At 72.3% G+C, this 102,598-nt stretch carries 83 protein-coding genes, 1 tRNA gene, 1 rRNA gene and 1 riboswitch; of the genes, 43 read left to right on the plus strand and 42 right to left on the minus strand.

All coding sequences use genetic code 11. The annotated features are described in order from the left end of the window. Positions 1-165 precede the first annotated feature (165 nt). Positions 166-1,089 carry an alpha/beta fold hydrolase gene (locus ACYVAQ_RS18820; protein WP_460792000.1) on the plus strand — a complete coding sequence of 308 codons (924 nt, stop codon included), beginning with the start codon at positions 166-168 and terminating at the stop codon, positions 1,087-1,089. A gap of 1 nt (position 1,090) precedes the next feature. Further along, a complete protein-coding gene (locus tag ACYVAQ_RS18825) occupies positions 1,091-2,230 on the plus strand; it encodes a PQQ-dependent sugar dehydrogenase (protein WP_460792001.1) in 1,140 nt (379 codons plus the stop codon). Here the strand turns inward: ACYVAQ_RS18825 and ACYVAQ_RS18830 are convergent. Genes ACYVAQ_RS18830 through ACYVAQ_RS18850 form a run of 5 tightly spaced genes read right to left on the minus strand, consistent with a single transcriptional unit; the run spans position 2,217 to position 7,470 of the window. Beyond that, positions 2,217-3,017 (minus strand): ECF transporter S component, encoded by an 801-nt coding sequence (locus tag ACYVAQ_RS18830; protein WP_460792002.1) that lies wholly within the window; start codon positions 3,015-3,017, stop codon positions 2,217-2,219. The two genes, ACYVAQ_RS18825 and ACYVAQ_RS18830, sit on opposite strands and share 14 nt — an antisense overlap. Continuing rightward, the gene (locus tag ACYVAQ_RS18835) at positions 3,014-4,612 is read right to left on the minus strand and encodes an ABC transporter ATP-binding protein (protein WP_460792005.1); all 1,599 of its coding nucleotides are present in this window, start codon (positions 4,610-4,612) and stop codon (positions 3,014-3,016) included. Before ACYVAQ_RS18835 ends, ACYVAQ_RS18830 begins: the two co-directional genes overlap by 4 nt. Beyond that, complete coding sequence (locus ACYVAQ_RS18840) at positions 4,612-5,727, minus strand: energy-coupling factor transporter transmembrane component T (protein ID WP_460792006.1); 1,116 nt, start codon at positions 5,725-5,727, stop codon at positions 4,612-4,614. The genes ACYVAQ_RS18835 and ACYVAQ_RS18840 overlap by 1 nt, the downstream gene beginning before the upstream one ends. A 10-nt stretch (positions 5,728-5,737) precedes the next feature. Then, positions 5,738-6,355 carry a hypothetical protein gene (locus ACYVAQ_RS18845; protein WP_460792007.1) on the minus strand — a complete coding sequence of 206 codons (618 nt, stop codon included), beginning with the start codon at positions 6,353-6,355 and terminating at the stop codon, positions 5,738-5,740. A 5-nt stretch (positions 6,356-6,360) separates the two neighbouring features. Next, positions 6,361-7,470 (minus strand): prenyltransferase/squalene oxidase repeat-containing protein, encoded by a 1,110-nt coding sequence (locus ACYVAQ_RS18850; RefSeq protein WP_460792008.1) that lies wholly within the window; start codon positions 7,468-7,470, stop codon positions 6,361-6,363. Positions 7,471-7,544: 74 nt separating this feature from the next. Then, positions 7,545-7,665: riboswitch (cobalamin riboswitch) on the minus strand. A gap of 373 nt (positions 7,666-8,038) precedes the next feature. Here ACYVAQ_RS18850 and ACYVAQ_RS18855 point away from each other — a divergent pair. Continuing rightward, complete coding sequence (locus ACYVAQ_RS18855) at positions 8,039-9,370, plus strand: hypothetical protein (RefSeq protein ID WP_460792009.1); 1,332 nt, start codon at positions 8,039-8,041, stop codon at positions 9,368-9,370. 7 nt (positions 9,371-9,377) lie between these two features. On the opposite strand, the gene ACYVAQ_RS18860 is transcribed toward ACYVAQ_RS18855, so the two are convergent. The 5 genes from ACYVAQ_RS18860 to gatC are packed head-to-tail and all read right to left on the minus strand — an operon-like array spanning position 9,378 to position 13,727. Next, entirely contained in the window at positions 9,378-9,671 is a 294-nt protein-coding gene (locus ACYVAQ_RS18860; RefSeq protein WP_460792010.1) for a hypothetical protein, read from the minus strand. Continuing rightward, positions 9,668-10,417, minus strand: a complete 750-nt coding sequence (locus ACYVAQ_RS18865; protein ID WP_460792011.1) for an NYN domain-containing protein — start codon at positions 10,415-10,417, stop codon at positions 9,668-9,670. The genes ACYVAQ_RS18860 and ACYVAQ_RS18865 overlap by 4 nt, the downstream gene beginning before the upstream one ends. Positions 10,418-10,426: 9 nt before the next feature. After that, positions 10,427-11,920 carry an Asp-tRNA(Asn)/Glu-tRNA(Gln) amidotransferase subunit GatB gene (gatB, locus tag ACYVAQ_RS18870; RefSeq protein WP_460792012.1) on the minus strand — a complete coding sequence of 498 codons (1,494 nt, stop codon included), beginning with the start codon at positions 11,918-11,920 and terminating at the stop codon, positions 10,427-10,429. After that, positions 11,920-13,431 (minus strand): Asp-tRNA(Asn)/Glu-tRNA(Gln) amidotransferase subunit GatA, encoded by a 1,512-nt coding sequence (gene gatA / locus ACYVAQ_RS18875; protein ID WP_460792013.1) that lies wholly within the window; start codon positions 13,429-13,431, stop codon positions 11,920-11,922. The genes gatB and gatA overlap by 1 nt, the downstream gene beginning before the upstream one ends. Next, complete coding sequence (gene gatC / locus ACYVAQ_RS18880; protein ID WP_460792014.1) at positions 13,428-13,727, minus strand: Asp-tRNA(Asn)/Glu-tRNA(Gln) amidotransferase subunit GatC; 300 nt, start codon at positions 13,725-13,727, stop codon at positions 13,428-13,430. The genes gatA and gatC overlap by 4 nt, the downstream gene beginning before the upstream one ends. A 126-nt stretch (positions 13,728-13,853) precedes the next feature. Between gatC and ACYVAQ_RS18885 the strand changes: the two genes are divergently transcribed. The 14 genes from ACYVAQ_RS18885 (at position 13,854) to ACYVAQ_RS18950 (ending at position 29,647) form a co-directional block, all read left to right on the plus strand. Then, the gene (locus ACYVAQ_RS18885; protein WP_460792015.1) at positions 13,854-15,344 is read left to right on the plus strand and encodes a flavin monoamine oxidase family protein; all 1,491 of its coding nucleotides are present in this window, start codon (positions 13,854-13,856) and stop codon (positions 15,342-15,344) included. After that, positions 15,341-15,943 (plus strand): class II aldolase/adducin family protein, encoded by a 603-nt coding sequence (locus ACYVAQ_RS18890; RefSeq protein WP_460792016.1) that lies wholly within the window; start codon positions 15,341-15,343, stop codon positions 15,941-15,943. The genes ACYVAQ_RS18885 and ACYVAQ_RS18890 overlap by 4 nt, the downstream gene beginning before the upstream one ends. Then, positions 15,940-16,869, plus strand: a complete 930-nt coding sequence (locus ACYVAQ_RS18895; RefSeq protein WP_460792017.1) for a carbohydrate kinase family protein — start codon at positions 15,940-15,942, stop codon at positions 16,867-16,869. The genes ACYVAQ_RS18890 and ACYVAQ_RS18895 overlap by 4 nt, the downstream gene beginning before the upstream one ends. Beyond that, positions 16,866-19,076, plus strand: a complete 2,211-nt coding sequence (locus ACYVAQ_RS18900; RefSeq protein WP_460792019.1) for a neutral/alkaline non-lysosomal ceramidase N-terminal domain-containing protein — start codon at positions 16,866-16,868, stop codon at positions 19,074-19,076. Before ACYVAQ_RS18895 ends, ACYVAQ_RS18900 begins: the two co-directional genes overlap by 4 nt. 4 nt (positions 19,077-19,080) lie before the next feature. Beyond that, positions 19,081-19,689 (plus strand): TetR/AcrR family transcriptional regulator, encoded by a 609-nt coding sequence (locus ACYVAQ_RS18905; protein WP_460792020.1) that lies wholly within the window; start codon positions 19,081-19,083, stop codon positions 19,687-19,689. Positions 19,690-19,830: 141 nt separating this feature from the next. Beyond that, positions 19,831-20,565, plus strand: a complete 735-nt coding sequence (locus tag ACYVAQ_RS18910; RefSeq protein WP_460792021.1) for a GntR family transcriptional regulator — start codon at positions 19,831-19,833, stop codon at positions 20,563-20,565. Continuing rightward, positions 20,562-20,825, plus strand: coding sequence for a 4Fe-4S dicluster domain-containing protein (locus tag ACYVAQ_RS18915; protein ID WP_460792022.1), 264 nt, complete (start codon positions 20,562-20,564; stop codon positions 20,823-20,825). Before ACYVAQ_RS18910 ends, ACYVAQ_RS18915 begins: the two co-directional genes overlap by 4 nt. 29 nt (positions 20,826-20,854) lie before the next feature. Then, entirely contained in the window at positions 20,855-22,273 is a 1,419-nt protein-coding gene (locus ACYVAQ_RS18920) for an ABC transporter substrate-binding protein (protein WP_460792023.1), read from the plus strand. Then, positions 22,273-23,133, plus strand: coding sequence for an ABC transporter permease (locus tag ACYVAQ_RS18925; RefSeq protein WP_460792024.1), 861 nt, complete (start codon positions 22,273-22,275; stop codon positions 23,131-23,133). Before ACYVAQ_RS18920 ends, ACYVAQ_RS18925 begins: the two co-directional genes overlap by 1 nt. Further along, the gene (locus tag ACYVAQ_RS18930; protein WP_460792025.1) at positions 23,130-23,912 is read left to right on the plus strand and encodes an ABC transporter ATP-binding protein; all 783 of its coding nucleotides are present in this window, start codon (positions 23,130-23,132) and stop codon (positions 23,910-23,912) included. The genes ACYVAQ_RS18925 and ACYVAQ_RS18930 overlap by 4 nt, the downstream gene beginning before the upstream one ends. Continuing rightward, positions 23,909-26,608, plus strand: coding sequence for a fumarate reductase/succinate dehydrogenase flavoprotein subunit (locus ACYVAQ_RS18935; RefSeq protein ID WP_460792026.1), 2,700 nt, complete (start codon positions 23,909-23,911; stop codon positions 26,606-26,608). Before ACYVAQ_RS18930 ends, ACYVAQ_RS18935 begins: the two co-directional genes overlap by 4 nt. After that, positions 26,605-27,927 (plus strand): FAD/NAD(P)-binding protein, encoded by a 1,323-nt coding sequence (locus ACYVAQ_RS18940; RefSeq protein WP_460792027.1) that lies wholly within the window; start codon positions 26,605-26,607, stop codon positions 27,925-27,927. The genes ACYVAQ_RS18935 and ACYVAQ_RS18940 overlap by 4 nt, the downstream gene beginning before the upstream one ends. A 19-nt stretch (positions 27,928-27,946) precedes the next feature. Beyond that, positions 27,947-28,669 carry a hypothetical protein gene (locus ACYVAQ_RS18945; protein ID WP_460792028.1) on the plus strand — a complete coding sequence of 241 codons (723 nt, stop codon included), beginning with the start codon at positions 27,947-27,949 and terminating at the stop codon, positions 28,667-28,669. 216 nt (positions 28,670-28,885) lie between these two features. Continuing rightward, on the plus strand, positions 28,886-29,647 hold the full coding sequence (locus tag ACYVAQ_RS18950; protein ID WP_460792030.1) for a hypothetical protein: 762 nt from the start codon (positions 28,886-28,888) through the stop codon (positions 29,645-29,647). 29 nt (positions 29,648-29,676) lie between these two features. Here ACYVAQ_RS18950 and ligA read toward each other — a convergent pair whose 3' ends face one another. Further along, positions 29,677-31,788: an NAD-dependent DNA ligase LigA gene (gene ligA / locus ACYVAQ_RS18955; RefSeq protein WP_460792031.1), complete on the minus strand. Its 2,112-nt coding sequence runs from the start codon at positions 31,786-31,788 to the stop codon at positions 29,677-29,679. 159 nt (positions 31,789-31,947) lie between these two features. Here ligA and ACYVAQ_RS18960 point away from each other — a divergent pair, with 159 nt between their 5' ends. Further along, positions 31,948-32,544 carry a TetR/AcrR family transcriptional regulator gene (locus ACYVAQ_RS18960; RefSeq protein WP_460792032.1) on the plus strand — a complete coding sequence of 199 codons (597 nt, stop codon included), beginning with the start codon at positions 31,948-31,950 and terminating at the stop codon, positions 32,542-32,544. A gap of 32 nt (positions 32,545-32,576) precedes the next feature. Beyond that, on the plus strand, positions 32,577-34,241 hold the full coding sequence (locus ACYVAQ_RS18965) for an MFS transporter (protein WP_460792033.1): 1,665 nt from the start codon (positions 32,577-32,579) through the stop codon (positions 34,239-34,241). A gap of 18 nt (positions 34,242-34,259) precedes the next feature. Here ACYVAQ_RS18965 and ACYVAQ_RS18970 read toward each other — a convergent pair whose 3' ends face one another. The 9 genes from ACYVAQ_RS18970 to ACYVAQ_RS19010 form a co-directional block, all read right to left on the minus strand. Beyond that, on the minus strand, positions 34,260-35,240 hold the full coding sequence (locus ACYVAQ_RS18970; RefSeq protein ID WP_460792034.1) for a uroporphyrinogen decarboxylase/cobalamine-independent methonine synthase family protein: 981 nt from the start codon (positions 35,238-35,240) through the stop codon (positions 34,260-34,262). Next, the gene (gene mnmA / locus ACYVAQ_RS18975; protein ID WP_460792035.1) at positions 35,237-36,361 is read right to left on the minus strand and encodes a tRNA 2-thiouridine(34) synthase MnmA; all 1,125 of its coding nucleotides are present in this window, start codon (positions 36,359-36,361) and stop codon (positions 35,237-35,239) included. Before mnmA ends, ACYVAQ_RS18970 begins: the two co-directional genes overlap by 4 nt. Further along, positions 36,358-37,524 (minus strand): cysteine desulfurase family protein, encoded by a 1,167-nt coding sequence (locus ACYVAQ_RS18980; RefSeq protein WP_460792036.1) that lies wholly within the window; start codon positions 37,522-37,524, stop codon positions 36,358-36,360. The genes mnmA and ACYVAQ_RS18980 overlap by 4 nt, the downstream gene beginning before the upstream one ends. Before the next feature lie 27 nt (positions 37,525-37,551). Continuing rightward, entirely contained in the window at positions 37,552-38,640 is a 1,089-nt protein-coding gene (proB, locus tag ACYVAQ_RS18985; RefSeq protein WP_460792037.1) for a glutamate 5-kinase, read from the minus strand. Beyond that, positions 38,630-40,180 carry a GTPase ObgE gene (gene obgE, locus ACYVAQ_RS18990; RefSeq protein WP_460792039.1) on the minus strand — a complete coding sequence of 517 codons (1,551 nt, stop codon included), beginning with the start codon at positions 40,178-40,180 and terminating at the stop codon, positions 38,630-38,632. Before obgE ends, proB begins: the two co-directional genes overlap by 11 nt. A 79-nt stretch (positions 40,181-40,259) precedes the next feature. Next, the gene (gene rpmA, locus ACYVAQ_RS18995; RefSeq protein ID WP_460792040.1) at positions 40,260-40,517 is read right to left on the minus strand and encodes a 50S ribosomal protein L27; all 258 of its coding nucleotides are present in this window, start codon (positions 40,515-40,517) and stop codon (positions 40,260-40,262) included. Between the two features lie 31 nt (positions 40,518-40,548). After that, positions 40,549-40,851: a 50S ribosomal protein L21 gene (gene rplU, locus ACYVAQ_RS19000; protein WP_460792041.1), complete on the minus strand. Its 303-nt coding sequence runs from the start codon at positions 40,849-40,851 to the stop codon at positions 40,549-40,551. A gap of 153 nt (positions 40,852-41,004) precedes the next feature. Next, on the minus strand, positions 41,005-44,028 hold the full coding sequence (locus tag ACYVAQ_RS19005; RefSeq protein ID WP_460792042.1) for an Rne/Rng family ribonuclease: 3,024 nt from the start codon (positions 44,026-44,028) through the stop codon (positions 41,005-41,007). Between the two features lie 301 nt (positions 44,029-44,329). Beyond that, the gene (locus ACYVAQ_RS19010) at positions 44,330-45,052 is read right to left on the minus strand and encodes a TIGR03936 family radical SAM-associated protein (protein ID WP_460792043.1); all 723 of its coding nucleotides are present in this window, start codon (positions 45,050-45,052) and stop codon (positions 44,330-44,332) included. 54 nt (positions 45,053-45,106) lie between these two features. Between ACYVAQ_RS19010 and ACYVAQ_RS19015 the strand changes: the two genes are divergently transcribed. Further along, positions 45,107-45,916, plus strand: coding sequence for a DUF4190 domain-containing protein (locus ACYVAQ_RS19015; protein ID WP_460792045.1), 810 nt, complete (start codon positions 45,107-45,109; stop codon positions 45,914-45,916). Here ACYVAQ_RS19015 and ACYVAQ_RS19020 read toward each other — a convergent pair. Next, positions 45,909-46,190, minus strand: a complete 282-nt coding sequence (locus ACYVAQ_RS19020) for a hypothetical protein (RefSeq protein WP_460792046.1) — start codon at positions 46,188-46,190, stop codon at positions 45,909-45,911. The two genes, ACYVAQ_RS19015 and ACYVAQ_RS19020, sit on opposite strands and share 8 nt — an antisense overlap. Positions 46,191-46,508: 318 nt before the next feature. Continuing rightward, on the minus strand, positions 46,509-48,482 hold the full coding sequence (locus tag ACYVAQ_RS19025) for a TIGR03960 family B12-binding radical SAM protein (RefSeq protein WP_460792047.1): 1,974 nt from the start codon (positions 48,480-48,482) through the stop codon (positions 46,509-46,511). A 68-nt stretch (positions 48,483-48,550) separates the two neighbouring features. Here ACYVAQ_RS19025 and ACYVAQ_RS19030 point away from each other — a divergent pair, with 68 nt between their 5' ends. Beyond that, entirely contained in the window at positions 48,551-49,621 is a 1,071-nt protein-coding gene (locus tag ACYVAQ_RS19030) for a calcium:cation antiporter (RefSeq protein ID WP_460792048.1), read from the plus strand. Here ACYVAQ_RS19030 and ACYVAQ_RS19035 read toward each other — a convergent pair whose 3' ends face one another. The 10 genes from ACYVAQ_RS19035 to ACYVAQ_RS19080 form a co-directional block, all read right to left on the minus strand. Then, entirely contained in the window at positions 49,622-51,286 is a 1,665-nt protein-coding gene (locus ACYVAQ_RS19035) for an MDR family MFS transporter (protein ID WP_460792049.1), read from the minus strand. It abuts the gene before it with no gap. A 19-nt stretch (positions 51,287-51,305) separates the two neighbouring features. Then, entirely contained in the window at positions 51,306-52,505 is a 1,200-nt protein-coding gene (gene rodA, locus ACYVAQ_RS19040; protein ID WP_460792051.1) for a rod shape-determining protein RodA, read from the minus strand. A 2-nt stretch (positions 52,506-52,507) separates the two neighbouring features. Then, the gene (mrdA, locus tag ACYVAQ_RS19045; protein ID WP_460792052.1) at positions 52,508-54,631 is read right to left on the minus strand and encodes a penicillin-binding protein 2; all 2,124 of its coding nucleotides are present in this window, start codon (positions 54,629-54,631) and stop codon (positions 52,508-52,510) included. Further along, positions 54,628-55,209 carry a rod shape-determining protein MreD gene (locus ACYVAQ_RS19050; protein WP_460792053.1) on the minus strand — a complete coding sequence of 194 codons (582 nt, stop codon included), beginning with the start codon at positions 55,207-55,209 and terminating at the stop codon, positions 54,628-54,630. The genes mrdA and ACYVAQ_RS19050 overlap by 4 nt, the downstream gene beginning before the upstream one ends. Continuing rightward, complete coding sequence (gene mreC / locus ACYVAQ_RS19055; protein ID WP_460792054.1) at positions 55,206-56,171, minus strand: rod shape-determining protein MreC; 966 nt, start codon at positions 56,169-56,171, stop codon at positions 55,206-55,208. The genes ACYVAQ_RS19050 and mreC overlap by 4 nt, the downstream gene beginning before the upstream one ends. Positions 56,172-56,177: 6 nt before the next feature. Next, on the minus strand, positions 56,178-57,209 hold the full coding sequence (locus ACYVAQ_RS19060) for a rod shape-determining protein (RefSeq protein ID WP_460792055.1): 1,032 nt from the start codon (positions 57,207-57,209) through the stop codon (positions 56,178-56,180). Between the two features lie 89 nt (positions 57,210-57,298). Continuing rightward, a complete protein-coding gene (gene ndk, locus ACYVAQ_RS19065; protein WP_460792057.1) occupies positions 57,299-57,706 on the minus strand; it encodes a nucleoside-diphosphate kinase in 408 nt (135 codons plus the stop codon). Between the two features lie 11 nt (positions 57,707-57,717). Beyond that, complete coding sequence (locus ACYVAQ_RS19070; RefSeq protein WP_460792058.1) at positions 57,718-58,863, minus strand: bifunctional RNase H/acid phosphatase; 1,146 nt, start codon at positions 58,861-58,863, stop codon at positions 57,718-57,720. Further along, complete coding sequence (locus tag ACYVAQ_RS19075; RefSeq protein WP_460792059.1) at positions 58,860-59,603, minus strand: zinc ribbon domain-containing protein; 744 nt, start codon at positions 59,601-59,603, stop codon at positions 58,860-58,862. Before ACYVAQ_RS19075 ends, ACYVAQ_RS19070 begins: the two co-directional genes overlap by 4 nt. Further along, positions 59,600-60,721, minus strand: coding sequence for a Nif3-like dinuclear metal center hexameric protein (locus ACYVAQ_RS19080; protein ID WP_460792061.1), 1,122 nt, complete (start codon positions 60,719-60,721; stop codon positions 59,600-59,602). The genes ACYVAQ_RS19075 and ACYVAQ_RS19080 overlap by 4 nt, the downstream gene beginning before the upstream one ends. 221 nt (positions 60,722-60,942) lie before the next feature. Between ACYVAQ_RS19080 and ACYVAQ_RS19085 the strand changes: the two genes are divergently transcribed. The 18 genes from ACYVAQ_RS19085 (at position 60,943) to ACYVAQ_RS19170 (ending at position 84,777) form a co-directional block, all read left to right on the plus strand. Then, complete coding sequence (locus ACYVAQ_RS19085) at positions 60,943-61,518, plus strand: Pvc16 family protein (RefSeq protein ID WP_460792062.1); 576 nt, start codon at positions 60,943-60,945, stop codon at positions 61,516-61,518. Continuing rightward, positions 61,515-62,330 carry a hypothetical protein gene (locus tag ACYVAQ_RS19090; protein ID WP_460792064.1) on the plus strand — a complete coding sequence of 272 codons (816 nt, stop codon included), beginning with the start codon at positions 61,515-61,517 and terminating at the stop codon, positions 62,328-62,330. Before ACYVAQ_RS19085 ends, ACYVAQ_RS19090 begins: the two co-directional genes overlap by 4 nt. Before the next feature lie 61 nt (positions 62,331-62,391). After that, positions 62,392-64,314, plus strand: coding sequence for a phage tail sheath family protein (locus tag ACYVAQ_RS19095; RefSeq protein ID WP_460792065.1), 1,923 nt, complete (start codon positions 62,392-62,394; stop codon positions 64,312-64,314). Positions 64,315-64,348: 34 nt separating this feature from the next. Further along, positions 64,349-64,804, plus strand: coding sequence for a phage tail protein (locus ACYVAQ_RS19100; protein ID WP_460792066.1), 456 nt, complete (start codon positions 64,349-64,351; stop codon positions 64,802-64,804). 22 nt (positions 64,805-64,826) lie between these two features. Beyond that, positions 64,827-67,028, plus strand: coding sequence for a phage tail sheath C-terminal domain-containing protein (locus tag ACYVAQ_RS19105; RefSeq protein WP_460792067.1), 2,202 nt, complete (start codon positions 64,827-64,829; stop codon positions 67,026-67,028). A 3-nt stretch (positions 67,029-67,031) separates the two neighbouring features. Beyond that, positions 67,032-67,613: a phage tail protein gene (locus ACYVAQ_RS19110; RefSeq protein ID WP_460792068.1), complete on the plus strand. Its 582-nt coding sequence runs from the start codon at positions 67,032-67,034 to the stop codon at positions 67,611-67,613. Beyond that, the gene (locus ACYVAQ_RS19115) at positions 67,613-68,446 is read left to right on the plus strand and encodes a CIS tube protein (RefSeq protein ID WP_460792070.1); all 834 of its coding nucleotides are present in this window, start codon (positions 67,613-67,615) and stop codon (positions 68,444-68,446) included. Before ACYVAQ_RS19110 ends, ACYVAQ_RS19115 begins: the two co-directional genes overlap by 1 nt. 6 nt (positions 68,447-68,452) lie before the next feature. After that, positions 68,453-68,620, plus strand: a complete 168-nt coding sequence (locus ACYVAQ_RS19120; RefSeq protein ID WP_460792071.1) for a hypothetical protein — start codon at positions 68,453-68,455, stop codon at positions 68,618-68,620. After that, complete coding sequence (locus ACYVAQ_RS19125; RefSeq protein WP_460792072.1) at positions 68,620-69,693, plus strand: phage late control D family protein; 1,074 nt, start codon at positions 68,620-68,622, stop codon at positions 69,691-69,693. Before ACYVAQ_RS19120 ends, ACYVAQ_RS19125 begins: the two co-directional genes overlap by 1 nt. Continuing rightward, on the plus strand, positions 69,690-70,379 hold the full coding sequence (locus ACYVAQ_RS19130) for a phage baseplate assembly protein V (protein WP_460792073.1): 690 nt from the start codon (positions 69,690-69,692) through the stop codon (positions 70,377-70,379). The genes ACYVAQ_RS19125 and ACYVAQ_RS19130 overlap by 4 nt, the downstream gene beginning before the upstream one ends. A gap of 4 nt (positions 70,380-70,383) precedes the next feature. Further along, on the plus strand, positions 70,384-72,054 hold the full coding sequence (locus tag ACYVAQ_RS19135; protein WP_460792074.1) for a hypothetical protein: 1,671 nt from the start codon (positions 70,384-70,386) through the stop codon (positions 72,052-72,054). Continuing rightward, positions 72,051-72,488 (plus strand): GPW/gp25 family protein, encoded by a 438-nt coding sequence (locus ACYVAQ_RS19140; RefSeq protein ID WP_460792075.1) that lies wholly within the window; start codon positions 72,051-72,053, stop codon positions 72,486-72,488. Before ACYVAQ_RS19135 ends, ACYVAQ_RS19140 begins: the two co-directional genes overlap by 4 nt. Next, positions 72,485-74,926 carry a putative baseplate assembly protein gene (locus ACYVAQ_RS19145; RefSeq protein WP_460792076.1) on the plus strand — a complete coding sequence of 814 codons (2,442 nt, stop codon included), beginning with the start codon at positions 72,485-72,487 and terminating at the stop codon, positions 74,924-74,926. The genes ACYVAQ_RS19140 and ACYVAQ_RS19145 overlap by 4 nt, the downstream gene beginning before the upstream one ends. A gap of 7 nt (positions 74,927-74,933) precedes the next feature. After that, on the plus strand, positions 74,934-77,423 hold the full coding sequence (locus ACYVAQ_RS19150) for a phage tail protein (protein ID WP_460792077.1): 2,490 nt from the start codon (positions 74,934-74,936) through the stop codon (positions 77,421-77,423). 23 nt (positions 77,424-77,446) lie between these two features. Then, positions 77,447-79,540, plus strand: a complete 2,094-nt coding sequence (locus ACYVAQ_RS19155; protein ID WP_460792078.1) for a hypothetical protein — start codon at positions 77,447-77,449, stop codon at positions 79,538-79,540. Then, the gene (locus ACYVAQ_RS19160; RefSeq protein ID WP_460792080.1) at positions 79,537-81,348 is read left to right on the plus strand and encodes a hypothetical protein; all 1,812 of its coding nucleotides are present in this window, start codon (positions 79,537-79,539) and stop codon (positions 81,346-81,348) included. The genes ACYVAQ_RS19155 and ACYVAQ_RS19160 overlap by 4 nt, the downstream gene beginning before the upstream one ends. Beyond that, complete coding sequence (locus ACYVAQ_RS19165) at positions 81,338-82,795, plus strand: hypothetical protein (protein WP_460792081.1); 1,458 nt, start codon at positions 81,338-81,340, stop codon at positions 82,793-82,795. The genes ACYVAQ_RS19160 and ACYVAQ_RS19165 overlap by 11 nt, the downstream gene beginning before the upstream one ends. Beyond that, positions 82,792-84,777: an ATP-binding protein gene (locus tag ACYVAQ_RS19170; RefSeq protein ID WP_460792082.1), complete on the plus strand. Its 1,986-nt coding sequence runs from the start codon at positions 82,792-82,794 to the stop codon at positions 84,775-84,777. Before ACYVAQ_RS19165 ends, ACYVAQ_RS19170 begins: the two co-directional genes overlap by 4 nt. Positions 84,778-84,783: 6 nt before the next feature. Here ACYVAQ_RS19170 and ACYVAQ_RS19175 read toward each other — a convergent pair whose 3' ends face one another. Beyond that, positions 84,784-90,912, minus strand: coding sequence for an eCIS core domain-containing protein (locus ACYVAQ_RS19175; protein WP_460792083.1), 6,129 nt, complete (start codon positions 90,910-90,912; stop codon positions 84,784-84,786). 268 nt (positions 90,913-91,180) lie between these two features. Between ACYVAQ_RS19175 and ACYVAQ_RS19180 the strand changes: the two genes are divergently transcribed. After that, positions 91,181-91,978 carry an AfsR/SARP family transcriptional regulator gene (locus ACYVAQ_RS19180; protein WP_460792084.1) on the plus strand — a complete coding sequence of 266 codons (798 nt, stop codon included), beginning with the start codon at positions 91,181-91,183 and terminating at the stop codon, positions 91,976-91,978. Between the two features lie 115 nt (positions 91,979-92,093). Here ACYVAQ_RS19180 and ACYVAQ_RS19185 read toward each other — a convergent pair. The 4 genes from ACYVAQ_RS19185 to ACYVAQ_RS19200 all read right to left on the minus strand — a co-directional run bounded on the left by ACYVAQ_RS19185 (position 92,094) and on the right by ACYVAQ_RS19200 (position 95,179). Beyond that, positions 92,094-92,167, minus strand: a tRNA-Val gene (locus tag ACYVAQ_RS19185). 439 nt (positions 92,168-92,606) lie between these two features. Beyond that, positions 92,607-93,083 (minus strand): peroxiredoxin, encoded by a 477-nt coding sequence (locus ACYVAQ_RS19190; RefSeq protein WP_460792086.1) that lies wholly within the window; start codon positions 93,081-93,083, stop codon positions 92,607-92,609. Continuing rightward, complete coding sequence (locus tag ACYVAQ_RS19195; protein ID WP_460792087.1) at positions 93,080-94,696, minus strand: AMP-binding protein; 1,617 nt, start codon at positions 94,694-94,696, stop codon at positions 93,080-93,082. The genes ACYVAQ_RS19190 and ACYVAQ_RS19195 overlap by 4 nt, the downstream gene beginning before the upstream one ends. Before the next feature lie 54 nt (positions 94,697-94,750). Further along, on the minus strand, positions 94,751-95,179 hold the full coding sequence (locus tag ACYVAQ_RS19200) for a DUF3052 domain-containing protein (protein WP_460792088.1): 429 nt from the start codon (positions 95,177-95,179) through the stop codon (positions 94,751-94,753). Positions 95,180-95,305: 126 nt separating this feature from the next. Between ACYVAQ_RS19200 and aceE the strand changes: the two genes are divergently transcribed. Then, a complete protein-coding gene (gene aceE / locus ACYVAQ_RS19205) occupies positions 95,306-98,089 on the plus strand; it encodes a pyruvate dehydrogenase (acetyl-transferring), homodimeric type (RefSeq protein WP_460792089.1) in 2,784 nt (927 codons plus the stop codon). Here the strand turns inward: aceE and ACYVAQ_RS19210 are convergent. Then, entirely contained in the window at positions 98,029-98,982 is a 954-nt protein-coding gene (locus tag ACYVAQ_RS19210; RefSeq protein WP_460792090.1) for an alpha/beta fold hydrolase, read from the minus strand. The genes aceE and ACYVAQ_RS19210 overlap by 61 nt on opposite strands. A 58-nt stretch (positions 98,983-99,040) precedes the next feature. On the opposite strand from ACYVAQ_RS19210, the gene ACYVAQ_RS19215 reads away from it, so the two are divergent. Next, positions 99,041-99,277 carry an acyl carrier protein gene (locus ACYVAQ_RS19215; RefSeq protein WP_460792091.1) on the plus strand — a complete coding sequence of 79 codons (237 nt, stop codon included), beginning with the start codon at positions 99,041-99,043 and terminating at the stop codon, positions 99,275-99,277. 9 nt (positions 99,278-99,286) lie between these two features. Here ACYVAQ_RS19215 and ACYVAQ_RS19220 read toward each other — a convergent pair whose 3' ends face one another. Both ACYVAQ_RS19220 and ACYVAQ_RS19225 read right to left on the minus strand, forming a co-directional pair. Continuing rightward, the gene (locus tag ACYVAQ_RS19220) at positions 99,287-99,793 is read right to left on the minus strand and encodes a DUF3145 domain-containing protein (RefSeq protein WP_460792092.1); all 507 of its coding nucleotides are present in this window, start codon (positions 99,791-99,793) and stop codon (positions 99,287-99,289) included. Positions 99,794-99,933: 140 nt separating this feature from the next. Further along, positions 99,934-100,833 carry an alpha/beta fold hydrolase gene (locus ACYVAQ_RS19225; RefSeq protein WP_460792093.1) on the minus strand — a complete coding sequence of 300 codons (900 nt, stop codon included), beginning with the start codon at positions 100,831-100,833 and terminating at the stop codon, positions 99,934-99,936. Positions 100,834-100,904: 71 nt separating this feature from the next. Here ACYVAQ_RS19225 and ACYVAQ_RS19230 point away from each other — a divergent pair, with 71 nt between their 5' ends. Beyond that, entirely contained in the window at positions 100,905-101,453 is a 549-nt protein-coding gene (locus tag ACYVAQ_RS19230) for a hypothetical protein (protein ID WP_460792094.1), read from the plus strand. Here the strand turns inward: ACYVAQ_RS19230 and ACYVAQ_RS19235 are convergent, their stop codons facing one another. Together ACYVAQ_RS19235 and rrf are read right to left on the minus strand one after the other, a co-directional pair. Next, positions 101,454-102,434 carry a tetratricopeptide repeat protein gene (locus ACYVAQ_RS19235; RefSeq protein ID WP_460792095.1) on the minus strand — a complete coding sequence of 327 codons (981 nt, stop codon included), beginning with the start codon at positions 102,432-102,434 and terminating at the stop codon, positions 101,454-101,456. It abuts the gene before it with no gap. A gap of 76 nt (positions 102,435-102,510) precedes the next feature. Next, positions 102,511-102,598 (minus strand): 5S ribosomal RNA (rrf, locus tag ACYVAQ_RS19240); the annotation flags it as partial.

The raw sequence follows: 102,598 nt of genomic DNA on the forward strand, positions 1-102,598 counted from the left end.
CTGTTCTCTAGATCTTGAGCAATCCAGAGACTGTCTTCCGTGGCCCACACCTACGCGCAGGCACACCGGGTGTCACCCCAACCCGTGATCCCTAAGGACTAGGAGGTCCCGCACGTAGGTGGAGTCACCTACGCGCGGAACCTCCTCCTCGGGCACAATCACCCCATGCCCACTGAACCGGCGAGCGCTGCGCAGGCGGAGCAGGCCCACCTCGGCTTCCGCGACATCCTGTCCGACGACGGCACGTTCCTGCGCGCGTGGACCAACGACCCGGACGGCGTCATCGACGGCCCGACGGTCGTGCTGTGCAACGGGTTGGGCACGAACGCCTACATGTGGCCGAAGCTGCTCGACCCGTCCTGCGGCGTACGCGTCGTGTCGTGGAACCACCGCGGCGTGGGCGGCTCCGAGCGCCCCGTCGACCACAGCCACGTCGAGATCGAGCACTTCGTCCAGGACGGCCTGTCCGTCATGGACCACTTCGGGATCGACCGCGCGGTGCTGATGGGCTGGTCCATGGGCGTGAACACGATGTTCGAGCTGGCGTCGCGCCACCCCGAGCGGGTCAAGGGCCTGTTCGCGATGTGCGGCGTCCCCGGCGACACCTTCGCCACGATGCTCGGTCCGCTGCACCTGCCGCACTTCGTGGCGCGCGCGATCACCGTGAACGCCTGCCGCATCGCGAGGTACGCCGGCTGGCTGGCCACCCCCATCACGACCCGGATCCCGATCGGCCCCAAGGCCGTCCGGCTGATCAGCCACAGCGGCTTCATGTTCCCGGTGGCCGACCCGGAGGCCGTCGCGGTGGGGCTGGACGAGTTCCGCACGACCCCGGTCGAGTGGTACGCCCACCTCGCGATCTCGACCTCCCGGCACGCCCGGGTGAGCCTGAGCGCCATCGAGGTCCCGTGCCGCTTCGTCGCGGCGAGCTGGGACGTCCTCGCCGGCGCGCGCGACATGGCGACCGCGGCCGAGCGGGTCGCCGACGCGGACTACATCGAGCTGCGCGGCTCGCACTTCCTGCAGCTGGAGAAGCCGGAGAAGGTGCACGACCTGCTGCTCGACTTCCTCGAGCGGGTGGATGCCTGACATGCGGCTGGGTCGAGGCGTCGCGGCGGTCGCCGCGGCAGCGGCGCTGACGACACTGAGCGGTTGTGGCGGCGGCGACTCCGTCACCATCACCGTCGCGCCCTCGATGACCGCCGTACCGACCGTCGCCGAGAGCGTGCCCGCCACCTTCGACGGCGTCCCCGACGTCATCAGCACGGCCGCGTCGAAGCTCACCACCCCGTGGGGCATCGACTTCCTGCCCAACGGCGTCGCCGTGGTCACCGAGCGCACCACCGGGCGTGTGCTCCTGGTGAACCCCAACGACGGGTCCGCGACCGTCACCGACCTGGGGAAGATCAAGGGTCTCGACACCAAGGGCGACGGCGGGCTGCTCGGCGTGGCCGTGTCGCCGACGTTCGTCTCCGACGCGTCGCTCTACTTCTACGAGACGACCAAGAAGGACAACCGCATCGTCCAGATGCCGCTGACCAACGCGGGTCTGGGCCGCGGGCACGACGTGCTCACCGGCATCCCGCGTGGCCAGAGCGACAACGGTGGCCAGCTCGCGTTCGGCCCCGACGGCTACCTGTACGTCGGCACCGGCGACGCCGGCAAGCCGCAGCTCGCGCAGGACAAGAAGTCGCTCGCCGGCAAGATCCTGCGAATCGCGGGCGACGGCTCCGGCGCGCCCGGCAACCCGGGCAAGAACCAGGTGTGGGCCAGCGGCTTCCGCGACGTGCTCGGGATGGCCTTCGACGGCGACGGCCAGCTGTGGGCGACCGACGCCGGCCCGAACCAGGACGAGCTCGACCGGGTCGTGCCCGGCAGCAACGGCGCCTGGCCGATCCACGAGGGCGCCGGCGGGAGCAAGAAGAAGTTCGTCCGCCCGTCGGTCACCTGGGCGCCGTCGCGCGCGACCCCCGGTGGCCTGGCGTTCGTCGGTGGCTACCTGTGGCTCACCGGCGTCCAGGGCCAGGACCTGTGGCGGGTCAAGGTCGACAGCGGCGCGATCGGCGACTCGACGCCGTACTTCGCCGCCACCGGCAAGCACCCCAGCAGGTACGGCGCGCTCCGAATCGTCGGCCTCTCCCCCTCCGGCCAGCTCTGGCTCGGCACGAGCAACACCGATCGCCGCAAGCACGCCGCCCAGGACGACCGGCTGCTGCTCATCCAGCCGTAGCCCGCTCGATCCTGGCCCGGCGGGCCGCGCGGCGCAGCGTGGTGAGGACGGCCGGCCCGAGCACCGCGATGGCGATCGCGTTGGTGATCGCGCGGCCGGTGTCCCAGCCGCCCGTCGAGGTCAGCAGTGTGTAGACGAGGAACCGGCGCAGGTTCTCGGTCAGCGCACCACCGGGCACGTAGGCGATCTGGCTGGCGTCGTGCCCGGGGACCTCCAGGCCGGCGATGAACGGCCAGCCCCACAGGTTCATCAGCAGCCCGTAGAGGTACGCCGCCGCGACGCCGTACGCGACGAGCAGGACGATCTCGGCGCGACCACGGGGACGGCGCGGCAGCAGGCCGGCGCCCAGGCCGACCCACCCCGCGACGAGCATCTGGAACGGCAGCCACGGGCCGACCCCGGCGGTCAGCAGCGCGGACCCGACCAGCGACGTGCACCCGAGCAGGAAGCCGAAGCCCGGCCCGAACACCCGGCCGCCGAGGATGAGCAGGAAGAACACCAGCTCCAGCCCGCCGGTGCCGGCGCTGAAGCCGCGCAGGGCCGCGTTGACGGCGCTGAGGACGCCGAGGATCGCGAGCGCGCGGGAGTCCATGCCGCCCTCGGACAGCTCGGCCAGCACCACCGCGAGCAGCAGCGGCAGGAGCAGCAGGAAGAGGAAGGGCGGGTCGACCCGCGGGTTGCTCGGGTCGGTGCGCAGGACCAGCGGCCAGCCCAGCATCATCAGCCCGATCACCGTGACCAGGGCGAGGACGACGGTGGAGCGGAGGCGGAGCGGGAGGGCGTTCACGGCGTCGTACCGTCGAGGGCGGCGGCGACCTCGTCGACCGTGAGCCAGCCGGGGCCGAGCACCTTCGTGGTCTGCGGCGCGAACGCCGGCGACTCCGCGACGACCTGGCGGACGGGCCCCTCCGACACGACCTCGCCGTCGGCGAGGACCACGACGCGATCGGCGACCTGGGCGACGAACTCGACGTCGTGGGTCGCGACGAGCACCGTGCGCCCGCCGGCCGCGAGGCGGTGCAGCGCGTCGGCGAGGGCGCGCTTGGCGGCGTAGTCCAGGCCGCGGGTCGGCTCGTCGAGGAGCAGCAGCGGAGGTGCGTCGGTGAGCACGATCGCGACCGCCAGCGCGAGGCGCTGGCCCTCGGAGAGGTCGCGCGGGTGGGTGGCGGGGTCGATGCCGGGGGCGATGGTGTCGAGCAGCTTCGCGCACTCCCCCGGGATCGCGCCGGCCGCGTCGTCGGCGGCCGCGCACTCCTCGGCGACGGTCTCGAGGTAGAGCAGGTCGGCCGGGGTCTGCGGCACCAGCCCGGCGACGGTACGTCGCTGCTGCGGCTTGAGCCGTGCCGGATCCTGGCCGTCGATCCGGACCGTGCCGGTGGTCGGGACGTGGCGGCCCTGGAGGGTCCACAGCAGCGTCGACTTGCCCGCGCCGTTGCGGCCCATCAGGGCGGTGATCGTGCCCTGGGCGAGCTCCAGGCTGACGTCGGTGAGGGCCGCAGTGCGGTGGTGGAGGACCGTCACCTTCTCGAGCACCACGGACGTCATACGGTGCGAGCGCTCGGACGCTCCGTCCGTATGACGTCCAGGGAGGGTCGGGCGGAGGCGGCGGGCCTCGCGGACGGTCAGCGGCAGCGGGTCCCAGTCGAGGAGCCGCCCGAGCTCCACCAACGGCGGTGCGACCGGGCTGTCCCGGAGGACGTCGGCGGACGCGCCGGTCGTGAGACCACCGGATCCGTCGAGGACGGCCATCCGGTCGGCGAACGGGACGACGCGCTCGAGCCGGTGCTCAGCGACGAGCACCGACACGTCGAGGTCGTGTACGAGCCGGGTGATCGTGGCGAGCACGTCCTCGGCCGCGGTGGGGTCGAGGGCCGACGTGGGCTCGTCCAGGACGAGCAGCCGCGGGTGCGTGGTGAGCACGGTGCCGATCGCGACGCGCTGCTGCTGGCCGCCCGAGAGCGTGCGGAGGTCGCGGTGGCGCAGGTCGGCGATGCCGAGCAGGTCGAGGGTCTCCTCGACCCGGCGCCGCATGGTCGCCGGCGCGAGACCGAGCTGCTCCATGCCGAACGCGAGCTCCTCCTCCACCGTGTCGGTCACGAACCAGGCCGGCGGGTTCTGCCCGACGTACCCGATCGCGTGTGCCCGCTCGCGCGCGGGCCGGTCGATGATCGACTCCCCGTCGAGCAGCACGTCACCGGTCAGCCGCCCGCCGGTGAAGGTGGGGACCAGCCCGGCGACGACGCCCAGCAGGGTCGACTTGCCGACGCCGGTGGGCCCGGCGAGGAGGACCAGCTCGCCGGGGTCGACGGTCAGGCCGATCCGGTCGAGGACCGGTCGCGCGCTGTCGGCGTACCTCAGCGTGATCTGGCGCAGCTCGAGCATCAGGCCGCCACCGCCTGCGGCTCGGGGAGGGACGCGGTCAGCCGGCGCAGCGGAGGCGGCGCGACCCACAGCGGCAGCAGGCCGAGCAGCGCCGCGACGACCGCCCCGATCGTCACCGGAGGCCAGGTGCCGACGGCCGGCTGCGCGACGGCGAAGTCGGTGTGCCGGACGAACCAGCCGGCGACCGCGACGGCCACGCCGCTCAGCGCCACTACGGTCTCGGCGGTCCGCCAGCGCTCGGCGCGGTAGCGGGTGCGCTGGACCCGCCGGCCGGCGAGCGCGAAGCCGACCAGCGCCGCGGCGACACCCACCACCAGCATCGGTACGGCGAGCACCCGCGGCGCGGTCTGGTCGAGCATCGCGTAGACCCCGACGGCGACCCCGCACAGGCCGGCGATGAGCAGGGTGCCGGTGCGGCGTCGTTCGCTCGGGGTGGCTGCGCCGGACCGGCCGTAGCCGCGGGCGTCCATGCCGGCCGCCAGCGCCAGCGACCGCTCGAAGGCGTCCTCGAGGATCGGCACCAGCATCCGGCGTGCCCCCCTGATCCGGCGGAACCGTCCCGTGGCGCCGCCGCGCAGCGCCTGGGCGGCGCGGATCCGGGCCGCGCTGTCGGCGAGCTGCGGGATGACGGTGATCGCGACGACCATGGCCGTGCCGATCTCGTAGAGCGCGGGTGGCAGCGCGCGCATCAGCCGCTTGGGGTTGGCCAGTGCGTTGGCCGCGCCGACGGCGACCAGGATGGCGGCCAGGCGGAGTCCGTCGTCGACCGCGATCTGGAGCTCCTCGCGCGTGAACGGGCCGAGCAGCGCGATCCCGGCGGCCCACGACGGCAGCGGGACGTCGGGCAGCGGCAGGATCGTGTGCCCCGGGGTGCTGGTGCCGAGGACGATCGCGAGCAGGATCCGGCTGACCACCACCACGACCGCCAGCCACAGGTAGAGCCGGAACGACCGGGCCCAGGTCTGGTCCGAGCGGCACGTCACGACGACCAGCGCCGCCACGGCGGCCAGCATCGGCAGCACCACCGGGTTGGTGAGGAAGGAGGCGTACGTCGCCAGCCCGATCGCCCAGCACCACCAGGCCACCGGGTGGAGGTCGCGCGGCACCCTGGCCATCGTCCCTGCCTCAGCCCCGTCGTCGCCGCAGCAGCGGTACGGCGGCGGCGCCGCCGATCACCAGCACCCCCAGGCCGACGGCGATCCAGGTGCCGGGGCCGGCGTTGCTGTGGTCTGCGGGGTCGGGGGGAACGAGATGGCCGGCGCTCGGCGACGACGTGCCGAGGTCGAACGCGGGCGGGCGGGCGGGAGCCTTGCCTTGGTGCCAGACGAAGCCGACCGCGTCCCCCTTGTTGATCTCCAGGGACCCGACACCCAGCGCCGCATAGGTCCAGCCAGCACCGCTGGGGCTCCACCACAGACTCCAGTACGAGGTCCCCGTGGTGCACGGCCTGTCGTCGGGCAGCCGGTCGACGGTACACACAAAGTCAGGCATGCCGGGCTGGTACGCCAGCCGGACGCCCGCCTCAGCGAAGACGCCGCTCGCAGTTCCTCCGTGCGGCGCGCAGGCGGTCTTCTCTCCCCCGCCGAGCTCGTTGAAGTCGACGACGACCACCACCCCCGCGCACACCGCCGCGGCGGTCGCGCCAGACGTCGCAGCGACGGCCGGGCCGCAGGTGAGAACGCTGACGGCGAGGGCGATAGCGGCGGCGAGCCGGGGGCCCGCTGCCGCGATCGGTCGCCGCACCGCTGTCACTTCTCGGTCGGGCAGGCCGCTGCCGGAGCAGACGCGGGGACGGACAACAGCGCGGGCAGCGCCTGGGCCGACGCGAGCCGCCAAGTGAAGGCGGTCTTCGCCGTGATGCCAGAGGCAGCGGCACCGGTCAAGGTGGCGTCGTCGTACGCGATGGCACCGGCGGCATCCGACAGCTTGCCGGCACAGCCCGACGGGACCTGGTGGGCGCGGACCCACGTCGCCGCGGACGCGGCCTCGGCGTCCATGCCTGCGAGCCGCAGCGCCGCGGCTGACAGACCGGTGCTGTCGGCGTTCGGGCCGCTCTGGCCGCCACCTATGTTGGCCACGAAGGAGCCGTCCTTGCCCTGGACGCTCGTCAGCCACCCCGCAGCGTGCTGCAGGGCGCCGGCGAGCACCTGGTCATTCGCCGCCTTGTCCTGCAGGAGCACCACAGCGAGCGCCGTGGTGTCCACCGAGGCCGGGTCACCGGCGTGGCAGCCCTGCACGGGCGCATTCGGCTTGGCGAAGTCCTGACGGAAGTAGCCGGCTGAGCACTGCTGATCCAGCAGGAACTTCTCCGCGGCGGGAGCTTTCTTCGAGCGCGCATTGAGCAGGCCCCGCACAGCCCAGATCTCGCCGAACACGTTCGCGTAGTCGCCGTAGGAGCTGACATCGGCGATGCGACCGGTCGGCGCCGTGAGCGACTCCATCTGCTTGACGAGGTCCAGGCCGCCGAACGACCGAGGGTCGGCGCCGGTATCCGTGGCGAAGGACAGCAGCTTCGCCGTCGCGCCGGAGTACTCGTCCTTGCCAGGGCGGCTGTACGCCTTGGCGCCCGTGGCGAGCGCGGCCCCGACCTGCGCCAGGGCGGGCGACTGCGGATCGACGTCCCGCAGCGCGTAGGCGAGCTCGACGGTGGTGGAATCGTCGTTCGACTTGTACTGGTGGTTGACCAGGACGCCGTTCTCAAGCTGCCCGGCCAGCCAGGTAGCGCCGTCCGTCGCAGCTTGCGGCACCGTCGTGTCGGACGGGGTGTCGCCAGAGCCGGCGGCGCCACAGGCCGTGAACGTGAGCGCGATGACTGCCGAGCTGGCGGCGCCGGCCCACCGACGTACGGACAGCGACATGTGGATCCTTCCCGCTGTTGTCAGCGGGCCGCGGCTCGGGGCCGCCCGACCCGCTGCTTTCCACGACAGCGTTGGTGTCAGGACGTCCCGTGCCAGGTGCTCCGGCTCGCCGTGTCCCCCGATGAACACGGCCCACGGTTGCGGGTCAGCGCCGGACTCGGACCGGCTTCCCCCACCACGGGCGTGATGAATGATGACCTGAGGGTAACCCGGGGTCCGGGGTGGGCCCCAACCGTGCTCGGGACTTCGGGGCTGGCCAAGGGCGGCCGCACCGTAGCCGCCCGGCACCCCGCCTCAAGGATGCTCGCTGCGCTCGCCCCGCTACGCGGCGCTTCGCGTCCTTGACCCGGGGTCCCGACCGGGCGGCAGGACGGCGCGGAGTCGGCACGGGCTTCGCCCGCGCCGCCGCTTCGCGGCCGCCCCCTCGTCGTTGGTTGAGTAGCTGCGAGCGCCAGCGAGCGGCGTATCGAAACCAACCCACACTCGCCGCTCGAAATGTGACGGGTTATCCACCTACCTCACAGGCTTATCCACTTGTCTAGAACACCTGTACGACTACAATAGACCCATGATCTCGGGCGATCACCACCACATCCTCACCGCCGCCAGCGGTGCCGTGGACGCCCGCCTCCAAGCCGACGTGGACGAGCTCCTCGCCGCCCTCGCGTGGGCCGATCTGCACACCGACGAACCCGAGCCGCGACCCGGCGGCGACCACCTTGTCGGCCTGGGCGGGGACGGGACACCACGGGTGTCCGAGCTCTGCTGGGCCGAGCTCGCGATCGCCCGCCGCGCCGGCGTGATCGCCACCCGCAACCTCGCCGCGGATGCGTTGGACCTGCGCCACCGACTGCCGCTCCTCTTCGAGGACGTCCAAGCGTTGAAGACCCCCGTCTGGGTCGCCCGCAAGATCACCGCCATGACCCGACCCCTCACCCCCGAGGGCGCGGCGCTGGTCGACACCGCGGTCGCCGCCGCGTGGCAGCTCCCTCCCGGCAAGCTCCTCCAGGTCGCCGAGGCCAAGACCATCGAAGCCGACCTCGACGCCCACCGCGCCCGGATCGCCGCCGACGAGCAACGGGTCGGGGTCTGGCGCTCCCGGCCCCGCACCGGCGACCGGCTCGGCGGCGAAGCCGGCGCCTGCGAACCCGCCACCGGCAGGCTGGCTGCCCAGCTCCCGATCGCGGACCTTGTCGAGGTCGACACCTTCCTCGACGACCTCGCCGACAAGCTCGCCCAGAACCTCGACCCCACCACCGAGCAGCCCACCCGCGACCAGCTCCGGGCCCAAGCATTGGCGTTGATGGCCGACCCCGCCGCCGTACTGCGGTTGCTGCACGGCCCCGACGCACCCGCGCTCCCGGAGAAGCCGCGGCGTGACGCGACGATCTACCTCCATCTCACCCGGGCCACCCTCGCCGACGCCGGGGTCGCGCGCTGCGAGGACCTCGGACCGCTCCTCCTCGAGCAAGTGACCTCGCTGCTCGGCCACCGCAACATCAAGCTCCAGCCCGTGCTCGACCTCAACGCCGTCCAGACGAGCCACGCCTACGAGCACCCCACCCGGATGCGCACCCGCGGCATCCTCCGCACCGGCGGCGACGCCTTCCCCCACTCGGCGTCATCGAGCAGGAAGCTGGATCATGACCACGTCGTCCCGTTCGACCCCGGCGGCCCACCCGGCCAGACCACCGACCGCAACCACGCACCCCTGACCCGCCTCCACCACCGGGTCAAGACCCACGACCCCGGCTGGCAGGTCGAACAGATCGGCCTCGGCGCCTACCGCTGGACCACACCCCACGGCCTCTGTCGCGTCGTCACCCCACGCGGCACCAGAGAAGCCGAACCCATCCACGCCGACGACGGCACCATCATCGGCGAGCTCTACTGGCATTGACCCTGGGTCAGGAGTAGTCGAAGCCTCCGAAGTTGGCCGCTGCGTCCGGACCACCCATCGCGATGATGCGGCGCACCTTGCGGGCCTGCCGGCGTGCGCCCCAACGCGTCAGGGCGAATCGCGCAGTGACGACCTCACCCGACGTGGTGTCGCGGACCTGCACCAACCACCTCTGCCCGAGATCGCTGCCCAAGTCCACCCACGGAAGCAGGACGCCGAGGGCCGTCACGAGCACCGACGCAACGTCCTCGCCGATCCCGGTCCGCTTGGCGACGAACACCTCGCGGGCTTCGTCGATCATGCTCGTGCGTCGCGGACGCTGACCGTCGAGGTGCCCTCGTCACGCAGCTCGAAGAGGTCGATCTCCTTGAGCAGCTTCGTCCAGGTGGAGAAGCCGTAGTTGCGCGGATCCTCCGAGGACTGGTTGCGAATCCGCTGGCCGACGGTGCTGACCCGGGCGAAGCCGTCGTCGTCGGCGGCGAGCTCGATCGCGCTGCGGAGCAGACGGATCAGGCGCGCATTGCCCTTCAGGGAAGCCGCCTCGGCGCGCTCGCTCGGCTTGGCCTCGGCCTTCTTCGACGCACGCTTGGCGGGGGTTTCCGCGACCGGCTTCTCCCCCAGCTGGTCCACGATCGTGAACTGGGTGCACGCGCTCTTGAACGGAGCCGGGGTGTTCGCTCGCCCGTAGCCGTAGACCGACCGCCCCTTCTCCCGCAGGTAGTGCACCAGCGGCGTGAAGTCGGAGTCGCTCGACATGATCGCGAAGGCATCCGGCTGCGAGGAGTGCAGCAGCTCGACGGCGTCGATCGCCAGCGCCATGTCGGCGGCGTTCTTCTGCTTGGTCAGGTCGAACTGCTGCATGGGTCGGATCGCGGACTCGTGCAGCTCCTCGATCCAGGCCTTCAGCTCGGGCTTGGTCCAGTTGCCGTACGCGCGACGGATGCTGCACTCGCCGTACGTCGCCAGGTCGTTCAGGACGTCGGCGACCTTGCCCGCAGGAGCGTTGTCGGCGTCGATCAGCAGAGCGATGCGCACGTGCGGGTCCACGGCCGCTCCTTACGCGAGCTTCTCGAGGATCAGCTCCCGGACCCGCGCCGCGTCGGCCTGACCGCGGGTGGCCTTCATGACGGCGCCGATGATCGCTCCGATGGCACCCATGTTGCCGCCACGGATCTTGTCGGCGACGTCGGGCTGGGCGGCCAGGGCGTCGTCGATGGCGGCGACCAGCGGGCCGTCGTCGGAGACGAGCGCGAGGCCGCGCTTCTCGATGACCTCGGTGGGGGTGCCCTCACCCGCGATGAGCCCGTCGAACACCGAGCGCGCGAGCTTGTCGTTGATCGTCTTCGCGTCGATCAGCGCCTGCACCTCGGCGACCTGAGCGGGACTCACGCCGACGGACGCCAGCTCCACGCCCGCGTCGTTCGCGCGACGCAGCAGCTCCGCGACCCACCACTTGCGCGCCGACTGCGGGGCGGTCCCGCAGGCGACGGTGGCCTCGATCAGGGGCAGGGCACCGGCGGCCCAGACGTCGCGCATCTCCAGGTCGGAGAAGCCGTACTCCTCCTGCAGCCGCGCCTTCTTGGCCGTCGGGTTCTCCGGCAGCGTGCCGCGCAGCTCCTCGACCCACTCCCGCGACGGAGCGACCGGCACCAGGTCCGGCTCCGGGAAGTAGCGGTAGTCCTCGGCGTCCGACTTCGGGCGACCCGACGAGGTGGTGCCGTCGGCCTCGTGGAAGTGCCGTGTCTCCTGGAAGATCGCCTGGCCGGCGTTGAGGACGCCCGCGTGCCGCGACATCTCGAACCGGACCGCGCGCTCGACCGAGCGCAGCGAGTTCACGTTCTTCGTCTCGGTCCGCGTCCCGAGCACCCCAGAGCCCTTCGGGGACAGCGAGAGGTTCACGTCGGCCCGGATCGACCCCTGGTCCATCCGGGCGTCGGAGACACCGAGGGCGACGATCAGGTCGCGCAGCTGGGCGACGTACGCCCTGGCCACCAGAGGAGCCTTCTCCCCCGCACCCAGGATCGGTCGCGTGACGATCTCGATCAGGGGGATGCCGGCGCGGTTGTAGTCGACCAGCGAGTAGTCGGCGCCGTGAATGCGTCCGGTCGCGCCACCCACGTGGGTGGACTTGCCGGTGTCCTCCTCCATGTGCGCGCGCTCGATCTCGACGCGGAACGTCTCCCCGTCGACGTCGACGTCCATGTAGCCGTCGAAGGCGATGGGCTCGTCGTACTGCGAGGTCTGGAAGTTCTTCGGCATGTCCGGGTAGAAGTAGTTCTTCCGCGCGAACCGGCACCACTCGGCGATCGAGCAGTTCAGCGCCAGGCCGATCCGGATCGCCGACTCCACGGCCTTCGCGTTCACCACCGGCATCGCGCCGGGCAAGCCCAGGCAGGTCGGGCAGACCTGCGTGTTGGGCGCGGCACCGAACTCCGTCGGGCAGCCGCAGAACATCTTCGTCGCGGTGTTGAGCTCGACGTGGACCTCCAGGCCCAGCGCCGGGTCGTACGCCGCCACGACCTCGTCGAAGTCGACCAGCACGTCAGCCATCAGTTGCCCCCTTCCGTCACGTACGCCGAAGGGGCGATCGGGCCGCCCCACTGCTCCTGCAGCGCCGCCTCGAGCGCAGCGCCCACCCGGTACAGGCGGGCGTCCTCGAGCACGGGGGCGAGGAACTGGATGCCCGTCGGCAGCCCGTCGACCGACGAGACACCGGACGGGATGGAGATGCCGGGCACGCCGGCCAGGTTCGCCGGGATGGTGGCGAGGTCCTGGAGGTAGTTGGCGAGCGGGTCGTCGGCCTTCTCGCCGATCGGCCATGCGGTCGACGGTGCGGTCGGCGAGACCAGCACGTCGACCCGCTCGAACGCCTTCGTGAAGTCCTCGATGATCAGCGTGCGGATCTTCTGGGCCTGGCCGTAGTAGGCGTCGTAGTAGCCCGACGACAGCGCGTAGGTGCCGATGAGGATGCGGCGCTTGACCTCGTTGCCGAAGCCCGCGTCGCGCGACGCCTTCATGACGTCCTCGGCGGACGGGTCGCCGTCGGGGGTGACCCGCAGGCCGTAGCGCATCGCGTCGAACTTCGCGAGGTTCGAGGAGCACTCGGCCGGCAGGATCAGGTAGTACGCCGCCATCGCGTGCACGAAGCTCGGCAGCGACACCTCGACGACCTCGGCGCCCAGCTTCTTCAGCACGGCGATCGACTCGTCGAACCGCTCGACCACGTCGGCGGCCCACGCGTCGCCCTGCAGCTCCTTCACCACGCCGACGCGCAGCCCGGACAGGTCACCGGCGGCACCCGCCCGCGCGGCCTCGACGAGGCCGGAGACCGGGTTCTGCACCGACGTGGAGTCCAGCGGGTCGTGGCCGCCGATCAGCTCCTGCAGCAGCGCCGCGTCGAGCACGGTCCGGGTCACCGGACCGAGCTGGTCGAGCGAGTTGGCCAGCGCGATGACGCCGTACCGCGACACCGAGCCGTACGTCGGCTTCACCCCGACCGTGCCGGTCATGGCACCGGGCTGGCGGATCGAGCCGCCGGTGTCGGACCCGATCGCGAGCGGCGCCTGGAAGGCCGCCACGGCCGCGGCCGAGCCGCCGCCGGAGCCGCCGGGGATCCGGTCGAGCGCCCACGGGTTGTGCACCGGGCCGTAGGCGGAGTTCTCGTTGGAGGAGCCCATCGCGAACTCGTCCATGTTCGTCTTGCCGAGGATCGGCAGGCCCGCTGCCTTGATCTTCGCGGTCACCGTGCCGTCGTACGGCGGGATCCAACCCTCGAGGATCTTGGAGCCGGCCGTGGTGGGCAGCCCGGAGGTGCACAGCACGTCCTTGATCGCGATCGGGACGCCGTCGAGCTCGTGCAGCGGAGCACCCGCCGCACGCCGCGCGTCGGAGGCGGCGGCCTGCGCCAGCGCACCCTCGGCGTCGACGTGGAGGAACGCGTTGAGGTCGCCGTTGGTCGCGGCGATCCGGTCGAGGTGTGCCTGCACCAGCTCGACGCTCGTCACCTCACCGGCCGCCAGCGCGGCGGCCTGCTCGGCCGCCGTCTTCCCGATCCAGCTCACTGCTCGTCCCCCAGGATCCGCGGAACGGAGAACTTGTCGTCCTCCTGGGCAGGTGCGCCGGACAACGCCTGCTCCGGCGTGAGGCAGGGACGTACGACGTCCGCGCGGAACACGTTCGTCATCGGGATCGGGTGCGACGTGGGCACGACGTCGTCACCCGCCACGCCCTGGATCGACGCCACCGACTCCAGGATCACGTTGAGCTGGGGCGCGAGGTGATCCAGCTCGGCATCGGACAGGTCGATCCGGGCGAGGTCGGCCAGGTGGCGCACCTCGTCGCGGGAGAGTTCGGGCATGGCGCCAATCCTAGGCAGCGCGCCACCGGCGACGACCACCGGTCCGAGACCCTTGACCTACACGATGTAACCCACCTAGCCTCCCCTCAGACCTACACCGTGTAACCAACGTCGAGAGGCCTCCCGATGCAGCACACCGTCGGACAGCTCCTGAGCCGTCGTACCGTCGTCGCAGGAGCAGCCGGCGGCCTCGCCGCCTCGGCCCTGCTCAGCCACGCGGACGTCGCCGAGGCCGCCACCACCCGCGGCCCGCTCCCCCGCAAGGTCGACGCGGTCGTCGTGGGCGGAGGGCTCTCCGGCCTGACCGCCGCCCGTCGGCTGCGCCGGGCCGGGCACTCGGTGCTCGTGCTCGAGGCACGCGACCGGGTCGGCGGCCGGCTGCTCAACCACCACATCGACCAGCACCACGTCCTCGAGGCCGGCGGCGCGTTCGTCGGCCCGACCCAGGACCACATCCTCGCGCTGGCCGAGGAGCTCGGCGTCGCGACCTTCAAGGAGTACGTCGCCGGCGACAACGTCTACGTCAAGGGCGGCCAGCGGTCGACGTACACGGGCACGGTGCCGACCGACCTGCTCGTCCTTCCCGACGCGCTGCTGCTGCAGACCCGGATCGACGACATGGCCCAGCAGGTCGACGTGAACGCGCCCTGGAAGCACCCGCAGGCCGCCCAGCTCGACGCGATCAGCGTCGCGGACTGGGTCGAGCAGAACACCCTGCTGCCCGACGTGCGCAACCTGCTGCTCTGCTACCTGCAGCCCTGCTTCGGCTCCGACGGGCACAACATCTCGATGTTGTTCTTCCTCTGGTACATCGCCACCGCGGGCGACGAGAAGAACGTCGGCACCTTCGAGCGCTCCTCCGGTACGCCGGACGCCGCGCAGGACTCACGCTTCGTCATGGGCTCGCAGGAGGTGCCGCTGCGGCTGGCCGCCGGCCTCGGCGACCGGGTCGCCCTCAACGCGCCGGTCCGCCGGATCGTGCAGCGCGACGGCCACGTCGAGGTCACCACGCCGCGCGGCACGGTGCGGGCGAGGCGGGTCATCGTGGCGGCGCCGCCGCACCTGGTCCTCGGCATCGACTGGCACCCGATCCTCCCGGCCCGCCGGCGCGCCCTGCTGCAGCACATGCCCATGGGCCACCTGATGAAGGTCGACGCCGTCTACGAGACGCCGTTCTGGCGCGCGCAAGGCCTGTCCGGCTCGGGCCTCGCCGACGCCGGCCCGACCCGCGCGGTCTTCGACAACTCCCCCGCCGACGGGCGCTACGGAGTGCTGCTCGCGTTCGTCGGCGGCTCGACGTGGGCGACCTACGGCCGGCTCCCCCTCGCCGAGCGGCGCCAGGCCATGCTGCAGGGCTTCGCCGAGATGTTCGGCGACCAGGCGCTCCACCCGATCGAGTACACCGAGCACGACTGGACCCTCGAGCGCTGGACCGGCGGCGGCCCCGTCGCCCTGCCCACCCTGGGCGCGGTGAGCACCTGGGGCAGCAGCATCCGTACGCCGTTCCGCCGGGTCCACTGGGCCGGCACCGAGACCTCGACGTACTGGTCGGGCTACATGGACGGCGCCGTGCGTGCCGGCGAGCGCGCCGCGCGGGAAGTCGCGGCGCTGCTGTGAGGGCCGCGATCGTCGAGGCCTGCCACCGGCTCGCCGCCGAGGGTCTGCTGATCGGGACGGCCGGCAACGTGAGCGTGCGCGACGGCGACACGGTCTGGGTCACCGCGAGCGGCGCCGTCCTTGCGAAGCTCACCGAGGACGACGTCGTCGCGGCCACCGACGAGCGTGCGACCTCGGAGGTCGCCCTGCACCTCGCCCTCCACCAGTCGTACGACGCCGGCGCGGTCGTCCACACCCACGCCCCGGTCAGCACCGCGGCCTCGTTGGTCCTCGACGAGCTGCCCTGCATCCACTACCAGCAGCTCCTGCTCGGCGGCACGATCCGGGTGGCGCCGTACGCGACCTTCGGCACGCCGGAGCTCGCCGAGCACGTGCGCGCCGCGCTCGAGGGGCGCAGCGCAGCGCTGATGGCGAACCACGGCTCGGTCGCGCTGGGCGCGAGCCTGGACCAGGCCGTCGAGAACGCGCTGCTGCTCGAGTGGCTGTGCGGCGTCCACCGCGACGCGCTCGCCTTCGGGACGCCGCGCGCCCTCACCTCCCAGCAGCAGGAGGACGTCGTCCTCGCCGCGATCGCCCGCTCCTACGGAGGGAACAGATGACGACCGTCGCCTGCGTCGGGGTGCACGTCCTCGACATCCACGTCCGCACCGTCGACGCGATCCCGGAGGGCTCCTCGGGCGCGCTCGTCGACGAGATCCGGATGTCGCCGGCCGGCACGGCCGGTGGCACCGCCGTCGTCCTGGCCAAGCTGGGGGCAACCGCCCGCAGCATCGGTGCGGTCGGCGACGACCCCATGGGCACGACCCTGGTCGGCCTGCTCGCCGACAACGGTGTCGACACCGGCGGCCTGGCCCGGGTGGCCGGCGTGCAGACGTCGGCTTCCGTGCTGCCGGTCAACGGCGACGGCGAGCGGCCGGCCTGGCACTGCATCGGCGCGAACGGGGCCGCGATCATCGACCCCGAATCCATCGACGGCGCCGACCACGTGCACCTCGGCGGGCCGGAGTTCCTCGGCGACACGGCACTGACCCTGCTCCAGGCCGCGCACGACGCCGGAGCCACGACGTCCGTCGACATGCTCGCGCCCGGCGAGCCGATGTGGCTCGACGTGATCGCGCCGCTGCTGCCGCACGTCGACCACTTCCTGCCCAACGACGAGCAGCTGCTCGGCCTCACCGGCGCCGCCACCCTGGAGGACGCCGCCGCCGTGCTCCTGGAGCACGGCGTGGGCTGCGTCGCGGTGACCGCCGGCAGCCGTGGCGCGTACGTCGCGACCGCCGAGGGCGGGACCTGGGTGCCGGCGTACGAGATCGACCTGGTGGACACCACCGGCTGCGGCGACGCGTTCTCGGCGGGCTTCCTGCTCGGCCGGGCCCTCGGCCGCAGCCACGAGGACGCGGCCCGGCTCGGCAACGCCACCGCCGCGCAGGTCGCCCAGGGCCTGGCCACCGACGCGGGCAGCTACGACCTCGCGTCGGTCGACGCGTTCGCCGCTTCCACCCCCACCCGAGGAGCCTCCCGATGAGCCGCCGCCTGATCGCCACCCTCACCCTGGTCCTCGCCGCCGCCGGTCTCGGCGTCGCCACCACCGAGGCGCACGCCGCCCCCACCCCGGCTCCGGTCGTCCAGGTCGGTGTCGGTCAGGCCGACATCACGCCGTACACCGGCGGGTTCAAGGGCGGCTGGGCGTGCTCGTGCGCGAAGGCGCTCGGCCAGCAGACGCGCCTCTACGCCCACGCGGTCGTGCTGCAGCGCGGGAGCAGGAAGGTCGCGCTCGTCAGCGTGGACCTGTCCTTCTTCGGCAACGGCATGCTCGTCGATGCCGCACACCTGCTGGCGAAGCGCGGGTTCACGCCCCAGAACATCATCGTCTCGGCCACGCACACGCACGGGTCGCAGATGGGCTTCATGAACTACGGCGCCTACAACACGGTGCTGCCGAGCGTGGACAGCCTCGCGGACCTGTCGCTGCCGTCGACCCCGGCCGACCAGCCCATGTACAACCTGATGACCCGACAGCTGGCGACGGCCATCCGCCGCGCCGACGACGACCGCCGACCCGGCAGCATCGGCTGGGGCCACACCACGCTGTACGGCGTGACCCACAACCGCAGCCTCGAGGCGCACCTCGCGGACTACGGGATCATCGAGGCGCCCGGCACGGGCACCGTGAGCCAGGACCCGCACGGGTACGACGGCACGGTCGACCCGGCCGTCAACGTGCTCCGCGTCGACCAGCGGCGGGACGGGCGCTCCGTGCCGGTCGGTGTCTTCACGACGTTCGCCAACCACGGCACGATCGTCCAGCCGGACTTCGACTACTTCTCCGCCGACCACCAGGGTGCGGCCGAGCGGATCCTGTCGGCGCGGATCCGCAGCGCCGGCCACGTCCCCGCCTCCCAGCCGGTCGTGACCGCCTTCGCCAACTCCGACGCGGGCGACATGAGCTCGGGCCTGGTGCACCGCGGTCCGGCGTACGCCGACCGGATCGGTGCCGCCGAGGCGCAGGCCATGTTCCGGGCCTGGCGGGCGGCCGGCCGCTCGATGACGAGCACGCCGACGCTGGCGGTGCGCTGGACCCGGGTCTGCATGTGCGGGCAGACCGTCGACGGCCACCCGACCGACAGCAGCCCGGTCCTCGGGCTCGGCCAGGCGGCCGGGTCGGAGGAGGGGCGCACGATCCTCTACCAGCTCGGGCTGGCCCACGAGGGCGACCACCTGCCCGCGTCCGCCGGCGTCCAGGGCGACAAGGTGCAGCTGCTCAACGAGAAGGGCGAGATCCCCGACGCGCTGCCGCTGAGCGTGCTCCAGGTCGGTGACCGGATGCTCGTGACCTGGCCCGGCGAGGCCACGATCGGCGTCGGCGCGATGGTCCGCAGGGCGGTGCTCCCGATCGCGCAGCGCGCCGGCATGAAGGACGTCGTGTTCGTCGGCTACGAGGGCGAGTACTCCGACTACTGGACCACCCCGGCGGAGTACGAGCGGCAGCACTACGAGGGCGGCTCCACCGTGTTCGGCCAGTACTCCTCGCTCGTGCTGCGCGACGGCCTGGTCTGCCTCGCGCGCTCCCTGGTCGCGCGGAGGGCCGCCCCGGCGGCGTACCCCTCGGACCCGAACCAGGGGCTGCACCTCACCACGGCCGCGTACGCCGCCGGGGCAGCCTCCGGCGTACCGACACGCCAGCCCGCGACGACCGCGCGACTCGGCCACCCGACCTTCGCCTGGACCGGCGGCGGCGACGGTGCGGACCGACCGGTGGACCGGGCGTTCGTGACGGTGCAACGGTGGACCGCCGGTCGATGGACCCCCGTGGCCGACGACCTCGGCCTGCAGATGCTGTGGGGCGTGGACGACAAGGGCGCCTACACCGCCCAGTGGGAGATCCCGGTCTCCGCCCGCACCGGGCACTACCGGTTCGTCGTGACGGCCAAGCGCTACCGGCTCGCGTCCCACCCGTTCGCGGTGACGGCCGGTGCGATCCTCACGCCGGCGACCACCGGCGGCGTCGTGCGGCTGGCGCTCCCCGCGGCTGACGAGCGCGCCGACTGGACGCCCCGTCCCCGCTTCGCGACCGGCGGCCGGATCCGGTTCGTCGTCGACGGCCGTAGCGTGGTGGTCATGTCCACGACCACCGGGTTCGCGGTGCCCGCCGGCACGCACGTGTCGATCCCTGCCGGTGCCGCACGCGACCGGTACGGCAACACCAACCCGACCGCCGTCACGATCCGATGAGCCGATGACGACCGTCGAGGGGTTCAAGAAGGGCCGCGTCCCGCGCGAGGTGCGGGTGCGCCAGCTGCTCGACCACGCCGAGGAGCTGTTCCTCGCCGAGGGCTACGACGGCTTCTCCATCGAGGACCTGTGCCGGGCCGCCGGCGTCAGCCGCCCGGTGGTCTACGAGCACTTCGGCTCGAAGGAGGGCGTCTACCTGGCCTGCCAGCAGCGGGTGCGCGACGAGTTCGACGCGGCCGTCCGCACCGCGCTCGCCGGCACCGAGCTCGAGGAGACCATCCGCGAGCTGGCCGACGTCTACTTCGGCATGCTGGAGGCCGACCCCCGGCGCTGGCTGTTCGTCTTCGGGTCCACCTCGGGCTTCGCCGGGCCGATGGCCGAGAAGCTCTACGACATGCGGCTGGAGACCATCCGCGGGATCGCCGCGGTGGCCGCCGCGCTGCGCCCCGACCTCCCCGAGGAACAGGTGACCGCGATGGCCCACATGGTCTCGGGCGCGGGCGAGGAGCTCGGTCGCTGGTGGATGCGCAACCGGCACGTCCCCCGCGCGCGGATCGTCGACTACTACGTCGCCGGCACCCGGCTGCTGGCGACGGACGTCCCGCGCCTCTGATCTCGTTCCGCGAGACACGCGGGTGGCGGAACTCCTCGTCGAGAACGCATCTGCGCAGGTCAGCGGCCACTGAGAAGAAAATCCGGTGGCGCAATCGGCAGCGCTTTCACTAATGTCTATTGACTTAGTAGCGTTTAGCGCATGGATCCCGTTCGACCCCGCGCCGACCGCGCCCGCCAGGTCGCCGACGTGCTCCGGCGGCAGGTGCTCGCCGGGCACTTCGCGACCGCCCTCCCCTCCGAGGCCGAGCTGGTCGAGGAGTACGGCGCCACCCGCAACACCGTCCGCGAAGCGCTGGCCCTGCTCCGGGCCGAGGGGCTCGTCGAGCGCTGCCCCGGCGTCGGCACCACGGTCGTGGCCCACAAGCACAGCCACGGGCTGGAGCGGCTCCAGGGCCTGGGCGAGGTCTTCCACGGTCGCGGCACGATCCTCAACGAGGTCCGCGCGCTCAGCGTGGTCCGGCCCCCGGCCGCCGTGCGCGACCACCTCCGCCTGGGCGCCGACGACGAGGTCGTCTTCATCGAGCGGCTGCGGCGGCTCGACGGCGTACCCCTCAGCCTGGACCTGACCTACCTGTCGCCCGACGTCGGCCACCAGCTGCTCGGCCGCGACCTGGCGAACAACGACGTCTTCGCGCTCCTCGAGGAGGTGTCCGGACAGCGGCTCGGCCACGCCGACCTCGTGGTCGAGGCCGTGTCCGCGGACCCGCACAGCGCGGCCGTCCTCGACGTACCCCGTCATGCCGCGCTGCTCATGGTCGAGCGGCTCACCCACCTCGAGGACGGCCGCCCGGTCGACTTCGAGTTCATCCGGTTCCGCGGCGACCGACTCACCCTGCACGGCTCGACGAGCCGCCAACCCCGGGAGACCCCATGACCAAGTCGAGCTGCTCCGACGGCAGCGCCCAGATCCCCCTCGTCGACTTCCGCGCTCAGGTGCCGGTCTCGGTCGACCAGTCGCTGTGCATCGAGGGTTGCAACCTCTGCGTCCAGGTCTGCCCGCTCGACGCGCTGGCCATCGACCCGGAGACCAACAAGGCCTACATGCACGTCGACGAGTGCTGGTACTGCGGCCCCTGCGCCGACCGGTGCCCCACGGGCGCCGTCACCGTCAACATCCCCTACCTCCTGCGCTGACGCGCCTCATCCTCACCAAGGAGTCACCCGTGAAGCGCACCATCCCGTTGCTCACCGGCCTGCTCGCCACCGGTCTGCTCACCACCGCCCTGAGCGCCTGCTCGGTGGCCGGCGCGTCGTCCAACGCGGACGTGGTCGTGATCGGCTACCAGTCCAAGACGATCAACACCGTCACCGCCGGCACCCTGCTGCGTGAGCTCGGCTACTTCGAGGCCGACCTGAAGCAGATCGACCCGAACATCAAGGTCGAGTGGCAGGACTACGACACCGGCGCCCCGATCACCGCCCAGATGCTCGCGGGCAAGATCGACATCGGCTCGATGGGCGACTACCCGCTGCTCATCAACGGCTCGCGGGCCGGCACCGGTGCCGACGGCGACTCGCTGCTCTCGGTGACCGGCTACAACGCCAAGGGCGCGCTCAACGGCGTCGTGGTCGGCCCTGACTCCCCCGCGAGGACGCTCGCCGACCTCCAGGGCAGGAAGATCTCCGCCAGCGTCGGCTCGGCCGGCCACGGCACCCTCATCCAGGCGCTCACCCGGCTCGGCATCGACCCCACCACCGGGGTGACCGTCGAGAACCAGGACCCGCCGGTGGGTGCGTCCGCACTGCAGGCCGGCTCGGTCGACGCGGTCGCCCAGTTCGTGGCGTGGCCCGGCGTGCTGACGTTCCGTGACAACGCACGCCTCGTGTACGACGGCGGCGAGCTCGACCTGCCCACGCTGCACGGCACGGTCGTCCGCAACGCCTACGCGAAGGACCACCCCGATGTCGTCAACGCGTTCCTGCAGGCGCAGATCCAGGCGACGACGTACCTGCACGAGCACCCCGTCGAGGCCGCCGAGAAGGTCGCCGCGGCCACCGGCCTGCCGCCCGAGGTCGTCTACCTCTACAACGGCCGCGACGGCATCTCCACCTTCGACCCGACGATCAAGCCCGCGCAGGTCGCCGCACTGAAGCACGACGTTCCGTTCCTGAGGTCGATCGGCGTGCTCACCGACCCGGTCGACGTGGACAGCTTCGTGAACCCGGCCCTCATCAAGAAGGCGGTCGGATCGGCGTACGCCAAGGAGGCGGCGCGCACGAGCAACCCGGCCGCGATCACCGGCACCGACCGGGCCTGCCACACCACGATCACGGCCACGCCCGCCGACCAGGCGACGGCCGGCGAGGTGTGGGTCCAGGGTGAGGCCGAGCCGCGACCGGTCGCCGACGCCGACTGCCTGCTGAGGAACATCGCGCAGATCCAGGCCCGGGGCGGGACGATCCGGGCGTCGTACGTCGACGACACGCTGACCGGCACCCGCTGGTTCGCGGACCACATGGTCTGGCTGAGGAGGGGCAAGGACTTCCTGCCGTTCGCGACCCAGGAGTCGGCCGACACCTACGCGAAGGCGCACGCCGGCACCACCCCGACCACGTACGCCGACGCGGTGAAGGCCTCCTGATGAGCGCCCTCCTCGACGCACCGGAGGTCGCGCTCGACCTGGCCGCCGGCGTACCCGTGCCGGCCGCGCAGCAGCGCCGTCCCCACCTGCGCCGCTGGGCGGTGCGGATCGCCTCGGTCGCCGCGGCGATCGGGATCTGGCAGCTGCTCACCGCGAACCACGTCGTCCTCTGGCTGCGCTTCAACCGGCTCCCGGGTCCGGTCGACGTGCTCGACGCGTTCCGCGCACAGCTCGGCACGAGCCTCTACTACGAGGACGTGCTGCAGAGCCTGGTCCGGATCCTGTCCGGCTTCGCGATCGCCTCCCTGCTCGGCGTGACGCTCGGCATCGTGCTGGCCCGCTCGGAATGGGCGAGCGACCTCCTCCAGCCGTTGCTCGAGATCGCCCGCCCGATCCCGGCCATCGCGCTGGTGCCGGTCGCGATCCTGCTGTTCCCCACCAGCGAGCAGGGCATCGTCTTCATCACCGCCACCGCCGCGTTCTTCCCGATCCTGGTGAGCACCCGGCACGCGGTCCGCGCGCTGCCGGTCGTGTGGGAGGACGCCCTGCTGACCATGGGCGCCTCACGGCTGCGGGTGCTGTGGTCGGTGGTCCTCCCGGGCATCGTGCCCGGCATCTTCAGCGGCCTCTCGGTCGGCATGGGCGTCGCGTGGATCTGCGTGATCTCTGCCGAGATGATCTCCGGCGACTTCGGCCTGGGCTACCGCACCTGGCAGGCGTACACGATCGTCGACTACCCGCACGTGCTGGTCGGCATGTTGTCCATCGGCGCCATCGGCTGGATCACCTCCAGCTGCGTCGAGCTGATCGGCCGACGGCTGACCCGCTGGCTCTCGTCCGAGCAGAGGAGCGCCCGATGAGCGCCACGAACGCCACCACTGCCGCCTCCGTCACCGTCGACTCCGTCTCGCTGGGGTACGCCGGCGAGCGGATCGTCTCCGGCCTCGACCTCAGCGTCCGGGCCGGCGAGATCCTCGTCGTGCTGGGCCACTCCGGGTGCGGGAAGTCCACCCTGCTGCGGGCGATCTCCGGTCTGGTGCCGCCGATCGACGGCACCCTGCGCGCCGGCACCGACCGGATCACCGGGCCCGGTGCCGACCGCGCGCTCGTCTTCCAGGAGGACGCCCTGCTCCCCTGGCGCAGCGCGCGCCGCAACGTCGAGCTCGCGCTCGCCGTGCAGGGCGTCCCGCGCGCCGAGCGCCGGCGCCGGGCCGCGGAGTGGCTGGAACGGGTCGGCCTGACCCGGTTCGCCGACCGGCTCCCCGGCCAGCTCTCCGGCGGCATGCGCCAGCGCGTGCAGCTCGCCCGCGCCCTGGCCGCACGGCCCGCGGTCATCTGCATGGACGAGCCGTTCGGCGCGCTCGACGCGCAGACCCGCGCCTCCATGCAGCGGCTGCTCATCGAGGCCTGGCAGGCGTCCGGCTGCACGGTCGTGTTCGTGACCCACGACGTCGACGAGGCGCTGACCCTCGGCGACCGGGTCGTCGTGCTCGGCCAGCACGGCATCGTCTCCGAGCACACCGTGGAGCACCCACGCGACCCCGCGAACCCGCCCGGGCCCGGCGTACGGGCCGAGATCCTGGCGAACCTCGCCACCACCCACTCCCTGGCTCCCGTGCTCGAGAGGACAAGCGCATGACCGCCTTCACCGCTCCCCCGGTCACCGAGCGTCGCGAGATCGACTGCGACGTCCTGGTCATCGGTGGCGGCACCGCCGGCACGATGGCCGCCATCACGGCCGCCGAGGCGGGAGCCCGCGTCGTGCTCCTGGAGAAGGCGCACGTGCGGCACTCCGGCTCGCTCGCCATGGGCATGGACGGCGTCAACAACGCCGTCATCCCGGGCAAGGCGACGCCCGAGGACTACGTCGCCGAGATCACCCGCGCCAACGACGGCATCGTCAACCAGCGCACGATCTGGCAGACCGCGAGCCGCGGCTTCGCCATGGTGCAGCGCCTGGAGAAGTACGGCGTGAAGTTCGAGAAGGACGAGCACAACGAGTACGCCGTGCGCCAGGTCCACCGCTCCGGCAAGTACGTGCTGCCGATGCCCGAGGGCAAGGACGTCAAGAAGGTCCTCTACCGGGTGATGCGCCAGCGCCACATCCGCGACCTGCTCCAGATCGAGAACCGGGTGATGCCGGTGCGCGTGCTCACCGTCGACGGTCGCGCTGCCGGCGCGGTCGGCTTCGACACCCGCTCCGGCGAGCTCGTCACGGTCTCCGCGGGCGCCGTCGTGCTCGCGACAGGTGCCTGCGGCCGGCTCGGTCTGCCGGCCAGCGGCTACCTCTACGGCACCTACGAGAACCCCACCAACGCCGGCGACGGCTACGCGATGGCCTACCACGCCGGCGCGGAGCTGAGCGGCATCGAGTGCTTCCAGATCAACCCGCTGATCAAGGACTACAACGGTCCCGCGTGCGCGTACGTCGCCAACCCCTTCGGCGGCTACCAGGTCAACGCCGAGGGCAAGCGCTTCGTCGACTCCGACTACTGGTCGGGGCAGATGATGGAGGAGGTCAAGCGCGAGATCGACTCGGCGCGCGGCCCGATCTACCTCAAGCTCAGCCACTTGCCGGACGAGACGATCTCCACGATCGAGGGGATCCTGCACCACACCGAGCGCCCGACCCGCGGCACCTTCCACGAGGGCCGTGGCCACGACTACCGCACACGCGACATCGAGATGCACATCTCCGAGATCGGCCTGTGCGGCGGGCACTCCTCCTCGGGCGTGTGGGTGGACGAGAACGCCGAGACCACCGTCCCCGGCCTGTACGCCGCCGGCGACCTGGCCTGCGTGCCGCACAACTACATGATCGGCGCGTTCGTGTTCGGCGACCTCGCCGGCTCGCACGCGGCGTCCCACGGCGTGCTGCCCGCGGCGCTGCCCGAGGACCAGATCGCCGACGCCCACGCGCTGATCTACCGGCCGCTGCGCAACCCGGACGGGCCGCCCCAGCCGCAGGTCGAGTACAAGCTGCGCCGCTTCGTCAACGACTACGTCGCTCCCCCGAAGACCGCGCACAAGCTGGAGATCGCGATCGAGTCGTTCACCCGGATGGAGGCGGACCTGGCCGAGATGGGCGCGCGCACGCCGCACGAGCTGATGCGCTGCGCGGAGGTCTCCTTCATCCGCGACTGCGCCGAGCTCGCCGCGCGGGCGTCGCTGGTGCGCGAGGAGAGCCGCTGGGGGCTCTACCACGACCGCGCGGACATCCCCCAGCGCGACGACGACAACTGGTTCTTCCACCTCAACGTCCGGCAGCGGGCCGACGGCGGCATGGAGTTCGTCCGCCGTCCGGTGGCCGACTACCTGGTCGACGTCCCGGAGATCGAGGTCCCCGCGCCGGTCGAGGTCGGGGTCATCGCCAGCCTGGACCCCACGAGTCGTCATGCCCACACCGGGCCCCAGGCAGGCCCCACCATGACGACCCGAGGGTCTCGGTCGCCACGGATCCTGGAGCTGCTCGCGCTCGCCGAGTCGGGGCCCACCGGAGCGGAGCTCGAGCCGTTCCTCGCCGACGAGGACCCCGAGGTACGGCGTACCGCCATCGCGACGGTGACCGAGGTCGTCCCGGCCGACACCGGCGTGCTGCTCGCGACCGCGGCCACCGACCCCGCCGAGGAGGTACGCCGGGCGGCGGCGGTCGCCCTGCGCGAGCTGGTCGAGGTGCTGCCGGCCGAGCCGGCCCTCGCCGATGCGCTCGCACCCGCGCTCGCCGGACCCGACCCGGTCGTCCGTGCCGCGGTGCTCGACGTGCTGCGGGCGCTGGACCTGGGCGACAGCGCGCTGTTCCGCGGCGCCCTCGAGGACGTCGACGCGGGCGTCCGGCTGCAGGCCGTGCGCGGCCTGGTCAACCAGGACGACGCGGCCGGCGTCGCGGTCGCCGCGGCCGACGGGTCGCGCGAGGTCCGCGTGGCCGTGGCCCACGGGCTCGGCCGTCTCGCGTCACCCGCGAGCGCCACCACGCTGCTCGCCCTCGCCGCCGACGCGGACCTGCTGGTGCGGGCCGCCGCCCTCGAGGCGGCGGCCGGCGTCAGCGATCCCGCCCTCGCGGCGGCCGCGGCCGACGGCATCGCCGACCCGGCCTGGCAGGTGCGCACCGGTGCCGCCCGCGGACTCGCCGGCGCCGCACCCGACCTGGCTGCGCCGCACCTGCTCACCGCCCTCGGCGACGACCACCTCGACGTGCGCAAGGCGGCGGTGATCGCGCTGCGCGGGTTCACCGACCGCGCCGACGTACGGGACGGGTTGGAGACCGCGACCAAGGACGTCGACGCCGACGTGCGGGGCTACGCACGGCGGATCCTGGCAGGACGGGGACCCGCATGAGGATCGTCGTCATCGGCGCCGGACCGGCCGGTGCGCTGACCGCCCTGCACCTGGTCGAGCAGGTGCCCGGTCCGCTCTCCGTCACGCTGGTCGACCCCGCGGAGAGGTGGGCGCGGGGTGCGGCCTTCGGGACGGCCGACGAGCGACACCTGCTCAACATCCCCGCCTCGCGGATGAGCGCGTACCCCGACGACCCCACGCACTTCGTGGAGTGGCACCGGGGGACGCACGGCCCGACCCCGCCGTACTCCTTCCTCCCCCGCGGGCGCTTCGGCGACTACCTGGCATCCACGCTGGAGCGAGCGATCGCGGCGTCCGGCGTCGACGTCGAGCACCTGCGCGCCCTGGCCACCGGGATCGATCGCGACGGGCAGGGCGCGGTGGTCCGGATCGGGGACCCCCGCGGGCTGGCCGCCGACGCGGTCGTCGTGGCCACCGGGTTGCCGGCAGCGGGCGTCGACTGGGCACCGGCAGCGCTCGTCGCGTCTCCCCGGTTCGTCGCGGATCCCTGGGCGCCCGGCGCGCTGGAGGAGGTACGCCGGGGCGACGGCGACGTGCTGCTCGTCGGCACCGGTCTCACGATGGTCGACGTCGCCCTCACCCTCGCCCCGACCGGTCGCCGGCTGCGGGCGATCTCGCGCAGCGGTCGGCTCCCCGCCCGCCACGCCGACCGTCCGGTCACCCCCGAGCTGCCCGACATCACCGGGTGGGGCCGCAGCCTCGCCGTGATCCGCGAGCACGCGCACGCCCACGTCGCCGCGGCTCGACGGACCTACGGCGACTGGCGGCCCGGGGTCGACGGGCTGCGGCACCGGATCAGCGAGCTCTGGGGCCGACTCGACGAGTCCGACCGCGCGGCGTTCCTGGTCCGCGACGCGGCTCGCTGGAACGGCGTACGCCACCGGATCCCGCCCACCTCGGCGGCCACCCTGGCGCTGCTGCAGGAGACCGGGCAGCTCACGATCGAGGCCGGCGAAGCCTCCGCGGTCGGCACCGACGGCTGGGTGGTCAACTGCACCGGCCCGCGGCCCGACGTACGGACCCTCGGGAATCCGCTCCTCGACGACCTGCTGCGCCCGCGCCCCGACGGCGCCCTCGCCTGCGTCGCCACCGCGGGGATGGGCGTGCGCACCGCGGACGGCCGGCTCGGCGACGCCCCGATCTGGGTCCTGGGCGCCCTGCGACGGGGCGAGCTCTGGGAATCCACGGCGGTTCCGGAGATCCGTGCCCAGGCCGCCTCGATCGCCTCCGCGATCGGTGGTCTAGTCCAGTGTTTGCCGATCGCCGCAGGGGATACAACTCCCTCGACAGTCCACTGACTTCTGGGGAGAGACACGCATGATCCGAACTTCTGTGCGCCTTCGCCGCGCCATGGTCGCCCTGACCCTGACGGCCGCGGCGGCCAGTACCGCCGTGGGCATGGCCGGCCCCGCCTCCGCGCGCACCTCGTCGACCTGCACGCCGGTCGCCACGATCACGGTCAACAGCAAGACGACCACCCAGGTGGTCCGGTACGGCGACTACGTCGACGTCACCGCGCAGGTCGCCGCCAACTGCACCGGCGGCTCGTACAACCCGACGACCCCGCTCTACGGGACCCTGCAGATCCAGCGCAGCTACGACAACGTCCACTGGAGCACGGTCTCCACCGGTTCCACCGCGGGCTACGCCTACATCTCCGGCACCAACGTGGCGCCGAAGGTGGCCGGGTTCCGCGCGGTGTACACCGGCGGCACCGACCCGACCTACGGCGACACCTACAGCAGCAGCACCTCCTCCACGATCCTGGTGGGCGTGTACCGCAAGACCTCCTACACGTGGAAGTCGGTGCGGCGCGCCGTCCGCTACAACTGGAAGATCGCGCCCACGGCGAGCATCAGCGGCCTCAACGCGGTCTTCTTCAAGAAGACCGCCACCGGCTGGAAGCGGGTCAAGGCGATCCGGGTGAGCTCGACCGGGCACGTCATCGTCACCTTCGGGGTCGGCACCTACAAGATGCAGCTGCCCACCGCGCGCGGCCTCATCGCGTCGTACGTGAAGTTCCGCGTCACGCGCTACTGACCACACCTTTCGACGAGCGGAGCCCCGGGTAGGACCTACCCGGGGCTCCGTCGTCTCACGGGCCGTGCGCCCGACGGACAAACTCTGGCCGTTCCGCCGCGAAGACCCCGCGTCTGGGGTCATCATGGCGACGGCATCCCTCCACAGGCTGCGATCGGGCGTTCCCCGGAACCGGTGCCGGCTCCTGACCGCATCTCGACCCTGGGGAGACCCTCGATGACCGTTCCTTCGCTCCGCCGCCTGCGCAGCACCGCTGTTGCGCTCGCCCTCACTGCCGCCGCGACCGGCACCGCGGTCGCGGTCGCCGGCCCGGCGCACGCCACCGGCGCGTCCTGCTCGACGACCTCGACGCTCACGATCAACGGCAAGACCGCGCCGAACAACGGGACGATCACCGAGGTCGTGAAGTACGGCGCCTCGATCACCGTTTCCAGCACGGTGTCGCTGGGCACCTGCTCCGGAGGCGTCGCGCCGACCACCGTCGACGCCGGCACCCTGGCCATCGAGCGCAGCGCGGGCATCGACGGACCGTGGACGGTCGTCACGTCGGTCGACGTCAGCACCGGCATGACCACGGTCGCCGCGGCGGGCATCTCCGGCAAGGCCTTCCTGCCGGGCCAGATGCTGTTCCGCGCCCACTTCACCGGCGCCACCAGCCCCGAGCCCGCGGGCGACACCTTCACCGACTCCTACGCCTTCGGCTGGGGGGTCCCGGTCCGGGTCACGACCCTGGTCAGCAAGCACTGCACGACCACCGGCTGCACCGATACCCGCAGGATCGCTCCGGCCGCGAGCATCGCGGGCCTGCACGTCACGATGAAGCGTTGGGTGGACGGCGTCCTGACGACCGTGGGGGTCCGCAAGGTCAGCTCCACCGGGCTGTTCACCTTCACCTTCCGGCGCGGTACGACGCTGGTGGCGATCCCGCAGGCGCGCGGCTACGCCGGCAGCTTCCTCAAGGTGACCGTCACCCGCTGACGACCACTCGACCTCCGGACGTCGTGGCCTCAGGCCACGGCGTCCGGCCCTTTCTCGAGCAGGACGACGAACGCCGCCTCGTCCAGGATCCGCAGCCCGAGCTCCTCGGCCTTGGCCGCCTTGGAACCGGCGTTCTCCCCCACCACCACGAAGTCGGTCTTCTTCGACACCGAGCCCGCGGCCTTGCCGCCGCGGGTGATGATGGCCTCCTTCACCGAGTCGCGGGTGAAGCCCTGCAGGCCGCCGGTCACGACGATCGTGAGCCCCTCGAGGGTCTGCTCGATCGACTCGTCGCGCTCGTCGGCCATGCGTACTCCGGCGGCGGCCCACTTGTCGACGATCTCCACGTGCCAGTCGACGCCGAACCACTCGGTGACGGCCTCGCCGATCACCGACCCCACGCCCTCGGTGTCGGCGAGCTCGGCCGGCGTGGCCGCGCGGATCGCGTCCATCGAGCCGAACCGCGCCGCGAGCGCACGCGCCGCGCTCGGGCCGCAGTGCCGGATGGAGAGGCCGACCAGGACCCGCCAGAGCGGTGCGTCCTTGCTGCTCTCGAGGTTGGCCAGCAGCTTCTCCGCGTTGGCGGTCAGGACCCGCTCGCCGGCGCCCGCCTCCCGCTCGGCCTTCTTCGCGGCGCGGGTGAACAGCGGCGTGGCCAGCAGCTTCTCGGGCGTCAGGTCGAAGACGTCGCCCTCGTTGGCGACCGCGCCGGACTGGTGCAGCGCGATGGCGGCCTCCCAGCCGAGGCCCTCGATGTCGAAGGCGCCGCGGCCGGCCACGTGGTTGATCCGCTCGACGACCTGCGCCTCGCAGTCGCGGTGGTTGGGGCAGCGCCGGTCCTTGTCGCCGGCCTTCTGCTCCACCAGCTCGGTGCCGCAGGCCGGGCAGGTCGTGGGCGGCACCCACGCCGGCAGCCCCTCGGGCCGCAGCGCCAGCACCGGCCCGAGGATCTCCGGGATCACGTCGCCCGCCTTGCGCAGGATGACGGTGTCACCGGGCCGCACGTCCTTGCGGGCCACTTCGTAGAAGTTGTGCAGGGTCGCCATCTCGACGGTAGACCCGGCGACCTTGGTCGGCTCCATCACGCCGAACGGGGTCACCCGGCCGGTGCGGCCGGTGTTGACCTGGATGTCCAGCAGCTTGGCGTGGACCTCCTCGGGCGGGTACTTGTACGCGATCGCCCAGCGCGGCGCACGCGACGTGCTGCCCAGCGAGCGCTGGGTCGCGACGTCGTCGACCTTGACCACGACGCCGTCGATCTCGTGGTCGAGCACGGCGGTGTCGTGCCGGTGCTCGCCCCAGTAGTCGATGTAGTCGCGCACCTCCGCGACGCTGCCGAGCACCTTCACCTTCTCGGAGACGGGCAGGCCCCACGCGGCGAGGGCGGCGTACGCCTGCGACTGGGCGGTGGGCTCGAAGCCGTCGCGCGCACCGATGCCGTGGCAGACCATGGTGAGGTTGCGTGACGCGGTGACCCGCGGGTCCTTCTGCCGCAGGGAGCCGGCCGCGGTGTTGCGGGCGTTGGCGTAGAGCGGCTTGCCGGCGGCGAGCTGCTCCACGTTGATCCGCTCGAAGGTCGCGGTCGGCAGGTAGACCTCGCCGCGCACCTCGACCAGCGCCGGGACCGGGAACTCCTGCGTGCCGGTCAGCCGCCGCGGCACCGCGGCGATCGTCTCGACGTTGGGTGTGACGTCCTCGCCGGTCGTGCCGTCGCCGCGGGTGAGCGCACGGGTCAGCACCCCGTCGGTGTAGAGCAGGTTGATGGCGAGGCCGTCGACCTTGAGCTCGCACAGCAGCGCCGGCGTCCGGCCGGTCTCGCGGAGGACCCGGTCGAACCAGGCCTCGAGCTCCTCGGAGCTGAACGCGTTGTCGAGCGACTCCATCCGCTGGAGGTGGTCGTACGCCGTGAAGTCGGTGTACGCCTTGCCCATCACCCGCTGCGTGGGGCTGTCCGGGGTGATCAGCGCCGGGAACTGCTCCTCGACCGCGCGGAGGTCGGTGAGGAGAGCGTCGTACTCGGCGTCGGTGAGGGGCGAGCTGCCGTCGCGGTAGTAGGCGTCGGACGCCGCCTCGATCTCCGCCACCAGACGGGCGTGCTCGCGCTCCGCCTCTCCGACGCTCCCGACCTCGTCCGCACTCATGGGCCCCATCTTGCCGTCCCGCGCCGACACCGCGGCAGCCGCCTCACGGCGAGGAAGAGCAAGGAATTCCGACTTGCCAGGAATGAAACGGGTCCGTACCATCGTTTGAAACGAAACCGTACCGTTTCATCTGTTCGACGATCAGGGAAGGAGGCCACCGTGTCCCCCCGCAAGCTCATCGCGCAGGCCCGTCCCCGGGTCGAGGGCGACCGCGAGCAGGAGATCTTCGACGCCGCGCTCGCGATCCTGGTCGACGTCGGCTACGACCGCCTGACCATGGACGCCGTCGCCTCGAAGGCGAAGGCGTCGAAGGCCACGCTCTATCGGCGGTGGAGCAGCAAGGCTGCCCTCGTCATCGACGCGCTGGTCCAGCACAAGGAGCCGCTCGTCGCTCCCGCCGACACCGGCAGCCTGCGCGGCGACCTGCTCGCCACGTTCTGCGCTCCCGGCGGTCTCACCGACCACAACCAGACGGCGATGCTCGGCGCGGTCATCACCGCGACCGGCCGCGACGCCGACTTCGCGGCGGCGTTCCGCGAGAAGTTCATCGGCCCCAAGCTCGAGGTCGGCCGCGAGATCTACCGGCGTGCCGCGGCACGCGGCGAGATCCGCGACGACATCGACATCGACCTCGTCGCCGCCGCTCTCCCCGGGATCGTCCTGCACCGGATGTTCCTGCTGGGCGAGGCCCCGAACCAGGACCTGATCGCGCGTGTCATCGACCAGGTCATCCTCCCGGCCGCCACGAACGGCTGACCCCTCCACCCTCCTCACACCCAAGGAATGCAATGACCAACGTCGAATCCCTCGACCCGGCAGGGGTCACGACCACCTCTGCCGAGGCAGAGGCTCCGGCCGTCCCGCACGGCGGGCTGGCCCTCGTCCTGATCCTCACCGCGCAGCTGATGGTGGTGCTCGACGGCACCATCGCCAACATCGCGCTCCCCTACATCGGCACCGACCTCAACATCACCGAGGCCAACCTGACCTGGATCGTGACCGGCTACGCGCTGGCCTTCGGCGGGCTGCTCCTGCTGGGTGGCCGCCTCGGTGACCTCTACGGCCGCCGCCGCCTCTTCATGTCCGGCCTCGCGACCTTCGCGATCGCCTCCCTGCTCGGCGGCCTCGCCCAGAACGAGGCCATGCTGATCGGCTCGCGTGCCCTCCAGGGTGTCGGTGCCGCGCTCGCCGCTCCGGCAGCCCTCGCGCTCATCACGACCACCTTCCCGGCCGGTCCGCAGCGCAGCCGCGCCATGGCGGCGTACGCCACCATGTCCGGCGTCGGTGCCGCCATCGGCCTGATCCTCGGCGGCTGGCTCACCGGCCTCCACTCGGCCTTCGGCCTGGACGTGCACGGCTGGCGGATGACCTTCCTCATCAACGTCCCGATCGGCCTGGCCGCCGCCGCCCTCGCCCCACGCGTGCTCAAGGAGTCCGAGACGCACGCCGGCGAGCTGGACGTCCCTGGCGCCATCACCGGCACCCTGGGCCTGCTCAGCATCGTCTTCGGCCTCTCGCGCGCCGGCGAGGCGGCCTACGGCTGGGGCAACTGGCAGACGCTGACCTCGCTTGCCGCCGGCATCGCGCTGCTCGCCGCGTTCGTCACCATCGAGACGCGGGTCGAGCACCCGCTGCTGCCGATCCGCATCTTCGCGAACCGCACCCGGGCGACCAGCTTCGTCGCGATGATGATCGCGCCCGCGGCGATGATGGCGATGTTCTTCTACCTGAGCCAGTTCATCCAGCAGATCATGGGCTACAGCTCGCTGCACGCCGGCTTCGCGTTCCTGCCGTTCTCCTTCGGCATCGTCATCGGCGCGGGCATCTCGTCCAACCTGGTGAGCCGGATCGACCCGCGATTCATCGCCGGCACCGGCACGCTGCTCGCCGCCGTGGCGCTGTTCATGTACTCGCGGATCCCGGTCCACAACTCCGCCTCGGACGTGCTGCACGCCATGGGCAGCGGTCAGCCGATCGGCAACGACATCAGCTACTGGGGCCACGTGTTCCCGTGGATCGTCGTGATGTCGATGGGCATGGGCCTGGTGTTCGTGCCGCTCATGCAGACCGCCATGCACCACATCGAGGCGGCCGACTCGGGCATCGGCTCGGGCGTGCTCAACACGATGCAGCAGGTGGGAGGCGCCATCGGCGTCGCCGCCCTGAGCACCGTCGCGCTGCATTTCTCGAACGCGACCAGGGCGGACCTCTCCGGTCCGGTCGCGGCCGGCCTCACCAAGGCCGGGGTCAACCCGTCCGGCACGGTGCCCGGCACCCACATCTCGTTCCTCGACGCGGCGCTGTTCCAGGGCAGCTTCCCCGACGGCGCGCTGCACGCGTTCGTCGTGGCCGCCGCGCTGATGGTCGCGGCCTCCGCGGTGATCTGGGCGTTCCTCAACGTCAAGCACACCGAGCTCGCCACCGACGGCCCCGAGGGCGTGCACGTGGGCTGAGGCCCTCACGACCCCGCGTCACTGACGAGCGGCCCGGACCACCCTCTCGAGGGCGGTCCGGGCCGTTGCCATGTCGGCACCGGCCAGACCGCACGCGGGGCTGAGCAGCAGCTGGTCCCCGACCACGTCCGGGTCGAGACCGAGCATGTCGAGCCAGCGCAGCACCGAATCGACGACCTGCTTGTCCGTGGGCAGCGGTGTGGACGTGGGTACGGCGCCCAGCACGACCGTGCCGCCGGACTCCATCGTCTCCGCGAGCGCGTCGCGGCCGTCGGCGTCCAGCTGGGCGAGGTCGACCATCACCCCGGTGGCGCCGGCACCGCGGAGCAGCCCGATGGGCGCAGCGGGCGCGCAGCAGTGCACCCACACGTCGGCGCCCCCGGCCGCGATCACCCAGCCCAGTGCCTCGCTGGCCTCGGGCGGATGGATCGCCCGGTGCTTGCCGAACCCCGACGCGGTCGGGATGCGGGCGCCCAGCACCGCCGGCAGCGCGGGCTCGTCGAGCTGGAGCACGATGCGAGCGGCGTCCGGCAGGCGTCGTCGTACGTCGGCGAGGTGCTCCTCCACCGCGACGGCCAGCGCCTGCGCCAGCTCGCGGCGGGCGCCGTGGTCGGCGAGGACCTTGTCGCCGCGGGGCCGCTCGACCGTGGCCGCGAGCGTCCAGGGACCGACGACCTGGACCTTGACGTCGCCGGTGAGACCGGCGGCCTGCTCCTCGAGCGTGTCCAGGTCCTGGGCGAGCAGGCTGCGCGCCCGCCGCTGGTCGAGGGCCGGTGCGCCGGAGGTGCCGGTCAGCCGCCAGCCGTTGGGCTGCAGGTCGGCGTCGAGCTCCCCGAGCAGGCCGACCGTGCGGCCGATCATGCCGGCGGGGGTTCCGCGACCGGGCACCTCGGGCAGGAACGGCAGCTGGTCGGCAAGCTCCCCGAGCACGATCCGCAGCGCCTCGTCGAAGTCGCGCTGGTCCTCGCCCGGGAACGAGCCGACGCCGGTCGCCCTCACGCGCCGACCCGCCGCGTGGCCGAGATCGTGGCGGACCCGACCACCCGGCTCCCGTCGTACACGACGACGGCCTGGCCGGCCGCGACGCCGTACGCCGGGTCCAGCAGCTCGACCTCGAGACCCGTCTCGGTCACGACGACCGTGGCCCGGTGCTCGGCACCGTGGGCACGGAGCTGGACGGTCACCGACTCCCCCGCGAGCCGCCTGCCTGCCGGCAGGCAGGCGCCGCACCAGCGGGGGTCGACACCGCTCAGCCCGGTGATGGCCAGGTGCTCGTGCGGGCCCACCGTGACGGTCGCGGTGACCGGCTCGATGTCGAGCACGTAGCGCGGACGCCCGTCGGCGGCGGGCCGCCCCAACCGCAGGCCGCGGCGCTGGCCGATGGTGAACCCGAAGGTCCCCTCGTGGTCGCCGACGACCTCCCCCGCCTCGTCCACGATCGGGCCGGGCACCAGCGAGGGCAGCGACGGGTCGCGGTCGGCCAGCTTCTCGCGCAGCCAGCCGGCGTTGTCGCCGTCGGCGACGAAGCAGATGTCGTGGCTGTCCGGCTTGTCGGCGACGAGCAAGCCGCGCCGAGCGGCCTCCTCGCGGACGGCCGGCTTGGCGGTGTCGCCGAGCGGGAACAGGGAGTGGCGCAGCTGGCGCTCGTCGAGCACCCCGAGCACGTAGCTCTGGTCCTTGCCGTGGTCGACCGCACGGTGCAGCTCGATGCCGCCATCGGCGGTGTGCTCGAGCCGCGCGTAGTGGCCGGTCGCCACCGCGTCGAAGCCCAGCGCGAGCGCCCGGTCGAGGACGGCCTCGAACTTGATCTTCTCGTTGCAGCGCAGGCAGGGATTGGGGGTCTGCCCGGCGGCGTAGGTTTCCATGAAGTTCTCGACCACGTCGGCGTGGAACCGGTCGGACAGGTCCCAGACGTAGAACGGGATCCCGATGACGTCGGCGGCGCGCCGCGCGTCGTTGCTGTCCTCGATCGTGCAGCAGCCGCGGGCGCCGGTGCGGTAGCTCTTCGGGTTGCGCGAGAGCGCCAGGTGGATGCCGGTGACGTCGTGGCCCGCCTCGACGGCGCGGGCGGCCGCCACGGCGGAGTCCACCCCGCCGGACATCGCGGCGACGACCCTCATGCGCGGGCGGCGCGGGCGCGCTGGACGCACCCGCCGATCGCGGCGACGACCGCGTCCACGTCGGCCTCGGTGGTGGTGCGGCCGAGGCTGAAGCGCAGCGAGCTGCGGGCGGTCGCGCTGTCGCGACCCATCGCGAGCAGCACGTGCGACGGCTGGGGTACGCCGGCGGAGCAGGCCGACCCCGTCGAGCACTCGATGCCCTGGGCGTCGAGCAGCATCAGCAGCGAGTCGCCCTCGCAGCCCGGGAAGGAGAAGTGGGCGTTCCCGGGCAGGCCGTCGCCCCCGTTGACCTCGGCGTCCGGCACAGCCGCGAGGACGCCCTCGACGAGCCGGGCGCGCAGGGCGGCGAGCCGCTCGGCGTACTCCGGCTGCTGCTCGACCGCGGCCGCCACGGCCGCCGCGAAGCCCGCCACCGCGGGCGCGTTGAGGGTGCCGCTGCGGATCTCGCGCTCCTGGCCGCCGCCGTGCAGCAGCGCGGTGAGCTGCGCCTCCCGGCGTACGACGAGCGCGCCGACCCCCTGCGGGCCGCCGAGCTTGTGACCGGTCAACGACAGGGCGTCGACGCCCGAGGCCGCGAAGTCCACCGGCACCACGCCGACCGCCTGCACGGCGTCGGTGTGGACCGGGATGCCGTGTGCCGCCGCGATGGCGACCACGTCGCTGACCGGCTGCAGCGTGCCGACCTCGTTGTTCGCCCACATGACGCTGATCAGTGCCACCGAGGCGGGGTCCCGCTCGACGGTGGCGCGCAGCGCGTCGAGGTCGAGACGACCGGCCGCGTCGACGGGCAGCAGCTCGGCCGTGGCGCCCTCGTGCTCCTCGAGCCACTCCAGCGAGTCGAGCACGGCGTGGTGCTCGACCGACGTCGAGAGGACCCGCACGCGAGCCGGGTCGGCCGCGTGGCGCGCCCAGTACAGGCCCTTCACGGCGAGGTTGTCGGCCTCGGTGCCGCCGGAGGTGAACACGACCTCGCCGGGCCGGCAGCCGAGCGCGCGGGCCAGGGTCTCGCGCGACTCCTCGACGACGCGGCGGGCGCGCCGCCCGGACGCGTGCAGCGAGCTCGCGTTGCCGACGTCGCGCAGGTGCGCGGTCATCGCCTCGATCGCCGCGTCCACCATGGGCGTGGTGGCGGCGTGGTCCAGGTAGACGGTGCGGGCTGTCATGTCAGCGTCCAGCGTACGGCCGACCGCTCAGAGCAGCACGAGGGCGTCGCGGTGGACGACCTCGCGGATGCCCTGGGCCCCGAGCCGCGCGGCGAGCTCCGTGGAGTCGAAGTTGACCAGGCCCCGGGCGACGGTCACACCGTCGGGGCCCACGATCTCGACCGGGTCTCCCGCGGTGAAATCGCCGTCGACCTGGGTGACGCCCGCCGCCAGCAGCGACGCGCGTCGTTCGACGACCGCCCGCACGGCACCGGCGTCGAGCACCAGGGTGCCCTTCGCGTCGGAGGCGTGGCGCAGCCACAGCAGCCGGCTCGGGCGCCGCTTGCCGGTCGGGTGGAACAGCGTGCCGACCTGCTCCCCCGCCAGCGCGGCACCGGCCAGGGCTGCCGAGGTGAGCACCACCGGGATGCCGGAGCTGGTCGCGATGGCGGCTGCCTCCACCTTCGTGGTCATGCCACCGGTCCCGACACCCGCGGCGCCGGCGCTGCCGATCGTCACCGCGTCGAGGTCGCGCTGGCCGCGGACCTCGGGGATCAGCCGCGTGCCCGGCCGGCTCGGCGGACCGTCGTACAGGCCGTCGACGTCGGAGAGCAGCACCAGGAGGTCCGCGTGCGCGAGGTGGGCCACGAGTGCCGCGAGCCGGTCGTTGTCACCGAACCGGATCTCGTGGGTGGCGACGGTGTCGTTCTCGTTCGCGATGGGGAGCACGCCGAGCTCGAGCATCTTGGTGATGGTCTGCTGGGCGTTGCGGTAGTGCGCGCGCCGGCTCACGTCGTCGACGGTGAGCAGCACCTGCCCTGCGGTGATGCCGTGGCGCGCGAGCTCCTCGGTGTAGCGGTGGACGAGGAGCCCCTGCCCCACCGCCGCGGCCGCCTGCTGGTCGGCGAGCCCCTTGGGCCGGCGCCGCAAGCCGAGCGGCGCGAGCCCGGCCGCGATCGCACCGGACGACACCAGCACGACCTCGGTGCCGCGCTCCCGCGCCTGCGCCAGCACGTCGACCAGCGCACTCACCCGGTCCGGATCGATGCCGCCGGCGGCGGTCGTCAGCGACGACGAGCCGACCTTGACGACGACCCGCGTCGCACCGGTGACGGCAGACCGCAGGTCAGTCGTCATGACCGTCACCCGGGTCGGACTCGAGCCAGTCCGCGTCCGGGTCGTCCGCGGAGCCGATCTCGTAGGCCATCGGGCCGTACTCGTCGGGACGGTCGATGCGGCGGGCCACGTCGGCGCGCGTCTCGCTCTCGCCGCGCTCCGGCATCTGCTCCTGGATCTCGCGACGCCGCTGGGCGGCCGGCCGGTCCTCGGCGAACCGGTGGTCCTCGCCGCGGCGGGCGAGGTTCTCGGCACCGGCGTCGATGCCCGGGTTGAAGTCGAAGACGACCGAGTCGTCCAGGTGCCCGATGAGCACCGCGTCGCCGGGCTCCGCACCGAGCTTCATGAGCCTGTCCTCGACCCCGAGCCGGTTGAGCCGGTCGGCCAGGTAGCCGACGGCCTCGTCGTTGCTGAAGTCGGTCTGCCGCACCCAGCGCTCCGGCTTGCGGCCGCGGACGCGCCAGCCCGCACCGGTCTTCGTGACCGTGAACTCGTCGCCGTCGACGGCCTTGGGCCGCAGGATGATCCGCTCGGCGACCTCGGCGGCGCGCTCGGCCCGAGCCGCGGCCACGATCTCGGCCATGGCGAAGATCAGCTCGCGGGTGCCCTCACCGCTCATCGCGGAGATCTCGAAGACGCGGAGGCCGCGGTCGCGCAGCTCCTCCAGGACCATGCTCGAGATGTCGCGGCCGTCGGGCACGTCGACCTTGTTGAGGGCCACCAGGCGCGGGCGGTCCTCGAGGCCGCCGTACCGACGCAGCTCGTCCTCGATCACGTCGAGGTCGTCGATCGGGTTGCGGCCCGGCTCCAGCGTGGCGGTGTCGAGGACGTGCACGAGGGCGGCACAGCGCTCGATGTGCCGCAGGAAGTCGTGGCCGAGACCACGGCCCTCGGCGGCGCCCTCGATCAGGCCCGGTACGTCGGCGACGGTGAACGTCGTGTCGCCGGCCGTGACGACACCCAGGTTCGGGACCAGGGTCGTGAACGGGTAGTCCGCGATCTTCGGCCGTGCGCGGGAGATCGCGGCGATCAGGCTGGACTTGCCGGCGCTCGGGAAGCCCACCAGCCCGACGTCCGCCACGACCTTGAGCTCGAGGAACACCTCCAGCTCGTCGCCGGGTTCGCCGAGCAGCGCGAAGCCCGGTGCCTTGCGGGTCTTGGACGCGAGCGATGCGTTGCCGAGGCCACCCCGGCCACCCTCCGCGACGACCAGCTCGGTGCCGGCGCCCACCAGGTCGGCGATGAGCTCGCCGTTGCTGTCGGTGACGACCGTGCCGTCGGGGACCGGCAGCACGAGGTCGGCGCCGTGCGCGCCGTTGCGGTGCGAGCCGGCGCCGTGGCCGCCGTTCTCGGCCTTGCGCTTGGGGCTGTGGTGGTAGTCGAGCAGCGTCGTCACGTCGGGGTCGACGCGCAGGATGATCGACCCGCCCGGCCCGCCGTTGCCGCCGTCGGGACCACCGAGCGGCTTGAACTTCTCGCGGTGGACCGAGGCCACCCCGTTGCCGCCGCGGCCGGCAGCCAGGTGCAGGGACACCCGATCGACGAAGGTGGGCACGGCCATGGGATCAGTCTTTCAGTAGGAAATGAAGAAAGGGCGCCCGAACCGGACGCCCTTTCCGTTGAAGCTCAGTGAGCCGGCGTCACTCGCCGGCCGGCACGATGTTGACGACCTTGCGGCCGCGCTTGCGGCCGAACTCCACGTTGCCCGCGACGAGCGCGAACAGGGTGTCGTCGCCGCCACGACCCACGCCGGAGCCCGGGTGGAAGTGGGTGCCGCGCTGGCGGACCAGGATCTCACCGGCGTTGACCAGCTGGCCACCGAAGCGCTTCACGCCGAGGCGCTGCGCGTTGGAGTCGCGGCCGTTCTTGGTGCTCGCAGCACCCTTCTTGTGTGCCATTGCTCAGTTCCCTCTGTGTCTACGCAGCTGATCAGGCGTTGATCGCGGTGATCTTGACCTGGGTGTACTTCTGGCGGTGACCCTGGCGCTTCTTGTAGCCGGTCTTGTTCTTGTACTTCTGGATGATGATCTTGGGGCCCTTGGTGGCACCGAGGACCTCAGCCGTGACCGACGCCTTGTCGAGGCCGGTGGTGGTGACGGTCTCGCCGTCGACCGTCATCAGCACGGGCAGAGACACCGTCTCGCCGACCGCCGTGGAGACCTTGTCGATCTCGATGACGTCGCCGACAGCGACCTTCTCCTGCTTCGCGCCAGCGCGCACGATCGCGTACACCGCGGTCTCCTTCAGCCAAGCTCGTAACTACCAGTGGGTGAAACTCTTGTTGCCCGCAGCACTGCACGGCCGGAGCCGGGTGCCTAGCGAGAGGGGCACGCCTCGCGGCGCACCGACGTTCCATACTAGGGAACGCCGGCCACGCCGACAAAATCAGCGCTTGCGTGCGCCCTTCTTCTTGACCGGCACGTGCAGCGCCGGCGCCTCCTCCGCGTGCTCCCCGGACTCCCCCGCCTCGTCGGTGGGTACGTCGGCGGCACGGCTCGCGCCGCGGCGGGTGCGGGTGACCACGACGGGCTTCGGCGTCTCCACCGGCGCCGCGACGGTCTCCTGCTCGGTCTCGGACGGCTCCGACACCACGATCGCCGCCGCCGGGGCGGACTGCACGGTGCGGCTGGCGCCGCCCCGGCGTACCTGGGTCACCACGACGGGCTTGGCGGGCTCGGCGGCCTCGGCGGGCGCCGCGGGCTCCTCGGCAGCCGTCTCGACGACGGGCTCCGTGACGGGCTCCTCGACGACGGGCTCCTCGACGACGGGCTCCTCGGCTGCCGGCGCCTCGATCACCACGTCCTCGGCTGCAGGGGTCTCGGAGGCCTCCTCGACGAGATCGGTGACGACCTCGACCGCCTCCAGCTCCTCGGCCTGCTCCTGCGCGGCCTCGTCGGTGGCGACCGGCGGGTGCGACATCGCCATCGCGGCCACCGCGGCCGGCGACGGCACGGCCTTCGGGGTCTCGGTGGTCTCGGTCTGCTCGCCGTTGCCACCGCGCCCGCGACGACGCCGGTTGCCGCTGCGGCTGCTGCCGCCGTCGCCACCGGTGTCACCGCCGCCACGCTTGGGCTCGATCGGCATGTCGTGCACGATCAGGCCGCGGCCCTGGCAGTGGCTGCAGGTCTCCGAGAACGCCTCGAGCAGGCCCGTGCCGATCCGCTTGCGGGTCATCTGGACCAGGCCGAGCGAGGTGACCTCGGCGACCTGGTGCCGGGTGCGGTCGCGGCCCAGGCACTCCACGAGCCGGCGCAGGACCAGGTCGCGGTTGGACTCCAGGACCATGTCGATGAAGTCGACGACGATGATGCCGCCGATGTCGCGCAGCCGGAGCTGGCGGACGATCTCCTCGGCCGCCTCCAGGTTGTTCTTGGTGACGGTCTCCTCGAGGTTGCCGCCGGACCCGGTGAACTTGCCGGTGTTGACGTCGACGACGGTCATCGCCTCGGTGCGGTCGATGATCAGCGATCCGCCCGAGGGCAGCCAGACCTTGCGGTCCAGGCCCTTCGCGATCTGCTCGTCGACGCGGTACGTCGCGAAGAGGTCCCCGCGGTCGGCGGCGTCGTACTTCTCCAGGCGCTCGGTGAGGTCGGGGGCGACCTGCTCGACGTACTCCGAGACGGTCTTCCACGCCTCGTCGCCCTGGATGACCAGCTTGGCGAAGTCCTCGGTGAACAGGTCGCGGACGACCTTGAGGGTCAGGTCCGGCTCGCCGTACAGCAGCTGCGGGCTGTTGCCCTTGGCAACCTTGGCCTCGATGCTCTCCCAGCGCGCCTTCAGCCGCTCGACGTCGCGGGTGAGCTCCTCCTCCGAGGCGCCCTCCGCGGCCGTGCGGACGATGACGCCCGCGGTGTCGGGGACGATCTCCTTCAGCAGCGTCTTGAGGCGGGCACGCTCGGTGTCGGGCAGCTTGCGCGAGATGCCGGAGGTCGTGCCGTCCGGCACGTAGACCAGGAAGCGGCCCGCGAGCGAGATCTGCGACGTGAGGCGGGCGCCCTTGTGCCCGATCGGGTCCTTGCTGACCTGCACCAGGACGGTCTGGCCGGAGGTCAGCACCGACTCGATCTTGCGCGGCGTGCCCTCCTTCCAGCCGAGGGCGGCCCAGTTGACCTCACCGGCGTACAGGACGGCGTTGCGGCCCTTGCCGATGTCGATGAACGCGGCCTCCATGCTCGGGAGGACGTTCTGGACGCGGCCCAGGTAGACGTTGCCGATCAGGCTGGTCTGCGACTCGCGGGCGACGTAGTGCTCGACGAGGACCTTGTCCTCGAGGACGCCGATCTGGGTGAGGTCCGGCTTCTGGCGGATGACCATGACCCGCTCGACCGATTCGCGGCGGGCCAGGAACTCGGCCTCGCTCACGATCGGTGCACGGCGGCGGCCGGCCTCACGGCCCTCGCGGCGGCGCTGCTTCTTGGCCTCCAGGCGGGTGGAGCCCTGGACGCTGGTGATCTGGTCCTCGGCGGACTTCGCCGGGCGGACCCGGGTCACGGTGTTCGGGTCGTCGCCGTCCTCGGCGCCGCCCTCGCCCTCGCGGCGACGACGGCGGCGGCGGCGCGAGGAGTTCGAGGAACCCTGGCCCTCGCCCTCCTGGTTGCCCGACTCGTTCTCGTCGGAGTCCTCGGACTCGGACTCGGCGGACTCGTCGGTGGACTCGGCGTCGGTGCTGTCGGCGTTGTCGCCGTCGGCGTTCGCGCCGGACGGCTTGCGGCGGCGACGGCCGCCACGGCGGCGACGGCGGCGCGGGGCGCCGGTGCCGTCGGACTCACCCTCGGCGTCCTCGGCGTCGTCGGCGTCCGGGGACTCCGTGTCCTCCGCCTCGGCGGGCTCGGGCTCCGGCTCGGCCGTCTTCTTCGCCTTGGCCGGTGCCTTCTTGGCGGGGGCCTTCTTGGCCGGCTTCGCCGCGGGCTTGTCGGCGGGCTCCTCGGCGGCGTCGGTCTCGTCTGTCTGCGCCTCCTCTGCCGCCGCCTCCTCGGGCTCCGGGGCGGGCGCCGGGGCGGCGGCCTTGCGGGTACGCCGGGGCGCGGTCGTCTTCACCGGGGTCTGGAAGAGCACCGCCGGAGCGCCGGCGGCCTCGTCGGTCTCCTCAGCCGGTGCCTCAGGTGCCTCGGCGGGTGCGGCAGCCTTCTTGGCCGGGGCCTTCTTCGCGGCCGCCTTCTTCGCCGGGGCCTTCTTCGCCGCCGCCTTCTTGGCCGGCTTCGCCTCGGCGTCGCCCTCGGCGTCGGGCGCCTCGGCCGCCTTCTTGGCCGGGGCCTTCTTGGCGGGCGCCTTCTTGGCCGGGGCCTTCTTCGCGGCGGCCTTCTTGGCGGGCGCCTTCTTCTTCGGAGCCTCGGTGGTCTCCGCAGCGGGCGCGTCGGGCGCCTCCGCAGCGGTCACGTCGGCAGTGGTCTCGATGGGCGCGTCGGTCATGCGCTACTCCTCGGGGCCGAGCCTCGCTCGAACCCCTGATGTCATTTCGCCGCGCCGGGCGCGACGACAAGCCTGTTGGGTAGACGACACCCTCCGCAGGGCGTCAGCGCGGACGGGATCCTCACCTGCCGCGGTCGCCCGGCGGATCCCTGTCACCGATCCACAGCCAGCGTCGCGGTCTGGCGACGATCCGTCCCCGTGTGCCGGTCGGTCAGCGAGCTGCCGTGCCGGCGAGAACGTCGTCGGGCCGATCCCGGAGGTCGACCTGTGGCGAGTATCGCACAGCGACCTCAGGCCGTGGTCATTCCCGGATCTCCAGCGGGTCGCCGATGGTCGCGGCGTCGCGGTCCAGCGGTCCCTGGGCCAACCGGGTCAGCAGTGCCGTCGTCGACTCCGGCAGGCCGCCCACCTCCCTCAGCCCGGTGAGCACGTCGTCGGGGCGTACGGCGGGCGTGCCGTGCTCCAGCAGCAGCTCGAGCTCGCCCTCGGGACCGACCTCGAGGCTCACCACCGCGGCCCGGCAGTCGAACGACCGCAGACCCTTCTTCGTCATCCGATCGACGGGCACCGAGTCGGTCGCCAGGAACCTCTCCACTGCGGCGGTCGCCTCCGGCGTGTCGGCGCCGACCAGGTCGAGCCTCCAGCGGCTGCCCTGCAGCAGCTCGGTCAGCGAGCCCGCGACGCTCTGCGCGCCGTCGACGACCTCCACGATGTCGAGCCCGTCGGGCAGCACCGCGTCCAGCTCGCTGCGCACCTCGGCGGCGTCGCGGATCTGGGCGAGCCCGAGCTCGACGTACTCGGCCTCGCTGGCGGCCCCGGTCGGCGAGGCGCCGGCGTACGAGATACGCGGGTGGGGGTGGAACCCCGAGGAGTAGGCCATCGGGATGCCGGCGCGGGCGACGGCGCGCTCGATCGCCCGGGAGACGTCGCGGTGGCTGGTGAAGCGGAGCCGGCCCCGCTTGGCGTACCTGATCCGCAACCGCTGGACCGGGGGCGCCTGCTGCTCGGGCTGCTGTCGACTCACGGCCGCAGCCTAGATGTTGCCCGCGCGATGGCCGAATGACCATAGGGTGCACACGTGAGCGACACGAACGGCGAGAACACCGACAACCCGTACGGCCAGCCGAACAACCCGGACCCGTATGGCGGCGCGCCGCAGTCGAACCCGTACGGCAGCGTGCCGCCGCCGTCGCCGTACACGCCGCCGCCCACGAACCCCTACGGCGCACCGCAGTACAACCCGAGCAGCGTGCCGAGCTACGGCGGGGGTCCGCAGTACGGCGGCCCGCAGTACGGCGGTTCCGGCTACCCGGGTGCCCCCGCCAAGACCGACGGCCTGGCCATCGGCGCCCTCGTCGCGAGCATCCTCGGCTTCTGCACCTGCGTCGGCTTCGTCGTCGGCATCGTGCTCGGCATCATCGGTCTCGGCCGGACCAAGGACGGTCGGGCGGGCGGCCGCGGCTTCGCGATCGCCGGCATCGTGATCGGCGCGATCGGACTCGTCCTCTCCATCGTCGGCGGGGTCGTCGTCGCGCTGGTCGGGATCAACCAGATCGTCACGCCGTCCAGCGCCAAGCCCGGACAGTGCGTCAACCTCAGCAAGAGCGGCGACACCGTCACGATGACGAAGAAGTCGTGCACCTCCTCCCACGACGCCGAGATCGTCGCCACCGCCACGCTCGACGGCTCCAACCTCACCGCGGCGAAGCAGAACGGCTCGGGCTTCTGCACCTCGATGCTCTCCCAGGCCGACCGCCAGTCCCTGATCTCGCACGGCGGTCTCACCCTCAGGCTCGTGACCGAGAACCCCGACGACATGCAGGTCGGCGACCACGTCGTCTGCTACGTCGAGGGCTCCTCGAAGCTCACCTCGGACGTCCTCAACTAGTCGCAGCCGCCGCCTGAACGGCCGCGGCCACCTCCCGGTAGCTGGAGTCGACGTCGCGCCCCACACCCACGGAGTGCTCAACCGCGACAGCGCGGAACCTTGCTCGTTCGTCCTCGTTCGCCAGCATCTGCGGCAACACGACGTCGTGCCCTTCGTCCAGATCAGCTCGGATCATCGCCAGGGCGACCGGACGGATGATCGAACCGGTTGAGACGAAGTTCTCGCGCCATCCGCCGACCAGGCACCGGAGCCTGTCCACGTCGCAGTTCAACACACCGGGGATGCTCGGCGACGTACCTCTCAGCGATCGTGCTCTTGCCGACGCCCGGGGCGCCGCTGAGGTGGATGAGCGTCGGCACGTTGCCAACGTAGCGAACCCGAGGAGCCAACGATCAGCCTCGGACGTCACATCCCGAACAGCTCCTCGAGATCCTCGGCGGCTGTCGAGCACGGCCGCCCTGAGCTCACTCACATGTGAGTGAACGCGGCTCACTCACACGTGAGTGAGGCGACGAGCACCAACGGCCACGACGTGCCGCCGACCGGTGCGGGACCACCCATCCCGCCCCGAACCGCCGCCACCAGCACATCGCTAGTGGACGACCTGGGTGACCGTGCCGGGCGCGCCGGCCCCGACCACCGACAGGGGCAGGAGCTGCTGCCCGGTCGGGCCGATCTGGATCTCGGTGCCCATCTCAGGACACACGCCGCAGTCGTAGCAGGGGGTCCAGCGGCAGTCCTCGACCTCGATGTCCTGGCCGTCGGCGGCGGCGAGGGCGTCCTCCCAGTCGGCCCACAGCCAGTCCTTGTCGAGGCCGGAGTCGAGGTGGTCCCAGGGCAGGACCTCGTCGTACTCGCGCTCGCGGACGGTGTACCAGTCGAGGTCGACGCCGGTGCCCTCCAGCGCGATCGAGGCCGACTCCACCCAGCGGTCGTAGGAGAAGTGCTCGCTCCAGCCGTCGAAGCGGCCGCCGTCGCGCCAGACCTGCTCGATGATGCCGCCGACGCGGCGGTCGCCGCGGGAGAGCAGCCCTTCGATGATGCCGGGCTGGCCGTCGTGGTAGCGGAAGCCGATGGCGCGGCCGAAGCGCTTGTCGGCACGCACCGTCTCGCGCAGCAGCGCCAGCCGGCGGTCGGTGGTCTCCACGTCGAGCTGGCCGGCCCACTGGAACGGGGTGTGCGGCTTCGGAACGAACCCACCGATCGAGACGGTGCAGCGGATGTCGTTGCGGCCCGAGACCTCGCGGCCGGTCGCGATGACCCGCTTGGCGAGCTCGGCGATCTGCAGGACGTCCTCGTCAGTCTCCGTCGGGAGGCCGCACATGAAGTAGAGCTTCACCTGCCGCCAGCCGTGGGAGTACGCCGCGGCCACGGTGCGGATCAGGTCCTCCTCGGTGACCATCTTGTTGATCACCTTGCGCATCCGCTCGCTGCCGCCCTCGGGCGCGAACGTCAGGCCCGAGCGCCGGCCGTTGCGGGAGAACTCGTTGGCCAGCGTGATGTTGAAGGCGTCGACGCGGGTCGAGGGCAGCGACAGCGAGACGTTGGAGCCCTCGTACCGGTCGGCCAGGCCCTTGGCGACCTCGCCGATCTCGGTGTGGTCGGCCGACGACAGCGAGAGCAGGCCGACCTCCTCGAAGCCGGTCTTCTTGATGCCGTTGTCGACCATCGCGCCGATCGTCGTGATCGACCGCTCGCGGACCGGCCGGGTGATCATGCCGGCCTGGCAGAACCGGCAACCCCGCGTGCAGCCGCGGAAGATCTCGACCGAGAACCGCTCGTGGACGGTCTCGGCGAGCGGCACCAGCGGGTTGGCCGGGTACGGCCACTGGTCGAGGTCCATCAGCGTGTGCTTGCGGACCCGTTCGGGAGCGTCCGGGTGGTTCGGTACGACGGACGCGATGGCGCCGCTCTCGTCGTACTCGACGTCGTAGAAGCGGGGCACGTAGACCGTGCCGGAGGCGGCCAGCCGGCGCAGGATCTCGACGCGGCCACCGGGCGAACCCTCGCCCTTCCACTCCCGCACGACCTCGGAGATCTTGAGCACGACCTCCTCGCCGTCACCGAGCACCGCGGCGTCGATGAACGAAGCGATCGGCTCGGGGTTGAACGCGGCGTGGCCGCCGGCGATCACCAGGGGGTGGGTGTCCCGGTCGACGGCATGGATCGGGATGCCGGCGAGATCCAGGGCGTTGAGCAGGTTCGTGTAGCCCAGCTCGGTGGAGAAGGAGACGCCGAACAGGTCGAACTCCCCCACGGCCCGGTGCCCGTCGACCGTGAACTGCGGGATGCCCTGCTCGCGCAGCACCTGCTCCATGTCCGGCCACACCGCGTAGGTGCGCTCGGCGAGGATCCACGGGCGCTCGTTGAGGACCTCGTACAGGATCTGGACGCCCTGGTTGGGCAGGCCGACCTCGTACGCGTCGGGGTACATCAGCACCCACCGCACCTCGACCTCGTCCCACGGCTTCTGCACGGAGTTGAGCTCGCCGCCGACGTACTGGATCGGCTTGGAGACGGTCAGCAGGTGCGGCTCGATGCGGGGGAAGAGGGACGTGCCAGGCATGCGACAAGGGTAGTTCGGTACGCCGTCGGCGTGGGCATCCACGAGAGGCGGCCTCCTAGGGTGACTCCATGCGGATCAGCTGGGTCGTCGTCGCTCCCCTCGTCGCGGTCGCCGCCCTCGCGGTGGCGTGGGGTTCCCACCCGGGCGCGGTCGCCGGTTCGCTGATCGGGGTCGCGCTGATCGCCGCTGTGCTCGCCGGGGTCCACCACGCCGAGGTGGTCGCGCACCGGATCGGCGAGCCGTTGGGCTCCCTGGTGCTCGCGGTCGCCGTCACCGTGATCGAGGTGGGCCTGATCGTCGCGCTGATGGCCGGGGGCGGGGACGAGGCCTCGACGCTCGCCCGGGACACGGTCTTCGCGGCCGTGATGATCACCGTCAACGGCATCGCCGGCATCGCGCTGCTGGTGGGTGCGCTGCGCCACCACCTGGCGGTCTTCAACCCCGAGGGCACCGGCTCCTCGCTGGCGACCGTGCTGACGCTCGCCGGGCTGACCCTCGTCGTCCCCACGTTCACGGTGAGCTCGCCGGGGCCGGTGTTCAGCGGCGCGCAGCTGGCCTTTGCCGCCGTCGCGTCGCTGGCGCTGTACGGCGTCTTCGTGTTCACCCAGACCGTGCGCCACCGGGACTTCTTCCTCCCCGTCGCGGGTGACGAGCACGCCGACGAGCACGCCGAGCCTCCGACCACGCGGGCGACGCTCACGAGCATGGCGCTGCTCGTCGTGTCGCTCGTCGCGGTCGTCGGCCTGGCGAAGGTGGAGTCCTACCCGATCAAGGACGCGGTCCACTCGCTCGGCTTCCCCGAGGCCACGGTGGGTGTCGTCATCGCCCTGCTCGTGCTGCTGCCCGAGCTGATCGCCGCGGTCCGGGCCGCGGTGCGCGACGAGGTGCAGATCAGCCTGAACCTGGCGTACGGCTCGGCGATGGCCTCGATCGGCCTCACCATCCCCGCTATCGCCCTGGCCACGGTCTGGATCCACGGCCCGCTGGCCCTCGGTCTCGACAGCCTGCAGCTCGCGCTGCTGACCCTGACCGGGCTGGTGGCGGTGCTGACCGTCGTACCGGGGCGCGCGAAACCGCTCAACGGCTTCGTGCACCTGGTGCTGCTCGCGGCCTTCCTGTTCCTGACCGCGAAGCCCTGATCAGCCGGCCGACTCGGCGGCCGCGGCGCGCGCGGCGGAGGCGGACGTCTGCCGCAGCTCCACCTCCGGCATCAGCAGCAGCACCAGGAACGCGAGCAGCGCGAGACCACCCGCGGTCCAGAAGGCGGGCGTCATCGAGTCGGCGAAGCCGACCTTGATCGGGTGCGCGACCTGCGGGCTCAACCGAGCGATCTGCGAGGAGTCGTCGGACAGGCTGGCCAGGAAGCCCTTGTCGCCCGAGAGGACCTTCTGGTCGGTCGCGTTGGGCGTGAAGGTGCCGCTGTGCGCGGCCTGCTCCACCCCGGGCAGCTCCGACCTCATCGCGGTGGCGATGTTGCCGCCGACCGCGCCGAACAGCATCGACAGGAACACGGCCACACCGATGGTGCCGCCGATCTGGCGGAAGAAGGTCGCGCTCGACGTCGCCACGCCGATGGCCGTCGGCGGGACCGAGGACTGCACGGTGAGGATCAGCGGCTGCATGCAGTTGCCCAGCCCGAAGCCGACGACCGCCATCGCCAGCATGACCTTCCACAGGTCAGTGTCGGCAGAGATCTGGGCGAGCAGGAACATGCCGGCCGCCATGACCAGCGACCCGAAGATCGGGAACGGTCGCGTGCGGCCCGTCCGCGAGATGATCTTTCCGGCGGTGATCGAGGCGGTCATCATGCCGGCGACCATCGGCAGCATCATGAAGCCCGACTTGGTGGGCGAGGCGCCGTGCACGATCTGCATGTACAGCGGCAGCATCATCATCGCGCCGAACATGCCCATCCCGACGATGACGCTGGCGACGATCGTGACCGCGGCGGGGCGGATAGTGAAGAGCTTGAGCGGGATGAGCGCGTTGAGCTTCATCCGGGCCTCGACCACGACGAACATGACGAGTCCGGCGGCGGCGACCGCGAAGCACAGGAGCGCGCGACCCGAGGACCAGCCCCAGCTCTGGCCCTGCTCGAGCACGGTCAGCAGGGGCACCAGGCAGACGACGAGGGCGACCGCACCGAGCCAGTCGACCTTGGCCTCGCGCCGGGTGTGGTGCACGTGCAGGGTCCGCCACACGACCGCCAGCGCCGCGATGCCGATCGGGACGTTGACGAGGAACACCCAGCGCCAGCCGGCGATGCCGAGGATCGAGGTGGTGCCGGCGAGGAAGCCGCCGATGACCGGGCCGAGCACGCTGGACGTGCCGAACGTGGCCATGAAGTAGCCGGTGTACTTCGCGCGCTCACGCGGGGAGACGATGTCGCCGATGATCGCCAGCACCAGCGTCATCAGGCCGCCCGCGCCGACCCCCTGGAAGGCCCGGAAGCCCGCCAGCATGTACATCGAGGTCGAGAACGAGCAGGCCGCCGACCCGATGACGAACACCGTGATCGCGAACATGAACAGCTTCTTGCGGCCCCAGAGGTCGCCGAGCTTGCCGTAGATCGGCGTCGCGATCGTCGAGGTGATGAGGTACGACGTGGTCGCCCACGCCTGGAGGTTGAGCCCCTTCAGGTCGTCGGCGATCGTGCGGATCGACGTCGACACGATCGTCTGGTCGAGCGCCGCCAGGAACATGCCGAGCAGCAGTCCCGAGAGGATGGTCAGGATCTGCGCGTGGGAGTACTCACCGGAGTGGTCCTCGGTCGCGGCGGCGGGGTTCGAGGCTGCAGTTGACATCGCCAACCATCCTACGGGTTCAGCCGCGCACCAGCACCCGTTGCGCCGGCTGGAGCCGGGTGGCCGGCGAGCTGAGGGTGCGCAGGTGGATGTTCTGCAGCAGGCCCACGGCCAGCATCCCGGCGAACATCGAGGAGCCGCCGTACGACACGAACGGCAGGGGTACGCCGGTGACGGGCATGATGCCGAGGCACATCCCGATGTTCTGGAACGCCTGGAACCCGAACCAGCAGGCGATGCCCGCAGCGGCCATCCGGCCGAACATGTCGTCGGTGCGCGACGCGATCCGCAGCGCCCGCCACAGGACGATGCCGAGCAGGACCACGATGAGCGCGGCGCCGACCAGGCCGAGCTCCTCCCCTGCGACGGTGAAGACGAAGTCGGTGTGCTGCTCGGGGACGAAGCCGGCCTGGGTCTGCGAGCCGTGGAACAGCCCCTGTCCGAACCAGCCACCGTTGCCGACCGCGATCCGCGCCTGCTCGACGTTGTAGCCGGCCCCCTTCGGGTCCAGGTTCGGGTTGGTGAAGGCGAGGAAGCGGTCGACCTGGTACTTCTTCAGGAACCCGCTCAGCACCGCGAAGACGGACACCCCGACGCCCGCGACGCCGAGCATGCCGAGCCAGCGGCGGTCGGCGCCCGAGGCCGCGATCACGCCGAAGACGGTCGCGGTCAGCACGAGCATGGTGCCGAGGTCGGGCTGCAGCAGGATCAGCGCGGCCGGTACGCCGGCGACACCCAGCATGAGCAGCACGTCTGGCGTACCGACACCGCGGCTCCAGCGGCCCTCGGACCGCTCGGCCACGACCAGGGCCATGCCGACCACGACGGCGAGCTTCGCGAGCTCCGAGGGCTGCAAGGACATCCCGCCGAGCATCAGCCAGGACTTCGAGCCGTTGATGGTCGATCCCATGACCAGGACCAGCAGCAGGCCGAGGATGCCGAAGAGGTAGGCCACCGGCGCGAGGATCCGCACCCAGCGGTGGTCGGTGATGGTCACCAGCCCGAGCAGCACGACGCCGATGACGAGGTTGACGACCTGCTTGTCGAGGAAGACCTTCGGGTTGCCGCCCGTCAGCGCGTCCCGGTGGTTCGTGGCCGACCACACCAGCAGGCAGCCGAGCACGCTGAGCACCAGGACGGCGCCGAGCAGCGGAAGGTCCAGGTCCTGCCACCGGCGGAGGACCTGGCGACGGGAGACCGTGGTCTGGCGGATCGACATGCTCACTCCTTGCGGGCCGGCGGGAGGATCGAGCCGTCCCGACCGAACACCGGCAGGGTGCTCGGCGCCTGGACGCCCGGGATCGCCGAGTGCTTCGGGTTCACGGTGGTGTCGTGGATGCCGTAGAGGGTCTCCCACACCTTGCGCACGGCCGGACCCACCGACCCGGAGCCGGTGCCGCCCTGGCTCATCATCATCACGACGACGTAGTCCTTGGTGTACGACGCCACCCAGCCGGTCGACTGCTTGCCGAGGACCTCCGCGGAGCCGGTCTTGGCGTGCACCTGGACCTGGTCGAGCGGGAAGCCGCCCATCTTCCAGGCCATCGTGCCGACCTGGCTGACCCCGAGGGTGGCCATGTCGACGTACCTCTTGACGTAGCGGGGGATGTTCACGTGCCGTACGACGCGCGGGCGGATCGTGCGCAGCACCTTGCCCTGCGGATCGACGATGGCCTTGCCGATCGTCGGCTCGAAGAGCGTGCCGCCGTTGGAGATCGCCGTGTAGGCGCGGGCCAGCTGCAGCGGTGTGACGGCGGTGTCGCCCTGGCCGATCGCGAAGTTGGCGGCGTCGTACTCGCGGTAGGCCTGGCCCTCGACGCAGAACTCCTGCGCGAACAGGTAGAGGTAGTCGGAGGTCTTCCTGTCCTGCGGCTTGTGCGCGATGCCGCAGTAGTAGCCCTTCATCTGCTTCCAGTACGCCAGCCGCCACTTGCGGTCGGCGATCCGGCCGGACGCCTCGCCCGGGAGGTCGACCCCGGTCGGCTGGCCGAAACCGAACTTCTGGGCCTCGTGCACGAGCGGGTCGCGGGCGTTGCTGTTGAACGCGTCGGAGCCGTACTTCTCCCAGAAGTGCATGCCCACCTGGAAGAAGAAGGTGTTGCAGGAGACCTCGATCGCCTTCGCGAAGGAGATCAGGCCGAAGCTCTCGGACTCGTAGTTGTGGAAGTCGCGGTTGCCGATCCGGACCGACGGCGGACAGGTCAGCCGGGAATTCGGGCCGTACCCGTGCGTGAACGCGCCGACGGTCATCATCGGCTTCCACGTCGAGCCCGGCGCGAACTCACCCTGGAACGCGCGGCTCAGCAGCGGCGTGCCGGCCCTGGTCGAGTAGAGCCGGTCGAGCTGCTTCTGGGTGATGCCGCCGGTCCAGATCTTCGGGTTGTACGTCGGCTGGCTGGCCATCGCGATGATCCGGCCCGTGTGGGCGTCCATGACGACCGCCGCGCCGGAGTCGGCGGCGAAGTGCCGGTGCGTCACCGGGTCGAGCGTGGCGCGCTGGGTCCTGATCGCCTCGGCGAGCTGCTTCTCCACGACGCCCTGCACCTTGGCGTCGATCGACGTGACGAGCGTGTCCCCCGGCTGCGCCTGCAGGTCGTCGACGTTGCCGAGCACCTGGCCCTGGGAGTTGACGGCGACCTGCTGGTAGCCGGGCTGGCCGCGCAGCCAGGTGTCGTACTCCTTCTCCAGGCCCGCACGACCCACCTCGGAGGCGCCGTTGACGGAGGTGTCGTCGGTGGCGTTGGCGGCGTCCAGCTCGCCCTTGGTGATCGGGCTGAGGTAGCCCAGGACCTGCGCCGCGTTGACGCCGTAGGGCGAGGGGTACTCGCGCACGCTCTGCTGGTCGACGACCACGCCCGGGAAGTCCTCGGGCTGCTCCTGGATCCGGAGCGCGACCCGCTGGCTGACGTCCTCGGCGACCGGGACCGGCTGGTAGGGCGAGCCGTTCCAGCACTGGCCGTTGACCGAGCCGTCCGAGCCGCAGGCGACGAGCTTGCGCTTGACCAGCAGCGGACGCTGGTGGATCACCCCGGCGACGCGGCGGATCAGGGCGTTGCGCTCGCCCTCCCCCATCCTGTTGAGCAGCGTGGTGTCCATGGAGACGACCCAGACCAGCCGGTTGGTGACCAGCGGCCGGCCCTGGTCGTCGACGATCAGGCCGCGCTGCGGCTGCACCACGATGTCGCGGATCGACTGCGACGCGGCCTGCCCCTGGTAGGTGTCGCCGGTGACGACCTGCAGGTAGTAGAGCCGGGCGCCGAGCGTGGCGAGCAGCGAGAACGCGAGGACCTGCAGGACGACGATCCGCAGCCGGCTGCGCCGGCCGGTGTCGGGGGCAGCGCTCATCGCAGCCCGACCCGCGCGGGCTCGCCCGAGCCGAGTCGGCCGGGCCGGCCGAGCCGGCGATAGGCCCAGAACGACACGGGGAGCACCAGCACGGCGCCGACCACGTCCCAGACCAGGCCGACCAGGATCACCTTGAGCACGCCGCCCGGGCTGAGGTCGAGGTCGTGCAGGAGCAGCCCGGTCAGGGCGTAGATCGAGTTCGCGACGAAGGACCCGCCGAGCACCGCCGCGGCCAGCAGCGAGAGGTTCGGCCGGTGCGCCGCGCCGCTGTGCGGCTGGTCGTCGTGGCTGAGCCGACCCACGACGTACCCGACGGTCATGAGGGCGAGCGCCCAGCGTCCGGCGACGTGGTCGGCGGGCGGGGCGATGTCGAGCAGCAGGCCCGCCGAGAACCCGGTGAGGGTGGCGAAGCGGGTGTCGGTGGCGATCGCGGTCGCCACGACGACGAGCAGGACCACACCCGGCACGGCGCCCGCTCCGGCGTCGGGCCAGCCGAGCTCGGGCAGCGCCGAGACCTGCAGCAGCAGGCCGACCACCACCAGCACGCAGGCGGTGACGACTCGGGAGGTGCTCCTCATCGGCCGATCCCCCGCAGGCTGCCGTCGGCCTCGATCACGCGACCGGGGGTGCCGGACGGCACGACCACGCCGACGAGGTCCAGGGAGGTGAAGTCGACGCTGGGGTCGATCACCGCGCGGTAGCTGGTCTCCCGCAGCGACTGGTAGACCTTCACGATCTTGCCGATGGGCACGCCGGCGACGTACGGCGCTCCGCCCTGGCTCCCCCAGGTCACGACCGTCTGGCCGACCTGCGGCACGACCGTCTGGTCGAGCAGGTTGAGGTCGAGGGTGGCATCGGAGTCGAGGCTGCCGTTGCCGCTGACGAAGCCGAGCTTCATGTTGTCGCCGACCCGGCCGCCCACGGTCGTGCCCGGGTTCGTGATGAGCAGCACCGTCGCGCTGTGCGAGGTGACCGAGGTGATCCGGCCGACCAGCCCGGCGCCGCTGACCACGGTCATGTCGGGGCGCAGGCCGTCGCTGCTGCCCGCATCGATGGTGGCGGTGTCGCCGAAGGACCCCGCGGCGCCGATGGCCGTGACGCGCACGGGCTTGAGGGCGTAGCCGAGGTCGCCGGCGACGGCCCGCAGCGAGTCGAGCTCGCCGATCCGGTTGGCGGCGTACGGGCCCGTCGCGACCTGGGCCGCCAGCGCGGCGTTCTTCGCCTGCTCGTCCGCGAGGTCCTTGCGCAGCTGGCCGTTGGTCCGCAGCGCGCCGGGGATCGAGGCGAACGGGTGCAGCACCGTGGTCACGGCGTCCTCGACGGGGCCGACGACCTCGCCGGCGAGGTGCCGGACCGGGTCGACCGGGGACTTGTCGCCGCTCGCCTTGTCGATGACCATCAGCGTCACGCAGGCGAGGACGAGCGCGACGACGAGCGAGCGGGACGGCAGGCCGCGGTCCTCGCGACGCTCGCGGGCCAGCCCGACCCGCTTGGTCGTGCCGGAGCTGGTACGCCGTGGGGGCAGCGTGTCGAGGGTCATGGCTGCTCAGAACCGCCGCGGGTTGGTGACGAGGACCTGCTGGAGCGCCTCGAACTGCTCGACGCAGCGACCCGCGCCGAAGACGACGGAGACGAGCGGGTCCTGCGCGACGTGGACCGGCATGCCGGTCTCGTGCCGGATCAGCTCGTCGAGGCCGCGGAGCAGCGCGCCACCGCCCGTCAGGACGATGCCGCGGTCCATGATGTCGCCGGCCAGCTCCGGCGGGGTCTGGTCGAGGGTGACGCGCACGGCGTCGACCATGGCGTTGAGGGGCTCCTCCAGCGCATGACGTACGTCGGCGGTCGTGACCGTCACGGTGCGGGGCAGGCCGCTGACCATGTCGCGGCCGCGGATCTCGCCCTCGGGCTCGCCGGGCCGCGGGAACGCGGAGCCGAGGCTGATCTTGACCTGCTCGGCGGTGCGGTCGCCGAGCATCAGCCCGTGCTCCTTCTTCATCCAGCTGATGATCGCGGCGTCGAGGTCGTCGCCCGCGGTGCGGATGGAGAGGGAGGTGACGATGCCGCCCAGCGAGATCACCGCGATCTCGGTGGTGCCGCCGCCGACGTCGACGATCATGTTGCCGGTGGGCTCGTGGACCGGCAGCCCGGCGCCGATGGCGGCGGCCATGGGCTCCTCGACGACGTACACCCGGCGGGCGCCGGCCTGGTAGCCGGCCTCCTTGACCGCGCGCTGCTCGACCGGGGTGATCGAGCTGGGCACGCAGATGACCATGCGCGGCTTGGCGAAGTAGCGCCGCTTGTGGACCCGGGCGATGAAGTGCCGCAGCATCTGCTCGGTCGCCTCGAAGTCGGCGATCACGCCGTCCTTGAGCGGGCGGAGCGCGAGGATGTTGTCCGGCGTACGCCCCAGCATCTGCTTGGCCTCGTGACCGACGGCGATGACCTCACCCGTCGTGTCGTTGAGCGCCACGACGCTCGGTTCGTCGAGCAGGACGCCCCGCCCACGCACGTAGACGAGCGTGTTGGCAGTGCCCAGGTCGACGGCCATGTCCCGACCGATGATCGAGTTCAGCCCCACGCCACCCTCCACGCACGTCACGGAGCCCGAGTGGGCCCACGTTGTCGAGGGTAGGAAAGTCGACCAGTGTTACTGGTGAGGCACGCCGATCAAAGGTTCGGGAACCAGAGCGCGATCTCCCGGGCCGCCGACTCCGCGGAGTCCGAGCCGTGGACCAGGTTCTCGCGGTTGGACAGCGAGAAGTCGCCGCGGATCGTGCCCGGGGCAGCCTGCCGGCCGTCGGTGGCGCCGTTGAGGATGCGCACCACCGAGATCGCCTCGTCGCCCTCGAGGACCAGCGCGACGAGCGGGCCGCTGGTCACGAAGTCGCGCAGCGGCGGGTAGAAGTCGCGCTCGACGTGCTCGTGGTAGTGCGCGTCGGCCTGGGCGGCGTCGATGGTGCGCTGCTCCAGGGCGACGATGCGCAGGCCCTTGGCCTCGAACCGGGACAGGACGGTGCCCAGCAGGCCGCGTCGGACGGCGTCGGGCTTGATGAGGACCAGGGTGCGCTCAGTCACGGTCGGGGAGACTACCAACGCCCGTTGTCGACCAGGGTGCGCGACCCCGGCGCGATCGCGTTGAACAGCCGCAGCGATCCCCGGCGACCCAGCGCAGCGGTGGAGTCCGGGTAGAAGGACAGCACCGACACCGACGCCGGCGACAGCTCCATGGCGAAGACCGCCGACAGGTCGGCGCCCATGGCGTGGGCGACGAGCGTCTTGATCGGGGTCACGTGGGAGACGACCAGCACCGTCTTCCCGGCGTACGTCGTCAGCAGCCGCTCCAGCGCCGCCAGGACCCGTGCCTCGACGGTCCGGAAGCTCTCGCCGCCGGGAGGGGCGACGGAGAGGTCGCTCAGCCAGCGGTCGAAGCCCGGCTTGTCCCGCTCGACGACCTCGGCGAAGGTCAGGCCGTCCCAGGCGCCGAACTCCATCTCCGCGAAGCCCGGCTCCTCGACGACGTCGAGACCCAGCACGGCCGCGACGATGTCGGCCGACTCGCGGGTGCGGCGTACCGGCGAGGCGACCACGGCGGCGATCCTCTCGCCGAGGACCTGCAGCCAGGTCGCGGCCTCGGCGACCTGCCCCTGCCCCTCCTCGGAGAGCGCGGGGTTGTCGCCGCCCAGGCCGCCGGAGAACCGGCGCCCGGTCGTGTGCGGCGTGACGCCGTGGCGCAGCAGGATGAGCGTGGTGGGCTCGGCCAGCACGGTCGCCGGGCTCTCGAGCTCCTCGACCAGCGACTCGTCGGCCGCCGCGATCGTGACCCCCGAGCGCAGGCCGTCGAGGGCCTCGTTGGCGAGCCGGTCGGCGTGCGCGTTCTCCGCCCGCGGCACCCAGGTGTACGTCGTCCCCGCCGGCGCCAGCGCCGTCGCCTCGGCCACCAACGGCTTCATCGACGCGTGCTTGACCTGCCAGCGGCCGGACATCTGCTCGACGACGAGCTTGGAGTCCATCCGGACCTCGACCGACGCCCCGGGCGCGAGCTCCGCCGCGAGCCGCAGGCCCGCGATCAGGCCGGAGTACTCGGCCACGTTGTTGGTGGCCACGCCGATCGTCGTGCCGTCCTCGGCGATGACGGCGCCGGTCTCGGCGTCGCGGAGGACCGCGCCGTACGCCGCGGGCCCGGGGTTGCCCCGCGAGCCGCCGTCGGCCTCGACGACGACCTTCTCGGTCACAGCCCGGACTCGGCCGTCCGGACCAGGATCCGCGAGCACTCCTCGCAGCGCACGACCTCGTCCTCGTCCTTGCCGCGGATCGCGCCGATCGTGCGCGGGTCGAGGGCGATCATGCAGCCGCCGCACTGCCGTGCGCGGAGCAGCGCGGCACCGACGCCGCCCCGGGTCTCGCGGATCTTCTCGTAGAGCGCCAGCAGGTCGGCCGGTACGCCGGCGACGACCGGCGCACGCCTCGCCTCGACCTCGGCGAGCTGCTCACGCAGGCCGGCGGCACGCTCGTCGCGGGCGGCCATCAGCACGCCCGCCCTCTCGTCGATCTCGGCGAGGTCGGCACGGAGCGCGGCGAGCCCGGTCTGCGCGGTCTCGAGCTCCTCCATCACCTCGATCTCCTCGTCCTCGAGCACGGTGATCCGCCGCTCCAGGGTGGCGAGCTCGTGCTGCATCCGCTCGAGGTCCTTGGGGTTGGCGATCTGGCCGGCGTCGATGCGGTCCTGGTCGCGCTTGCGGCGCGCCTTGACCTGCTCGACGTCGGCGTCGGCCTTGGCCTGGGCGGCGGCCAGGTCGTCGACGACGATCTGCTGGTCGCGCACCCAGCCGTCGGTCTCGGCCCGGCGCTTGGCCAGCTCGGCGAGCTCGGCCGCCTCGGCGGGGTGGGCCAGCTGGTGCCGCAGCTTGGCGACCTCGGAGTCGATCGCCTGCAGGTCCAACAGGGTCAGCTGCGCGCTGGGCTCGGCCTTCATAGCCTCATTGTCCAGGGATCGGTCGTCACGTCGCTCACCCGGGTGTCCACCGCGTCCCCGAGTGCCTCGGCGAGGCGCGCGGCGACCACGGGCAGCCAGGTCGACTCGGCCGCCCAGTGCGCCACGTCGACCAGCGCCGGGCCGTTCTTCTCGACGAATTCGGCGGCCGGGTGGTGCCGCAGGTCGCTGGTCAGGTAGACGTCCACGTCGCTGCTCGCCATCCGGTCGAGCAGGAAGTCGCCTGCTCCGCCGCACACCGCGACCCGCTTGACGGTGCGCTCCGGGTCGCCGGCCACCCGCACCCCGTGCGCGGTCGGCGGGAGCACCGCGGCGACGTGCTCGGCGAAGGCCTGCAGGGTCGTGGCCTCGACGGTGCCGACCCGGCCGGTGCCGGTGATCACGATGCCGGGATCGGCCAGCTCGACCACGTCGTACGCCGGCTCCTCGTAGGGATGCGCCGCCAGCATGGCGCGGACCACGGCGGGCCGCAGGTGCCGGGCCAGGGCCACCTCGATCCGGACCTCGTCCACCGTCTCCAGCTCGCCGACGGTGCCGACCATCGGCGAGGCGCCCTCGAGCGGTCGGAAGCGTCCCTGCCCCACCGCCGAGGTGTACGACGCGTAGTCGTAGTCACCCACGCGGCCTGCCCCCGCGTCGCCCATCGCCGCCCGGACCGGGGCCGCGGCGTCGGTCGGGACGAACACGGTGAGCTTGTCCATCGGCTCGGCCGGGGTCGTGATGATCGGCCGCAGGTCGGTGAGCCCGAGCGTCAGCGCGAGTGCCTCGGAGACTCCCCCGACGGCCTGGTCGGCGTTGGTGTGCGCGGTGAGCAGCGCGCAGCCCGCGGCGGCGAGCGTCGCGAGCGTGCGGCCCTTCGGCGTGGTGGCGGCGAAGCCGTGCACCGGCTTGAGGAACAGCGGGTGGTGCACGACGAGGAGGTCGGCCTTCCAGTCCGCGGCCTCCTGGGCGACCTCGGGCGTGGGGTCGACGGCGAACAGCACCTTCTTGACCGGCTGCTCGGGATCGCCGTACACGAGACCGACGGCGTCCCACGACTCCGCCGTGGCGGGCGGGTACCACCCGTGGACCAGGTCGACGACGTCCTTCAGCGCGGGCATGGCCCCACCCTATTGACTGGGGGCATGCGCGAGGTCGAGCAGGACGGCGCGTGGATCGCCGCCCTGATGTCGGGCCACCGGGCCGCCGCGTGGATCCTGCGGCGCGACCTCGCGTTCAGCGAGCTGTGACGGATCGGTGACGGCTGGCCCGCACCGGACGTGACGGGCGGCTCACGGACCCGGCGAAGGATCCCCTCATCCGCACACCCGGAGGAGGGAGCATGGCCAACCACCAGGCCATCGGCGCGACCGCCGGCGCGGTCGTGCGACTCCTTGAGCAGTCCTGGCACCCGACGCTGCTGCCCGGCATCGACCCGCAGTTCGCGGTCTACCACGGCAAGGACTTCGCCTCCCCCATGGCGACCGGCGTCTCGGTGTTCGTCTACCAGGTGGGCGTCGACAGCGTGCAGCGCACGCTGCCGCCCGCGCTGCCCCAGCACAGGCGACCGCTGCCGCTGCGGATCGCGCTGCTGCTCACCGCGTGGGCGAAGGACGCTTCGACCGAGCACGCGCTGCTCGGGTGGTCGATGCGCGCAGTCGCCGACAGCCCGGTGCTCGCGAGCGGATTCCTCAACGCGACCACGCCGGGGGTCTTCGGGCACGACGAGACCGTCGAGCTGAGCCCGATCGAGCTGTCCAACGAGGAGGTCTTCCACCTCTGGCAGGTGCTGCCGAGCAGCCTGCAGCTCTCGGCGGCGTACGTCGCGCGGGTGCTGCGCGTCGAGTCGGAGCTGGTGGAGCCGAGCGGCGCGCCGGTCCTCGAGCGCGACCTCGACCTGGGGGTGTTGGTGCCGTGACCTCCACCCCCGTCGAGCTCGTCGAGCGGATCGGCTACCGAGCGCCGCTCGCGATCGCCTGCACCGACGGGGTCACCGGGGCTGCCGTCACCGACGGCCTGGTCGCGAGCGCCTGGCTGCGCACCGACCCGGCCGGGCGGCGGACGGCCCGCCGGTCCCCGTTGTCGGGGCTGCTCGGGTTCGGCGCCCTGCCGCGGACCTGGGCCCAGACCCACGTCCAGCTCCCGGCCGGCACGCCGGTGGGCTGGCCGGCCGCGCCACCCACTCCGGTCTGCGTCCTGGTGCAGGACACCGCGGGCCGGTACCTGCCCGCATCGATCGCGGTCGGCGTCCCCGTCGCCGCACCGGTCGCGCTGCCGCTGTCCTCCTCGCCGGGCCGGACCACCGCCTCGGGCCACGCCCTGGTCCGTGGCGAGGTGCACCACGACACGACCGGCGCGCCGCTGGGCTGGGCCCTCGTCCGCATCGACACCGGCGCGGCGGCGTACCAGACGGTGGCGGACGCGCAGGGCCGCTTCCTGCTGCCGTTCCCGCACCCCGAGGCGCTCCCGGCGCTCACGAGCCCGCCCGCCGGACCGGGGCTCGGGGCGCTCAGCTGGCCGGTCACGGTCAGCGTCCGCTCGAAGCCGACGACCCTCGTCTTCTCCCCCGGCGTCGTCAGCGTCGGCGGGCCGGCCGCCCCGCCCGAGCTCGGCTCCATCACCGCTCAGCCGCCGGCCCAGCTCGTCGATGCCGGCACCCATCCCAGCCTCACCGTCACGTTGCCCTACGGCATCCCGCTCGTCCTCGCCCTCCGCGCGGTGACGCCATGAACCCCCAGCCCGGAACCCGCACCCGTCCCGCAGCCCCACCCGATGTGGAGGAGACACCGCCATGCCCCAGTACCTAGCTCCCGGCGTGTACGTCGAGGAGATCCCCGGCCCGCGCACGATCCAGTCGGTGAGCACCACGACCGCCGCGTTCGTGGGACCGACCCGGTTCGGCCCGACCAGCGGCGAGCCCGAGCTGCTGACGTCGTACGTCGATTTCGTGCGGATCTACGGCGACGCCGTGGACCTCGACCTCGCCGACAACGGACCGGTCACCAACCACATGGCGCTCGGGGTCAAGGGGTTCTTCGACGAGGGCGGGCACAGCCTCTACGTCAGCCGGGTCTTCGGCTACACCGGCGCGGGCTACAAGGCGGACCACGCCACGATCGGGCTCCCCAACGCCTCGAAGTACGCCGCCTGGGCCCGCTTCCCCGGCGCGGCCGGCCGGCTCAAGGTGACCTTCACGCTCCAGGTCGGCAACAACGTGCTGGTCACCACGGGCGCCACCCGCTCGCTCACCCGGCTGCGACCCCACGACTGCGTCTGGATCCCGAACACGACCACCGAGGGCGACCCCGGCAAGGTGTACGTCGCCGTGCACGACCCGGCCACCGACACGATCCAGCTCACCGGCCAGACCGCGAACCCGCTGGACCTGACCACGCTCGCGGCCGGCATCCCGGTCCTGCCGATCTCGGTGCTGGTCTCGGTGCAGGTGCCGACCCTCAACGGACAGGGCCTGGCCACGTTCGGGCCGCCGACCGCGGTCGGCGTCTTCGGCTTCGACCCGCGCGCGGTCGGCACCGGCATCACGACGGTGCTCACCGCCAACCCGCCGTCGCGGGCGCAGGCCCTCACCGTGCCGATCGCCCTCGAACCGGGCACCGGGCTGCCGACCGACCCGGACAAGCTCGCGGTCGCGGTGCCGACGCAGATCCTCGGCGACGCCGTGCTGCGGACCGCCACCACGGCGGCCGCCGCGGTCGAGAGCCGGCAGGTCGTGATCACCCTCGCCGGCGGCACCGACGGGAACGCCCCCGGGGAGTCGGAGTACCAGGGCGTCCCCGCGATCGGCGACTACCAGGCATCAGACACGCAGAACCCGAACGCGACCGACCGCGTCTTCAACGGCCTGCTGGCCTTCGACCCCATCGACGACATCTCCACCGTCGTCGCACCGGGCGCCGCCAGCGGGTGGGGGTTGACCAGCGCCACCCAGGTCCAGCAGGCGGCGCAGGCGGTCAACGCGACGATCGTGTCCTACTGCGAGAACCGGTCCTACCTGACCGCGGCTGTCGACACCCCCGCCGGGCTGCTCCCGACCGGCGCTCTGGACTTCCGCAACCTGATGTCCTCCTCGCACACCGCGCTCTACTACCCCTGGCTGGTGGTGGGCCACCCGATCACCGACGAACGCGTGCTGGTCCCGCCGGCGGCGTACATGACGGGGATCTGGGCGCGCAGCGACGACCGGCGCGGGGTGATCAAGGCGCCCGCGAACGAGCCCGTCCGCTCGGCGCTGGACGTCGAGATCAAGGTCAACAAGGCACAGCAGGAGCTGCTCAACCCGCAGGGCGTCAACTGCGTGCGCTTCTTCCCCGGCCCCGGCTTCACCGTGTGGGGCGCGCGGACCATCTCGGAGGACCCCGAGTGGAAGCACCTCAACATCCGGCGCTACTTCAACTACGTCGAGAAGTCGATCGACGAGGGCACCCAATGGGTGGTCTTCGAGATCAACGGGCCGACGCTGTGGGACTCCGTGCGGCACACGATCGAGGGGTTCCTGACCAGCGAGTGGCGATCGGGCGCGCTGCTCGGCAGCAAGCCCGAGCAGGGCTTCTTCGTCGAGTGCGGCCCCACCACGATGACGGCCGACGACCTCGCCGAGGGCCGGCTGATCTGCCGGGTCGGCATCGCCGCCGCCCACCCGGCCGAGTTCGTGATCTTCCGGATCAGCCAGACGACCGCCACCGCGAGCGCCTGAGCGCGCCCGGACCACGCCCGAGGAGAGAGAACCCATGGCAACCCAGCGCGACACCCCCTACGGCAGCTTCAACTTCCTGGTGAACTTCCAGACCGGCGACACGACCTCGGTGCGCGGCGGCTTCCAGGAGGTGAGCGGCATGAACATCGAGGTCGCGTCGGCCGACTACCGGGCCGGCAACTCGCCGGCCAACCACGTCGTCAAGGTCAACGGCGTCTACAAGGTCGGCGACGTCACGTTCAAGCGCGGCCTGATCGGCGCGACCGACCTCTACGAGTGGATCAAGGCGGTCCGCGAGGGCGACCGCTCCGTGCTGCGCACGGTCACCGTCAGCCTCCAGGACGAGGCCCACGCCGGACCGGTGATGACCTGGAAGCTCAGCAACGGCCGGCCGATCCGCTACACGATGCCGTCCTTCAACGCCAAGACCGGCACCGACGTCGCCATCGAGGAGCTCGTCCTCTCGGTGGAGGACCTCACCATCGAGTGACGGACCCGAGGACCCCACACCGATGCCCACGACGCTGTCGCCGCTGACCTTCCGGGGACGTCTCCCCGGAGTCGCCTGCGACCCTGCCCTGCCGCAGGTGGACCAGCCGGTCCGCCTGGACGTGGCCGGCTTCGTGGGCTTCGCGCAGAAGGGCCCGCTCGACCTCGCCGTCCCGGTCGAGGACCCCACGCAGTACGCCGCGGTGTTCGGCGGCGACCTCGCGCTCGCCCAGGACACCGACGCCGCGGGCGCTCCGATCTACGCCCAGCTCCCCACCGCGGTACGCGCCTTCTTCGACAACGGCGGCCGGCGCTGCCACGTCGTCCGGGTGGCCGGGGCGGGTGCCCGGGCGGCCCGCTGGCGGGTGGGCGGGCTGCGGCTGTGGGTCCCCGGCAGCACCACGACCCACGCGGTCGTGGTCGAGTCGGCCTGGCCGGGCTCCTGGTCGGCCGGCACGGAGGTCGAGGCGGAGCAGGTCGTGCGCCACGTCCGCTCGGTGGCGCCGTACGTCCCGGCCGCGCCGGGCGCGCCCGGGACGCTCGCGCTCGCAGCCGGGCAGACCACGGCCCTGCAGGTGGGCGACCTGCTCCGCCTCGATCCCGTGGCCGGTCCGGTCGCGCTGTTCGCGCGGATCAGCGCGCTCGACCCCGTGACCTCGACCGTGCGCACCGACGTGGACCTGCCGTTCACCCCAGCGTCCGGCGGGAACCCCGACACCCCGGCCCCGGGTGCCGTGCTGCCCGCGGGCCTGCCGCTGGCCCGGGTCCAGGTGCTGCGCTTCGACCTCGTCTCGCGCCGCCACACGTCCACCGAGTCGGTCCTGCTCGAGCGCCTCGTCGAGGTCGCGTACGGCGCCCCGGCCACCGGCGCGAGCGCCGCCACCCGCACCGCCTGGTACGACGCCCTCCAGCCGCTCGGCAACACCCAGCCCGACGCCGCCCGCTCCACGGAGCTGCGCCAGTCCGGCCCGACGATGGGGCTGCTCGCCACCGGACTGGTCGTGCCCGCACCCGAGGACGGCTTCCTGCTGCTGCAGGCCGGCGACGACGACCTGGGCGCCCTGGACCTGACCCGCTTCGTCGACCCTCGGCTCGCCCAGGACACGGTGTTCAGCCTGGCGACCCACGTCGAGCAGCTGGCGTTCCTCTCGGCCGCGCCGACCCAGCTCACCGGTATGCACGCGCTCGCCCCGGTCGACGAGGTGTCGCTCATTGCCGCCCCCGACGCGACGCTGCGCTCCTGGACGCCGCTGCCGCAGCCGACGGGCGACCCGACTCCGCCCGCCGACCCGGGCACGCCGCCGGACTGGACCCACTTCCACTGCTGCGGGGACGCCACGGCCACTCCGCCTCCTGCGCCGGTCGTGACGCCCACCCCGGTCGACGGGCTTCCGGCGCTCGACCCGGTCGCGACGTACGACGAGACGGCGCTGGTCGACGTCCAGGCGGCCCTCGTCACGATGGCCGCGGGCCGCGCCGACCAGGTCGCGCTGCTGTCGGTGCCGCGCCACTACGACACCGCCGCGGTGCTGGCGTGGCAGACCCGGATCGCCCAGGACCCCCGCGTCAGCGACACGTTCGGCGGCGTCGGGCCGCTGTCCTACGCGGGCTTCTGGCACCCGTGGGTGTCGGTGGCGACGTCGACGTCCACGACGCAGTCGCTGCTGCGCGACGTGCCACCGGACGGGGCCGTGGCCGGCATGATCGCCGCCCGCGAGCTCGCGCGCGGGGCGTGGATCGCGCCCGCCGGCGTACCGCTGCAGGGGGTGGTGCGGCTGACGGCCGACCTCGACACCGCCGAGCAGACCCGGCTCTTCGACGCGCACGCGAACCTGCTCGTGCACCGTCCGGGCGCCTTCACGGCGTTGTCCGCGCACACCCTGACCGGCAACCGCGACCAGCTCCAGGTGTCGGTACGCCGGCTGCTGATCCTGCTGCGCAAGATCTGCCTCGAGCTGGGTGCCCGCTACACCTTCGAGGTCAACGACGACCGGTTCCGCCAGCTCGTGCGGATGCGCTTCGACCGGATCCTCGCCGCCCTCGTCGACCGCGGCGCCCTGCACGGCTTCCGGGTGCTGACCGACGGGGGGATCAACACCGCCGAGGACCAGGCCGAGGGCCGGTTGGTGGTGGTGCTCCAGGTGGCGCCGACCAGCCCGATCGAGTTCATCACGGTCACGCTCGTCCGCACCGGCGCGGGCCTGCTCGAAGTGCTGGAGGGCTGAGTCGTGGCGATCTCCGACGTACCGCTCACCACCTTCCGCTTCGAGGTGGTCCTCGACCTCGACGAGCCCACCCCCGGGCTGGACAGCCCGCTGTGCGACGCGGCCTTCGCGGAGTGCGACGGCCTCGAGGTGACGATGGCGCCCAAGGTGGTGGAGTCGGGCGGCGTCAACGACCGGCAGATCCACCTGATCGGCCCGGTCACCAACGGCCAGCTCACCCTCAAGCGGGGCGTGACCGGCAACCTCCAGCTGTGGGACTGGTTCGCGCGGGGCACCGTCCCCGGGTCGGTGCTGACGGCGAGCGGCGAGATCACGCTGTGGGCCGCGGACGGGACGCCCGCGATCCAGTACTCCCTCGTCGGCTGCCTGCCGGTCCGGATGCGGGCGCCCGCCCTCAACGCCCAGAACGGCCTGGTGGCCGTCGAGGAGCTCGGGCTGGTCTACGAGCAGCTCGTCGTGGCCGCGCCGGGCAGCGGCGCGGGGATCTCGATCGGTTTCTCGGCCGGGTTCTCCGCCGGGGTGTCTGCCTCCGCCGGCGTGTCTGCCGGGCTCTCCGCGGGCGTCTCGGTCGGCGGTGGCTTCTGATGGGCACCGCGCAGCTGACCGAGTGGGATCTCGACAACGACCAGGCGGCGTCCGGCGGCGTCGACCTCGTGGTCGACTTCGACCCCAAGAGCCTGGCGTTGACCTACTCCCCCACCGGCCCCACGCAGGGCTCGTCGGCGACCGCGTCGGGCACCTACAACGAGTCGCCGGCCCAGCAGACCAGCCAGTCCACCAGCCTGTCGCTGGAGCTGCTCTTCGACACGTCCACCGACGGCACCACGGTCCAGGCCAAGACCGACCCGATCGTGTCCCTCACCCAGCCCGCGCCGCTGGGCGACCAGGCGCCCGCTCGCAAGGTGGTGCGGCTGTCGTGGGGGACGTTCCTGTTCTACGGCACGATCACCTCACTCTCGCAGACGATCGACTTCTTCTCCGAGGACGGGGTGCCGCTGCGCGCCGAGCTGCACGTGTCGCTGACCGAGGTCAAGAAGTCCGATCCGGACGCGGGCTCGGGCGGCTCCGCCGGCGCCGGCGCCGGCGCCGGGATCGGCGCGTCGGTGGGCGCCTCGGCGTCTTTCGGCGCCTCGGCCGGGATCTCGGCCGGGGTGTCCGCGGGCGTCTCGGTGGGCGCCTCCGCGGGGATCTCCGCGGGTGCGTCCGCGGGCATCTCCGCCGGGGTCTCGATCGGCGCCACGGCCGGTGTCGGTACGACGCCCCTCACCCTCACCCAGTCCGGCGACACCGTGCAGTCCCTGGCCGCCCGCACCAGCGGGTCGTGGAAGACCGTCGCCGCCGCCAACGGCATCGACAATCCGCGCCTGCTGCCGCCCGGCACCGTGATCGACGCCCGAGCCCAGATCGACGTGAGGTGAGGACCCATGCCCGTCCAGATCGACCAGGTCGAGGTCATCAGTGCCCCCGCCACCGAGCCGGCCACGCCGACGTCGGCACCCGGAGCCCCCGCACCGGCGGCCGACGTCACCGAGCAGATGCGGGCCTGGGCTCGCGCCGCCGCCTGCCGCAGCGACCGGTTGAGGGCCGACTGATGCCCACGTCGTCGTACGTCTCGACCCCCGAGGTGCGGCTCGCCGGCGACCTCGCGTCCGACCTGATGCGCGACCTGCTCGAGCTCAGCGTCGAGGAGCACATCGCCGGCCTCTGCTCTCTCGAGGCCCGGATGATCGCCTGGGGCGCGAACGGCACAAGCACCGGCTACAAGCACCTGGACCGCTCCGACATCGACTTCGGCAAGCCGATCACCGTGGGCTTCGGCACGGACGCGACCACGCCCCTGTTCCGTGGCACGATCTCCGCGCTGCAGGCCGACTACCCGCCCTCACAGGCGGCCTCGCTCGCGTTCTGCGCCGAGGACGCCCTGTGGGACCTGCGGATGAAGCGGCAGACCCGGACCTTCGACGACTCCTCCACCAGCGACATCGCCCAGCGCATCGCCTCCGACCACTCGCTCACACCGCAGGTCGACCTGGACGGCCCGAACCGGACGGTCGTGAACCAGGTCAACCTCAGCGACCTCGCGTTCCTCCGGCAGCTCGCGTACGCCGACGGCGCGGAGGTCTGGGTCGACGACACGACCCTGCACGTGCAGCGCCGGTCGGACCGCGACGCCGGCTCGGTGACGCTCACCTACGGCGGCGACCTGACCTCCTTCTCGGCCCGCGCCGATCTCGCGCACCAGGTCACCGACGTGCACGTGACCGGGTGGTCGGTGGCGGACAAGTCGGGCATCGACGAGACCGGGGACGCCGACGCCCTCGGCTCCGACCTCGCGTCCGGCGACACCAGCGGGAGCGCGACCCTGGCCGCGGCCTTCTCCGAGCGCCACGAGTACGTCGCCGTCGCGGGTCCGCTGGCGACCGACGATGCGCAGGCGCGGGCCAGGGCGGCGTACCTGGACCGGGCGCGGCGGTTCGTCACCGCCCAGGGATCGACCGCGGGCACGCCGGCGCTGCGGGTCGGCACCCGGGTCACGGTGGCCGGCGTCGGCGGGCTCTTCAACGGGGAGTACCGCGCGGTGCGGGTGCGGCACCGGTTCAACCTGGTCGCCGGCTATACGACCGACTTCGACCTGGAGCGGGCCGGCATCGGGAGCGCGTCATGACCCAGACCCACGAGCGCGTCCAGCCGGTCAATGACCCCTTCCACCAGGCCTGGTACGGCGTCTACCCGGCGACCGTGTCCGACAACCAGGACCCCGACGGGCAGGGCCGGGTCAAGGTGAAGCTGCCCTGGATCGGCGGCAGCACTTACGAGGCATGGGCGCGGCTGTCCACGCTGATGGGCGGCGGCAACCGGGGAAGCTGGTTCGTGCCGGACAAGGACGACGAGGTGCTCGTCGCGTTCGCGTACGGCGACGTCGACCATCCCTACGTCGTCGGCGCGCTGTGGAATGGGAAGGACAGCCCGCCGAAGTCGATGGACAGCGACAACAACGTCAAGGCGATCGTGTCGCGCAAGGACATCGAGATCGTCCTCGACGACACCGACGGCGCCGTCGCCCTCACCATCTCCACTCCGGGCGGCCACCAGCTGACCCTGCAGGACGCCGGAGCGACGGTGACCCTGGAGGACTCCAACGGCAACTCCGTCGAGCTCGCGCCGGACGGCATGACGATCACCGCCGCCTCGAAGCTGACCGTGAACGCCCCGACGATCGAGTTCAACAACGGCTCGGGGACGGTCAACTCGGCGATGTGGACGTTCTCCGGCGTCGTCCAGAACAACACCACGATCAGCACGGCGGTCGTCTCCTCGTCCTACACGCCGGGCGCGGGGAACGTGTGGTGACCCGATGACGACACTGACCCTCCCCGTCGCCCGCACCGGGATCGCGCCACTCGGCCGGCGCGAGGTCACCCAGTGGCTGGCCCCCGCACCGCTGTGGGACGGCCTCGACGTGGGCCCGGGCGCGGCCGGGCTGGCCGCCCCCTTCATCGCCGAGCTCACCACCGACCGGTTCGTCGACGTCTTCACGGGCACGCTCGCCGGAGCGGGCGGCGCCTCCCCCGCCGACCTCGCCACGATGGTCCCCGCCATCACCGTCGACGGCACCCCCACCGGTGCGTACCGGCTGTTCCAGCCACTCAGCCAGCGCTACTACCTGGTCACCGCCTCGCTGGTCTGCCGCCGCCCCGGCATCCCGGACCACACCGTCGACGTCCGTGCGAAGGAGTCGGTGGGCTTCGTGATGCGCCGCCTCGAGGACGGGGCGGAGCAGGCCTTCGTTCCCGGCGAGGGCGGCGGCACCTGGGTCAGCCCGGCCGGCGGCGCGCTCGCCGACGGCGAGCAGGTGCACCCGATGCACCCCGCCCCGGTCGCGCCGTACGCCGAGCCCGGCACCACCACCGCAGGCCTGGGCCTCGACGCGGCGACCGGGAGCGGTCGCACCGTGTGGTTCGGGTACGTCCCGGTCGCGCAGCGCGAGACCATGGCCAAGGCGATGGACGACCCGGCCGGCCGGATCGCCGACCTCGTCGCGAACCCGCCGCCGCTCACGACGGTCACCGACCCCCGCGTGGACTGGCTCTACCAGCGCGTGCTGCTGACCTGGGGCGGGCTGAAGGGCCACGACGACGCAGCCGGCGACACCGTCGACGTACCCGGGAACGTGCGCTACCCGTCGCTCTACACGCTGCTCGACCTCGGCGACTGGATGCAGCAGCACCTGCCCGACGTGTACGACCACGTCGTCCACGGCACCACGCTCCCGTCCGGCTCCGCCGACCAGGCCTTCGCCGACCTGCTGCACGCCACCGAGGTGCAGAAGGGCGGGAGCGACGTCCGCCTGGACCAGGCGGTCGCCGACACCGTGCCGTACGCCGCCCTGCTCACCGGCGACGACATCGCCGCGCCGGACGACTACGACCTCAGCCAGGTCGCGAACCTCGCGTCGGTGACCGGCTACACGGGCTCGTTCATGAGCGCGGCCCGGGCCGCGATCGCGGCCGGCGGCCGGCCGGTGCCGATCCCACCCGAGCTGGACGGGATGATCCGCGAGGACGCGGGAGCACCGTTCACGCCGGGCAAGGGGCCGACGTACGTGATCCGGGTGGTGTACCGCCACGACCCGTGCGTGCCCGTGCTGAGCACGGCGACGCATCCCTTCGAGCTCGCGCGGGCCCTCGACCCGGACGCGCCGGCACGCCGGATCCTGCTGCAGATGCCGGACATCACGAACATGCGGAAGTTCAACCGCGGTGTCGCCATCGAGACGCCGCCCGCCCTGCAGAAGATCCTCAACGGGCTGACACCCGACGTGCTCAAGGGCGACACCCCCGATGACACCGGCCTGGCTCTCGGGTTCATCTGCTCGTTCTCGCTGCAGATCATCTTCCTGGTCGCGTTCATCGTCATGTTCATCTTCTTGATCCTGTTGAACATCTGCTTCTTCTGGATGCCCTTCCTCAAGATCTGCCTGCCCATCCCGGTGCCCGCCCAGCAGCCGAAGGGACCGACGCCGTGACGGTCACGAACCCGGGCCCGGCCGCCGCGTCCCCGATCAGCGCCGCCGCCCTGTACGGCCAGGGCATCTCCTTCCCGCCGCGGGTCGGGCCGGACGGCGCCCTCGTCCGGTCGGCGGGCGAGCTGAACGTCCGCGAGTGCATCTGCACCATCCTGCGGACGCGTCCCGGCGAGCGGGTCGAGCTGCCGGCCTTCGGCTGCGGCCTGGACCGCTACCTCTACGAGCCCAACACGGTCGCGACGCTGCGGCTCATCGCGGCCGACGTGCAGACCGCGATCGGGCGGTGGGAGCCGCGGGTGCGGCTCGACGACGTCACCGCCGCCCTCAACCCCACCGACGTCCGCGCGGTCGACGTGACGATCAGCTACACCCTCGTCGCGACCGGCCTGCGCGAGAGCCTGCAGATGACGCTGCGAGCCCAGGAGGCCCCGTGACCATCCAGATCCCGGCTCTCGACGACCGGTCCTTCGACCAGCTGGTCCGCGAGGTCCGCGCGCGGGTCGGCGTCCACACCCCGGAGTGGACCAACCTCAACGAGTCCGACCCCGGCGTCACGATCATCGAGCTGTTCGCGTTCCTCACCGAGAACCTGCTCTACCGCAGCAACCGGATCCCCGAGGCCAACCGGCTGAAGTTCCTCTCCATGCTGGGCATCGCGCTGCAACCGCCGTCACCCGGCGTCGGGCTGGTCACGATCGGCAACACCAAGGGTCCGCTCGGGCCGCCCGCCCTCTCGGTCCCGACCGGCACCCAGCTGCGGGCCGGCCAGGTGCCGTTCGTGACGGCCAACCCGCTGGCGGTCCTGCCCGTCGAGTCCGCCGTCTACTACAAGCAGCCCCAGCGGCCCGACGCGGCGACGCTCGCGCAGTACCAGCTGCTCTACCAGACCTTCCTCACCAGCGACACCGACGTCCTGAGCTACTACCGCCCGGTGTCGCTGGACCCGCCGGCCGCCGGGCGCCCCGACCCGGTCGTCGACCTGGGCGACGCGCAGCACGGCACCATCGACCGGTCGCTGTGGATCGCCCTGCTCGGGCAGAAGGGCGCGGCCGCGTCCGACGTACGCCGGGCACTGGCGGGTCAGAGCCTCTCGATCGGTGTCTACCCGGCGGCCCAGGTGCCCGGCCAGGTGCTGCCGCCGATGACGACCGCGACCGGCACCGTCGATCCGGGGCTCGTCGTCGAGATCGCAGCCCCGCAGGCCGATCCGGCCGACCCGACGGCCGCGACCGGGCTGGGCACCGGGCCGGCGCAGTACGCCCGCCTGCCGTTGACGTACGCCGAGCCGGTGCTCGAGGCGCCCGGCCTGCTCCAGGTGACGCTGCCCGACTACGCGCGGCTGCTGCTGTGGGACTACGACCCCGAGGAGGAGGGCACCGGGGACTTCCCGCCGCGGGTCGACGACGCCGCCGTGGCCGCCCGGATCGTCACCTGGATCCGGCTGCGCTACCCGTCACCCGCCGACGCGGCGGCATCCCCGCCCGTCACCACCTCGGCACCCACCGACCCGGCGGACGAGGCGTCGCCGACCACCGACCTCTCGCTCGCCGGATGCGGCTGCGGGTGCGGCTGCGACGACGGGGACACCACCCCAGGGACCTCGGCCCCGGTCGCGACGGCCACCGGGCGGATCACCTGGGTCGGCGTGAACGCGACCCGCGCCGTGCAGGCCGTCGCGGTCCGCCAGGAGGCCCTCGGCCTGGCGCCCGGTACGCCGTTCCACACCTGCTCCTTCGCGCACGCGCCGGTCGTGACCGGCGAGCTGCCCGGGGCTCCGGACGTCAGCACCGTGCTGGTCGAGGTGCAGGCGATCGACGGCACCTGGGAGCCGTGGCACGAGATCGACGACATCTTCGCGGCCGACCGCGAGGAGCCGGCGTACGCGCTCGACCCGGCGACGGGCCGGATCACGTTCGGCAGCGGGCTGAACGGGCTGCGCCCGCCGCGGGGCGCCGCGATCCGCGCGTCCTACTGGTACGGCGGCGGCACCCAGGGCCAGGTCGCGATCGGCGGCATCGACAAGTCGGTCGCCCTGCCCAGCGGCTACCCGGTGACCAACCCGCTGCCGACGTGGGGCGGCAGCGGCGGCGAGTCGACCGCCGACGGCGAGGCCGCGATCACCCGCTGGCTGCGGCACCGCGACCGGCTCGTCGCGGCCGACGACTTCCGCGACCTCACCCGGCGCACCCCCGGGATCGACCTGGGCCGGGTCGAGGTCCTGCCCCTGTTCGACCCCGACGCGGTCGGTCCGCAGCAGGACTGGCCGGGCATGGTCACCGTGATGGTGATCCCCCGCTCGGACCCGGTGCACCCGCGGACGCCGACGCCGGACCGCCAGTTCCTCAACGCCGTCTGCGACTGGCTCGCGCCACGACGGCTCGTCACCACCGAGCTGCACGTCCGCGGTCCGATCTACCGCCAGCTGTTCGTCTCCATCGCGATCGTGACGCTGCCCGGCCAGGTCCCCTCGATCGTGGAGCAGGCCGTCACCGACGCGGTCGAGACGTTCCTGTCGCCGTTGCACGGCGGGCTGCCCACCTCCGCGCAGGCCGACGGCCTGCTCGGCGTACCCGATCCGGCCACGGGCACCGGCTGGCCGCTCGGCGTGGACGTGCGCAGCCAGGACATCGAGGCGGTCGCGACGCGCGTCCCCGGCGTGCGGTACGTCGACTCCGTGCTCCTCGCCACGATCGACGAGTCCGGCACCGTGCGGTCACCCGTCGACAGCCTGAGCATCACCGGCCTGGAGCTGCCTGCGGCGACCGCCTTCTGCGGCCCGCCCCCGGCCGTCGACCCGGCGAGCCTGATCGCGGGCAGCCAGGGCGTCGCCACCACGACCGTCCCCGTCCCCGTCGTCCCGGACACCTGCTGAGGCCGCCATGGACGTCCAGGGATCGAGGTACCACCTCCTCGCCGACGTCGGCGACTGGGGACGCTGCACCGACACCACCCCCGGCCCGAGCGCCGGCCGCACCCTCGCCGACCTGTGGGCCGACCTGGCCGCGCACGGCTCGAGCGCGACCAGCACCCCGTGGGAGCACGACGCCGACCGCCGCGTCCTGCGACTCACCCGGGAGACGCCGCTGTTCCGCCGGGCCGGCCGCAACGACCCCCTCGACCCCGCAGCGCGTCGCGGCGCCGGACGCGACGGCTACGGCAGCTGGTTCTGGATCTCGGCCGACCGGCGCGGCATCTGCTGGCTGCCGGTCGGGCAGCGCCGCTCGGCGCCCTGGTGGTCGGTGGACGCCCTGCAGGAGTCCTGCACCTGCGGCACCACCGGCCCCGGGGCGTTCGGCAGCGCCTGCACCTGCCCGCCGTCGGACCTGGTGCTGCAGGGGCTGTGCGTCACGACCCACCACTACCTGCTGGCCGGCTACCTCTCGCCCGCCGAGAGCGGGCTGCTGGTGTTCGACTTGCAGGCCGGTGGGGCACCGCTGCGGATGCCGTGGCCCAGCGACCTGCCGTTCACCCCGTGGGACCTGGCCGACACCGCCGACGGCGGCGCCCTCGTCCTCGACCGCGACCACGGCACCTGGTGGCGGCTCGACGAGCACCTGCGGCTGCGCGGGACCCAGCCGGCCACGGCGATCGGCTTCGGCCCGGTGGGCGGTGGCGACCCGGTGCAGGTCACGGCACCCGCCCGGCCCACGGCGTACGTCCTGGTCGACGCCGACGGCGCACCGGTCCACCCGGTCAGCATCGAGCCCGGGCCTGGCGGCAGCACCCTCGTGCTGGACGCCGACCCGGCGAAGGGCTGGTCCACGCTCTCCTGCTACGACGGTGCCGTGCTGCGCTGGCAGCGGCCGCTGCGCGACGTCGTGGAGGTCGTCGACCCGGCCGACCCCGCCGGCGTGCCGTTCCGCTGCTCGCTGCTCGCCCACGACATGGCGTACGCCGAGGAGGGCGGCCTGCTCGACCCGCCCTGCCTGTACCTCGCCGACGCCGAGGGCAACCAGGTGGTGGGCTTCAGCCTCGACCCGGCCACCGGGGAGGTGCGGGCGCGCGACGACTACCTGCCGCTGCGCGAGTGGGCCACCCGCGCGCTGGTCCGTGCGGGGGGCCAGGTGTTCTACGACTTCGACGTCGCCGCCACGGGTGCTGTTCCGAGCAGCACGCGCTGGATCCCGCTCGCCGTCTTCGGCGAGTGCCGCTTCGCCACCACCGCGACCCTCACCACGGCCACCGACTTCGGCGCCGGCCTGGGCCTGGTCGGCGACACCCTCGACGCCGTCGTCCCGGGCACGGTGTGGCACCGGGTCCTGCTCGACGCGCACGTCCCCACCGGCACCTCGATCGCGATCCGGGCGCGGGCCGGCGACGACCCCGCGCTGCTCACCCTCGAGGAGTGGGTCGACCAGCCCACGCCGTACCTGCGCGGCGACGGACCCGAGCTGCCGTGGGCCGACCCGTGGGCCGACCGGCGCGGCGACGTCCGCGACCCGCAGCCGCTGCCCGACGGGATGGGGACCCACGAGCTGCTGCTGCAGCGCGTGACCGGCCGCTACCTGCAGCTCGAGCTCACCCTGGTCGGCAACGGCCGAGCCACGCCGCTGGTGCGGGCGCTGCGTGCGTGGTTCCCGCGGTTCTCCTACCCCGAGCACTACCTGCCGGCGGTGTACGTCGAGAGCGACGGACCCGACCGCTTCCTGGAGCGCTTCCTCGCGAATTTCGAGGGCATGTACACCGCGCTCGAGGAGAGGATCGAGCACACCCACCTGCTGCTCGACGCCCGGACCGCCCTCGCCGGCGACCTGCCCTGGCTGGCGGCCTGGTTCGGCCTGGCCCTGGACCCGCTGTGGGACGAGGATCGGCGGCGCTTCCTGATCCGCCACGTCGACCGCTTCTACCGGATCCGCGGCACGGTCCGGGGACTGGTCGCGACGCTGAAGGTCTACCTCGACCCGACCGTCGACGACGGGGTGTTCTGCGGCGGCGGGGCCGGCGGCGTGCGCATCGTCGAGCGCTTCCTCACCCGCGACACCGGTGGGGCGGCGTACGGCGCCCCACCGACCCAGCCCGACCCCGACCCGATGACCCGGGTGCGGCGCAGCGCGCACCGCTTCGACGTGCTCGTCCCGACCGACCTCTCCGACGACGACACCGCGATGGTGCAGCGGATCGTCGACATCGCGAAGCCCGCGCACACGGCGTTCGCGCTGCGCCGCTACCACGAGCTGTTCGTGGTCGGCCAGGCACGGCTCGGCCTCGATACCGAGCTCGGCACCGCACCGGTCTTCGTCCCCACGGTGCCGGGAGACCGCGACGCGGCGGTGCTCGCGGCGACGTACCTCGGCTTTCCCCGCCCCTTCGACCTCACCGACCGCGTGGTCTCCGACCGCGAGCACGTCGGCGCCCTTCCCGCTCTCTAGACCGCACACCGAGGAGCCCCGCGATGACCGCCACGACCACCCAGCTCGAGCCCTGCGTCTCGCTCACCGCGGGCACGCTCTCCCCCGACGAGCGCGTCAACTACGCCTACGGGATGGTCCTGGGGCTCGACGAGTTCCTCCAGGAGCAGCTGCACAACCTGTCGAAGGACTACTTCCACGAGCGGGTCCTGCACGGCTTCGGCACCACCTCCGGGCTGCACGTCGCGGTCTCCCCGGTCGACGGCGCGCCCGACTTCCAGGTGTCGGTGAGCATCGGCACCGCTGTCGACCAGTGGGGCCGCGAGATCGCGATCACCTGCACCCAGTGCGCCCGGATCGGTGCCTGGCTCGGCGCACAGGAGCTCGCGGGCCAGCAGGTCCCCGCTGCGAACGTCGACGCGGCGGGCGTCATCACGGTCTACGTCACGGCGGCGTACGCGGAGTGCCTCGACGACATGGTGCCGCTCCCCGGTCAGCCGTGCTCGTGCAGCGACCAGACGATGGTGGCCTCGCGGATCCGGGACGCCTGGGACGTCGAGCTGTCCTTCACCCGGCCGGCGATGCCGCGCTGGGACACCGACCGGCGGCTGGCGCGGCTGCTCGACACGGTCGCGGTCGTCCCCGGCCTGCCCGCGGCCTCGTCCGACGAGGCCGCGATCGCCGATGCCGTGCGGGCACTGGCCGGCGTCGCGCCCCAGGGACCCGACGGGGCGGCGGGGCTGGACCCGGCCCCGGGGACGTCGTACCAGCTGCCGGCGGAGGGTGCCGCCGCCGCACTCGACCGGATCCTCACGATCTGGGTCACCGAGGTGCGGCCGGGCATCGCGGCGTCGGCCGACGCGACCGCGGGCCCGGCGCCCGACCTGGTCACCCCGACCACCGACGCGCGGATCCTGCTCAGCACCATCCGGTTCACGCCCGCCTCCCCGTTCGACCCGGCGGCACCGGCGATCACCGCGTGCCAGGACCCCGACGACGAGGGACGGCCCTACCTGCTGCACACCGAGCTGATCCAGGAGCTCCGCTCGCGCACCGGCGGTGGTGCCGGCGTACCCCCGGCTCCGGCGAAGCCGGCCGTCGAGCTCGCGACCATGACCGGGGCTGCCCCGGCCGAGGGTCCCACCGTGCTCGACCTCTGGTTCCACCTCGACGACGGGGTCCGGCTGCCCGAACGGATCGCGGTCACCGACGAGGACGGCGTCGACGTCGACTTCGCGACCCAGGCCGTCGCCCCCGACGCCTCCGGCTTCAGCCAGGTCTGGCGGCTCACCGCCCCCGACGTCGGGGTCATGACACGCGACGGCCTGCAGGTCAGCGCGCTGCTCCCGGCCGCCACGGTCCTGGTCGGCGACGCCGGTACGACGCTCGCCGGCGTCGTCGCCACCTTGCCGCCACTCCTCGACACGACCGCCTCCGGCGACGTCCTGGTGTACGCCGAGGTGCGGGCGGCCGTGCCGCCCGCGGCATCCCCGCAGCGGCCACCCTCCGAGCTCGTCACGATCTCGTATGAGGGTCGCGAGGACAACACGCTGATCTTCGAGGCGTGGTTCCACCCCGAACCGTTCGGTCCGATCTCCGATGTGGGCATCGAGGAGCTGCCGGTCGCGAAGATCTTCAACGACCTCACGGGCACCGAGTGCAAGGTGGCCTGGCGGCCTCGCCCCGGTGCCGCGCCGAACGTCTTCCTGCTCCAGGTGGTCCCGGCCGACCTGAACATCGACCTCGGCTCGGCTTGGCTGCGCCACGTCTACCTGACAGACGAGATGACGGTCGGGACGCCGGACGGCACGATGAGGTTCTCCGACTGGATCCGCAAGGCCGGCATCAGCTACGTCGGCTCGGACGCGACCGGCCCGGAGGTCGTCGTGTTCAGCCGCGCTCAGGTGATGACGGCGAGCCTGACCCACGATGTCACGCCGGTCCCGGCCGGACCGCAACCCGTGCACCCGCTCTTCGACCCCAGCCTGCTCCCGACCGGCCCGGCGCGGAAGGCCGTGGCCCGGAAGGCCACGGCCACGAAGTCGGCCCCCGCCAAGAAGGCCCCCGCCAAGAAGGCGCCCGCCAAGGCCCCCGCCAAGAAGGCACCCGCCAAGCGCACCGGTAGGGCACCCCGATGACCAGCCAGGTCGTGGGCTCCGACTTCACCGACGGCGCCCTGCTGCCCAACTACGTCAACGGGCGTCTGCTCGTCGCCGAGGACCTGGCGACCGGACAGACCAGCCTGCGCACCCGCGACGCCCGGATCGGCGAGGCCGCCGGGGCGGGCGTCGTCCGGGGGCTGTGGGTCACGGCGGCCGGGTCCACGCTGACCGTCGCCGGCGGGCTCGGGATCGCGCGCGCCGGCGAGCCGGTCGTGGTGGCGCGACCGACGACGCTGCAGCTCACCTTCACCACGAGCGGGTCCACCCCGGACCGGTCGAGCTTCTCGTGCTGCGGCTCCGGCACCCCCGACGGCACCGGCTCGTCGCTGACCCAGGGCATCCTGCTGCTCACCGCGCGGGCGGCCTGCAAGCTGGACGGCACCGCACCGATGGCGCCGAGCCCGGGAAGCGAGGTATCCCCGTGCTGCGCCGCCCAGTGGCTGGTGGCCGGCGTCGAGTTCCGGGCGATCGCGCTCCCGGTCGGCACCACCGTCGACGGCGTCACCGTCACCGCGGGCAACCGGCGCAACATGGTGGCGCACTGGGTCTACGGCACCGAGCGGCTGACCGCCATCGGCGCGGATCCCTTCTCGTTCAACCTCGGCTACACCGGCCTCGACCTGCTCGACCCGGCCGACCTGACGTCGTACGACGTCCCGCTGGCCGTGTTCCGCTGGGACGGCACGACCGTGGCCGACCTCGACAACTGGTCCGCGCGGCGCCGGGTCACCGAGTCGGACCCGGTGACGGCGTCGTGGAGCGTCACGACGGCCGACCACCGGGTGAGCGACGGCGAGGCGCGCTTCCTGCAGTTCCAGGAGCAGGCCGAGGGGCTCGTCGCGCGCGGCACCGCTCGCCGGACCAGCGCGGGCGACGTCTTCGGGCTGCTGCCTCCGGTCGGCTTCCTGCCGGTCGACAACGCCCATCTCGTCGCGATGGCGGACGCCTCGGTGACGCGCTACCGGATGCTCACCCAGCAGGAGGCCGCGCCGGTCACCACGGAGGACGTGGCGAAAGCCGAGGCGGCGCGGTGGGCGGCGCGGCTGCCCGAGGAGATCACGCTCACCGAGAAGGCGGCCAACCCGTTGCTGCTGACCCACCTGGCCACCGGCACCCCGCAGGACCTGACCTTCGCCGGCACGCCGGAGCGGCTCAAGGCAGGGCTGTCCTACTACCAGGACCTGTTCCAGCTCGGCTCCAACTCGGTCGGCTACGGCTTCGACCCCCGGATCTTCTTCGGCCCGCTGGCCAGCTTCGGCGGGGTCCTCGACTGGCAGCTCGCCGAGTGGGCGCTGCACCAGTCGTGGCGGGCCTTCCCGGTCCCGGTCCCACCGCCGACCATCGACTGGCGGCACCGGGAGGTCCTCACCACGACGGACGTCGCCGCCGGCCACCTCGAGCCGACGTACCTCGCACGGCTGCGGACGGTGTCCGACGCGCTGCACGTGGCCGCCGAGCACCCGGACCTCGTCGAGGCGACCCCAGCGGAGGCCTCGTCACCCGTTACGCAACCCCAGATGACCAGGGCGCAACCGCCGATCACCTACTACTACGTGATCGACAACCTCGAGGCCGCCCGGTCCTCGCTGCAGGCCCTGCGCGTCCAGGAACGCAGCTTCGTCAAGCAGGCCCTGCGGTCCTTCACGTCCTCGAACCTGTACGTCGTCTTCATCGCCAACCGCCGCTGGGTGCAGGACACCTGGCCACCGTTCATGGACCACCGGGTCGCCGGCCCGCAGGTGGCCGGTGACCCGATCCTGGGCGGCCTGCCCGATGAGACCTGACCTGCACATCGGTTCCCTCACCGTCGCCGGCCTCCGGCCTGCGCGGGACCCGCGCGCCCTCGTGGCGCGGCTCGGCCTCGAACCGCGCTCCGAGGAGCGTCGGGTGCTGCTCGTCCGGCGGCTGCGGGTCTCCGCCGATGCCCCACAGGACGGGCGCCGGCGGCTCGCGGCCCTGTGGTCGACGGCGGCCCAGCCCGCCCGTGGACCCGTCGACGACAACACCCCCGCGGTGTTGTTCCGCGACGAGGCCGAGGCCCTCGCCTGCCTGAGCGCCGACGTGCTCACGGGCGCTGCGTCGGGCCGGTGGTGGTGGCGCCGGCGGTTGCCCCGGCACACCGTCACGGTCTCCGACACCCTCGCGGCGCTGTGGGCGGCCGAGCCGCGCTGGGCCCCGGCCGCGATCGCGCACCTGCACCGACTGGCGCCCGAGCGCTGCGCCGCCGCGCTGGCCGGCGTGACCGAGCCCGCCGCCCGCGACCTGCTCCGCGCGGTCGTCGCCGAGCACCTGCCGGACCTGCCGGTCCCCTCGTCGGCTCTCCGCCCGCCACCGCACCCCCCGAGCACGGCACTGCCGACGTCCCCTGCCTCCTCGACCGCCACGAAGGCTGACCCGCCGGCCGAACCGCGCCCGCCCACCACGGCCGAGGTCCTCCTCGAGGTCGCGCTCACCATCGACGAACGCCCGGCCGAGACCCGCACCGCGCGGTTCGCGGCCTGGCTGGCCGCGCCGCACACGCCGCGGGCTCCGGCCGGACCGCTGCTCGACGTCGCCGACAGTCCGGTGCCGACGTCCGGCCCGTCCGGGCCCACCGGGCCCACCGGCCCCGCGACGGGTCGCCCGGCGGAGGCCGAGGACCCGCGCCGCGTCGTACCCCTGCACCGCGCACCGGCAGCGAGCAGCCCGGAAGCCGGCGAGCCCGGCCACTCGTGGCGGCACCGTCCGTGGGACGCCAGCGCGCCGGCCGTGCCCACCGGCCTCGCGTCCCTGCTGTACGCCGTGAACCTGGTCGAGCTCTTCGACCTCGGCCGGTTCGCTGCCGGTTCGACGCCGTGGGCCGTCGTGGAGAGCCTGGGTCGGTGGCTGCTGCGCGACCTGCCCGCCGGCGTACGCCGTCCGCTGCTGGCCGATCCCCTCTTCCCGTTGCTCGCCGAGCTGGACACGCGGCCGCCGGACGTGGCGAACCCGGTCCGTCTCGGCGCGGCCGTGCGCCCGGTCCGGCGGTTCCTCGCGCAGCACGGCCTGGACGCCGGCACCTTCACCCGCCCGGGCTCGGTACTGGTCTCGCGCACCCATGTCGACGTGGTGCTCGGGCTGGGCGAGATCGACATCGACGCCCGGCTCGCCGGGCTCGACCGCGACCCCGGCTGGCTACCCGCGCTGGGCCGGATCGTGCTCTTCCACTTCGACGGCGGCTCGACGGACGTGCGCGGAGGGGGCGCGCCATGACCACGTCGTACGCCGACGCCGTCCGCGCCCTCGTCATCACCCGGATCGCCGACCACGTCCTGCCGGCCACGGCCGGGGCCGACACCTGGCTCGAGCAGCTCCGCCAGGACCTGGTGGCCGACGCACCCGTGCCGCCCGAGGGCGCGAGCGGGTGGTGGGCCGGCCGGGTGCGTGACTTCGCGGGCGACCGCGGTCCGCTCGGCCACCTCGACCAGACCGAGGCGCTCCTGGTGACGGCGGCCGGCCTGGTCGAGGACGACATCCGCTTCGGCCCGCTGTTCGCGGCGCTGCAGGACCCGCTGCGCACCCGGCGGCCGTGCATCGGGACGCTCGGGTGGCTGCTCGCCGCGCCGGGCGACGGACCGACGCCGCTCGTCCGCTGCTGCGAGCGGCTGGTGCGCCGCGGCCTGCTCGCCGTCGAGAACCCGATCGACCCGCGGGCGGAGTGGATCGTCCGCGTCCCGGCCGCGATCTGGGACGTCGTGACGGGTGCGGACGGCCCGGCATCGCTGCCCGCGCACGTCCGACTGCGCCGGCGCGAGGACGCACCGAGCCTCGTCGACCTCGCGCTGTCCCCGGGTGCGGCGGACCTGGCAGCGCGCCTGCCCGGCCTGGTCGCCGACCGGTCGGTGGGCGCGATCGTCGTCCGCGGGATGGAGCGCAGCGGCCGGACCACCCTGCTGCACGCCCTCGCGGCGGCCGACGGCCGTGACCTGCTCGTGTACGACGCACGCGACCGTGATCCCGCGATCGACCCGGCCTGGAAGGTGTTCGCGGCGCTCGCCACGATCGCCCCGGTGCTGCCCGCGGTCGTGTGCGACCCCGGTCCGGGCGCCACCGCGACGCTCCCCGACCTGCCCGACCCCGACCTCGTGGTCGGGGTGGTGATCGGCCGCACGGGCAGCGTCGCGGGCAGCCTCGTGGACCGCGCGGTGACCTGCCGCCTGGACCCGTGCCGCGCGCCCGACCGCGAGCGGCTCTGGCGCCAGGGCGGTCTGGACGACGACGACGACCTGGCGGCGATCGTCGGGCGGTTCCTGCTCACCCCCGGCAACGTCATCCGCGCCGCGCCCCTCACGCGGATCGCGGCCCGCGCCGCCGGCCGCGACCGGGTCGGTGTCGGCGACGTACGCACGGCGACACGGGCGCTGCGCCGCCAGGAGCTCGAGACGCTGGCCACCGCGCTCGACCCGCTGCCGGTCGACGCGCGCCCGGTGCTGACCGCGGCGGCCGAGGAGGAGCTCGCCACACTCGTGCGTCGCTGCCGCCACCGCGAGCGCCTGGCCGAGCGCACCGGCAGCTCCCACCCCGGCCTGAACCGCGGCGTGCGCGCGCTGATCAGCGGTCCCAGCGGGACCGGCAAGACGCTGGCCGCGCGCTACCTGGCCGCGGTGCTCGAGCTCGACCTGTTCCGGGTCGACCTCGCGGCCGTGGTCAACAAGTACGTCGGCGAGACCGAGCGCAACCTGGACCGGGTCCTGTCCCGGGCCGAGGAGCTGGACGTCGTGCTGCTGCTCGACGAGGGCGACGCGCTGATGACCAAGCGCACCGAGGTCGCCAACGCCAACGACCGCTACGCCAACCTCGAGACGAACTTCCTGCTGCAGCGCCTGGAGACCTTCGACGGGATCGTCGTGGTCACCAGCAACGCCAGCGCCCGCATCGACACCGCCTTCCTGCGCCGCATCGACGTGACCGTCGAGTTCGTCCCGCCCGAGGCACCCGAGCGGCGGCTGATCTGGGAGGCCCATCTCGGCGCCCACGACGTCCCGACGATGGTCCTCGACGAGGTCGCCCGCCGCTGCGTGCTGACCGGTGGCCAGATCCGCAACGCCGGCCTGCACGCGGCGCTGCTGGCCCTCGAGGACGGCGCGCCGGTCGGCGAGGACCACGTCCTGGCAGCGGTACGCCGGGAGTACCGCCGTGCCGGCGCCACCTGCCCCCTGCCCGAGCGCCCGCGGGTGGAGGTCGCGGGCTGGTAGTGGGCATCAGGGTGTGATCGCCCCCGAGGTCTCCCGGACGTCGGTCTGCTCCCCCTCGACCCGGCCGACCCGGAACTGCTGACGGAAGTCGGTGAAGAGGTCGGACTTGGCCTTGTGCACCTCCTCCGGCACGGCCAGGAAGTTGGACGGGTCGTCGGCTCCACCCAGCCACAGCTCGCCGACGTGGTCGACCTGCCAGGAGACGCCGCGCTCGTCGACCGGCCAGTCCTTGCCCTGCGCCTGCCCGCGGACCAGTGCCTCGTCGAACGCCGCGCGGTAGCCGGGGATGTCGTCGTACCGATGGGCGGCGAGGTTGTCCTTGCACGCCTTCTGCATGGTCGCGGTCGGTGTCGACCCCTCCCCCGACGAGCGCGGGGACTGCCGCAGCGTGAGGGTGTCGGCCGTCTTCACGAAGCCCAGCACCCGCTCGAGCAGCTGGGGGCCCAGCTCGGTCTTGAGCAGCGCACCGGAGCGCTTCTGCAGCCATGCGGTGACGTCGGCCCGCATGGTGCCGGCGTTGAGGTCGACGACGACCTCTCCGTCCTGGCGTCCGATGGTCTTGGCATCGCGCTGCAACGACTCGTAGTCGGCCCTGCCCGAGAACTTCTTGTCGGTACGCCGCCGCGTCGCGATGTCGTCGATCTTGCCGGCGATCGCCTCGAGGTCGTCGGACCTCGTCGAGACCTGCTCCGCCTTGGCCTCGGCCTTGGCCGCCGCACGCTCCGCACGGTCCGCCGCCCCCTCGGCCTTCTTGCGCGCCAGCGCCAGCTCGGCGCGTCGGGTCTGCTGGGCCTGCTGCTCCTCGGGCTTCGTGGCCGCCGGCTGGCCCAGCTCGACGGCCTCGGCGTCGGCCGCCGCCTTGGCAGCCGTGCGCAGCTCTGTCGCCTTGGTGCGCGCGGTCGTCGCGTCGGCGGCCGCCTCGTCGCGTGCCTTCTGGGCGTTCTTGCGGATCGTCGCCGCGCGCGCCGTCGCCTCGGTGGCGTCGACGGGCGTGGCGGCCTTGGTGGCCGAGGTGAGGTTGGCGTCGAAGTCGTCGAGCTCGCCGGCGACGTTGCGATCCGCGGATGCGGTCTTGAGCGACTCGAGGTCCTCGAGGTCCTTGGCGTAGACCTTGCGCATCGCCTCCTTGCCGTCGGCGTCGAGGGAGGTCTTGTCCAGGTCCGCCTCGGCCTTCTTGATCTTCGCCTTCATCCGGCCGATCCGCTCCAGCGTCTTCTTCCGGTCCGCGGTGACCGGCACCGCGTCGGCGTCGGGATGCGCCGTGGTGTCATGCGGCGTCGGCACCGGCTCGGGACGGTCGTCCGGACCGTGCTTCGCGTCCTGCTCGCCGCGCACCCCCTTCTCGAGGCCGTCGAGGTCGCCGTTGACGTCCCGGGTCGCGGCCTCGGTGCGCAGGGTGGTGAGCTTCTGGTCGATGTCGTCCGCGAGCTTCTTCGCCTCCGGTGTCTCCGCCTTCTCCTTGGCCGCGGCCACCTTCTTGCGCAGGGCGTCGATGCGTCGCTCGGCGCGCTTCTGCGGTGTCGCCGCGGCACCACCCTGGCTCTGACCCTCGGCCTCCCGGCCGGCGTAGAAGTCGTCGATGTTCTTGCGCAGCCACGCGCCCGCCTCGCTGCTCGGGTCGACGTAGGTGGTCTCGGCGCCGTACTCCTTGGCGTACTCCTCGACCGACCCCGCCTCGATCCGCTTGCCCGGCTGGCCGCCCGATGGGGGCATCTCGACGACGATCTTCGGCGGCTCACCGGTGACGGTCACCTTCGTCATCCCGTAGGAGCCGTCGGGCAGCAGCGACTGGACGAGCTCGGTGTGCGGCCCGGTCGCCTGCGCGGCCTTCAGCGACATCGCGATGTCCTGCGGCGCGGGCATCCGGTAGGTGATCACGTTCTCGGGGTTCGGGTGCAGGTGGACGACGGCCTGCCAGTCGCCCCCGGGCGGGTTGACCTCGTGCGGCGTACCGATCTCGACCTGGAACTCCCCCGTCCGCGGGTTGAAGTAGAGGCCGACCTCGCGACCGCCCGAGCTCGCCACCGCGCGGTCGTACGTCGCCACCGCGTCGCCGGCCGTCCGCAGCCGCGGCCCGTAGCTCCCGGGCTGCGGCGGGGTCGGGTCGGGCGCAACGGTCACCTGCCGGTCGGTGCCGACCCGCTTCGCGAGCATCTCCACCGCCTCGGCCCGGGCCGCCGCGTGCTCGGGCGTGACCTCGATCTTCGCTGCGGGCGCCGCGGGCGCGGTCGTGGCGGCGGGACGGTTCTCGTCCGGCTCGACCTCCTCGCCGCGGGTCTCCTGGACGGCCGCTCGGTCGGCGTTGGCTGCCACCTTGCGCGCCCGGTCGTGCGCCTCCTGGACCAGCTCCTCACGCGACTTGGTCGGCGGCGGCGAAGCGCTGGTCGGCGCGTGCTGGCCGTTCTCCTTCGGCGTGCCCGCGCCGTGCTCGCCGCTGCCGGCCGCGGGCACCTCGGTCGGCAGCTTGGACACCGGGCCCGCCTGGTCGGCGGCCTTGTTCGCCTCCTCCGAGCACTTCTTCGCCGGGCCGCCCTCCTCGCCCTCCTGCCCGATCGGGCCGTTGAGCATCGCCACCGTCATCAGGCCGCTCTCGACGGCGTGCAGCAGCGCGCGGAGCCGGCGCGAGTCCTTCTGCGCCTGCGGCAGGTTCTCGGTCGCCTGCCACTCCATCACCATCTCGATCGGGATCGTCACGATCTGCTGCGCGATGCCGAACTGCGCGTGCACGTGCAGCACCTTCTCGGTGCCCTCGAGGCCCTTGAGCCAGCTCGGTGGGCCACCGCCGGCCGCCATCCTCGCCTCGAGCTGCGCACGGCCCAGGAAGGTGCCGACGCCGGCGACCGACGCGACCCCGCCGAGCACCGCCAGCACGTCGAAGATGGTGCCGATGTCCCACAGGTGCCCGGTCTGGGTGCGGTTGACGAGCGAGTCGACGGCCACGACCGCGCCGGCGATACCTCCGATCGCGCCGACCGCGACGGCCGCGCCGCCGGTCAGGAACAGCCCGGCCAGCGCGGCGACCTTGCCGATGTCCTTGAGGCGCTGCAGGAACCGGCCGCCCTTGCCGGGCGCCGAGCGCATCTCGGTCGGGTAGCTGATGACGGCGCCGATGTACGTCGTGAGCTCGGCCGGCAGCCGGATCGCGATCGTGCCCCGGCCGTAGTCGCCGTTCTCGGCGAAGTTGCGCAGCGCGTCGCGGATCGCCGCCTGCTGGCCGTCGGTCCCCGTGAGCTTGCTGGTGCCGGCGTACACCTTGCGGGTGGAGGCGGAGGTGATGTCGACGAGGTGCCAGACCGTCTCCGTCGCCCCCGGCTCGGAGACCTGGCCGAGCATGCAGGTGAGCTCGGTGACCTGACCCGTCTCCTCGCTCGCGAGCACCAGTCGAGGCCGCACCTCGGTGATGCCGTTCATCGGCTTGATCTTGGCGGCCTCGCCCATCGCCCACGACTCGTGGCTGTCGTCGGTGAGGGCCTTCAGCCCTTCCTCCAGCTGCTTGATGTGGTCGGTCAGCGACACCTTGGTGACGAGCAGGTGCAGCTTGAGCTGGATCTCGTCGTCGTCCCACTCCGACTGCAGCTTGGTGGGGAGGTCGGCCTGCAGGCGGTGTGCCACCTCCAGCGCCTTGCGGGTCTGCTCCACCTGGTTCTGGTACGACGCGAACCCGCTGCGGTGCGAGGCGTCCTGGGCCGCTTTGAGGTCGCCGCGGAGGACCGCGATCCGGTCCTTGCTGGCACCGGGCGTCTGCAGCGCCTTGTCGAGCGCCGCCTGCTTCGCGTCGAGGTCGGCCTGTTCCCTGCCGACGGCGTTCTGCGCGCGGGTGTGGATGGCCTGCACCCGGATCGGCAGGACCGCGACGCTGCTGGCCCGGATCGTGTGGTGGGCGGGATCCGCCCGCGCCTCGTCGGAGACCTGCGGCGTCGCCACGCAGCGGACCAGGTAGTCGCCCTCGTCGGAGAACCCGATCTTGCGCCCGTTCAGCGGCTCGGTGAGCAGGTCGACGAAGGCACCGACGATCGACCCGAGCGTGCGCACGACGTTCGACAGGCCGATGACCATGAGGTACTCCGCGCGCGCGTCCCACGGCCAGTTCTCGTCGGACATCATCTGCAGGTCGTTGGCCTGGTCCTCCGCGATGCCCTTCATGTCGCGGTGGATCGTCGAGGTGAAGCCGCTGCCGCCGGTCTCCTGCTTGCCCTTGCCGATCTGGTCGGTGCGGTGCTCGTCGGCCTCCTGCTGGGTCATCTGCGCGTCGCTGGCCGGCTTCTTCTTCGCCTCGTCGGCCTTGTCCTTGGTCAGCTTCGTGACGTCGATGATCTCCCAGTAGTAGGAGATCGTCTGCAGCCGGTTCCAGACCTCGTCCTGCATGCCCATCGAGAGCGCCGCGTAGTCCAGGTCCATGGTGAAGTCGTTGGTCGCGCCCGCGACCGTCATCGCCGGCACCTTGGGGTCCGGGTCCTTGCCGGTGAGCAGCATCCGCGAGGGGTACGCCGTGGCGTTGGCGCCGCCGCGCGCACCGGGGATCCGCTGCCCCGGGGTCGCGGCGCCGGCCGTCGACCTCGCCTGGGTGGTGGCCTCCTGGGGGCTGGTCGCTTGGCCGGTGGTCTGCTTCGGGTCGACGACCACGCCGGTCGTCGTGGCGCCGTTCGCGACCCGGTTGGAGCTCGCGGGGTCGCGCGAGTCCTGCAGCTGCTTGAGCGCGTCGTCCACCCGCTTGTCGGTGACCGCCGGGTCCTCGCCGTCGATGAGCTTCAGCCAGGTCCACGCCCGGTCCTGACCGATCGCGACCCCCGGGGTGCCGTCCTTGGAGTTCCAGGCCTGCAGCGTCACCGGACCCTGCAGCGGCTTGTCGCCCGTCGTGCCGACGGGGGCTGCGGTGGCGCCTGCGGGCCCGCCGCTGCCGGGCTGGTCGCCGTCGCCGATGCCGTCGCCCTTGCCGTGCCCTGCGCCCTTGCCCGTCCCCGAGTCACCCTTGCCCTGGCCGTTCGGATCGGTGCCGGTGGGATCGCCCGACCTCTTCGCCCGGCGCTTGCGCAGCTCGTCGACGGCGTTGCGGGCCCAGTCGGGCGCGTCGGCCTGGCTGGCCGGCGCTCCCGAGCCCTTGCCCGTCGTCTTGCCGATGAGTGCCTTGAGCGCGTCGACGACGTTGGGCGGGGCGGTGTAGTCGTGCAGCTGGAAGACGAGCGCGCTGTCGCCGGGCTTGGCCCCCTTGCGCGGCTGCCCCTTGCCCGAGGGCTGCAGCACGACACCGTCGGGCTTGTCGGGGAAGCTGCCGATGCCGTAGTCGAACTTCACCCCGGTGGAGAAGTCGACGAGGATCAGCCCGCTCACCGCGCCGGTGGTGAACTTCTTCGGGTCCATCGGGTCCACGGCGACGACACCGCCCTGGGGATCGGCGGTCACCACGACGTTCTCGGTGACGATCAAGACGACGTACGGCGCCAGCACGTTCGAGGGTGCGCCGGCCTTCTGTGCGTCGGCGTCCCAGACCTTGTCCATCGTCTCCGCGGACCACTCGATGCCGGCGAGATCGGTCATCAACCCGGGGATGGCCTCGACCAGCGTGACCGGGTCGTTGTTGGGGATGAAGCGCTTCCACGCCTGCACGTGCAGGCTCGTGTCGCGGCCGATCCGGCCGCGGGCCGGCGGCGCCACCACGTGTCCGATCTCGTGCGCGAGCGTGCGCAGCCCCGCCCCGGCGTACGGATCGGCGACGGAGTCGCCCAGCACGATGTGCCGCCCCGCCGTGAACGCGCGCGCGCCGAGAGCCTCGGCGGCTCGCGAGGCCGCCGCCGACCGGTGCACCCGTACGTCGCCCAGCGGCGCACCGGTCTGCGACTCGGCCCACCGGCGTACCGCATCGGGCAGCGGACGGCCGTCGCCGCGCGGCACCGGCGGTGCGGCGGGCGGGTCCGCGGCGGGCGTGCTCCCGTGGTCGTCGGGCGGCCCCGGCAACGGGGTGACCAGCAGCGCCCCGGCGATCGCTGCGGCCCGCCGCTCGTCGGCGTCCTCGGCCTGCGTCATCCCGACCTCGTCGTCGCGCAGCGCCCCCGTGCCGGGCGCGGTGTCGAGCGCTGTGCCGAGCGCAGCCGACATCGACTCGGCGGCCACGTCCGTGACGACGTGCTCTGAGGTCACCCCGCCACGGTCCGCTCCCCCAGTCACCGCACCGTCACCGCCGGCGTACGCCGCGGGCCCCACCGTGACGCAGCGGTGACGGTGCCGTGACGAGGTCGTGATGCCCTGATCACGACCCCCTCACGGAGCCGTCACAGCGCGGTGCTCCCGCGACTGGGACCGTGGCCTGTCAACGACGAATTCGGACTATGGACGCCTGACTCGCCGAGACGCCACGATCATCGAGTCCACCCCTGCCTCGGAACGGGAAAAGACCAAGCGAGCACCCATGACAGCATCGGCCCCCCAGCCGCTCCGGCTCCATCTTCTCCGTGACTTCGCGCTCTACCACGGCGACCTGCTCATCGAGGTCGCCCCCATCGCCCAACGCCTCATCGCCTTCCTCGCGCTCCAGGGCGGCCGGCCCGCACGGCGGTCCTGGATCAGCGGCAGCCTCTGGCTGGACGCCTCGGACGAGCACGCGGCGGCCAGCCTCCGTTCGGTCCTGTGGCGCTGTCCGACGGCGGGTGACCGGCCCATCGTGCGGCGTACCGCCACCCACCTCGCGCTCGACCCGGACATGAGCGTCGACGTCCAGACCATGTCGGCGCGCGCCCACGAGCTGCTCGCCCTGCCGTCGCTCGACGCGGGCGGAGTGGACCTGTCCACCGAGCTGCCGCAGTTCGCCGACGACGTCCTCGTCGGCTGGTACGACGAGTGGGCGACCGCCGAGCGGGAGCGCTTCCGACAGCTCCGGCTGCACGCCCTGGACCAGATCGGCGAGCTGCTGCTGCGGTCACGTCGCTACTCCGAGGCGGTCGAGGTGGGCCTCGTCGCCATCGCGTCCGAACCGCTGCGCGAGAGCGGGCACCGGCTGCTGGTCCGTGCGCACCTCTGCGAGGGCAACCTCGCCGAGGCGCTGCGCCAGTACCGCACCTACGCCGACCTGCTCTCCCGCGAGCTGCGGGTGCGTCCGTCCGCCGAGATGGAGGACCTCGTGGCCGGAGCCCTCGCCAACGCCTCGAGCTCGCGGTGGACCAAGGGCGGCCGGGTGCCGGGCCGGCTCTCGCCGTCGGTCACCGCCTGAGGCGCGCCCCGGCGCGCGGGTTCGCCTCGATCCCGGGAGCCGACGTGGCGTGGGCTCGCGTCCGTGCGTGCCGACGCCAGGCAGGTGCGGTCGGAGCTCGGGCTGTAGCCGACGGTGGACGCAGAGGGACTCGAACCCCCGACATCTTGCTTGTAAGGCAAGCGCTCTAACCATCTGAGCTATGCGTCCAAGAGCCCGCCCACCCTACCGGCGCGCCCCTCCGACCTCCGAACCGGCAGACCCACACCGGGCAGCCGCAGGTACGAACGTCTTGCCGCCAGGCCAAGGCGACCACCTAAGGAAGGCAACCGCGAAGGCCACAGCGCCGGCAGCGTGGCGCCGCCGGCGCCGGTTGCGAGGTGCGCGGCACGAGGCGACGCAGGGAGCGAGGAACGAGCGACCGGAGGAGCCGAGGGACGCAAGCCGAGCAAGGCGCCGAAAGCGGCGACACGCTCGGCGCGAAGGCCCGAAAAAGGATCGAACCGCCGGCGTCTCGGGTCACCAGCGGTTCGATGTAGAGGACATTAGTGCCGTCGACGGGCCGCGCCAACCGAATCCGTCGGATTCAGCGAAAAATGACTCGAAATGACTAGGGTATCCACCCGTTCGGGCCACCCCTCAGGCAGGGTCAGGTGGCCTCGTCGAGCCGGGCGATGAGCTCGTCGACGTCGCGGGCCGTGCCCATCGGGTTGTGCACCGCCCAGCTGATCCGTCCGCTCTTGTCCACGACGTACGTCGATCGCCGCGGGCAGCCCGAGCGCTCGTCCAGGACGCCGTACGCCGACGTGACCGCGCCGTGCGGCCAGAAGTCGCTGAGCAGCCCGAAGTTGATGCCGTCGGAGTCGGCGAAGGCGCGCAGCGCGTAGACCGGGTCGCAGGAGATCGCGAGGATCTCGGTCTCGAAGGTCATCAGCTCGTCGAGGCGCTGCCGGATGGCTCCGAGCTCGCCGGTGCAGACCCCGGAGAACGCGAACGGATAGAAGACCAGCGCCACGGCCTTGCGACCGCGGAGCTCGGAGAGGGTCGTGTCCTGCCCGAACTGGTCGCGCAAGGTGAAGTCGGGGGCCTCGGCCCCGACCGCCAGCCCGATGTCGGCCTCGCTCATCCGCGGTCGACCAGCTCGCGCTTGAGCACCTTGCCGGTGGCGTTGCGCGGCAGCTCGTCGAGGAACACGATCTCGCGCGGCACCTTGTAGCGCGCGAGGTTGGCCTTGACCCAGTCCTTGAGCGCGTCCTCGGTCACGGCGTCGTTGTCGCGGACGACGAAGGCCCGCAGCCGCTTGCCGAACTCCGGGTCGTCGACCCCGATGGCGGCGCACTCGACCACGCCGTCGTACGACGCCAGGCAGTCCTCGACCTCCTTGGGGAAGACATTCTCGCCGCCGGAGACGATCATCTCGTCGTCGCGGCCCTCGACGTACAGGCGTCCCTCGTCGTCGAACCGACCGACGTCGCCGGAGGACATGAGTCCGCCGACGATCTCCTTGCCCCCACCGCCGGTGTAGCCCTCGATCTGCAGGTCGTTGCCGACGAAGATCCGGCCGGACTGACCGACGGGGAGCTCGGCGCCGTCGGCGTCGAGGATCTTCACGATGGTCGCGTGCGGGAGCCGGCCGGCGGTGCCGGGCGCCTCGCGGAGGTCCTTCGGGTCGGCGATCGAGGCCCACGCGATCTCGGTGGAGCCGTAGATCGAGTACAGGTTGTCGCCGAACCGGTCCATCCACCGCTCGGGCAGGTCGCCCGGCAGGGCGGAGCCGGAGGAAGCGACGACCTTGAGGTTCGGCAGCGGGTACTGGTCGAGGGTCTCCTCGGGCAGCGCCATGATCCGCTGCAGCATCACCGGGATCACCGCGAAGGAGTCGCAGTCGTGGTCGCGGAGCAGCCGCAGGGCGCCCTCCGGGTCGAACCTCCGGCTCAGCACCAGCGTGGTCCCGAGCAGCATCGAGAACTGGTAGTGCGCGAAGCCCCAGGTGTGGAACAGCGGCGCGGCGACGTGGCACCTCCAGCTGCTGCGCAGCGGCATCCGCGAGAGCAGCGAGACGGCCGCGCCGACGCCGCCCTGCGGGCGGGGCGCGCCCTTCGGCGTACCGGTCGTGCCGGAGGTGAGGATGATCGTGCGGCCGTGGTCGGACGGCGGCGCGAGCTCGTCGTCCGGGTGGGCGCCGATCATGCCCTCGAGGGTGTCGGGGCCGGGCTCGCCGTCGGTCCAGGCGATGACCCGGTCGGCGATGTCGGCGTCGGCGAGCAGGCCGTCGAACTCCTCGTCGTACACGACGACGCGGGGCTTCTCCCGGGCCAGCACGTCCGCGAGCTGGGGTCCGGCGAAGGCGGTGTTCAGGTAGAGGACGTCGGCGCCGAGCTTGCTGATCGCGATCGAGGCCTCGACGAACCCGCGGTGGTTGCGGCACATGACGGCCACGCCGTCGCCCTCCCCCACGCCGCGGGCCCGGAGGCCGGCCGCCAGTGCGTTGGTACGCCGGTGCAGCTCGCCGAAGGTCAGCGACCCGATCTCGTCGATGATCGCGAGGTCGTCGGGCGCGCGCAGCGCCACCGTCTTGAACCCACCGGCCGGGTGCGGGCCCCACTGGTAGAGCGTCGTCGCCATGCCGGCGAGCACCTTGGGCGAGTAGAGCCGGACGATGCCGGACTCGGTCAGGATCTTGAGGCTGACCGCGGCGTCCCGGGCCTTGCCGGTGACCTTCCCGGTGATCGTTGCCATGGCGGACTCCCGTCGACGCGACTCTGCGGACGGGCAGACGCTATCGGGCAGCGCCTAGCCCAGGGACTTGGGGGCGACGAGACGAGACGCCGACCACTCCTTGCTCACGGTGGCGGTCGTGGTCTGCGACAGACCGGCGATCGGTGCCGCTTCCGCGATGTCCGCGGGGTCGACTGCGCCCGGGCGTCCGACCTTGGGCGTCAGCAGCCAGATGAAGCCGCCGCCCACGAGGTCGGTGAGCGAGTCCACCAGGCCGTCGACGAGGTCGCCGTCGTCGCTGCGCCACCAGAGCAGGACAGCGTCCACGACGTTGCCGTAGTCCCCGTCCACCATGTCTCCGTCGATGGAGTCCTCGATGGCGATCCGTACCTCGTCATCGGTGTCCTGGTCCCAGCCGAGCTCTTGGACCACGAGGCCCTTCTTGAAGCCCAGTCGGTCGGCGATCCCGTTCGGAGTCGTCCCGCCTCCGGCGGTGGAAGTCACGGTGTGTCCAGCTCCTGTACGTCGTCGGGGCCGCTCTCGACCCCGTGGTGGGAGTAGTCCAGCGGAGTCGTGGACGTCGCGCAACTACCGCCAAGTAGATTTTCGGTTCGCGCACGGAGTGCAACGATGGGTGACGTGACTCACGACGCCACGTCCGGTTCGGCCCCCTCGGTCATCCACGAGGGCCTCCCGACCCAGCTTCCCGACATCGATCCTGACGAGACCCAGGACTGGATCGCCTCCTTCGACGCCCTCGTCGACGAGCGCGGGCGGGAGCGGGCCCGCTACCTGATGCTGCGGCTGCTGGAGCGGGCGCGGCAGAAGCAGATCGGCGTCCCGGCGCTGCGCAGCACCGACTTCATCAACACCATCCCGCCCGAGCGCGAGCCGTGGTTCCCCGGCGACGAGGAGACCGAGCGCCGGATCCGCGCCTACATCCGCTGGAACGCCGCGGTCATGGTGTCGGACGCGAACCGACCCGGTCTCGAGGTCGGCGGGCACATCGCGACGTACCAGTCCAGCGCGAGCCTGTACGAGGTCGGCTTCAACCACTTCTTCCAGGGCAAGGACCACCCCGGCGGCGGCGACCAGATCTACATCCAGGGTCACGCCTCGCCCGGCATCTACGCCCGCGCGTTCCTCGAGGGCCGGCTGACCGAGCAGCAGCTGCTGGCGTTCCGCCAGGAGGTCCAGCACGGCCCGGGCGCCGGCCTGCCGTCGTACCCCCACCCCCGGCTGATGCCGGACTTCTGGGAGTTCCCGACGGTCTCGATGGGTCTGACCGGCATCAACTCGATCTACCAGGCGCGGTTCAACCGCTACCTGCACGGCCGCGGCATCAAGGACACCAGCCAGCAGCGGGTGTGGGCGTTCCTCGGCGACGGCGAGATGGCCGAGCCGGAGTCGCTCGGCGCCATCCGGGTGGCCGCACGCGAGGAGCTGGACAACCTGGTCTGGGTGGTCAACTGCAACCTGCAGCAGCTCGACGGGCCGGTCACCGGCAACGGCAAGATCATCCAGGAGCTCGAGGCGAACTTCCGCGGCGCGGGCTGGAACGTCATCAAGGTGATCTGGGGCCGCGAGTGGGACGAGCTGCTCGCCCGCGACGTCGACGGCGTGCTGGTCAACCAGATGAACACCACGCCGGACGGCGCCTTCCAGACCTTCTCGGTGGAGGACGGCGCCTACAACCGCGAGCACTTCTTCGGCCCCGACCCGCGGCTGCGCAAGATGGTCGAGCACATGACCGACCGGCAGATCGAGAAGCTGCCGCGCGGCGGCCACGACTACCGCAAGGTGTACGCCGCCTTCGACGCCGCCACGAAGACGGTCGGCCAGCCGACGGTGATCCTGGCCCACACCATCAAGGGCTGGACGATCGAGGCGCTGGAGGGCAAGAACGCGACCCACCAGATGAAGAAGCTGAAGCTGCCGGACCTCCTCAAGTTCCGCGACCGGCTCTACCTGCCGATGAGCGACAAGGAGATCACCGAGGCCTACGAGGCCGACCACACGGCGCCGTTCTTCCACCCGGGCGCGAACCACCCCGACATCGAGTACATGATGGAGCGGCGGCGCCAGCTCGGCGGATCGATGCCGAACCGTCGCGTCGAGCCGAAGGTGCTCAAGCTGCCCGGCGACCCGGTCTACGCCGAGCTGAAGAAGGGCGCCGGCAAGACCAAGGTCGCCACCACGATGGCGACGGTCCGGCTGCTCAAGGACTGGATGAAGGACCCGGAGATCGGGCCGCGGATCGTCCCGATCGCGCCCGACGAGTTCCGCACCTTCGGCATGGACTCGATGTTCGCCACCGCGAAGATCTACAACCCCGCCGGCCAGAACTACGTCTCCGTCGACCGCGCCCAGCTGCTCAAGTGGGTCGAGTCCGAGCACGGCCAGCTGCTGCACGAGGGCATCAGCGAGGCCGGCGCGCTCGCGTCGGCGACGGCCGCGGGTTCGGCGTACGCCACGCACGGCGAGCCGATGATCCCGTTCTACATCTTCTACTCGATGTTCGGCTTCCAGCGCACCGGCGACTCGATCTGGGCGATGGCCGACCAGATGGCGCGGGGGTTCCTCATCGGCGCCACCGCCGGCCGCACCACCCTCACCGGCGAGGGCCTGCAGCACGCCGACGGCCACTCCCCGCTCATCGCCGCCACCAACCCGGCCGTCGTGCACTACGACCCGGCGTTCGGCTACGAGGTCGGCCACATCATGCGCGCGGGCCTGGAGCGCATGTACGGCGCCACCGAGGAGCACCCGCACGGCGAGGACGTCATCTACTACGTCACCGTCTACAACGAGCCGGTCCCCCAGCCGGCCGAGCCCGACGACGTCGACGTGACCGGGATCCTCAAGGGCATGCACCGCACCGGGTCGGTCGGCGAGGGCGGCCCGAAGGTGCAGCTGCTCGCCTCCGGCGTCGGCTATCCCTGGATCGACGACGCCGCGCGGATGCTGGCCGAGGACTGGGGAGTCAGCTCCGACCTCTGGTCCGTCACCTCCTGGAACGAGCTGGCGCGCGACGCGATCGAGGCCGAGCGTTGGAACCTGCTGCACCCCGACGAGTCGCCGCGCACGCCGTACCTGACCGAGGCGATGGCGGACATCTCCGGTCCCGTCGTGGCGGTGTCGGACTACATGACCGCGGTCCCGCTCCAGATCGCGCGGTGGGTGCCGGCCGACTACCGGGTGCTCGGCACGGACGGCTTCGGCTTCGCCGACACCCGTGCGGCCGCGCGTCGCTTCTTCCACGTCGATGCCCCGTCGGTCGTGGTGCAGGCGCTCCAGGCCCTGGCGGACGCCGGCGAGATCGACGCCGCCCGGGTCAAGGAGGCGTCGGACCGCTACCGGATCGACGACCCGACGGCGGTCCGCGGGCTCGCGCAGGAGGGCGGCGACGCCTGAGCCGCACCCTCGAGGAGGAGCCGGCGCCACCGCGCGCGGGAGTACGTCGCCGGCTTGGTGCGCGCCACCCAGTCGATGACGAGCTCCGCGAACGCGGCCGGGTGGTCCCGGTGCGGGAAGTGGCCCGCGTGGTCGTAGATCGTCACCTCGGCCGAGGGAGCGATCGAGGCGATGTCGAGGGCGTGCTTCACCGGGATCACCATGTCCTCGCGGCCCCACACGACGTGCATCGGCATGTGCTCGGTGAGGTAGGCGCGGTCGCGCATCGACTGGACCTGGCCGCGCCAGTCGATCGCGGCACGCACCAGGTGCACCAGCGCGCGCCGCGCCCGCGGGTCGGCGAACGCGTCGAGGAGGTCGGCGACCTCCCCGAGGTCACGGGCCGCGCTGAGACCGGTGTCGCGCAGGGCACGCAGGAGCAGCTGCTCGACGTCACGCAGGCCGGGCAGCGAGATCAGCGCACCCAGGTAGGTCCACCCCGGGAAGCTGATCGCCCGGATCAGACCCGTGACCTCGCGGCCGAGCCCGCCGGTGTCGACGAGCATCAGCCGCTCGGTGCGCTCGGGGAACTGGTAGGCGAACTGCATCGCCACCCCGCCCCCGAAGCTGTGCCCGACGACGGTCGCCTTGTCGATCCCCAGGATGGTGAGCAGGTCGCGCATCCCGTTGGCATACCCGCCGACGGTGTAGTCGGCGCGCGGCTTGTCGGAGAGCCCGTGGCCGAGGAAGTCGGGAGCGATGACCGTGAAGGTCTCGGCGAGCGCGTCGATCACCGGGTCCCAGGTGCGGTGGTCGCAGGCCAGGCCGTGCAGCAGCAACAGCGCCGGACCCGACCCCTGTCGGACGTACGCACGGCGATGGCCGTGCACCGTGACGTAGTCCACCTCGCTCATGACCGGAGTCAACCAGCCGAATGTTTCAGGCGTGAGTCGAAGACGTAGCCTCGTGCCCGTGACGACCGACGTACCGCAGGGCATCACCGGGATCCTCGCCGAGGTCCTCGACATCGAGGCCGACACGGTTCGCCCCGATCAGGTCCTCCGCGAGATCGGCGTCGACATGCTCGCCCTGATCGAGGTCGTGATCAGCGTGGAGCAGACCTTCGGGGTCGTCATCGCCGACGAGGACGCGCGCGGGCTCACCACGGTGGCCGCGCTGACGTCGTACGTCGAGCAGCGGCTCCCCTAGCCCGCCGGGTCAGACGACCTGGTGCAGCCAGCGCACCGGGGCGCCCTCGCCGGCGTGCCGGAAGGTCTCCAGCTCGTCGTCCCAGGGCTTGCCGAGCAGCTTGTCGATCTCGTTCTCGAGGGTCGTCTCCCCCAGCGCCGCGCGCACGGCGGCCGCCTTCAGCCGGTCCTCGGGGATCATGATGTCGCCGTGGATGCCGGTGACGGCGTGGAAGACGCCGAGGTCGGGCGTGTAGGAGTAGCGGGCGCCCTCGGTGGACGACGTCGGCTCCTCGGTCACCTCGAAGCGGACGTGGTTCCACCCGCGCAGCGCCGAGGCCATGGCAGCCGCGGAACCGGACGCGCCGCTCCACGAGAACTCGCAGCGGAAGGTGCCGGCTTGGGCCGGCTGCGGGATCCAGTCCGGGTTCACGGACACGCCGAGGACACCGCCCACGGCCCACTCGATGTGGGGGCACAACGCGGACGGCGCCGAGTGGACGTAGAACACGCCCCTGGTAGCACTGTTGTGGGTCACCGCGGTCTCCTCGATCTTCCCTCCGGCGCGAGTTACGCCTTCCCCAGCGGTCTCGTACGTCGGTCGATCAGGAATCGCAAGTGACTCCTGTGTAGTTGTGAAGCCTATTGTGGCTCAAGACGAGCCTGGATTCCAGCACTTCACGCGGATGCCGAGTCGAGTGTCATCAGCTCCTCGAGCACGGCGGTGGCGATGCCGAGACCGCCGAGGTGCGACTCCCCCTCGATCACGGCCAGGGTGGCGTTCGGCAGGCGGTTGACGACGTGCTCTCCGTGCGCGAACGGCACGATGTGGTCGGCGTTGCCGTGCCACCAGCGGACCGGCACCTCGACGTCCGCGAGCGCGAAGCCCCAGTCCCGCGTGAACAGGACCAGGTCGGCGAGCGGCGCCGACATCTGGTGCCTGCTGCCGTTGAGCAGGTCGTCGAGGAACATCGCCTTGAACTCCGGCCGGGCGAGGAGCTGCTTGTCGCCGGCGGGCTGCACGGCGGCGTACAGGTCGAGCGCCGGGCTGGCGAGGGGACGGACCAGCCGGATCGCGGACGTGAGCGCCACGCCGGCCGGGATCCGCGCGGCGGCCAGCAGCGGCGCGCACTTCACCGCCAGCTGGATGATGCCGCCGTCGGCGGCGTCCGGGCCGCGGGTCGGCGCCACACCGCCGAGCACGCCGACGCCATGGACGCGGTCGGGCAGCGCCGCGGCGGCAGCGAGCGTGTACGGACCACCTCCCGACAGCCCGATCACGCGCACTCGGTCGATCGCCAGCGCGTCGAGGAGCAGCTCGAAGTCGGCGGTCCAGTCGAGCACGTTCGGGTACAGGTGAGGCGTCGAGCTACCGATGCCGGGGCGGTCGATGCCGATCAGGCGCAGTCCGTTCTCCTCGGCGTACGCGCGCGCCTCGAAGGGGATCTGGCGGCGGGCACCCGGCGTACCGTGCAGCCACACGAGCGCCTCGCCCTGGGCGGCACCGTGCTCGGCGAAGCTGAGGCGTCGGCCGTCGCGCACCGCGACGCTGCCTTCGAGTACCGGGCGCTGGACCATGGCGAGGAGTGTGGCACGAGCCGACCGCGGCACGGGCACGATCCCACCGTCGGCTCGCATAGGCTGCGCTCATGCAGCACCGCAGTGACGACCTCACCCTGGAGGCGCCCCACCTGCCCCGGCCCCGGCGCCTGTCGCGGATCTTGCGGTGGGCAGCTCCCGTGGCCGCGATCGCGCTGCTCGTCGGCTGGGTGGCCTGGTACGTCACCACGCCTCCCCCGCTGCAGACCGATGACCAGAACACGCCGGCGACTGGTGTGGTCGGTCACGACCTGTACGTCGGCATGTTCAGCACCGGCAGCGACTTCCACCGAGCGATCCACATCTCCGGGGTGAAGGTGCACGCCACGGCGTCATCGACCTTCGACGTCACGCCACTGCTCTGCCACCAGGGCTCCATCGCCGTCACGACCGATCCCACGGCCTTCTGCAAGAGCATCGACGATCCCGCCGGTCAGCGCCTCGCCGCCGGGGATTCGATCATGCTCAAGCTGCACAGCGACACCCCGGTCGTCGCGAACGTCGACCAGATCCGCATCGCCTTCCAGGAGGGCCTGCGATGGGGGACCGAGCCGGCCGGTCACGCCGGTGCCACCATTTCGTTCGTGGCCCAGCAGTAGCTACTCGGCGAGACGCTTCTCGAGCGCCTCGGCCCGATCAGCCGCGTCGGTGACCTCTTCGCCGTCGATCGCGTTCGTGCGGTGGAACCACGCGAGCGCGTCCTCGAGACGGCCGGCCTGCTCGAGGGTGTCGGCGTACGCGTAGCGCAGCCGCACGACCCACGACTCCCGGCTCTTGCTGTTGAGCGGGGCGAGCTCCAAGGTCCGCAGCGCAGCGTCCATCTGACCGAGATCACGACGCGCACCCGCCTCCACGATGGTCATCTCCGCCTTCGCCTCGGACGGGAACCGCGCCACCGACGGGCTCTTGGCCAGCTCGATCGCACGCTTGGCGTTCCCGAGCGCACGGTGGCAGTCGGCCATGATCGGCAGGTACGCCGTCGCGCCGTTCATCCGCTTCGCCGCACGCAGCTCGGCCAGCGCCTCCGCGTAGTGGCCGGCGGCGTACGCCGTCTCGCCGGTCGCCTCACGCACCACCGCGATCCGGGGTGCACGCGCACGCGCGGCGAGGGCGTGCTGGTACGCCGTCTCCGGGTCGGTGTCGACGAGCTCGCCGGCCGCGACCAGGTGCCGCGCGACGCGCTGGCCCAGCTTCTCGGGAATGCTGCGCAGCTGCGCGCGGACGGAGGCGTCCAGCTCCTGGCCGGTGATCTCCTCGGGCAGCGGCGGACCGTCGTAGACCTGCTGGTCCTTGGTCCGCGGGCCCTGGTCCGAGGCGACGCGCCGCTGCGGCTTGCCGGCTGCTCCCCCGCGGCGGTCGCCCGACGGCTTGCCGGGACCGCCCCGACGGTCACCCGACGGCTTGCCGGCACCGCCGCGACGTTCGCCGGTCGGCTTTCCGCCCTGGCGGTACGAGCCCTTGGCAGCACCGTCGCCGGAACCACGCTGGCCGCCACCGGGGCGGCCGGAACCCGACCTCGGGCTGGAGCCCTGACCACTCGACTTGCGCGGGCCGGTGCGACGGCCACGGTCCTCGGACACGACGATCTCTCTTCTGCTGTAGTACGAAAAAGCAACGCAGGGGCCACTCTAGCGAGTGGCCCCTGCGGCAATGTTTGTCCGGCGGCGTCCTACTCTCCCACAGCGTCTCCACTGCAGTACCATCGGCGCTGGCAGGCTTAACTTCCGGGTTCGGGATGGGACCG

The organism is Nocardioides maradonensis, assembly GCF_054777115.1.

Excerpts from the sequence above, each read along its gene's own strand:
- ACYVAQ_RS18820 (WP_460792000.1), top strand. The coding sequence starts at position 166 with ATGCCCACTGAACCGGCGAGCGCTGCGCAGGCGGAGCAGGCCCACCTC.
- ACYVAQ_RS18825 (WP_460792001.1), top strand. The coding sequence starts at position 1,091 with ATGCGGCTGGGTCGAGGCGTCGCGGCGGTCGCCGCGGCAGCGGCGCTG.
- ACYVAQ_RS18835 (WP_460792005.1), bottom strand. The coding sequence starts at position 4,612 with ATGCTCGAGCTGCGCCAGATCACGCTGAGGTACGCCGACAGCGCGCGA.
- ACYVAQ_RS18840 (WP_460792006.1), bottom strand. The coding sequence starts at position 5,727 with ATGGCCAGGGTGCCGCGCGACCTCCACCCGGTGGCCTGGTGGTGCTGG.
- ACYVAQ_RS18850 (WP_460792008.1), bottom strand. The coding sequence starts at position 7,470 with ATGTCGCTGTCCGTACGTCGGTGGGCCGGCGCCGCCAGCTCGGCAGTC.
- ACYVAQ_RS18855 (WP_460792009.1), top strand. The coding sequence starts at position 8,039 with ATGATCTCGGGCGATCACCACCACATCCTCACCGCCGCCAGCGGTGCC.
- ACYVAQ_RS18860 (WP_460792010.1), bottom strand. The coding sequence starts at position 9,671 with ATGATCGACGAAGCCCGCGAGGTGTTCGTCGCCAAGCGGACCGGGATC.
- gatB (WP_460792012.1), bottom strand. The coding sequence starts at position 11,920 with ATGGCTGACGTGCTGGTCGACTTCGACGAGGTCGTGGCGGCGTACGAC.
- gatC (WP_460792014.1), bottom strand. The coding sequence starts at position 13,727 with ATGCCCGAACTCTCCCGCGACGAGGTGCGCCACCTGGCCGACCTCGCC.
- ACYVAQ_RS18885 (WP_460792015.1), top strand. The coding sequence starts at position 13,854 with ATGCAGCACACCGTCGGACAGCTCCTGAGCCGTCGTACCGTCGTCGCA.
- ACYVAQ_RS18895 (WP_460792017.1), top strand. The coding sequence starts at position 15,940 with ATGACGACCGTCGCCTGCGTCGGGGTGCACGTCCTCGACATCCACGTC.
- ACYVAQ_RS18900 (WP_460792019.1), top strand. The coding sequence starts at position 16,866 with ATGAGCCGCCGCCTGATCGCCACCCTCACCCTGGTCCTCGCCGCCGCC.
- ACYVAQ_RS18905 (WP_460792020.1), top strand. The coding sequence starts at position 19,081 with ATGACGACCGTCGAGGGGTTCAAGAAGGGCCGCGTCCCGCGCGAGGTG.
- ACYVAQ_RS18910 (WP_460792021.1), top strand. The coding sequence starts at position 19,831 with ATGGATCCCGTTCGACCCCGCGCCGACCGCGCCCGCCAGGTCGCCGAC.
- ACYVAQ_RS18915 (WP_460792022.1), top strand. The coding sequence starts at position 20,562 with ATGACCAAGTCGAGCTGCTCCGACGGCAGCGCCCAGATCCCCCTCGTC.
- ACYVAQ_RS18925 (WP_460792024.1), top strand. The coding sequence starts at position 22,273 with ATGAGCGCCCTCCTCGACGCACCGGAGGTCGCGCTCGACCTGGCCGCC.
- ACYVAQ_RS18930 (WP_460792025.1), top strand. The coding sequence starts at position 23,130 with ATGAGCGCCACGAACGCCACCACTGCCGCCTCCGTCACCGTCGACTCC.
- ACYVAQ_RS18935 (WP_460792026.1), top strand. The coding sequence starts at position 23,909 with ATGACCGCCTTCACCGCTCCCCCGGTCACCGAGCGTCGCGAGATCGAC.
- ACYVAQ_RS18940 (WP_460792027.1), top strand. The coding sequence starts at position 26,605 with ATGAGGATCGTCGTCATCGGCGCCGGACCGGCCGGTGCGCTGACCGCC.
- ACYVAQ_RS18945 (WP_460792028.1), top strand. The coding sequence starts at position 27,947 with ATGATCCGAACTTCTGTGCGCCTTCGCCGCGCCATGGTCGCCCTGACC.
- ACYVAQ_RS18950 (WP_460792030.1), top strand. The coding sequence starts at position 28,886 with ATGACCGTTCCTTCGCTCCGCCGCCTGCGCAGCACCGCTGTTGCGCTC.
- ligA (WP_460792031.1), bottom strand. The coding sequence starts at position 31,788 with ATGAGTGCGGACGAGGTCGGGAGCGTCGGAGAGGCGGAGCGCGAGCAC.
- ACYVAQ_RS18965 (WP_460792033.1), top strand. The coding sequence starts at position 32,577 with ATGACCAACGTCGAATCCCTCGACCCGGCAGGGGTCACGACCACCTCT.
- mnmA (WP_460792035.1), bottom strand. The coding sequence starts at position 36,361 with ATGAGGGTCGTCGCCGCGATGTCCGGCGGGGTGGACTCCGCCGTGGCG.
- ACYVAQ_RS18980 (WP_460792036.1), bottom strand. The coding sequence starts at position 37,524 with ATGACAGCCCGCACCGTCTACCTGGACCACGCCGCCACCACGCCCATG.
- proB (WP_460792037.1), bottom strand. The coding sequence starts at position 38,640 with ATGACGACTGACCTGCGGTCTGCCGTCACCGGTGCGACGCGGGTCGTC.
- obgE (WP_460792039.1), bottom strand. The coding sequence starts at position 40,180 with ATGGCCGTGCCCACCTTCGTCGATCGGGTGTCCCTGCACCTGGCTGCC.
- rpmA (WP_460792040.1), bottom strand. The coding sequence starts at position 40,517 with ATGGCACACAAGAAGGGTGCTGCGAGCACCAAGAACGGCCGCGACTCC.
- ACYVAQ_RS19005 (WP_460792042.1), bottom strand. The coding sequence starts at position 44,028 with ATGACCGACGCGCCCATCGAGACCACTGCCGACGTGACCGCTGCGGAG.
- ACYVAQ_RS19025 (WP_460792047.1), bottom strand. The coding sequence starts at position 48,482 with ATGCCTGGCACGTCCCTCTTCCCCCGCATCGAGCCGCACCTGCTGACC.
- ACYVAQ_RS19030 (WP_460792048.1), top strand. The coding sequence starts at position 48,551 with ATGCGGATCAGCTGGGTCGTCGTCGCTCCCCTCGTCGCGGTCGCCGCC.
- ACYVAQ_RS19035 (WP_460792049.1), bottom strand. The coding sequence starts at position 51,286 with ATGTCAACTGCAGCCTCGAACCCCGCCGCCGCGACCGAGGACCACTCC.
- rodA (WP_460792051.1), bottom strand. The coding sequence starts at position 52,505 with ATGTCGATCCGCCAGACCACGGTCTCCCGTCGCCAGGTCCTCCGCCGG.
- mrdA (WP_460792052.1), bottom strand. The coding sequence starts at position 54,631 with ATGAGCGCTGCCCCCGACACCGGCCGGCGCAGCCGGCTGCGGATCGTC.
- ACYVAQ_RS19050 (WP_460792053.1), bottom strand. The coding sequence starts at position 55,209 with ATGAGGAGCACCTCCCGAGTCGTCACCGCCTGCGTGCTGGTGGTGGTC.
- mreC (WP_460792054.1), bottom strand. The coding sequence starts at position 56,171 with ATGACCCTCGACACGCTGCCCCCACGGCGTACCAGCTCCGGCACGACC.
- ACYVAQ_RS19075 (WP_460792059.1), bottom strand. The coding sequence starts at position 59,603 with ATGAAGGCCGAGCCCAGCGCGCAGCTGACCCTGTTGGACCTGCAGGCG.
- ACYVAQ_RS19080 (WP_460792061.1), bottom strand. The coding sequence starts at position 60,721 with ATGCCCGCGCTGAAGGACGTCGTCGACCTGGTCCACGGGTGGTACCCG.
- ACYVAQ_RS19085 (WP_460792062.1), top strand. The coding sequence starts at position 60,943 with ATGGCCAACCACCAGGCCATCGGCGCGACCGCCGGCGCGGTCGTGCGA.
- ACYVAQ_RS19095 (WP_460792065.1), top strand. The coding sequence starts at position 62,392 with ATGCCCCAGTACCTAGCTCCCGGCGTGTACGTCGAGGAGATCCCCGGC.
- ACYVAQ_RS19100 (WP_460792066.1), top strand. The coding sequence starts at position 64,349 with ATGGCAACCCAGCGCGACACCCCCTACGGCAGCTTCAACTTCCTGGTG.
- ACYVAQ_RS19105 (WP_460792067.1), top strand. The coding sequence starts at position 64,827 with ATGCCCACGACGCTGTCGCCGCTGACCTTCCGGGGACGTCTCCCCGGA.
- ACYVAQ_RS19115 (WP_460792070.1), top strand. The coding sequence starts at position 67,613 with ATGGGCACCGCGCAGCTGACCGAGTGGGATCTCGACAACGACCAGGCG.
- ACYVAQ_RS19120 (WP_460792071.1), top strand. The coding sequence starts at position 68,453 with ATGCCCGTCCAGATCGACCAGGTCGAGGTCATCAGTGCCCCCGCCACC.
- ACYVAQ_RS19125 (WP_460792072.1), top strand. The coding sequence starts at position 68,620 with ATGCCCACGTCGTCGTACGTCTCGACCCCCGAGGTGCGGCTCGCCGGC.
- ACYVAQ_RS19130 (WP_460792073.1), top strand. The coding sequence starts at position 69,690 with ATGACCCAGACCCACGAGCGCGTCCAGCCGGTCAATGACCCCTTCCAC.
- ACYVAQ_RS19135 (WP_460792074.1), top strand. The coding sequence starts at position 70,384 with ATGACGACACTGACCCTCCCCGTCGCCCGCACCGGGATCGCGCCACTC.
- ACYVAQ_RS19150 (WP_460792077.1), top strand. The coding sequence starts at position 74,934 with ATGGACGTCCAGGGATCGAGGTACCACCTCCTCGCCGACGTCGGCGAC.
- ACYVAQ_RS19155 (WP_460792078.1), top strand. The coding sequence starts at position 77,447 with ATGACCGCCACGACCACCCAGCTCGAGCCCTGCGTCTCGCTCACCGCG.
- ACYVAQ_RS19160 (WP_460792080.1), top strand. The coding sequence starts at position 79,537 with ATGACCAGCCAGGTCGTGGGCTCCGACTTCACCGACGGCGCCCTGCTG.
- ACYVAQ_RS19165 (WP_460792081.1), top strand. The coding sequence starts at position 81,338 with ATGAGACCTGACCTGCACATCGGTTCCCTCACCGTCGCCGGCCTCCGG.
- ACYVAQ_RS19170 (WP_460792082.1), top strand. The coding sequence starts at position 82,792 with ATGACCACGTCGTACGCCGACGCCGTCCGCGCCCTCGTCATCACCCGG.
- ACYVAQ_RS19180 (WP_460792084.1), top strand. The coding sequence starts at position 91,181 with ATGACAGCATCGGCCCCCCAGCCGCTCCGGCTCCATCTTCTCCGTGAC.
- ACYVAQ_RS19190 (WP_460792086.1), bottom strand. The coding sequence starts at position 93,083 with ATGAGCGAGGCCGACATCGGGCTGGCGGTCGGGGCCGAGGCCCCCGAC.
- ACYVAQ_RS19195 (WP_460792087.1), bottom strand. The coding sequence starts at position 94,696 with ATGGCAACGATCACCGGGAAGGTCACCGGCAAGGCCCGGGACGCCGCG.
- aceE (WP_460792089.1), top strand. The coding sequence starts at position 95,306 with ATGGGTGACGTGACTCACGACGCCACGTCCGGTTCGGCCCCCTCGGTC.
- ACYVAQ_RS19210 (WP_460792090.1), bottom strand. The coding sequence starts at position 98,982 with ATGAGCGAGGTGGACTACGTCACGGTGCACGGCCATCGCCGTGCGTAC.
- ACYVAQ_RS19225 (WP_460792093.1), bottom strand. The coding sequence starts at position 100,833 with ATGGTCCAGCGCCCGGTACTCGAAGGCAGCGTCGCGGTGCGCGACGGC.
- ACYVAQ_RS19230 (WP_460792094.1), top strand. The coding sequence starts at position 100,905 with ATGCAGCACCGCAGTGACGACCTCACCCTGGAGGCGCCCCACCTGCCC.